85 protein-coding genes, 1 tRNA gene and 3 pseudogenes are annotated in these 115,343 nt (G+C 40.8%); 42 read left to right on the forward strand and 47 right to left on the reverse strand.

The window, feature by feature from the left end; all coding sequences use genetic code 11:
• Window positions 1-1,939 (forward strand): CHASE2 domain-containing serine/threonine-protein kinase (locus tag RMY32_RS17155; RefSeq protein WP_322710094.1); only part of this gene is annotated, 1,939 nt, incomplete at its 5' end.
• Window positions 1,940-2,219: 280 nt separating this feature from the next.
• On the opposite strand, the gene RMY32_RS17160 is transcribed toward RMY32_RS17155, so the two are convergent.
• The 4 genes from RMY32_RS17160 to RMY32_RS17175 form a co-directional block, all read right to left on the reverse strand.
• Window positions 2,220-2,966: a hypothetical protein gene (locus RMY32_RS17160; protein ID WP_322710096.1), complete on the reverse strand. Its 747-nt coding sequence runs from the start codon at window positions 2,964-2,966 to the stop codon at window positions 2,220-2,222.
• Window positions 2,967-3,566: 600 nt separating this feature from the next.
• Complete coding sequence (locus tag RMY32_RS17165) at window positions 3,567-4,550, reverse strand: RNA polymerase sigma factor, RpoD/SigA family (protein ID WP_322710097.1); 984 nt, start codon at window positions 4,548-4,550, stop codon at window positions 3,567-3,569.
• A gap of 680 nt (window positions 4,551-5,230) precedes the next feature.
• Entirely contained in the window at window positions 5,231-6,961 is a 1,731-nt protein-coding gene (locus RMY32_RS17170) for an ATP-binding protein (protein ID WP_322710195.1), read from the reverse strand.
• Window positions 6,962-7,067: 106 nt separating this feature from the next.
• On the reverse strand, window positions 7,068-7,862 hold the full coding sequence (locus RMY32_RS17175; protein ID WP_322710098.1) for a glutathione S-transferase family protein: 795 nt from the start codon (window positions 7,860-7,862) through the stop codon (window positions 7,068-7,070).
• A 973-nt stretch (window positions 7,863-8,835) separates the two neighbouring features.
• On the opposite strand from RMY32_RS17175, the gene RMY32_RS17180 reads away from it, so the two are divergent.
• A complete protein-coding gene (locus RMY32_RS17180) occupies window positions 8,836-9,675 on the forward strand; it encodes a fasciclin domain-containing protein (protein ID WP_322710099.1) in 840 nt (279 codons plus the stop codon).
• Between the two features lie 76 nt (window positions 9,676-9,751).
• Here RMY32_RS17180 and RMY32_RS17185 read toward each other — a convergent pair whose 3' ends face one another.
• The gene (locus RMY32_RS17185; RefSeq protein WP_322710101.1) at window positions 9,752-10,672 is read right to left on the reverse strand and encodes a polysaccharide deacetylase family protein; all 921 of its coding nucleotides are present in this window, start codon (window positions 10,670-10,672) and stop codon (window positions 9,752-9,754) included.
• Window positions 10,673-11,394: 722 nt separating this feature from the next.
• The gene (gene hemL / locus RMY32_RS17190; RefSeq protein WP_322710102.1) at window positions 11,395-12,693 is read right to left on the reverse strand and encodes a glutamate-1-semialdehyde 2,1-aminomutase; all 1,299 of its coding nucleotides are present in this window, start codon (window positions 12,691-12,693) and stop codon (window positions 11,395-11,397) included.
• 230 nt (window positions 12,694-12,923) lie between these two features.
• Between hemL and hisIE the strand changes: the two genes are divergently transcribed.
• Window positions 12,924-13,574 (forward strand): bifunctional phosphoribosyl-AMP cyclohydrolase/phosphoribosyl-ATP diphosphatase HisIE, encoded by a 651-nt coding sequence (gene hisIE / locus RMY32_RS17195; protein ID WP_322710104.1) that lies wholly within the window; start codon window positions 12,924-12,926, stop codon window positions 13,572-13,574.
• 37 nt (window positions 13,575-13,611) lie between these two features.
• Here the strand turns inward: hisIE and RMY32_RS17200 are convergent, their stop codons facing one another.
• Window positions 13,612-14,871 (reverse strand): MFS transporter, encoded by a 1,260-nt coding sequence (locus tag RMY32_RS17200; protein WP_409883275.1) that lies wholly within the window; start codon window positions 14,869-14,871, stop codon window positions 13,612-13,614.
• A gap of 486 nt (window positions 14,872-15,357) precedes the next feature.
• Here RMY32_RS17200 and RMY32_RS17205 point away from each other — a divergent pair.
• A pseudogene (locus RMY32_RS17205) lies at window positions 15,358-15,549 on the forward strand (DUF2811 domain-containing protein); the annotation flags it as partial.
• 651 nt (window positions 15,550-16,200) lie between these two features.
• On the opposite strand, the gene RMY32_RS17210 reads toward RMY32_RS17205, so the two are convergent.
• Window positions 16,201-16,920: a response regulator transcription factor gene (locus tag RMY32_RS17210; RefSeq protein WP_194040360.1), complete on the reverse strand. Its 720-nt coding sequence runs from the start codon at window positions 16,918-16,920 to the stop codon at window positions 16,201-16,203.
• Window positions 16,921-17,569: 649 nt separating this feature from the next.
• On the opposite strand from RMY32_RS17210, the gene RMY32_RS17215 reads away from it, so the two are divergent.
• Complete coding sequence (locus tag RMY32_RS17215) at window positions 17,570-18,196, forward strand: CPP1-like family protein (RefSeq protein ID WP_322710107.1); 627 nt, start codon at window positions 17,570-17,572, stop codon at window positions 18,194-18,196.
• 153 nt (window positions 18,197-18,349) lie between these two features.
• Here RMY32_RS17215 and RMY32_RS17220 read toward each other — a convergent pair whose 3' ends face one another.
• The 14 genes and pseudogenes from RMY32_RS17220 to RMY32_RS17285 all read right to left on the reverse strand — a co-directional run bounded on the left by RMY32_RS17220 (window position 18,350) and on the right by RMY32_RS17285 (window position 32,387).
• Window positions 18,350-19,042, reverse strand: a complete 693-nt coding sequence (locus tag RMY32_RS17220; RefSeq protein WP_322710108.1) for an HAD family hydrolase — start codon at window positions 19,040-19,042, stop codon at window positions 18,350-18,352.
• A 118-nt stretch (window positions 19,043-19,160) separates the two neighbouring features.
• Window positions 19,161-20,267: a 4-hydroxyphenylpyruvate dioxygenase gene (hppD, locus tag RMY32_RS17225; protein ID WP_322710110.1), complete on the reverse strand. Its 1,107-nt coding sequence runs from the start codon at window positions 20,265-20,267 to the stop codon at window positions 19,161-19,163.
• A gap of 106 nt (window positions 20,268-20,373) precedes the next feature.
• Entirely contained in the window at window positions 20,374-21,078 is a 705-nt protein-coding gene (locus RMY32_RS17230) for an SDR family oxidoreductase (RefSeq protein WP_322710112.1), read from the reverse strand.
• A gap of 81 nt (window positions 21,079-21,159) precedes the next feature.
• The gene (locus RMY32_RS17235) at window positions 21,160-21,999 is read right to left on the reverse strand and encodes a hypothetical protein (RefSeq protein WP_322710114.1); all 840 of its coding nucleotides are present in this window, start codon (window positions 21,997-21,999) and stop codon (window positions 21,160-21,162) included.
• The gene (locus tag RMY32_RS17240) at window positions 21,917-22,309 is read right to left on the reverse strand and encodes a hypothetical protein (protein ID WP_322710116.1); all 393 of its coding nucleotides are present in this window, start codon (window positions 22,307-22,309) and stop codon (window positions 21,917-21,919) included. Before RMY32_RS17240 ends, RMY32_RS17235 begins: the two co-directional genes overlap by 83 nt.
• Before the next feature lie 318 nt (window positions 22,310-22,627).
• Window positions 22,628-23,407: a phosphate ABC transporter ATP-binding protein PstB gene (gene pstB / locus RMY32_RS17245; protein ID WP_322710118.1), complete on the reverse strand. Its 780-nt coding sequence runs from the start codon at window positions 23,405-23,407 to the stop codon at window positions 22,628-22,630.
• A 351-nt stretch (window positions 23,408-23,758) separates the two neighbouring features.
• Window positions 23,759-25,100: pseudogene (locus RMY32_RS17250) on the reverse strand (IS4 family transposase).
• Between the two features lie 387 nt (window positions 25,101-25,487).
• Window positions 25,488-26,267 carry a phosphate ABC transporter ATP-binding protein PstB gene (pstB, locus tag RMY32_RS17255; protein WP_322710119.1) on the reverse strand — a complete coding sequence of 260 codons (780 nt, stop codon included), beginning with the start codon at window positions 26,265-26,267 and terminating at the stop codon, window positions 25,488-25,490.
• Window positions 26,268-26,386: 119 nt separating this feature from the next.
• Window positions 26,387-27,268, reverse strand: a complete 882-nt coding sequence (gene pstA / locus RMY32_RS17260) for a phosphate ABC transporter permease PstA (RefSeq protein WP_322710121.1) — start codon at window positions 27,266-27,268, stop codon at window positions 26,387-26,389.
• 73 nt (window positions 27,269-27,341) lie between these two features.
• Window positions 27,342-28,316, reverse strand: a complete 975-nt coding sequence (pstC, locus tag RMY32_RS17265; RefSeq protein WP_322710122.1) for a phosphate ABC transporter permease subunit PstC — start codon at window positions 28,314-28,316, stop codon at window positions 27,342-27,344.
• Window positions 28,317-28,547: 231 nt separating this feature from the next.
• Entirely contained in the window at window positions 28,548-29,591 is a 1,044-nt protein-coding gene (pstS, locus tag RMY32_RS17270) for a phosphate ABC transporter substrate-binding protein PstS (protein WP_322710123.1), read from the reverse strand.
• Between the two features lie 302 nt (window positions 29,592-29,893).
• A complete protein-coding gene (locus RMY32_RS17275; RefSeq protein WP_322710125.1) occupies window positions 29,894-30,523 on the reverse strand; it encodes a DUF6745 domain-containing protein in 630 nt (209 codons plus the stop codon).
• 237 nt (window positions 30,524-30,760) lie between these two features.
• Window positions 30,761-31,330 carry a Uma2 family endonuclease gene (locus RMY32_RS17280; RefSeq protein ID WP_322710127.1) on the reverse strand — a complete coding sequence of 190 codons (570 nt, stop codon included), beginning with the start codon at window positions 31,328-31,330 and terminating at the stop codon, window positions 30,761-30,763.
• A 103-nt stretch (window positions 31,331-31,433) separates the two neighbouring features.
• Window positions 31,434-32,387 carry a stage II sporulation protein M gene (locus tag RMY32_RS17285; RefSeq protein WP_322710128.1) on the reverse strand — a complete coding sequence of 318 codons (954 nt, stop codon included), beginning with the start codon at window positions 32,385-32,387 and terminating at the stop codon, window positions 31,434-31,436.
• Window positions 32,388-32,467: 80 nt separating this feature from the next.
• On the opposite strand from RMY32_RS17285, the gene RMY32_RS17290 reads away from it, so the two are divergent.
• Entirely contained in the window at window positions 32,468-33,313 is an 846-nt protein-coding gene (locus tag RMY32_RS17290) for a hypothetical protein (protein ID WP_322710129.1), read from the forward strand.
• 45 nt (window positions 33,314-33,358) lie between these two features.
• A complete protein-coding gene (locus tag RMY32_RS17295) occupies window positions 33,359-34,144 on the forward strand; it encodes an RDD family protein (RefSeq protein ID WP_322710130.1) in 786 nt (261 codons plus the stop codon).
• A 244-nt stretch (window positions 34,145-34,388) separates the two neighbouring features.
• Here RMY32_RS17295 and RMY32_RS17300 read toward each other — a convergent pair whose 3' ends face one another.
• On the reverse strand, window positions 34,389-35,177 hold the full coding sequence (locus RMY32_RS17300) for a DUF1868 domain-containing protein (protein WP_322710131.1): 789 nt from the start codon (window positions 35,175-35,177) through the stop codon (window positions 34,389-34,391).
• A gap of 413 nt (window positions 35,178-35,590) precedes the next feature.
• Here RMY32_RS17300 and holA point away from each other — a divergent pair, with 413 nt between their 5' ends.
• Complete coding sequence (gene holA, locus RMY32_RS17305; protein WP_322710132.1) at window positions 35,591-36,580, forward strand: DNA polymerase III subunit delta; 990 nt, start codon at window positions 35,591-35,593, stop codon at window positions 36,578-36,580.
• A 109-nt stretch (window positions 36,581-36,689) separates the two neighbouring features.
• On the forward strand, window positions 36,690-37,172 hold the full coding sequence (locus RMY32_RS17310) for a DUF4168 domain-containing protein (protein ID WP_322710133.1): 483 nt from the start codon (window positions 36,690-36,692) through the stop codon (window positions 37,170-37,172).
• A gap of 512 nt (window positions 37,173-37,684) precedes the next feature.
• Here RMY32_RS17310 and RMY32_RS17315 read toward each other — a convergent pair.
• Together RMY32_RS17315 and RMY32_RS17320 are read right to left on the reverse strand one after the other, a co-directional pair.
• On the reverse strand, window positions 37,685-41,749 hold the full coding sequence (locus tag RMY32_RS17315) for a PAS domain S-box protein (RefSeq protein WP_322710134.1): 4,065 nt from the start codon (window positions 41,747-41,749) through the stop codon (window positions 37,685-37,687).
• Between the two features lie 186 nt (window positions 41,750-41,935).
• Complete coding sequence (locus RMY32_RS17320) at window positions 41,936-44,311, reverse strand: glycoside hydrolase family 31 protein (protein WP_322710135.1); 2,376 nt, start codon at window positions 44,309-44,311, stop codon at window positions 41,936-41,938.
• A gap of 463 nt (window positions 44,312-44,774) precedes the next feature.
• Here RMY32_RS17320 and rsgA point away from each other — a divergent pair, with 463 nt between their 5' ends.
• Window positions 44,775-45,836 carry a ribosome small subunit-dependent GTPase A gene (rsgA, locus tag RMY32_RS17325; RefSeq protein WP_322710136.1) on the forward strand — a complete coding sequence of 354 codons (1,062 nt, stop codon included), beginning with the start codon at window positions 44,775-44,777 and terminating at the stop codon, window positions 45,834-45,836.
• Between the two features lie 331 nt (window positions 45,837-46,167).
• Here the strand turns inward: rsgA and RMY32_RS17330 are convergent, their stop codons facing one another.
• The 3 genes from RMY32_RS17330 to RMY32_RS17340 are packed head-to-tail and all read right to left on the reverse strand — an operon-like array spanning window position 46,168 to window position 47,585.
• Window positions 46,168-47,175 (reverse strand): aldo/keto reductase, encoded by a 1,008-nt coding sequence (locus RMY32_RS17330; protein ID WP_322710137.1) that lies wholly within the window; start codon window positions 47,173-47,175, stop codon window positions 46,168-46,170.
• Window positions 47,176-47,215: 40 nt separating this feature from the next.
• Window positions 47,216-47,416 (reverse strand): hypothetical protein, encoded by a 201-nt coding sequence (locus RMY32_RS17335; RefSeq protein ID WP_322710138.1) that lies wholly within the window; start codon window positions 47,414-47,416, stop codon window positions 47,216-47,218.
• A gap of 4 nt (window positions 47,417-47,420) precedes the next feature.
• Window positions 47,421-47,585, reverse strand: a complete 165-nt coding sequence (locus tag RMY32_RS17340; protein WP_322710139.1) for a hypothetical protein — start codon at window positions 47,583-47,585, stop codon at window positions 47,421-47,423.
• 302 nt (window positions 47,586-47,887) lie between these two features.
• On the opposite strand from RMY32_RS17340, the gene RMY32_RS17345 reads away from it, so the two are divergent.
• Together RMY32_RS17345 and nifH are read left to right on the forward strand one after the other, a co-directional pair.
• On the forward strand, window positions 47,888-48,871 hold the full coding sequence (locus tag RMY32_RS17345) for an AraC family transcriptional regulator (RefSeq protein WP_322710140.1): 984 nt from the start codon (window positions 47,888-47,890) through the stop codon (window positions 48,869-48,871).
• Window positions 48,872-50,105: 1,234 nt separating this feature from the next.
• On the forward strand, window positions 50,106-50,999 hold the full coding sequence (gene nifH / locus RMY32_RS17350) for a nitrogenase iron protein (protein WP_229464468.1): 894 nt from the start codon (window positions 50,106-50,108) through the stop codon (window positions 50,997-50,999).
• A 278-nt stretch (window positions 51,000-51,277) separates the two neighbouring features.
• Here nifH and RMY32_RS17355 read toward each other — a convergent pair whose 3' ends face one another.
• Window positions 51,278-51,574 carry a hypothetical protein gene (locus RMY32_RS17355; RefSeq protein ID WP_194043762.1) on the reverse strand — a complete coding sequence of 99 codons (297 nt, stop codon included), beginning with the start codon at window positions 51,572-51,574 and terminating at the stop codon, window positions 51,278-51,280.
• A 168-nt stretch (window positions 51,575-51,742) separates the two neighbouring features.
• Here RMY32_RS17355 and RMY32_RS17360 point away from each other — a divergent pair, with 168 nt between their 5' ends.
• Window positions 51,743-52,150, forward strand: coding sequence for a hypothetical protein (locus tag RMY32_RS17360; RefSeq protein ID WP_322710141.1), 408 nt, complete (start codon window positions 51,743-51,745; stop codon window positions 52,148-52,150).
• A gap of 53 nt (window positions 52,151-52,203) precedes the next feature.
• On the opposite strand, the gene RMY32_RS17365 is transcribed toward RMY32_RS17360, so the two are convergent.
• Window positions 52,204-54,300 carry a TonB-dependent receptor gene (locus RMY32_RS17365; RefSeq protein WP_322710142.1) on the reverse strand — a complete coding sequence of 699 codons (2,097 nt, stop codon included), beginning with the start codon at window positions 54,298-54,300 and terminating at the stop codon, window positions 52,204-52,206.
• A 545-nt stretch (window positions 54,301-54,845) separates the two neighbouring features.
• Between RMY32_RS17365 and glgX the strand changes: the two genes are divergently transcribed.
• Complete coding sequence (glgX, locus tag RMY32_RS17370) at window positions 54,846-56,972, forward strand: glycogen debranching protein GlgX (RefSeq protein WP_322710143.1); 2,127 nt, start codon at window positions 54,846-54,848, stop codon at window positions 56,970-56,972.
• Between the two features lie 130 nt (window positions 56,973-57,102).
• Here glgX and RMY32_RS17375 read toward each other — a convergent pair whose 3' ends face one another.
• Both RMY32_RS17375 and petJ read right to left on the reverse strand, forming a co-directional pair.
• Window positions 57,103-58,026 carry a tetratricopeptide repeat protein gene (locus RMY32_RS17375; protein ID WP_322710144.1) on the reverse strand — a complete coding sequence of 308 codons (924 nt, stop codon included), beginning with the start codon at window positions 58,024-58,026 and terminating at the stop codon, window positions 57,103-57,105.
• Window positions 58,027-58,202: 176 nt separating this feature from the next.
• A complete protein-coding gene (gene petJ, locus RMY32_RS17380) occupies window positions 58,203-58,538 on the reverse strand; it encodes a cytochrome c6 PetJ (RefSeq protein ID WP_322670045.1) in 336 nt (111 codons plus the stop codon).
• Window positions 58,539-59,380: 842 nt separating this feature from the next.
• Between petJ and RMY32_RS17385 the strand changes: the two genes are divergently transcribed.
• Window positions 59,381-65,029 (forward strand): AAA family ATPase, encoded by a 5,649-nt coding sequence (locus tag RMY32_RS17385; RefSeq protein WP_322710146.1) that lies wholly within the window; start codon window positions 59,381-59,383, stop codon window positions 65,027-65,029.
• A gap of 184 nt (window positions 65,030-65,213) precedes the next feature.
• Here RMY32_RS17385 and RMY32_RS17390 read toward each other — a convergent pair whose 3' ends face one another.
• Both RMY32_RS17390 and RMY32_RS17395 read right to left on the reverse strand, forming a co-directional pair.
• A complete protein-coding gene (locus tag RMY32_RS17390) occupies window positions 65,214-65,708 on the reverse strand; it encodes a GNAT family N-acetyltransferase (protein WP_322710147.1) in 495 nt (164 codons plus the stop codon).
• Between the two features lie 265 nt (window positions 65,709-65,973).
• Entirely contained in the window at window positions 65,974-67,143 is a 1,170-nt protein-coding gene (locus RMY32_RS17395; protein WP_322693054.1) for an RpoD/SigA family RNA polymerase sigma factor, read from the reverse strand.
• A gap of 806 nt (window positions 67,144-67,949) precedes the next feature.
• Here RMY32_RS17395 and priA point away from each other — a divergent pair.
• From priA to RMY32_RS17425, 6 genes are all read left to right on the forward strand, one after another.
• The gene (gene priA, locus RMY32_RS17400; RefSeq protein WP_322710148.1) at window positions 67,950-70,592 is read left to right on the forward strand and encodes a primosomal protein N'; all 2,643 of its coding nucleotides are present in this window, start codon (window positions 67,950-67,952) and stop codon (window positions 70,590-70,592) included.
• 936 nt (window positions 70,593-71,528) lie between these two features.
• Window positions 71,529-73,727: an Ig-like domain-containing protein gene (locus RMY32_RS17405; protein WP_322710149.1), complete on the forward strand. Its 2,199-nt coding sequence runs from the start codon at window positions 71,529-71,531 to the stop codon at window positions 73,725-73,727.
• 550 nt (window positions 73,728-74,277) lie between these two features.
• Window positions 74,278-75,048: a TIGR04255 family protein gene (locus RMY32_RS17410; RefSeq protein ID WP_322710151.1), complete on the forward strand. Its 771-nt coding sequence runs from the start codon at window positions 74,278-74,280 to the stop codon at window positions 75,046-75,048.
• The gene (locus RMY32_RS17415; protein ID WP_322710153.1) at window positions 75,035-75,826 is read left to right on the forward strand and encodes a hypothetical protein; all 792 of its coding nucleotides are present in this window, start codon (window positions 75,035-75,037) and stop codon (window positions 75,824-75,826) included. Before RMY32_RS17410 ends, RMY32_RS17415 begins: the two co-directional genes overlap by 14 nt.
• Window positions 75,819-76,418, forward strand: a complete 600-nt coding sequence (locus RMY32_RS17420; protein ID WP_322710154.1) for a hypothetical protein — start codon at window positions 75,819-75,821, stop codon at window positions 76,416-76,418. The genes RMY32_RS17415 and RMY32_RS17420 overlap by 8 nt, the downstream gene beginning before the upstream one ends.
• Window positions 76,419-76,543: 125 nt before the next feature.
• On the forward strand, window positions 76,544-76,882 hold the full coding sequence (locus RMY32_RS17425) for a hypothetical protein (RefSeq protein WP_409883291.1): 339 nt from the start codon (window positions 76,544-76,546) through the stop codon (window positions 76,880-76,882).
• 13 nt (window positions 76,883-76,895) lie between these two features.
• Here the strand turns inward: RMY32_RS17425 and RMY32_RS17430 are convergent, their stop codons facing one another.
• Window positions 76,896-77,084 carry a hypothetical protein gene (locus RMY32_RS17430; RefSeq protein ID WP_322710156.1) on the reverse strand — a complete coding sequence of 63 codons (189 nt, stop codon included), beginning with the start codon at window positions 77,082-77,084 and terminating at the stop codon, window positions 76,896-76,898.
• Window positions 77,085-77,232: 148 nt separating this feature from the next.
• Window positions 77,233-77,304: transfer RNA gene (locus RMY32_RS17435), tRNA-Thr, on the reverse strand.
• A 377-nt stretch (window positions 77,305-77,681) separates the two neighbouring features.
• Here RMY32_RS17435 and argF point away from each other — a divergent pair.
• The 7 genes from argF to RMY32_RS17470 all read left to right on the forward strand — a co-directional run bounded on the left by argF (window position 77,682) and on the right by RMY32_RS17470 (window position 84,913).
• Window positions 77,682-78,602 (forward strand): ornithine carbamoyltransferase, encoded by a 921-nt coding sequence (gene argF / locus RMY32_RS17440; RefSeq protein WP_322710157.1) that lies wholly within the window; start codon window positions 77,682-77,684, stop codon window positions 78,600-78,602.
• Between the two features lie 217 nt (window positions 78,603-78,819).
• Entirely contained in the window at window positions 78,820-79,425 is a 606-nt protein-coding gene (gene lexA, locus RMY32_RS17445; protein WP_322710158.1) for a transcriptional repressor LexA, read from the forward strand.
• Window positions 79,426-79,574: 149 nt separating this feature from the next.
• Complete coding sequence (locus RMY32_RS17450; RefSeq protein WP_322710159.1) at window positions 79,575-81,053, forward strand: DNA phosphorothioation system restriction enzyme; 1,479 nt, start codon at window positions 79,575-79,577, stop codon at window positions 81,051-81,053.
• 309 nt (window positions 81,054-81,362) lie between these two features.
• Entirely contained in the window at window positions 81,363-81,536 is a 174-nt protein-coding gene (locus RMY32_RS17455) for a hypothetical protein (RefSeq protein WP_194043855.1), read from the forward strand.
• The gene (locus RMY32_RS17460; protein WP_322710160.1) at window positions 81,533-83,605 is read left to right on the forward strand and encodes an AAA family ATPase; all 2,073 of its coding nucleotides are present in this window, start codon (window positions 81,533-81,535) and stop codon (window positions 83,603-83,605) included. The genes RMY32_RS17455 and RMY32_RS17460 overlap by 4 nt, the downstream gene beginning before the upstream one ends.
• A gap of 61 nt (window positions 83,606-83,666) precedes the next feature.
• Window positions 83,667-84,236 (forward strand): Uma2 family endonuclease, encoded by a 570-nt coding sequence (locus tag RMY32_RS17465; RefSeq protein ID WP_322710161.1) that lies wholly within the window; start codon window positions 83,667-83,669, stop codon window positions 84,234-84,236.
• A gap of 215 nt (window positions 84,237-84,451) precedes the next feature.
• On the forward strand, window positions 84,452-84,913 hold the full coding sequence (locus RMY32_RS17470; protein ID WP_322710162.1) for a DNA phosphorothioation-associated protein 4: 462 nt from the start codon (window positions 84,452-84,454) through the stop codon (window positions 84,911-84,913).
• A 29-nt stretch (window positions 84,914-84,942) separates the two neighbouring features.
• Here the strand turns inward: RMY32_RS17470 and RMY32_RS17475 are convergent, their stop codons facing one another.
• The 3 genes from RMY32_RS17475 to RMY32_RS17485 form a co-directional block, all read right to left on the reverse strand.
• On the reverse strand, window positions 84,943-85,869 hold the full coding sequence (locus RMY32_RS17475; RefSeq protein ID WP_409883310.1) for a DNA sulfur modification protein DndB: 927 nt from the start codon (window positions 85,867-85,869) through the stop codon (window positions 84,943-84,945).
• Window positions 85,818-86,132, reverse strand: a complete 315-nt coding sequence (locus tag RMY32_RS17480; protein ID WP_322710163.1) for a hypothetical protein — start codon at window positions 86,130-86,132, stop codon at window positions 85,818-85,820. Before RMY32_RS17480 ends, RMY32_RS17475 begins: the two co-directional genes overlap by 52 nt.
• Before the next feature lie 108 nt (window positions 86,133-86,240).
• Window positions 86,241-87,842, reverse strand: a complete 1,602-nt coding sequence (locus RMY32_RS17485; RefSeq protein ID WP_322710164.1) for a DGQHR domain-containing protein — start codon at window positions 87,840-87,842, stop codon at window positions 86,241-86,243.
• 172 nt (window positions 87,843-88,014) lie between these two features.
• Between RMY32_RS17485 and dndC the strand changes: the two genes are divergently transcribed.
• From dndC to RMY32_RS17540, 11 genes and pseudogenes are all read left to right on the forward strand, one after another.
• On the forward strand, window positions 88,015-89,634 hold the full coding sequence (dndC, locus tag RMY32_RS17490) for a DNA phosphorothioation system sulfurtransferase DndC (protein ID WP_322710165.1): 1,620 nt from the start codon (window positions 88,015-88,017) through the stop codon (window positions 89,632-89,634).
• 86 nt (window positions 89,635-89,720) lie between these two features.
• Window positions 89,721-90,341: a Uma2 family endonuclease gene (locus RMY32_RS17495; RefSeq protein ID WP_322710166.1), complete on the forward strand. Its 621-nt coding sequence runs from the start codon at window positions 89,721-89,723 to the stop codon at window positions 90,339-90,341.
• 193 nt (window positions 90,342-90,534) lie between these two features.
• Complete coding sequence (gene dndD / locus RMY32_RS17500; protein ID WP_322710167.1) at window positions 90,535-92,523, forward strand: DNA sulfur modification protein DndD; 1,989 nt, start codon at window positions 90,535-90,537, stop codon at window positions 92,521-92,523.
• A 312-nt stretch (window positions 92,524-92,835) separates the two neighbouring features.
• A pseudogene (locus tag RMY32_RS17505) lies at window positions 92,836-93,183 on the forward strand (type II toxin-antitoxin system PemK/MazF family toxin).
• A 30-nt stretch (window positions 93,184-93,213) separates the two neighbouring features.
• Entirely contained in the window at window positions 93,214-93,600 is a 387-nt protein-coding gene (dndE, locus tag RMY32_RS17510; RefSeq protein WP_322710168.1) for a DNA sulfur modification protein DndE, read from the forward strand.
• Window positions 93,601-93,651: 51 nt separating this feature from the next.
• Window positions 93,652-95,109: a DNA phosphorothioation-associated putative methyltransferase gene (locus RMY32_RS17515; protein ID WP_322710169.1), complete on the forward strand. Its 1,458-nt coding sequence runs from the start codon at window positions 93,652-93,654 to the stop codon at window positions 95,107-95,109.
• Between the two features lie 143 nt (window positions 95,110-95,252).
• Window positions 95,253-96,554, forward strand: a complete 1,302-nt coding sequence (locus tag RMY32_RS17520; protein WP_322710171.1) for an AmpG family muropeptide MFS transporter — start codon at window positions 95,253-95,255, stop codon at window positions 96,552-96,554.
• The gene (locus tag RMY32_RS17525) at window positions 96,539-96,961 is read left to right on the forward strand and encodes an ABC transporter permease (protein WP_322685134.1); all 423 of its coding nucleotides are present in this window, start codon (window positions 96,539-96,541) and stop codon (window positions 96,959-96,961) included. Before RMY32_RS17520 ends, RMY32_RS17525 begins: the two co-directional genes overlap by 16 nt.
• Window positions 96,962-97,246: 285 nt before the next feature.
• Window positions 97,247-97,435, forward strand: coding sequence for a hypothetical protein (locus RMY32_RS17530; protein WP_322710173.1), 189 nt, complete (start codon window positions 97,247-97,249; stop codon window positions 97,433-97,435).
• A 31-nt stretch (window positions 97,436-97,466) separates the two neighbouring features.
• Window positions 97,467-98,054, forward strand: coding sequence for a GNAT family N-acetyltransferase (locus RMY32_RS17535; protein WP_322710175.1), 588 nt, complete (start codon window positions 97,467-97,469; stop codon window positions 98,052-98,054).
• A gap of 186 nt (window positions 98,055-98,240) precedes the next feature.
• The gene (locus RMY32_RS17540; protein WP_322680417.1) at window positions 98,241-98,999 is read left to right on the forward strand and encodes a HEAT repeat domain-containing protein; all 759 of its coding nucleotides are present in this window, start codon (window positions 98,241-98,243) and stop codon (window positions 98,997-98,999) included.
• A 292-nt stretch (window positions 99,000-99,291) separates the two neighbouring features.
• On the opposite strand, the gene RMY32_RS17545 is transcribed toward RMY32_RS17540, so the two are convergent.
• The 7 genes from RMY32_RS17545 to RMY32_RS17575 all read right to left on the reverse strand — a co-directional run bounded on the left by RMY32_RS17545 (window position 99,292) and on the right by RMY32_RS17575 (window position 110,241).
• Window positions 99,292-99,699, reverse strand: a complete 408-nt coding sequence (locus RMY32_RS17545; RefSeq protein WP_322669909.1) for a phosphomannose isomerase type II C-terminal cupin domain — start codon at window positions 99,697-99,699, stop codon at window positions 99,292-99,294.
• A gap of 174 nt (window positions 99,700-99,873) precedes the next feature.
• Window positions 99,874-101,217, reverse strand: coding sequence for a sorbosone dehydrogenase family protein (locus RMY32_RS17550; protein ID WP_322710176.1), 1,344 nt, complete (start codon window positions 101,215-101,217; stop codon window positions 99,874-99,876).
• Between the two features lie 157 nt (window positions 101,218-101,374).
• A complete protein-coding gene (locus tag RMY32_RS17555) occupies window positions 101,375-102,586 on the reverse strand; it encodes an EAL domain-containing response regulator (RefSeq protein ID WP_322710177.1) in 1,212 nt (403 codons plus the stop codon).
• Window positions 102,587-102,640: 54 nt separating this feature from the next.
• Window positions 102,641-103,312 (reverse strand): hypothetical protein, encoded by a 672-nt coding sequence (locus RMY32_RS17560; RefSeq protein WP_322710178.1) that lies wholly within the window; start codon window positions 103,310-103,312, stop codon window positions 102,641-102,643.
• Between the two features lie 706 nt (window positions 103,313-104,018).
• Window positions 104,019-106,850: a glycoside hydrolase family 10 protein gene (locus tag RMY32_RS17565; protein ID WP_322710197.1), complete on the reverse strand. Its 2,832-nt coding sequence runs from the start codon at window positions 106,848-106,850 to the stop codon at window positions 104,019-104,021.
• Between the two features lie 978 nt (window positions 106,851-107,828).
• On the reverse strand, window positions 107,829-109,154 hold the full coding sequence (locus RMY32_RS17570; protein WP_322710180.1) for a TIGR03279 family radical SAM protein: 1,326 nt from the start codon (window positions 109,152-109,154) through the stop codon (window positions 107,829-107,831).
• 262 nt (window positions 109,155-109,416) lie between these two features.
• Entirely contained in the window at window positions 109,417-110,241 is an 825-nt protein-coding gene (locus tag RMY32_RS17575; RefSeq protein WP_322710181.1) for an undecaprenyl-diphosphate phosphatase, read from the reverse strand.
• 438 nt (window positions 110,242-110,679) lie between these two features.
• Between RMY32_RS17575 and RMY32_RS17580 the strand changes: the two genes are divergently transcribed.
• From RMY32_RS17580 to nadB, 3 genes are all read left to right on the forward strand, one after another.
• Window positions 110,680-111,459 carry a DUF3120 domain-containing protein gene (locus RMY32_RS17580; protein WP_322710182.1) on the forward strand — a complete coding sequence of 260 codons (780 nt, stop codon included), beginning with the start codon at window positions 110,680-110,682 and terminating at the stop codon, window positions 111,457-111,459.
• A 567-nt stretch (window positions 111,460-112,026) separates the two neighbouring features.
• A complete protein-coding gene (gene psbU, locus RMY32_RS17585) occupies window positions 112,027-112,455 on the forward strand; it encodes a photosystem II complex extrinsic protein PsbU (RefSeq protein WP_322710183.1) in 429 nt (142 codons plus the stop codon).
• Window positions 112,456-112,627: 172 nt separating this feature from the next.
• The gene (gene nadB, locus RMY32_RS17590) at window positions 112,628-114,304 is read left to right on the forward strand and encodes an L-aspartate oxidase (protein ID WP_322710184.1); all 1,677 of its coding nucleotides are present in this window, start codon (window positions 112,628-112,630) and stop codon (window positions 114,302-114,304) included.
• Between the two features lie 143 nt (window positions 114,305-114,447).
• Here the strand turns inward: nadB and RMY32_RS17595 are convergent, their stop codons facing one another.
• Window positions 114,448-114,654 (reverse strand): hypothetical protein, encoded by a 207-nt coding sequence (locus tag RMY32_RS17595; protein ID WP_322694486.1) that lies wholly within the window; start codon window positions 114,652-114,654, stop codon window positions 114,448-114,450.
• Between the last annotated feature and the right edge of the window lie 689 nt (window positions 114,655-115,343).

The following is a 115,343-nucleotide window of genomic DNA, read 5'->3' on the forward strand; positions in this document are numbered from 1 at the left end:
ACGCGAGAAATGGCCTCTATCAGATCGGACAATCAATCAGCTATTAAAGAAAATAGAGTCTTATCAACCGCGAATTGTTGGTTTATATCTTTTCCGACCAGAAGACAATAATTTGGCGGCTAATTTCCAAAATCAAGATAATATTGTCACTACCTGTTTGTTCAGCAGTTTGGGTAGAGATGAAATTCCCCCACCTCCGAATGTCTCTACAGATAATGTTGGGTTTAGCGATGTGGTCGCTGACAATGAAAACGACCAAAGTCTCCGCCGCACTTTATTATTTGCCAACTCTACAGACAAGAAATGTACAACATCATTTGCATTTGGTGCATTAATTGCAATTAATTATCTCGAAAAACAAGGTATTGGATACGATTTCACTCAAAAAGGAGATTTTATCTTAGGTAAAACCTTGTTTATGCGTTTACAACCTAATTCTGGTGGCTACCAACATTTAGATGCACAAGGCTATCAAATATTATTAAATTACCGTCACCCCAATAGCCTCGCCGACCAAGTAAGCCTCACAGATGTTCTTAGCGATCAAGTCAACCCCAGTTTATTCAAAGACCGTCTGGTAATTATTGGCACTACAGCAGCTAATATCCCTCCAAGTGGCTTTTATACGCCCTACAGCGCTTTACCAGATCAACCAGCTAGAATGCCTGCTCTGTTTATTCATGCACAGATAGCAAGTCAACTCATCAGTACAGTTTTGGATGGGCGACCCTTGATTTGGTATTGGCCCGACTGGGTAGAACTTATTTGGGTGTGGGGCTGGTCGCTATTAGGTGGTGTTTTAGTATTGCGGTGGCAAAATCCGCTGCTTTTGCTAGTGGTGTTAGGGATAACTCTATTTGGCTTAGTAGTAATCTGCGTTGCTTTGTTTTTACAAGCTGGATGGGTGCCATTAATCCCTCCTGCTCTTGCTTTGGCAATCAGTAGTATCTGTGCGATCGCTTATACTAGCTACCAAAATCAACAGCAAACTCAGGTGATTGTTCTGCAAGTTGAAAAACAACAAGAAGCGATCGCCCAATTAAATGTACTCTTAGAAGATAAAACAGCAATTCCCGATTCGTCTGTTGACTTTCCTCCCCCAGTTGATTCACCAGAAATAAAATCAGGTGATTTGCTTTTAGGTGGACGCTACAAAATCTCTCAAACTCTCGGTGCAGGTGGATTTGGTCGGACTTATTTAGCACAGGATACTCAACGACCCGGTAATCCTACTTGTGTAGTTAAAAAGTTAATGCCAGCCCGTCAAGATACACGATTTTTGCAAGTGGCTCGCAGGTTGTTTCATAGTGAAGCTGAAATTTTAGAAATTTTGGGTAAACATCATCAGATTCCCGAACTACTTGCTTATTTTGAAGATAATCAAGAATTTTATTTAATTCAACAATATATTGAAGGACATACCCTAAGTGAAGAATTACCACCCGTACAAAATCTGCAAAACGAATCATTTGTGATGGAAATGCTCAAACAAGTTTTAGAAGTTCTAGAATTTGTTCATCAACATCGAGTGATTCATCGGGATCTCAAACCGACTAATATTATTAGGTGCGCTCAAAATAATCGGCTGGTATTGATTGACTTTGGTGCTGTGAAATTGATGCAACCGTCGAGTAGCGAGCAAACAGAATTAGCGACAGTAGCCATTGGGACGCGGGGTTATGCACCTCCAGAACAATTTGCCGGTCATCCCCGCTTATGCAGTGACATTTATGCTTTAGGAATGATTGCTATTCAAGCCATAACTGGAACACCACCGCAAGAACTCCACCCAGATCCAGAAACGGGTAATGTGATGTGGCGGCAAACCGTGCAAGTAAGTGAAGAATTAGCAGCAATTTTAGATAAAATGGTTTGCTATCATTTTAGCGATCGCTATCAATCAGCCACCGCAGTTTTACAAGATTTGAAACGGATGTAGCTCTGGCGATTCTAAATCGTGGCTACACATTATTTTCGTCCGCTCATACAAAAAATTAATGGTTTGCAACTCGCATCTGCGGGTTTGATCTGTAATCTCAAGGGTTTCTACTTGTATTAACGTGAGTTCGATGGCTCTAAAAACCCCTCTCCAAACCTCTCCCCCACAGGGAGAGAGGCTTTGAAACCCTAATTTTTTCGTTCGTTGTCAACTAAAAATATTGCTGCCCCTCTCCGCCTCGGAGAGGGGTTGGGGAGAGGTTCATCGAACGCACGTTGTATCAATTATTAATGCTATTCATTTTTGTCCCATATTGACCTTGTTTTTCTATAATCTGAGTCAAAATTTTGCGGCAATGACAATCACTTCCACATTGATTTAATATGTCTTGTGCAGCAATGTTGCTAGAACCTAAAGCCAGAGATATTTTTCCAGTACAAGTAAGCTTAAAATAGTCTCTTAAATTGCCATGAGGAGGCAATTCGTTGATTTGATAATTTGTTAAAGATTCAATAAAGCCTAATACTCGTAAATGTCTCAATCGTTGCTCACAGGATTGTTCTTTTTTATATGGAAACTGTCTTTGATCTTTTTCAGCATTAAATAAGTTTTCCAGAGTTGTTCGCTCTCCATCGTCTAGCAAAGAGTCAAAAAACTTTCTTTGATTTTCATCATCTTCTATTAAAGTTCCTAATAAGGCTAAAGCTTTTGACTCCTTTTGATTAGCCTCTATATTAGCTTTAATTTTACTATGTACTAGGTTTAATTCTACTCCATTGCTACCAAATTGAAATTTTTCTATTCTTTCAATAACTGAAGAGTTTAACAATAATATCATTGTTAAAAGTCCTAATTCTGTTGTCTCGAATCTCCGGTTTTTATCCACTCCTTTAAATGGAATAAACACTAAGTAACCTAAAACCACAATACTTACGATCATCCTAGAGGCTAATGCCCATTTTTTAGCTAAGTTTCTGAGGTCGGGCTGAAAATAACTTTTAATGTTTTCAACTATTTTCTGACTCATACTACATTGTTAGATGAATATAATTAACTTTTCTTTGAGAGAAAGTAATTGCTGATAAGTAGGTTTAAAAAATAAATAGCTAGTTACATCGAAAAATGACATAGCTTCTGACCCTGTTATTATCTCTGGAATATTTGAAGATATTTACCTCAAATTATTGCAGAACTGATAACAGTTGACTTTTCACGGTATCTGGAAAACCTCTCTTCTATTTCTCTCTGCTCAAAAGAGAGAGACTTTGAATTTTTCCCCTTTCCGCGTCGGAAGGGAGTTAGGTTTTTCTAGATGACCTAAACCACAATGAGCAAAAAACTAACACTTATGTCTACATTCTGAATCTATAGTTTTTCGGATACCTTCCCAAATTTCTGATTAACTGCTCAGTTAAAAATATTCGTAGGTTGGAGCGTAAACGTTATTCAACAAATCCTGCAAAATGTTGGGTTTTGTTTCTCAACAAACGCATAGCGCAGGTATCGAACCGATAGCGAATACCTGATTAACTGCGTTTCCTGGTTTTCAGCAAAAAAAATCGCCCCCTGAATTCAGGGGGCGCATTACCAAGGTGGTGTAGAGACGCGAAGTTCTGCGTCTCTTGTTTTAGCTAGCAACGTATTCTTTAACATTGGCACGACGGCGACGCAGATGAGCCAAAGCTTGATGCTCTAACTGACGAACGCGTTCGCGGCTGAGATTCAATCTCTCACCGACTTTCGCCAATGACATTTCATTACCATCTTCTAAACCAAAGCGCAGTGCTACAACTTCTCGCTGTTGCGGTGTTAGTTCTGCTAGCAGATTGTTCAAGTCTTGGCGTAAGAATTCCTGGTTGGTGTAATACTCTGGTGATGGGCCATCATCTTCGAGCATTTCTTGCAACTCAGTATCTTGGTTTTCACCAACTCGCACATCCAAAGACACTGGTTGACGAGCCATATTCAGGTACTCGCGAATCTGAGCAGGCTCTAGTTCTAGTGCTTTGGCAATTTCGGCTGGAGTCGGCGATCGCCCCAAGCTTTGAGCCAACTCGCGCTGCACTTTTTTGATTTTGTTCAGTTTCTCGGTAATGTGGATCGGTAAGCGAATAGTCCGACCTTGTTGAGCGATCGCCCGAGTAATGGCTTGGCGAATCCACCAGTAAGCGTAAGTTGAGAACTTATAACCCCTCATCGGGTCAAATTTCTCCACACCCCGCTCTAACCCTAGTGTTCCTTCCTGGATTAAATCCAGAAACTCCATATTTCGCTTTTGATACTTTTTAGCAATAGCGACAACCAAGCGCAAATTCGCTTCGATCATTTTTTGCTTTGCCCGCTTACCTTGTGCCACTGTTTGCTGCACATCAGTTTCCGATTGTTTAACGTAATCGGCCCACTCTGAAATATCCGGTTCGCGTTGCAATTTTTTTGCCAAAGCTTCCTTGGCATCAAGCAGCGTCATCATTTGTTGCACTTGCTTGCCAAAGACAATTTCTTGTTCGCGGGTTAGCAGTGGTACACGACCAATTTCTCGCAGATAGGTACGCACCATATCAGCCGTGAATTTGGTGTTGAGGTTTTCCGTTTGGGTATTGACAGTAGGCATTGGTGCGATGTCCTCTACTTCGTAAAGATAATGTATGTTTTATTACTAAATGGATGGGGAGAAGTAGTACATCTATCACGAAATATCGGGAGCTATCAAAAGCAATTAGTTAATTGATACAGCCGTTGTTAAGACGGTAAGCCCCCATTGATAGGTTCCCCTACCTTCCCGAAATTTTCAATTTTTTATAAGCACGCTGGTTATTTTTGAGAATTCTTCTCTTGGACAGTTACTAACACCAATCGGTAAATCCGAAGTCGGTATGAGTTCTACTTAACTTATGATACGATAAATCAGGCAAATAGTAAACTCTCTTAAGATAAAACCTATCATTATAATTTAAAAGCAGCCGTTATATAAAAAATTTTTAAATTTCCTCGAAATTGCTGACTACTTCTATAGTGACGCCAAAAACCCCTCTTCTGTTGCCAAAACTAGCGGGATAACCGAACTTAATTTGCTGTGATAATGGAGGGATGTCACGAATTAGTCATTTGTCATTGATCATTGGTCATTTGTCACTTGTACTGAGGGACTTGTGCCGACTTGTGCCGAGCAAAGTCGAGGTAGTGGAGCCGAGGTAAGTCGTTGGCGTAATCTCTGTCTTTGACACGCTGTTAGCGTTCGTAGAGAAGTATTGGTCAATGACAAATGACAAATGACTAAAGACAAATGACAATCTAAAATCCCAGGTCAGCTTTGGCTAGTTCCGCAGCGGCGAATACTTCTGCGTCAGGTTTTTCTTCCCAAGCTGGCTCACCAATTTCGGCATAAAAAGTTGCGTCATAAGGACGGGTACGGACTACTACGGGCATAGGAACGGCGTGACCCAATATTAAAGCTTGTTGTTTCGAGTCTAGCTTTGCCAATACCGATCGCAGTCCGCTACCACCAGATACACCTGTAAAAATCGCCTCAATGTCTTTTTCATCATTCAGCAAAGCGGTAATGCGAGTCCCTATTTGCGACATCACTTCATTATCAATGCCTGATGGACGTTGATCGACTACCAAAAGTGTGACAAAATATTTTCGCAGCTCGCGGGCAATAGTCCCAAAGATAGTACTTTGTACCACTGCGGGGTCAAGGAAACGGTGCGCCTCTTCAATGGTAATCATCAATGGCGTTGGGCGATCGCTAGGATTTTTGCTTTGCAGGAATTTATCTGCTTTCTTGACGTAATGCTCGTGAATACGGCGGGTGATCATATTCGTCACCAACATATAAGAGAGCATATTAGACTGGGAACCAAATTCTATCACAACATTCTTCCCAGATTCCAGGCATTGCACAATTTTACTAATGTAATTCTGGGGGCAAACAGCTCGCATATACTTCAAGCTATCCATCCGCAAGAGTTTGCGCTGCAATGCCATAATCGAGCCTTTGTGTCCGCGCTTCTCCTCGCAGAACATCTCGATTTCTTCGTTAGTCATATTCAACAACTGGACAATCCAAGACTTGCCAAATTCGCTATACAGAATATTGGCGTTATCTAAGGCTGCGTCAGAGAGTCCTAAATCTCGGCTACATAACTTAATATCTTCAACTTCTATTTGCTCGTAACTCAAATAAAGTTCTTGAGCATCACGCACACCCCGACGCTTGGTCGATTCCGGGTCGAGGGTATAAACTTCTACCTTACTAGGAAAAAGTTGCTTTAAGCCTTTAACAGTATTGACATTTTTACCTTCTGCAACGGCTTCCCAGCCATACTCAGAGTGCATATCAAAAATCAAGTTTACTGCCGCATTTTTTCGGATAACGCCAGCTAAAAGTAGCCGCGTTAGAAAAGATTTACCAGTACCAGATTTCCCAAAAACCCCATTACTCCTTTCCACAAAGCGATTCAAATCGATACAAACTGGCACATCCATATCCAAAGGTTTGCCGATGGAAAAGTTGCGCCTTTGGGGGTCATCTTCCCAACCAAATACTCGGCGAAAATCGTCAACACTTGCTTCGTAAACTTGACTAAAGTGGCTAGGAATAGTTTTTACCGGCAACAATTCTATCGTCGTGCTGGTTTGTGGCACAAATGAAGCTAAACCCGTCACCGATGGGAGGAAAGGATTGGCCGATTTGCCATTTGTTGGGGAGAAAGATTCTTCAGTTTCGGGAGTGAACATCAACATCGGCGCGAGGTTGATAGTACCGTAAGTACCACTTCCAGCTAAAACATCTCGTAAAAAAGTGTCTTCCCAATTGGGGGGATTAGCAATAATTCGGGCATTAGCAGCTCCTAATGCTACATCTGTCAGCATACAAAAAAAACGCGATCGCATCCCTTGCACAACAAGAAATTTACCCACCCGCATATCTTCTACAGAAATGTCAGGATGCAATCGGACTTCTAAACCTTCAGTTAGAGAACCTTGAATGACCGAACCTAATGGCTGTGCCGAATTCATCTGATTAGTCATTTGTCATTTGTCATTTGTCATTGGTCATTGGTCATTGGTCATTGGTCATTTGTTTTTTCTCCATCCCCTATGCCCAATCCCCAGTCCCCATTATCTAATCAATCTGAATCGAGGTTGGCGCACTTCCTGTTGATGGAGTGGTACTAATTAACGGTTTGCGGAATTGGGCGTAAAGGCGATCGCGCCAGGTAAAGAATGGTTGATAATCTATATTCTCGGCAAAGATTGGCAATCCTTTACCTCTGATAGAAGCTGGTAAATCCAGATAGGGGCCAGAGGGGAACTTGAGCAATATCGATAAGCCAGCCACGGCTAAGTCAGCTAAAGTCGGCTCATCTCCTGTTAAATAAGGACTATCTGCCAATAATAACGTTAAGGCTTCCAAGTCTTGTTTTAAAGATGTGATCGCTGACTGTATCGTATCTGGGCTGTAACCTACGCCAAAACCCAACACTGTCAGTAAGTCACTAGGTACTCCTTGAACTAGACTTTTAAATATATCTGGTGTTGAGGTGGGTAATAAAGACTTACGGAAATTTTGATCTTGACTTACGGCTGCAAATAGTGCTTTGCGACCTTTGATGCCTATGGACTCATCAGCCCATTCTTCTATTAAAAAAGTTAAACCCCGTTGTTTAGAATTTTGCGGTATTATCGGGCGATCGGGATACTCTAAGTCTAAATACTTAGCTATTTCCGTAGAATCCGCAATATATTTATGACGAGCCTTTAATACAGGCACTTGTCTTTGACCAGTCAGCCGGAACAGTTCCACTTGTCCAATCCCAGGCGTAACCTCTATTTTGCGGTAATCTAGTCCTTTAAAATCTAGAATTAGGCGCACTTTCTCTGAGTATTGAGAGAGTTCCCATTGGTATAATTCCAGCATGTGTTCTATCTCTTGTAACTGGTCAACTTATTAACTTTACAATTGTATCTTTAGTTTAAGTAATTTTTATTGGTATTAGTTAGTTAACTGTCTATTTAATTGACATTAAGATTTAACCGATGCCTGATTTTTGGCAAAATAAAATTATCGATTTAAAAAAATATTGTTTTCTGATTGATTAAAATATCAAATTAACTAAGTAATTTAATTCAGCATATATGGGACTCGTATTTGATTGCGTGAAAAAAACTCAGTAAACTTTTATTCCTTCTTCCCTGTTCCCTATCCCCTCCCTACGCAAATAATTTCTCCAAATCAAAGCGGATTCCTATATATAAATAGACATAACCTCTCATTTCGTGGCCCTTCAACATTTAATTCAATTTTTGTCAGCGTTAGCCTACGTTAAAATATTTCGGTAATTAATTTCTGTGCTTTTGCTGAATAATCAATGGTTCATTCGGAAATATAGCCTTCTTCTCTATGTAATTCAGGATTTATAAATCAACTATTAATTTACGTACAGGTATGTATAGGACTCATCTTTGATTTCTGAAAAAACTCAGTACACCTTTATTCCTATCTTCCCAGTCCCCAGTCCCTAGTCCCCGATCTTTATGAGTAATTAGGAATCAAATAGGATTGCTATATATAAATTGTCTTTTAAGTATAATCTTTCTCGAAGCTCATCGTAACTCATAACTTCTAAAGGTGAGATTTTCACACTTTCTGAGAATTTACTTTACACCGAGTGGGATTTTTAAATTTTGGTGTGATGGAAAAAATTTGCTCAATTTACATGAAATATATGGTAGATATATTTCATCCCTATTAGCGTAAATCGAGGTTAAATATTTTACCTTACTAGCACAAACTATCTAGAGAAAAACCTTACTTCCCTCTTGAGTTAGATTTTGTGCATAGCAAAATGTTATAAATCTTTATGTAATGTGTGGACAAAAAAACAAAATTTATGAAGACAAATTACAGCAAATTTCTGACCACGTTGGCAGGCATAGCAGGATTTACTAGTTTCAGCGTCCTCATTACTTTACCATCTGATGCGAAAGAGGTACTAAATCCTAACCCCAGTATTTTCAACGAAGCTCCTTATAACCAAGGTCAACGTCTTCAAGCAAACACTCAATACGCACCTACTGAAGCCGTTTCCCAAATCGAAAAGGGCAATACCAAACGCAAACCAGTAGCACAGAGTGGTGCAAGGGTAAATCCCAGACCAAGTATTTTCAACGAGCCTCCCTATAATCGTGGAGGTGGTAGTGTTACACCTGTTACACCTGTTACACCTAGTGAACCTACACCCGTCACCCCAGGTACTCCACCCACTCAGACACCGACCACAACTCCACCAAAACCAGGGGCAAGTAGCAATCAAGGCAAAAATTTGTTAGCCTTGGCAGAGTCAAACGCTTCCTTTACCACGTTGACTAAGGCTTTAAAAGCAGCAGGATTAACCACAGCTTTGCAAGGCAAAGATAACTTAACTATTTTTGCACCCACAGATGCAGCTTTTGCTAAGTTACCAGCAGATGCTTTGCAAGAATTGTTAAAGCCAGATAACAAAGAAGTATTGCTCAAGATTTTAACTTACCATGTGGTGCCTGGTAAGGTATTGTCTACTGATTTAAAGTCTGGCGAAGTTAAAAGCCTCGAAGGTGGCGCAATCAACGTTAAAGTCGATCCTGCTACCGGTGTAACTGTCAATGATGCTAAAGTAACACAGGCAGATATCACAGGTAGTAACGGCGTAATCCACGCGATCGATCAGGTGATTTTACCTCCTGACTTGTAGTTGTAAGGTATCAGCACAACTGGTAACATAACCAGATTGGCATAAAGTATTAATACGTTAAAATTCCGTTCAGATGTTAGTTTTGGACGGTTTTTTTGTTTGCTGTCAGCTTTTGATCTCGATCTTGCATTTCTAAAAGTTCAGGAATAGTAACAAACCTATAGCCCTGTTTCCGAAAGTTGGCAATAATTTCTGGTAAAGCTTGCACAGTTTTAGAACGATTACCACCACCATCATGCATTAGCACAATTCCACCTGGCTTGGCCCTCCTAAACACATTATTAATTAATTTTGGTACAGCAGGACGTGAGTAGTCTACAGAGTCAGATGACCAGCGAATGATGGCATATTTGCTATTTCTAGCGTAACTAGCCACCCCATTGTGCATGATTCCCCCTGGTGGTCGAAATAAATTTGTTTTAATACCTGTCACTTGATAAATCAAGTCTGCTGTGTGGTCAATTTCATAGGCAGCTGCTTGTGGATTTAAGAATTGATACCAATGATGCCAAGTGTGATTACCAATTACGTGACCTTCAGCAATTTCCCGCTTTACTAAGCCTGGATAATTCTTCACGTTTTGCCCAATGAGAAAAAATGTGCCTTTTATCTGATTTTTTTTGAGAATATCTAGTACTTCCCCGGTACTTTCAGGCCATGGCCCATCATCAAAGGTGAGCGCAATTACTTTCTGGTCGGGAGTCAATCTTGCCGCATCAACTATTGCCCCTTGAAAACGTAGTGGCACAGTATATGAAAAACCTTTTGTTTGTACTTGTTGCTGCCAACTTCTAAGCATCGTCGCTTTGAGTTCTTCAATCTGCTGCTGAATTCCAACTTTGCTTGGTTGATTGTTTACATTTATATTCTCTGTACTTTGAGCATTAGAAGAGCTTGACTTAATAAGCATCATCGTGCTGACACTCATACTCCCACTCAATACAAGCAACGTAACTAATATTTTTTGCAGACCAAAAAATGACTTATTGTCGTCCACTTCATAGCTCCTTCAAGGTCGAACCATCTTTTTTTCACAATACTTATGGCAGCTTTTTCTACTCTGTAAGCCTTGCTATACAAGCTACAGTTATGACTGGTCTATTTTTTAAAGTTAGGTTTAACCCTGACTTTGAAAAAATACCTTACCCGATGAATAATTTAATATCTATAAGCAAAACCCTCACCATAAAGGTGAGAACCTGCTTACGCATTAATTTTTGTAATCTATGGGGTATGAGGGAATTTCGAGAACTGTAAAAGGCAAGTAAAATAATTTGTAATTAAGTTAAGTTTTGCAACGGAGATTCAGACAAGAGCCATAAAACTTGACACTTCTTAGTTGCTAGGGACTTAACCCCTATAATTTATTAATCTTGCCTCATTAACTATGAATCTTAATGTAGGCTAAATATTGCATATTCTATTGACGAAGCTATTGCGAAATGATGACGAAGATGTGACCTTTCTTGAGTAATGACGGTAGAGAGCAAATCTGTTAAAAAATTTCTTCGATCCCCAGCAGCGTCAGAAGATTGAACACTATTAACTGCTGAAAATTCTGCAAATAATGCTTTAAAGTGAGTCCACAACTTCCGCACACTTGTTTCTGTCTCAAAAAAGGGACTTCCGATAAATCATCCATTTTGTGGGGCAAGATGCCCACCCCACAAGAGTTAACAGGATACTTTTATTTGGAAATCCCTTATCCTCCTTAACAGGTTACAAACTAGACATTACATCCCGTGCAACTGCTAAAGTCTGCTCGATGTCTTCTTCTGTGTGGGCAAAAGATGTAAACCCAGCTTCAAATTGAGAGGGTGCTAAGTAAACACCACGCTCTAACATCCCGCGATGGAAGCGTCCGAATTTGGCTGTATCAGACTTTTTCGCATCTTCGTAGTTATGAACTGGGCCAGCGGTAAAGAATAAGCCGAACATGGCGCTGATTTGGCCGCCGCAAGCTGCATGACCAGTTTCTTTGGCAATTTGCAGCAAACCATCTGCTAGTTTTTTAGTAATTCGCTCAAGAGACTCGTAAGTACCTGGCTTTTGTAGCAATTCTAAAGTCTTAATTCCAGCAGTCATCGCCAAGGGATTACCAGAAAGAGTCCCAGCTTGATATACGGGGCCGGCAGGCGCAACCATTGACATAATATCTCGGCGACCACCATAAGCCCCTACTGGCAAACCACCACCAATCACCTTACCCAAGGTTGTTAAATCGGGAGTGACGCCAAATTTTTCTTGAGCGCCACCGTAAGCAATGCGGAAACCTGTCATCACTTCGTCAAATACCAACAACGCTCCATATTCGTGAGTTAGTTCCCGTAATCCTTCTAAAAAGCCAGCATCAGGTGCGATAAATCCAGCATTGCCGACGACTGGCTCAAGAATGACACCAGCAACCTCGTCGCGGTTTTCTTCAAATAAAGCTTTGACTGCTTCTAGGTCATTGAAAGGTGCAGTTAGAGTAGTGCTAGTTGCTGCTTTAGGTACTCCCGGTGAGTCTGGCAAGCCAAGTGTGGCAACACCAGAACCCGCCTTCACTAGAAACGTATCGGCGTGTCCGTGGTAGCAGCCTTCAAACTTGATGATTTTGTCTCGGTTGGTGAAAGCGCGCATCAACCGCAAAACTCCCATACAGGCTTCAGTTCCAGAGTTGACAAATCTGACCATTTCGATGCTAGGAACGGCATCAATGACCATTTCTGCCAAAACATTTTCTAGGACTGAGGGAGCGCCGAAACTGGTGCCTTTTTCTAAAGCTTCATGCAATGCTGCAATGACTTCTGGATGAGCATGACCACAAATAGCTGGGCCCCAAGTGCCTACATAGTCTATGTATTTATTGCCATCTACATCCCAAATATACGCGCCTTTGACACGATCGAAAACGATGGGTTGTCCGCCCACAGATTTAAAAGCACGAACTGGAGAACTGACTCCTCCGGGCATAAGATTTTGAGCGGCGGCGAAGACTTCTTGTGATTTTGTTGTTTTAATTGTGGTATTTACCAAAGTTCTCTCCTAACAGTGGGCAATAAAACGCTCTATCTTAGGATAAAGTCAAACACTGCTTAGAATTTCTATCCTATAAAATTAGCGGAACCAAAAAAATAACATTATGTTATGCAAGTCGAGTGAAGACTTGACTTGAGATATTTAATTCAAAAAAAACATATCGGCTGTCCTATTTTGAATGGTATCGTGAATCCATAAATTATTCTCATGAGAGCAAACTAGCTGGTATGTCTTCTTACGATTCGCGATCGCTGCATTACACTATCCCGGTTGAGAAAATTCGCTACGATGAACGGGGTCTAGTGCCTGCAATTGTCCAAGACTATCTAGATGGTACTGTCCTGATGATGGCGTGGATGAATCAGGAGTCGTTACGAAAGACTTTAGAAACTGAAGAAACTTGGTTTTGGAGCCGTTCCCGGCAAGAATTGTGGCACAAGGGGGCGACTTCTGGACATATCCAAAAAGTGCAGAGTATCCGTTATGACTGTGATAGTGATGCCCTGCTTATCGGGGTAGAGCAATTAGGAGATGTTGCCTGCCATACTGGAGAGCGCAGTTGTTTTCACCAAATAGAAGGAAAAATTGCCTCCCCTCCAGGTGATACATTGTCACAATTGTTTCAAATAATATGCGATCGCCGCGATAATCCTACTGAAAGTTCTTACACTTGTAAACTATTTGCAGGTGGCGATAACAAAATTTTGAAAAAAATCGGTGAGGAAACTGCTGAGGTGGTAATGGCTTTTAAGGATGATGAAGAAGATGCGATCGCAGGTGAAGTGGCTGATTTGCTATATCATACTTTGGTTGCCTTAGCTCACCATAAAGTTGATTTGAAATCGGTGTATCGTAAGCTGCAAGAACGTCGTCAATAGAATAAAAAAACAGGTCATCTTACCGTGGGGAGTTATGTTACTCAGCCAAAATTCGATTGAGATACTGTAAAATTGCCGCAGCGATCGCTACACTCAAAATGAAGCCTAGCCAGTAACTATTAGTAATAATTTGTGGTTGGTCTAATGCCCATCCGCCCAAGGGATGACCAATAAAAGAACCAACAGCCCAGCACAAAGCGTTGATAGAAAAATACACGCCGCGTTGATTTTCCGGGGCTAACTCAGTCACTAAAGAAGCAGCAGATGGGGTATAGGAAACAATCGCCACAGCAAATACTCCCAATGCCAATGTTACCCAAAGCAGATGATGAGATGAGACTGTACCGCTTACCCAAATCAGTCCAAAACCAATTGCCCAGAAAATGCCAGAAACAGTGAGTGCGAGTGTATGAGAACAGCGTTTTAAGATGGTGGTGACAGGTAACTGACAAATAATAGCGAACAACAGATGCCAAGCAAATAATCCGCTAATCGTAGTTTGAGCAAATCCTTCGGTAGTACTTTCGACAAAAACAAAATTTTTGAAGTAAAGCGGTAGGGTGCTGTGGATTTGAGAAATATAGATTGTAAAAAATATATTAACTGCGATGTAGACTAGGAAACGCCCATCTCTTAATACTGCCATCCAAGCAGCAAAAAGTTCTGTCTTTTCAGGTTCCTCTATCTGCTGTTGTTCGGTTTCATTAATCCCTACATAGACAACTCCAAAAAATGCCATAAAAGAGATGGCATCAATCACAAATAGCCAGCGATAACTCCCAATTATCGCGATCAAAAACCCAGCCAGCACAATTCCAATTACTAACCCCAGATTATCAGCTAGTCGAGCGATCGCAAAAGTTTCCCGCCGATTGTCAATTTGGCTAGCGTCAGCAACCACAGCTTCAGCCGCCGGCCAATAGAAACCTATCCCTAAACCGCTAATCAAGCTACCGATTACCAAAGAAGTGAAAGTATTGGTTGCAGCTAAAACTAGAGAAGCAATTGCTGAAATCGCCGTCGCTAGCAACAAAGTGCGGCGGCGTCCCCAATATTCAGAATCAGCCAAAGAACCACCCGCAATCCGCCCTACGATGCCGGAAATCGAGGCGCTACCCAAGGCTACCCCAACACTGGTTGCAGATAAACCAAGTTGATTGACAAAAAAGATGGGGGCGTAAAACAGGGTAAAGCCGGTACCAACTTCCGAGAGAAATCTCCCAATTGCGAAAATCCAGACCTGGGGATGTATCGAAGGCAACCACGATGATAACTGAGATTGAGAAGCTAATTTCATGAGTTTAAATGTCATAATTTGATGACATTTTTGTAATTCTTATCATTGGTTACTATTTTCCTCACTGATTCCACAGGGTTTCCACAGGGATTTTAGCAGTTTTCCACAGGTGCTATACGAGCTAATAGGCTTCTTGCTGTCTTACTGGGGATTGTTGATTACAAGTAGCAAAGAAGTTTAAGGACTGAGTTTTTATGAAGTAAAGTAACAAAAAATTGCCTTAAATGCCTATTCTGTCGTTCGCATTTATTTTTTATACCATCGTTTTTAACATTTCGCAGCATTGACAAACCCACCCCCTCTTGGCGCACAATGATGCGGCTTGCTTTTATAATTCCGTTCAACCGCTGGCATCAAAGATGTAAAATATATTACTACTAGATGCAAGTGGAAATTGTCGGGATAGCGAAAGAGCGTGTAAAGCCTTAAACCGCTTTACCGCAAGCAACTTGTCCCTCTTGATTATCCTCATAGGAGGAAAATCTCATGAAATCAACGGTTAGCATCTTTACAGAAATTCCTGAAACACTCCACGAATCCTTAAAAAACTACTTAGAAACCCATCCCGATTGGGATGAAAACAGAGTACTGACGGCGGCACTATCATTGTTTTTACTCCAAAATGGAGATAGCGATCGCCGTGCTGCTCGAGTCTATCTGGAAACTTTGTTCCATCACTCCACAGTAGAAATGCCCTGTACCGACTCACCAGCAACAGCTAATTTACTAGACACCCCATAGCTACTGGTATAAAGGGCGTTATTCCCCTATTTATTAATGGGGTACGGCATACCGTACCTCATTAACGGGATTTTCAGCTGATAGCGATCGGCAATATTACAATAAAAAAGATCGGTAGATTCCGATCCATAAAAAAGTTCTAATAGTTTCTTTTATTGCCAAAAGTAGTTGGTAATAGAGCGGAATTTACCTTTGTTCTCAGTCTCCAACTGGAAATATCTATTTTGAGGCTGCCGCTTCCCTGACTGACAGCAGCATTTCCAGACAGAGGCTAGAAACGGGCTTTTAAAAGGACTTTAGCTTCATTTGACTACCAATGGACAGCTATGTACCCGATAAACTCCAATCTCAGCACCGTTATACCTACCAAAACGGTTACATACCAAGAAATATTTTCCAGTAGACTCTCTCCCCTGTCTACTATCTGAAATAGATAGATAAATATCTCAAATAACTGTTTGGCGTGTATTTGAGGAATATCTACTTATTTTGATTGTCTAAATTTGTCTTTTACTAAAACTAAGAAAATTCACTAATGCCTTCCCCAAGAGTTAACAGTCAAGAGTTAAAAAACTCTAGACTATAAACTCAGGACTTGCCTTCCAACTGCTGGGGGTGAGCAGCAGATTCAAACTTATAGCCTACGCCACGTACAGTTTGAATTAATGCTGGCTGACTAGCATCAATTTCAATCTTCTTGCGAATTTGGCCGATATGAACATCTACAACCCGCTGGTCGCCGACATATTCATAATCCCACACTTCTTGGATTAGTTCTGCCCGCCGCCAAACTCGGCCTGGATGACTAGCTAAAAAATGCAACAAGTCAAATTCCAGAGCAGTTAAAGGTACTGGTTGGTTATTAAGTGCTACCTCCCGTCGCACTGGATCGATCATAAGTTTTTCAAATACCAAGCGTTTCTGCTCGGCTGTAGTTATCACTCGCTGACGCCTCAAAATAGCTCCAACTCTGACTTCTAGCTCTCCTAGTCCAAAAGGCTTGGTGAGATAGTCGTCAGCACCTTTAGCAAAGCCGCGAATTTTATCAGCTTCGTCAGCACGGCTAGTCAACATCAAAACAAAAACACCATTACGACTTTGCATCTCTTGGCAGAGGTTAAACCCTGTGACATCTGGTAGATTCACATCTAGAATCACCAAATCAGGGTTAAATTGCTCAAATAGATTTAAGGCTGTCTTTCCGTCTTCGGCAGCCTCCACCTGATAGTTCTGTTTAATCAAAAAGCGTTGGATTAAATTCCGAACCGCAGGGTCGTCGTCAACTACAAGAATCTTGGCAGGAGCCATGACCATTACTTTGCACAAAAATTCGTAAGATTAACAAGAGAGTTGCGTAAAAACGCAGTTGCCACTTTGGGATTAACTAAGAATTTACATGGCTACGGTATAAGAATTCCGATCGCTCAAAAATAAATACTCTAATCAGGATTGTGGGCAATGAGAAGGCGAAACTTCTGTTAGCCAACAGTATATAAGCGCTCTGACTTTAACTGCAACCGTTCTTGATAGCAAGACACCTTCTCGATCCCAGTTAGGTGGTAACTTAAAACGTTTCAATTTTAAATCGATATGTGGATATATACCACAAGCGATTATTCAGTATAATTAAAAAAAACTCTTTTAGGGCACAGTAAATTGCCAGATTTGAAACATTAAAGTTGATTTTTTCATAAAAACCATGACTTTTAGGTACTCTCCGTTCAAATTATAGATTAGAGCCAGAATTAGACAACGACATGAGGGTATACACGGAGTTATAGCGATATGTTAAAGTGACTATAGTTGAAATTACAAAGTCGATCAAACTAACCCGTGCTACTATCCTGGTAGGGCATATAAATAGATCGGGACTTTAGTTTCGATCGAAATAAAACCTAAAATTGTTTTTTATTCGATAAAAGACTGCCGCTGATTGAGGCTGAAGTAACAAACTCCCATGAGCGATCAAAATCCCTACGAAAAACTTGGGGTATCAGAAGAGGCTAGCTTCGATGAAATTCAGGATGCTCGTAATCGCCTATTCGAGCAACATAATGGCGACGCCAAGCATTTAGAAGTGATTGAGGCGGCTTACGATGCGATTTTAATGGATCGCTTACGGATGCGCCAGGAAGGTAAAATCAAAGTCCCTGAGCGGATACGGTTTCCAGAGTTGCGAGTGCAATTGCCTCCTAAAGAAAGTCCAACCCCTCGCGAACAGTCACCCGCATGGCTGCAACGGATGCTGGATCAGCCAACGCCTGCGGATATACTCTTACCAGGAGCTTGGTTTCTCGGTTTGAGTTCTATTAGCCTGTTCTATCCAGAGGGAGGCGATCGGGTTTTGCAGTTAGCATTGGTGGTTGGTGTGGGAACTAGTATTTACTTTCTTAACCGCAAGGAAGGCAAATTTGGCCGAGCAGTTTTGTTCACCCTGGTCAGTTTAATAATTGGCCTAATCGTTGGGGGACTAATTGCTAGCTGGCTCTTACCACAAATATCATTTATCAGTCTGGAAACGAATCAGTTCTCTACTGTAGTGACGTTTATATTGTTGTGGTTAGTTAGTAGTTTTCTACGTTAAACCACTGCCCTAAGCAGGTTTCTATAAAGAAGACATGGTTTATGTGTGTTCTTCTAAAATAAAAAGTCAGGAGTCAGAATAGCTATTCTGACTCCTATTTTAATTTACAACCCGAATGCTGATTAATTGAATCTGTGGCAGGTACAGAGCGTTTTAGACAAGGTATTTAGCTTTTAGAACTAAATCTACAGCAGCGCTAAAATCCTGAACAATTAAGTCGGGGTGGTAAAGTTCTAATTGGGTGCGATCGCGAATCCCGGATTCTACAGCCATTACCTTGACACCATAATTTTTTGCAGCGGTAATGTCAGCTTCCGTATCGCCTACCATCCAAGTATCAGCAGCCGGAGGCAATTCTTTTAATGCCCTAGCCATCAACAAGGGCTTATCTTCAATATCGCGAGTTTTAACGTAGTCGTTAGTCAAGCAAAAACAACGATTTTCTGGGAAAAATTTGCCTAAATCATGTTTTTGGAAGGCATAATCTAGTTCCCGAAATCGGCGCATCGTCATCACAGCTAAATCAATTCCAGCTTGTTGAATTTTTAACAGTGCATCTACAGCACCAGGCGCGAGAGTGTCATAGTGAAAGTAAGGTTCTGTATGCACAGTTTGTCGCCGCAGCTGGGCAAATTCTTGAGCTTGGGCTTCGTCTAACCCAGAATTTAGCGCAATTTGTTTTTCGGGAATGCGCGATCGCTTTAACTGCCAAAATTCCGCTTTCGGAAGTTCTTGCACTACTTGATCTGGGCGACGGGTTTTATCTAAGCAGAATTGATAAACACGGTAGTACCGTTCGGAAACATCAATAATTGGGCCGTCGAAGTCAGTAATAAGTCTTAGCATCGGCGGTAAAAGTTAATTTTTATTAAGTTTATCTCAGATGTATGGCTATTTTTTGAGGGTATTAAGTCTAGCTAAAGGTTTTTTTGTAAACTTTTTTAAGAAAGTATCGATAATGACCTCATTGCAGCGTACCGCGTTTGATTTGTTCGCTTTCAATGGCTTCAAATAAGGCGCGAAAGTTACCTTCGCCAAAACCTTGAGCTTGGAAACGGCGTTCTATAAACTCAAAGAAAAATGTCGGCTGTTCAAATATTGGCTGGGTAAAAATTTGTAGTAATAAAGGTGCGATATTTCCTCCCTCTAAAGGAGTATATTCTTGCCAATCGACTAGAATTTCCTGTTGAGCTATCGCTTCTAATTCTAGAGGTGATAGCGTGATTCCTGGTCGCTGTTTTAGCTGCGAGTAGTAGGTTTGGGGAACCGAGAGTAAGGATAAACCACTGGCACGAAATTTAGCGATCGCATTCACAAGATTAGTCGTCCGCAAAGCAATATGTTGAATTCCTGGCCCCCGATTGACATCTAGAAATTCCTGAATTTGAGAATTCTTGGAAGCCGGTTCATTAATTGGCAATTGGACGATACCGTTGCGCGAAACCATCACCTGGCTGTGTAAAGCAGAGCGATTGGTTTTAATTTTAAATGCCTGCTGGGGTTGAAAATCTAGAATTTTTTCGTACCAAGCCACAGCACGATCCAATTCACCAACTGCCACGTTTAACACTATGTGATCTATGGCGGTAAAAGTGTTGTCATTTGTGATTTGTCCTACCCTGCGGGAAGCCGCTGGCGCGCCTATGTCATTTGTCATTTGTCCTTTCTCAAAAACCAATGACCTTTCTATTAACGTATGAGTCAGTCCACCCCAAGCGGCAACTTTGCCACATTTGATCGACGCCTTACCCTCATGGCGTTCCTGGATGGGTTGTAGGATTGTCGCACCGTGTTTTTGAGCTAGGGCGATCGCGCCTTCGACATCTTCGATAGCAAAAGCGACATCTGCCACACCAGGTGGATATTGACGGAGAAATTCCGCTACTGGACTTGTAGGCAACAGAGGTGAAGATAGAAAAAAGCAGACATCACCATTTTTCACTACTTCTGTACAAGTGTGAAATGAACTGATGCGATCGTTGGTTACTGCTTGAAAACCAAGATGGCGTACAAACCAATCTCGCCAAACTTTAGCGTCTTCTACATAGAAATGAACGCGATCAATTTTCATAGATATTGAAAATCCAGCATAACAGTTTATATATCTGTAAATTTTGCCTTTTCTACTAGATTTTCACGTCTTTCCTAAGCAAGAATTATGTAAGCGTACTCCCGCTCTAAAAGAACAAATGACTATCAGGTTGAATGTTAATTTCCATTGGCACAGCCTGCGGTTCGGCAGAAAGAGCAAAGAAAATCGCATTGGCAGCAGTTTCAGGACTAAGCATTTTTTTTCGGTCTACTTTTAGGTTGACGTTATCCCAAAAAGGAGAATCTACCCCACCAAAGTAGAATAGCGTGAACTTGATACCAAAACGTTTGAGTTCCTCTGCCATACACTTGCTAAAACCGACAACACCAAACTTAGAAGCCGAATAAGCCGCTGCCATCCCCATCGAATGTTTGCCCAGAATTCCTACGATATTACAGATGTGACCAAACTTGCGCTTTTGCATCTCTTCAGCAGCCGCTTGAGTGGTGTAAAAGCTACCTTTTAAATTGACATCTAACATTTTGTCTAAATCAGCGGGTTCTAGGCTGTTGTAGGGTTTGAGTATACCAGCGCCAGCTGCATTCACTAAAATATCAATTTGACCAAACTCAGCGATCGTCTTTTCTATCAAAGTATCTACCTGTTTGGGGTCAGTAATATCGGTGGGAACAGTCAAAACTTGTCCTGGTAAATCAGCAGCCAATGTGGTTAAACGAACTGTATCTCTCGCTGCCAGTACCAACCGGACTCCGGTAGGCGCAAGTTTTTGTGTTAAAGCTGAACCAATACCACCAGTAGCACCAACAATAACAACAACTTTATCCTGCATTATATTCTTTACATTTCTTTACATCTTTATACATAATACAGAATTACAGGCTCACGTTGTACGTAAACATCCAGAAAGTATTTATTCAAAGAGTAGCGGCATTACTTCATATTCCTTGCCACTAGCCTTTAATGTAAATGTGGGAGATGATTCTAAATATTTGGTAAAATTGGAACCTAGCTTTAGTTTTTTAATAATTGAATTAGGAGATTGTCCAGTTATTTTCTGTAATTCTGTACCTAATTTGGACACAGACAATTTAGTTTTGGGAGACTTTATTTGGATATCTTGAATAATTTTTAAAATTAATTTATCTAATGTTTTTTCATTAGAAATTTCCGCAGAATCTTCTTCTGAAATTGATTGTGCAAATGAATTATCTATAATAGGGGTAATTTCTTCAATTTCTGGTCGCTCATGATTAGATTTATTATCGATATTGGATCTTTCTTGAAATAAATTTGCAATAGTTGTCAACTTGTGTAATCGAGTATTGATTGAATCTTGTTCATTTTTAATTAAATCTTGAATTTGCTCAACCACTTTTTCCAAAGATGGAACTTCTGTTGCCATTGCTAAAGAATAAGGAGTTAATTTGCCAGTATTCCGGTTTTCTATATGTAAAGTTTGCCCTTGTCTGCGTACCCAATAGACAATTAATCCTTGGTTTTGGAGTTCGTTGCAAAGGTGAATTAAAATTCCATCGCTAGAACAGACTAATATTTCTTTAACTGTTGGATAAGAGCGTACAATACAAGCACCGAAAGCGATCATTTTTGCATCAGCACTATCCTTACCCTCTGGCACATGGACAAGCTGATAGCCACGGTTATATAGTTCAATATCTTGTTTTCCAATACTTGGATTTTTCCTTCCAGTTAGCAAATGCCATTTTAAATTGAAGAGGATATTTGCAGACACTAGCTAAAAATAATTCTGAATTAATATCTAATTTTAAGTTCTCTGCATCCAAAAGTAGAAGTGATATTCCTGTTTCTAATTGATGTTTTATTTCAGTTATTTGTTGAAATTTTTGAATAAATTGGCTCAAAGCAGCAGATTCTAACCAATCAGGCGATAATATCGTTTGCAACAGTTGTTCAGCTAATGTCAAACTAAAAGAGCTAAGGCTTTTCTCTGTGATTTTTTCTTCGGGCAGGTTTTTTAATAAAGAAAGTTCCGTCGTTTCAGCCGTAGATACTTTAGTATGTCCGTTGCTGTTAGCAAGCAAGTCAGTTTCTAAGGAACGAGAGAATACAGATTCTAGGAATTGTTTACCACAATTTTTGCAGAGGTAATTCTGCTTGTCATTCCGACGACCATTTTTACGATATGAAGTAGATTCGCACCGGGGACATTTCATTTTATGATTTAGGTGGTCTAGAGCAAATACTTGTCTTTAAATATATAGTATAAAAAAATACTGTCAATATGAGATTGCATTGCCTAACACCAGAAAAACTTAAAACAAGCGGAAATTCAATTTAACCCTTTATTTGTGCTTGCACTATGTATGAACCCTCTCAATAGCTAGAACTTAAGAAACACTTCAACCGATGCGAGCGAAAACATAGTCGCGGGTACGAGAGTCTACAGGGTTAGTAAAAATTTTATTAGTAGTACCAAATTCAACCATTTGAGTAATCCGATTTTCATTACTATAAAAGAAAGCCGTAAAATCAGATAGGCGAGCAACTTGCTGCATATTGTGAGTAACAATCACAATTGTCAATTCAGAACGCAAATTATGGATTAAATTCTCGATTTTCATACTACCCATAGGATCGAGACCTGAACAAGGCTCATCCATCAACAAAACGTTAGGTTTTACCGCTAAAGCACGGGCAATACATAATCTTTGCTGTTGACCACCAGAAAGCTCTAAAGCAGATTTGTGCAGTTTATTTTTCACTTCATCCCAAAGTTCGGCAGCTTTGATGGCAGATTCAACAATTCCATCTAATTCTACTTTTGGATGCCATCCAACTAACTTCACCCCATAAGCAACATTATCGTAAACGCTCATGGGAAAAAGATTTGGTTTGGGAAAAACCATACTAATTTGGCGACGTAAGCGATTGATGTTAACGCGACGCTCATAAATACTCTGCCCAAAAAATTCTACTTTTCCTTCAACCTTTACTTCTGCTTCTAATTCACTCATGCGATTTAACGATTTAAGAAAAGTAGACTTTCCACATCCACTAGAACCAATAATTGCCGTGACTTTGTTTTGGTAAATATCCATTGACACGCCTTCAACTATCTTTTGAGTGTCGTAAGAGAAGCTGAAGTTTTTGACTCTGATGGCTGGAATTAGTTTACTCATATTCCTAAAACGTGTGAAACAAAACCTGACTAGGTAAAGTAGTACAAATTAGCGCCGCTGTTTCACTATGTTACCCCCAAAAGGAGACATTCATGGAAATTACGTAGCCATGCAGTAGCTATACAGCAAATAAACTGTTAGTCGATACTTATATTTAAAGTTATGCTCCAAAATTTATCTTTTACAGGCTTTTTATATCTACCTTTCACACTTTAACTATACATAGGAATCATATTTGATTTTTGAACAAAATTAGGTATTGTAGTGGTGTGTCAAGGCTAAATTGTTGCAATAAATTTTCTTGTGGGATGGGTGTCCTCACCCGTCCGGGCGGGCATCTTGCCATAGGTGTCAAGTTAAGGCAGATGCCCAAATGTCAAGTGAGGTTGCGGCGTTGCGTCGGTGTCGCTGACGCACTGCCTTAACTAGTCCCATAGAGCGTTGATGCTCAACCACCCAAGGAATAAGTTGTAGTTGTGGGTTTTGTAAAAGTGCGCGGTGAAAAAAATACAAACTGCGAAAAACCATTTCGACAGAAATACGTTCAATAGGCTGTTGCAAAGCCACAGCTACGTCGGCAGACAAATCATTGAGTACTGCATAAAAAATCCAGGTAGCAAAGAAAAAGCATTTGCACACCATTAGTGCCGCCAACCCATAAATAAGATAAACCCAACAATCTTTTTGTGAGTAAAAATGCATCCTCAATTTTCCAACGTCGGCGATACAAATCACAGACTTGCTGTGGTGAAAGCTGTTGCGGGTCAAGGACATTAGTCAAATAATGATACCAAGTTTTACCCCAGAGTACTGACACTTGGCGCATCGGATAACAACTTAAATCAGTATGGTTGAGTCCGATTTGAATAATTTCATCTTTGTAATGAGAACTACTCGAAAGGCAGCGTACCACTTGATAGCGCACCTTGGCTTTTTGTCTAGTTAAAACATATTTTCTGGCTTCAGTTAGACTATCAAACCACTCAAACCCATAAAAGCCCATATCTGTAATCAGTAAACCACCCACTGGCGGGCGTTGTGTTATTTCACCCCACCATTTGGTTTCCTTGCGTTTGGCATCAGCGTCAAAAAACGCTGCAACTGGGCGATGGCTAAATGCTTCCACGACCATTAGCATCTTCCCACCTAAAACTGCACCTGTTTTTTGTTGCAGTTGCCCCAAGTGTTTTTTGACTGCTTCCAAAGTCGATGCATCCGCAATCCATACTGCACTAAACTTCTCTGCTACTGATGCCCAAGAAAGTGCAATTTCAATTGAATTTTTTTTGGCTGCTAGGCGCTCTACTACTTGCTCAAACAGCTTACTAAACAATTGTGCTGGCAAGCTCTCAAGCCGTTGAGATAATGCTTGCCGGCTTACAGACATTGCCTCTACCCACAACAATCCTTCAACTTCCAGGCAGCGAAGCACATCTGTTAAATAATTTATTTGTCGATATACCAAACTCAACACTATTGCTGCCATCACGGGTAGGGTTAGTATCCGCGATGCCTACGGCGGGCTACGCCTATTTCTCTGTTTGTCTTTTACATCTTTGAGATTGGCAAATGTCCCCGGACTTACCAGTTCAATCAACCGTGATTCTATCTCCTGATTTGTTGGGGCTGGGCAAGTTACCCGATGTCGAAAGTCTGGATTTCCTTGTTTTTTGCCTGGCTTACTCATGGCTATGATTAACACCCTTGTGTTGAGTTTAACCATTGAGTTTGACCTACTTGACAAGTTTCTATTTTTCTTAACTTGACACCTATGTCGTGTCGCCCACCCCACAAGAGCTAAATTTTTTGCACTATTTTAGGCTTGCCACGCCACTACGTATCTTTTCAGAAATCAAATACTAGTCCTATACCATCCTTTCTGATGAAAAAGGATTAGGTATGGTTCGATTTAAAATAGCTATGTAGAAATCAAAATCTGAAGATTGTATACTTTTCATAGGTAGTGAGGAGTTAATTTATTTATAAAGATAAATTAGTAACTTTTTTAAACTACACTTTATGAGTATTCTCTAGTGCAAGATAGCTCGACAAAAATCAATAAGTCACGCTAGAACGTACCTTAACCGAAACGTCCTGAAATATAGTCGCGGGTGCGGGGGTCTATTGGATTGTTAAAGATTTGCTCTGTAGCGCCAAATTCAACCATTTGACCAATCCGACTTTCATCGGTGCTAAAGAAAGCTGTAAAATCAGAAACGCGAGCGGCTTGCTGCATATTATGGGTGACGATCGCAATTGTCAACTCAGACTGTAAACTGTGGAGTAGCTCTTCAACTTTCATGGTGGCGATGGGGTCAAGAGCCGAACAAGGCTCATCCATCAGCAGAACTTTCGGCTTGACTGCTAAAGCACGGGCAATACATAATCTTTGTTGCTGACCACCAGAAAGTCCTAAAGCTGATTTATCGAGCTTATCTTTGACTTCATCCCAAAGAGCAGCGCTGTGAAGTGCAGATTCGACAATTTCATCTAATTCTAATTTTGAATGCCTACCTGCTATTCTCATCCCGTAGGCAACATTTTCGTAAATGCTTATCCCAAAAGGATTTGGTTTTTGAAATACCATACCAATTTGGCGGCGTAATCGATTTATGTTGACACGACGATCGTAAATATTTTGACCAAAAAATTCTACATCTCCTTCAACTTTGACAGGCCCTTCTAATTCGCTAATGCGATTAAGAATTTTGATGAAGGTAGATTTACCACAACCACTAGGGCCAATAATTGCGGTTACTTGGTTTTGGTAAATATCTATTGACACCTTTTCAATAGCTTTTGTTGTCCCGTAGTAAAAGCTGATGTTTTTAACTTTGATAGCTGGAATTAGGTTACTCATGCTAATTCGTAATTCGTAATTTTTAATTCGTAATTAAGGTATATCAAAACAAGGCTTTAGTCTGGCAGTTTACCATTTTAATATCGGACTTTGCAAAATAATACAAAAAGTTATTTATTTTACTTTAGTCTTCTTTGTCTAATAACTAAGCGAGAGAGAATACTGACAGATAAAATTAAGCTGAGTAGAACTATAGAAGTAGTCCATACCAATTGACTTTTTTGTGGATCGGGATCGTTGTAGAGGTTAAAAATTAATACTGGTAAAGAAGCTGTAGGACTTAACAATCCTTCTGACCAATCTAGACTAAATAAAGCAGTAAAAATTAAGGGTGCTGTTTCACCAGCTGCACGAGCTACAGCTAATAAAATGCCTGTAGTAATTCCGGGGATTGCAGTAGTTACAACAATGCGAAAAGTAGTTTGGAAATGAGTTCCACCTAAAGCAGCAGAGGCGAGACGTTGAGATGTCGGAATCAATTTTAAGGATTCTTCTGTTGTCAATATAATTACAGGTAGCATAATCACAGCTAAAGCAAAACCACCTGCGATCGCACTAAATCCTTTAGTTACCAAAACTATCACACCATAAGCAAACACGCCGACAACAATTGAAGGTACGCCTGTAAGAATGCTGGTGACAAAGCGAACAATACTAGCAACTGGGTTAGTTTGACCAAATTCTGCTAAGAAAATTCCTGTTATTATCCCTGTGGGAATGCTAAAAATAGCACCAATCATCACCATGATTATGGTTCCCAAGATGGCATTGCCAAAGCCATTATCAATAACTGCTTTGACAAACATTTCTGATTTGAGTCCAGATATTCCCCGGATAAAAATTTCCCACAAAATTGACAATAAAGGAATGAGTACTAGACCTGTAAGACCAAAAGCGATCGCATTCATTGCGTATGTAAATATTACTCGCTTTCTTGGCAGAGGGCTGCATAATTCTGTTGCCAAAAATTCATCTTTTTCTGATTGAATGTAACCACTCATAAATTTGACAAAATTTGATTGATAAATATTTTGTTAACTGAGGTATTTGTAGTAATTTGAAAAGGAGATAGTGTTATTTATTTTTTCTGCCAACCCACTTCACCAAGATGACAGCACCAATATTTACAGCTAAAGTCAACCCAAATAAAATTAATGCTAAATAACTTAAAGCACCTATATGCAAACCCGGTTCAGCTTCAGCAAATTCATTAGCTAATACAGAGGGAATTGTATAAGCTGGATCGAGTAAAGAAACGCTGATTTGAGCAGAGTTACCAATCACCATAGTAACGGCCATTGTTTCACCCAAAGCCCGTCCTAGAGCAAGCATTGCTGCACTTACTATTCCAGAAAATCCAGATGGTAGCAAGACTCGAAAAATTGTTTCCCAACGAGTGCCACCCAAAGCCATAGATGCAGAACGTAATTCTTTCGGGATAGCCATTAAGACATCACGACTAATTGCTGCCATTGTCGGCAAAATCATGATGGCAAGAATAACCCCGGCAGTCAACATATTAGTCCCAGAAGGATCTTCTGTATTAAACAGTGGTATCCATTTCAAAGTACTGGCTAACCACTTTTGCAGAGGTTCTAGAACTGGAATAAAGACAAAAATCGCCCACAAACCAATAATTACACTAGGAATTGCAGCAATTAATTCAACAACAAATGCTAGGGTGATTCGCAGCGATGAAGGTAAAAAATTCTCACTCGTAACTAAGGCTACTGCAATTCCCACAGGGACAGCAAATAAAATAGCGATCGCACTACTTACCAAAGTTCCATAAATATAGGGTAATGCACCAAAAACCTGATTACCCGTATCCCAATCTTGTCCCCACAAAAACCCCATTCCAAACTGCTTAATGGCTGGTAGAGCTTCGTGTAAAATTACCCAACTCATCAACAATAGTATTGCAACGGTAATTACAGCAAAAAAGTATACTAACCGTGTGAAACCTTGGTCAAACCAAAAATTTACATCGTTGGTAGTAGTTAGATTGAAATTTTCATCGCCTAGATTTGAATCGTCTGATAATGCCATTACAAATCAATAAAATAGATTTTACTTACTAGGAGAGCGAGTTATTAACTCAGTCTGTCATTCGTCATTAGTCATTTGTCCTTGGTTATTTGTAATTACAAAGGACAAATGACCAAGGACGACCATAACAAAAATTTTCACAATCTCATTTAGGATTGCTATATTCAAAGCATCCTTCCCTTTTTAAGGGAATTGGGAAATCTCTTGTACGTAATTTCTAAAAATTACAAATTAAGGCTTGACAGAGCTATTCACTGTCTGAAGCACTCGATTTGCTACATCAGATGGAATTTTGGTGTAGTTCAGATCGTCGTTATACTGTTGACCGTCTTTCAATACCCAATTAATCCATTTCTTAATTGCATCAGCTTTAGCAGCATTAGCATACTGTTTGTAAACCATTATCCAAGTAAGACCGACAATGGGATAACCTTGTCCTGGATCTCCTATAAAAACGCGGTAGTTGTCTGGGAAAGTGACAGTTGATAAAGCTGCATTTGCAGATTCTAAAGAAGGAGCAACAAATTCTCCGTTCTTATTTTGTACCAATGCTGATTTCAGATTATTTTTGACAGCGTAGCTATATTCAACATAACCAATAGAACCAGGAGTCCGAGCTACTATAGCAGCTACACCTGGATTTCCTTTGCCTTTGAGAACATTTGGCAGATTCCATTTTGGAGCAGTGTTAGTTCCAACTCTGCCTTTAAAATAACCGCTGATGGCACTCAAGTGATTTGTAAAAATGAAAGTTGTACCGCTACCATCGGCACGAACAGCAAATTTAATTGTTTGATTTGGTAGATTAGCGCCTGGATTATCAGCTTTAATTTTCGCGTCATTCCATTTGGTAATTTGACCTGAATAAATTGCTGGTAGTGTAGCGCGAGATAATTTGAGATTGTTAACGCCTGGAAGATTGTAAACAACAGAAACAGCACCGCCTGCTGTCGGTACTAAAATTGCACCATTCTTGACTTTAGCAATTTCATCATCTTTCATTGCAGCATCACTACCACCAAAGTCAACGGTTCCAGCGATGACTTGACGAATACCACCACCACTACCAATTGCTTGGTAGTTAATTTTCAAGTCTGGATATTTCTTCTTCACTTCACGAGCATAGCGTTCGTAAAGCGGAGCTGGGAAAGTTGCTCCTGCACCATTGAGAGTTTCAGCTTGTGCGATCGCACCAAAAAATGGACTAAGTGCAACAGAAGTTGTCACCATTGAAGTAGCAATGGCACGATTCAATATGGCGGTCGAAAAAATCATATTACCTCTAATTCAAGGAATACTTAACTGCTGTAATTCCAGTCTTAAATAGGCTACATTTTTTATGGTTAAAGCTTCTTTAACAATTGATGAGCAAGAAATTAAGATATATTTAAATATTTAATTAAAAAGTTTTTTCTTATTGATTTTTACTGACTAAATTATTTGATTAAAAATTAATAAAAATTTAAAATAAATTTTAAATAATTAAAATTGCGTAAATCATGCAATCTAAAAATTTTCACTTCAGTAAAAAAGAGATAAACATCTGTGTTTATCGGTGAGCCCCTAGAATTGCACATCTAAACAGACTCAGGATCTTGCTCCTGATAATATCGCTCTTCTTGAGAAGGATGTTTTCCGTGGCAAGCATAAACACTATAGCCGTCAGCAAATTGAAGAGCAGCTTCCCCTTCAGCATGAAGCATATTTTCTTCGTCAAAAGACAACTTGCAAGGGCGATCGCAGACTATACAAACCTTTTCAAATTGGAATATTAAACCACAATGTTGAATCAATTCTTGAAGTACATTCCATTTTTTCTTATCGTGTTGAAGGTTAAGAACTGAGATACAAAAATCTAACATACAACCCAAAATTGCCCATTCTGCTGGTCTAGTCAGGTTGTTTGTAAAGTATAAAATATCAGTAAATTCAAGTTCAAGCTTGTCGAGATCGGCAATTAGTTGATGTTTAAGACATCTTCCTGTATACGGAAAGTATGAAACTAGTGGATGACTCTCAGTTGAGTAGTACGGAAATTCAGGGTGTTGAACTTGGTTCCGCAATCTGATACAGAGATGTTCGTCAAGTTGTTCCGTTATTCCATGTAGAAGGTGATCTATTACTCTTTTACCTAATTTCATGTGGATATCGCGCCCTAAATATGCCTTAAAATTCTCAATAGTAAGAATCTTCTCAATTGCGGTCATCGGACTGCTATAGAATAATATCTCAGGCTCAGGATAATCACTCACCGCATAAGCAGTTTTGATTATTGCTGCGACTTTTTCTTGCTCAATTGATTCAGTTGATATTTGTATCGATCACCACTTGTCTCTATAGATAGGAAGGATTGCCTGTTGTTCATCAGATAGTTCGGTGATAATGCGTTTTGGCATATATATTTTCAGTATAAAAATAGTAAGTTGGGTTAAACAAAATATTTGTTACGCAGTCACCTTTAACCACCCAAAAATATCAACCACCGTCAACTGTAAACCCTGACAGAACTCTGGCACTGGTAAAACAGATTCAATTTCCTCAAAAGGTAAAGGTTGTTGTCCAGCAGGATAAGCAGCAATGAATCGCTCATCAGGATCAATTAACCAACCCATTTGAGTTCCGTGATTGAGAGCGTGTAAGATTTTTTTTGTAACTTTTGTATGGCTTTGTTTGGGGGAGAAAATTTCGATTATCCAGTCGGGTGCTGCGGCAAATGTATTGGTAATATCATCATTTTCGTCTACAGGAAGCCTTGCCCAAGAGAAGACAGCGACATCGGGGACTATAGAACGTCCTGCAAAAGTGCAACGTAATTCTGGAAAAGCCCAACCCATTTTTTGGACTTTAATAACAGAATTGATTGTGGGACAGAGTTCTCCTTGAATAGTACTATGTTTTCCTTGAGGCATAGGTTTTGGAATGATTTGACCGTCAATGTATTCAGAATACGGTTTAGTTTCTGGTAGTGTGAGAAACTCTTCTAGAGTCAATCTTTTATTTGATGTTTGTACCATGATTATCCTAACTTCAATTTATGATGATTTATTTACATAGTTAGTATTTACCTTATTCTAAAATACTTTTTAAATTTACCAATCAGCCGCAATCTAAATTATTTTATGTTTCCTTGCGGTTACAATACATTACCAAAAGTATAAATAATCCTATCCCTGCTAGGTATTTAATTGCATCAGGTACATTAGGATTAGGAGAGAAAAAGCCTTCGATCGCACCAGCAATAATCAACATTGGTACAATCCCAAATACTAGCTGCACCGCTTGATATCCATAAAATTTCAGTGCATCTCCACGGCGATATTTACCAGGAAATAAAATTGCTCTTGCTAATAAAAATCCCGCACCCCCAGCAAAAAAGATTGCAGGTAATTCTAAGGAACCATGCGGAAATACAAAGGCCCAAAAAGGATAAGCCAGATTATTTTGACCGACTAAAGTACTAACAGCACCAATTAATAAACCATTAAATACCATCAAATAGGCTGTGTATGCTCCACCTGTCATACCACCAGCAACAGCCCCAAAAGACACCGACAAATTATTGATTGCGATGCCGCTGGATGCCAGAGGTTCAACACCAACAATTGAACCCATCCATAATTTATGCTCATCTCGCACTTTGGTAATCAAGCTTTCAGGTACAATCAAAGGCATAAAGCTGGGGTTTTGCCAAGAATACCACCAAGCCACTAGTGCGCCTAGTAGAAATAGCGCCGTTGCCATAGCAATATATACAAATGATTTCTGGACTACAGATGGTAATCCCCAACGATAAAATTCTAAGATTGCCTGCCATTCCTGCCGCCGCGAACCTTGGTAAATCTGCGTGTAAGCACGAGTTGTTAAAGATTGTAAACTTTGGATTAAAGTATTGCCGATTTGCTGAGTGCGGGCGCGTGCCAAATCTGCCGCTACGGAACGATACAAACTTGCTAACTCTCTAATTTCTGCTGCCTGTAAGGACTTTAACCCTTTTTTTTCTATCTGCCTTAATAGGGCATCTAAACGCTGCCAATTCGGTTCTCGTCGCGCAATCCAACGTTGAATATTCATGAATTTTGGGAACACTGAGTTTAACTTAGCTTAAGATAGCCTCAAATCGATCTCCGTAATTTCAAGGGAAATTTAGCATTATGTCTGAAAACTTTGGATCTTCCGGCCAGATACAACCACTGAGTATCGGTAACGTTGTCAGTGCTGCGGTACGGTTGTATCGTTCTCATTTGAAGACTTATCTTAACCTAGCTGCGATCGCTCATTTGTGGGTTCTGCTTCCTGTGTATGGTTGGGCAAAATATGCAGCCATTTCTGGACTAATTTCACGCTTGGCTTTTGGAGAATTGATTTACCAACCTGAAGGTGTTCAAACTGCCAGGAGCCATATTAATCCACGTCTTTGGTCATTTTTAAGAGTTGGTTTGCAAGTAGGTATATATTTACTGCTAATTTATATTGGATTAGCGATCGTGGGCGGTGTAGTAGCTAGCTTGATCGGAGTAGCATTAGGAGGAATATTAGGTACTTCAGGCGTTATAGTCATAACCACATTGGTAATAATTGTAACGGCAGGCATTATATTATTAGGACTAACCTGGTTCTACTCTCGTTGGATAGTAGCTGAAGTGCCTTTAGCAGTTGAAGAAAATATCAATGGTGGCGAAAGTGTTGCCAGAAGTTGGGAGTTAACTAAAGCCTCAGTCTTTCGCATTCAAGGCATTGTTTTAGTTGGTTTTATCGTTACAATGCCGTTGGTGTTTGCATTAAACTATATACCTAGCTTATTCCTAATTAAACTTGAGCCTGGTACTGCTATTTACTCGATTGTGTATATTATTTCTGTGATTGGCAGTTTGATCGGTGGAGTTTTAGTCATGCCATTCTGGCAAGCACTAAAAGCTGTTTTATACTTGGACTTGCGTAGTCGGCGTGAAGGTCTAGGTTTGCAATTACGAGAACCTCCCTCGCAAGATTTTCGTTAACTCAACATCTTAATCCAACTCTATTAATTTTGAATTAGTTAAAATATGCGCTTTTTTAATCGCATCACATTCCAGACTCCAGAAAGTGTAGAGTTGGAATTCACTCTAGCGGGAATCGGGAATCGAGTTTTGGCACTCCTGATTGACTATACAGTGTTGGGTGTAACTTTGCTTCTGTTTGTCCTTACTTGGAGTGTCTTCTCAACACAGCTGTTAAATTTTGTTGAATACTTTTTTGCTAAATTACCAAGTTTAGATATTTGGTTGTTAGCAATTTTCTTCATTATCGCCTTTGTAATTTACATCGGCTATTTTGTATTTTTTGAAACCTTATGGTTTGGGGAAACTCCTGGTAAACGATTTGCTAAAATTCGTGTAGTTCGAGATGATGGTAGATTGATCGGGCTACAACAAGCAACGCTACGTGCTTTACTGCGACCCTTTGATGAAACTTTGTTTATCGGTGCTTTTTTAATTATGTTGGGTAGCCGTGAAAAACGCTTAGGTGATTTGGCTGCTGGCACAATTGTAATTCAAACCCAAGCACCAACTGCATCTGCAAGATTGACAATTTCAGAACAAGCAAAAGGACTTTATGAACAGTTAATTGAAATTGCTGATTTCTCGCAATTGATGCCAGATGATTTTGCTGTTATTCGTGAGTATTTACAGCGACGCGGTGCAATGTCGTTAAAGGCAAGAACCTCACTATCTCTAAAGCTAGCCGAGCAAGTTAAAGCTATTATTAATTTAGAAAAATTGCCAGAAGCTGTTACGCCTGATGTTTTTTTAGAAGCAATTTACCTCGGTTATCAACAACTGAAATTTTAAGCTAATTAATAATGAGTATTTAGAGGATGTTTGAAAATTCATAATTGGTGTATCAACGTTTTTTTACCCCACCCTACCCCTCCCCGTATGTATTGGGAAGGGAACTAGATTTTCCAGTTTTCACCCAATACACACGGGGGGATTAAGGGGGGTAAAAATTCGATTAAAATCACAGCCAACCACTTTTCAAACAAGTTATTAGTAGTCAGTATTACTCACTGACTACTAAATACTAACTAATTACTTAAAAATCCAAAATCGGCCAGTCTGATTCGCGATAATAGTGTGTCATGTTGTCAAACTTTCGTAATTCAACACGATCGATCGAGAATTCGGGCAAATTCAACAGCCATTGTTCATTCAATTGAGAAAGTATAGTGCTGAAATTTATCCGGTCTAGGTCAGATGAAACCTCCCCAAAATAGGCTAATGTAACATGGGCTGTGAAGTGATAATGCTGCTCAATACCCAAGGCAATTAACTTGGGATTTTGATAAATTGTTCGACGAAATTGAATAATTTCCTCGTAACAACGTTCATCTTGGGGGACTAAACAAATGGCTATGGCTCTTGGCATCAGTATTAGTCCCAGCATTTGCCATTTAATTGGATGACTTCTGTTTGTCATCAATTGTTGATATTTTTGAAATATTTCAGCTAAACAAGAGTGTAACTCCTCGTCAAATTTAGGATTTTTTTCGTAGGCATCAAGGTAAGCATTGTCCCAAATTAAATCCGCTAAAGTCAGATGGAAGCTAGCAGGAGGTACAGGTACAATCAAATTACGGTTTACAGGCAACTGCAAAAGTTCCTGTTGATAAGTCTGTAATTTGGCATAGAAAGCAGAATTGTGTGATTCTTCTTCTGCCGGCGGGGTAATTAGCGTATAGCCAGGAAAGGATGCCGCTTGTCTCAACCCAGAATTTAGCTGAAATTTAGAAGATTCCTGAATATGCTGGGCTTGGGATCTGTAGGCTTCTGGCAGCGTCAGTCTTGCTAACCGATTTAAGTAAGTTTGATAGTTGTCGTCCAATCTTCATAGCCTCACGCTCTCACTTGATAGATTTTAGGGAAAATTACCTTGATTAAGAGAATGATTTCAAAAGTATTTAATTTTTGCGAATGGGGAATGGGGAGATGAGAGAGATAGGGGGACAAGGGGCATAGGTGTCAACTTCAGCTAGAAATAGCTTATCTGTTGGCTTACATCCCCGCCCAGAAATAAATTTTCCGGCTTTTAGCTTAACTCTACTGAAGTAGACTGGAGATTTTTGGCGATATTTAGTCATCTTCAGATGACTTTAGCGATGAGACGGGAATTTCAATTCCCGGCGGACAAGCGGTTTTGCGTTAAGTTGACACCTATGGACAAGGGGGTAAACAAAACTCCTAACTCTTAACTCCTAACTCAGCACTCCTAATGCCCATCTACTAAGAGGTTTATCTATGCCAATCTATGTTTACTGGGGTGAAGATGATTTTGCGATGGAAAAGGCGATCGCACTTTTGCGCGATCGCGTCCTCGATCCCCAATGGACAAGTTTTAATTACACTGCATTCTCCCCAGATCGAGCTGATGCTGCTATCCAGGCGTTAAATCAAGTGATGACGCCTACTTTTGGCGCTGGTGGGCGTTTGGTATGGCTGATAAACACTACTCTGTGTCAGCACTGTCCAGAGAATGTGTTGGCAGAATTGGGGCGATCGCTAAGTGTCATTCCCGAAAACTCATTTTTATTGCTCACCAGCCGCAATAAGCCAGATGAACGCCTCAAATCCACGAAATTGTTAAAACAGTTTGCTACCGAATTCCGAGAATTTCCTCTTATCCCACCTTGGAAAACAGAATTACTGGTGCAATCTGTTAATCAAGCAGCCCAGACTGTAGGCGTGAAACTGACTGCCAATACTTCCCATCTGTTGGCAGAAGCCGTAGGAAATGATACACGGCTCCTTTACAATGAGTTAGAGAAATTACGGCTATATGTTCAAGATAGCAATCAGCCTTTAGACACAGATACTGTTACAAAGTTAGTAAGAAATACTACCCAAAATAGCTTACAATTAGCAGCAGCAATCAGAACAGGAGATACAGGTAAAGCTTTGACAACACTAGCAGATTTGAGCAATGCTGACGAGCCGGGATTACGGATAGTTGCAACACTGATTGGACAATTTCGCACCTGGCTGTGGGTGAAGATTATGATAGAAAGTGGGGAACGGAATCAACAAGCGATCGCTATTGCCGCTGACATCGGTAATCCCAAACGAATTTACTTCTTACAGCAAGAAATTAAGCTGCTTTCTGTGCAACAGTTAATCTTTTGCTTACCCCTACTGCTGGAATTAGAGGTTAGCCTTAAGCAAGGAGCATCAGAAATGTCAACACTCCAGACTAAAGTTATCGAACTTTGTCAAGTATGCCGAGGAAATTGACAATCAAATATAAAAGCTTAATCTATTGAGCAGTTCCTGGAACTTCCAACTCTGAAAATAATTCAAAGTTCTTATAATATCCCTGATGTAGTTTCGTGTCATACACTATATGAAGAAAATTTCTGATTTAATTTCCAGAACTGGCCGAAAGCGAACCCTGTCGCGATCGTTATTGTTCGGTGCGATCGCTACTGCAAGTTTGATTTTTAATGGTTTTTCATTGAGTTCTAAAGCTGACGCTCAAACTCCAGCACCAATAGTTAACAATACTGAAATCGACAGTTACGCTCAAGCCGTGCTAGCAATGGAGCCAGCCCGTCAAAATGCTTTTGAAGAAATTAAAAAACTTATTGGCAATGGAGAAATCCCCCAAATTGTTTGCAACGATTCTAATAGCATAAATGGTCTTCCAAAGAAGGCTCAAGATATCGCAGTTAACTACTGTAACCACGCTCAAAAAATTGTTGAAGATAATGGTTTGAAATTTGAACAGTTCAATAAAATTACTATAGAACTACAAAATAATACGATTTTAAAAAGGCAGGTTTACAATACTCTATTACGCCTGCAACAACCTGCTGAGTCTCGATAAGTAGAAGGGGCTACTTCAATTAAGGCACTTAGTAAGAAAGTGGCTAATTACTATGGGAATAAAAACTCAATTATTCGGGCATTATCGCAGTCCTATTTGATTCATGAAAATATAGATAAGGCAACGAACCTCTTTCTCTAGGAGACATAGGGGTGAATTTAATTCCTATTCCCCAATGCCCCATTTCTAAGTCCGTCCTAAGAGGATGTTTGAAAAGTATTTTTAGTAACTTCTAGACCTCGGAAACCTAACCCCCCTAGCCCCCCTTCCCTACAAGGGAATGGGGGTTTTAAAGCCTCTCGACCTTTCGGGGAGAGGAATGGAAGTAGGGTCTCTGGTATACTTTACGACTTTTCAAACAACCTCTAATACTCTTTGGTTAAGGCAAGAGACGCGATGAATCGCCGTCTCTAAAATAATATTTGGTCTTTCGTAATAGCATCATCTGTCAACGTTGCGGCTGGAATTCTCTTTTGTTCTCACATCCTCGTGGGGCATACTGATGTCGCTGACTAAACTCCAGGGGGTGGGGGCAGAGGGGCAAAAGAGCCGAGGTGGGCATTCTTCAGAAGTGGTAGTTTGACGGTAAACGTCGCTCCTTGTTCTTTGCCTGGGCTATCTGCGCGGACAGTACCGCCATGTAATTCTACTAAATGACGGACGATCGCTAATCCTAGTCCTAATCCACCATAGATTCTAGTACTAGAACTATCAGCTTGACGAAAGCGATCGAAAACGTAAGGAAGAAAATCAGGACTGATACCAATGCCTGTATCAATCACCTGAATTTGGGCATATTTATCTGTTGTCTGTTGTTTTTCTTGTCCACTAACCACTGACAATTGCAACTCTACCCTTCCGCCAACGGGTGTAAATTTGATGGCATTGGATAGCAGATTCCAGATAATTTGTTGTAAGCGCTCGAAATCCCCGGAAACTAAATATTGAGAATTTTCACTCGGCTTGCTGTCATTTGAATGTTGATTAGTTTGAAATTGTGCTGCTGGAAATTCGAGATTTTCGCGATTAACTCCTAATTCCCTATCTGAATTTGGTGTTGCTTTTGAGGAAATTAGGGAAAATCTCAAATCGATTTCCTTGGATTGGGCGGCTAAACTAACAGTCTTGATGGCTGACTCAATGATGGGAACCAAATTACAAGTACGGACATTGAGGCGTAACTGACCTCTACTCATCCGCGATATATCCAGCAGGTCTTCAATTAACTGGGTTTGCGCTTTGGCGTTGCGCTCAATTGTCTCCGTTGCTCTAGCCATTTGGCTATCACTGAGCTTGCTTCGTTGCAGTAATTGCGCCCAGCCAAGGATGGCATTGAGGGGCGATCGCAATTCGTGCGATAATATCCCTAGAAACTCATCCTTCATTCGGTTGGCTTGTTGTAACTGCTCAGTTTGTTGTTGCAAAGAAGCAATTAAACTAGCCCGTTCCATTGCGATCGCTATTTGGTCGCATACTGCTTGCATCATCCCTTTTTGATTGTCGGTGAAGCTTAACCGAGTGCGGCTGCCAAAAGAAAGAGTACCCAACAATCGTCCTTGGGCGATTAATGGGTATGCATAATAAGCTGTAATTCCTAAAGAACGAATCAATTCTGTTTTCGGGTCAATTGATTGCTGCACATTTTCTAGAGCAATTGCACAACGCTCCTGGGCGACAGTCCCACAAACCGCTTCACCAAATTCCAAGGACTCGATTTGCTTTGCTATCTCCTGGGAAAAGCCGCAGTAAGACTCTAGCCGCATTACCTGAGAGTTATCCTCAACCAAATAGTTAAAGTAAATATCTAAACCAATTTGGTCTCTTAGTTTTTGGTAGACGCTATCGATTAGTATTACTGGTTGCTGACTCGATAATAAATCGTTGGCTGTGTCAAATAGTAGCTTTAGCCTTTTGTAACCTAATGAGAGTGCTTTTTGTGCAACCTTGAGGTTGCTGATATCTTGGAACACCAAGATACAGGTAGCCGGATGACCGTGCATTGCTGGCAAGGTATCAGCAAATACTAGTATAGATAGCACGCCAGCAGGAGTGTGCCAGTCCACCTCCAATCCATTCAGGCGTTCGCCACGGGCAACCCGTACTCCTGGCATCAGTTCATTGGGGATGCGATCGCCAGCGGTATCTGTATAGTAGTAAGCTGTGTGATAATCTTCGGCGGGTATCCCTTTGGGAAATTCGCCTCCAGCTAATTCGTCAGCGGCACGATTGGCAAAAGTTACCCGCGCCGTTCCTGGTTCAATAAACAGCAACGGTCTTGGCATCAGATTTAACACATCCTCTAGCCATTTTTGCTGATTTAGCAGTGCTTTCTCTGCCTGTTTTCGCTCCGTAATATCTAAAAATGCACCAACGCTTCCTCTGGTTTTACCCTCTTCGTCAAACAGGGGTGCAACGTACTCCAACACCTTGACAATTTTGCCATTTTCATGAATGACATCGAGTTCATAATTGATAACCTCAACACCATGAGCAGCAGAGTACTGCATTGGGAGTTCTTCTGTTGAAAGTTCCCTTCCCTGGCGGTAGACTTTAAAGCTTGTCGGTTTTTCATCCAAGGGAGCAGTAAGGGAAGCATTTGTATCTGACGATATCCCCAACTGCTTGGCAAAAGCAGGGTTGACCTTAATATTTTGGCATTTTGGATCTTCGGCAATGCCAATTCCAATGGGAATTACCTCCAACAAAGTTTGTAATTCAGTAATGCGGCGCTGTAGATCCCTGTTTAGTTGTAAGATTTGTTCCTGGGTCTGCTTTTGCTCGCTGATGTCGCGAGTCACAGTTGCTAAGGCAATTGGCTGACCTGTTTTGTTATCTGTAACAGTGAAGACATTGTAATCAACTGGTATCGGTTGACCTGTTTGGAGATGCCGGAAGCAGAATTCTCCCTGCCAGCGCCCTTCTGATAGCACAGTCGGCAGTATATATTTTTGAAAATAGGCTTTGTCTTTGGGCATGAAGTAATCTAATACTGCTTTTTGCCTGACTTCATTCAGGTTGGCAAACCCTACCAACTTTTGACCTGCATCATTTATGTAGAGTAATTGACCCTCAAGGGTGGCAATGCCGATAAAGTCAGAGCTATTTTCTACCAACGATGCTAATTTTTGTTGCTCTGCTTCTGCTTGTTTGCGTTCGCTCAAGTCGAGGATAAAGGCTACTGACTCTTCGCGGTTTTCTCCTAGCAGCACGTAACCAACTAAAATCGGGATACGGCTACCATCCTTGCGAATAAATTCTTTCTCGTAGGGCGTACAAGCAGCGTTGGTGTTTCCTTGGGCTTCAGCGATACCTCGCTCGTCTAAGTATAAATACTCTGGTGGTGTGAGATTGCGCCAACTTAACTTACCAGTTAACAAATCCTCCTGCGCGTAACCAATCATCCTCAAGAATTCCTCGTTTGCCTGCTGGATACCGCCATATACATCGCTAAAGAGGATACCGATGACGTTAGCATCTACAAAACTCCCTAGTTTAGCTTCGTAGGTTCTCAGTGCTTCTTGGGCAAGGTCGCGTTGATAGCTGAGGCGTTCAATAACCCTGGCACTTTGCCAAATCAAAATAGTAAAAATTACAATCAGAACGATCGCAAACACCGATACTGCAAATGCCGGATCGTATTGTCCTGCCCGTTGACCTTCGACAATTACCCATCCTAATATAAAAGGTACTGCGATCGCGGCAACTAGTAAACGACGTGCAAGTAAGCCGCCGTAACTATCACTTGTAACTACCTTCATTAAGCCATGTTCTGCCCGCGCCCACAGAATACCTATACTTAGTAAGAGGAACAACACCGCTGTATGTAACGCCATTGATGTTGTATAAGGGGCGAGTCCGTAAAGAACTTTCACTTGGTAGGCATAGCCTATCAGTGCCTGAAAGGAAATTAAAGTAGCAATCAGAGCGATAATTTGAGCATACCAATAACTGCGGTGGGTTTTTGGATGAATCAGAATCTGTAGGGCGACACTGACCAGGATAAAGTTCAGTCCTGTGTTCGCTCCCATTCGCCCCGGATGCAATGTCGCTATACTAGTTTGCGAATCACGGAACACCAACTCATCAATGCCCAGATTCCAACCGAATATATATTGACACAGAGTAAGCGCCGCAATTGTGGTGACAGCTATTGCACAGACCTGAGAGATAAGAAAAGTAAGTACGGGCAAGGAGGCTGTGGAACTATGCGGGTAATTTTGAATTCTTCTTTCCCCTCTGCTCGACGGCAGTTGCTCCTGGGGGAAACCACGCCAGATGCTCCACTTGGGGAAACCCCAAGACCGCACTGGCTCCCCAAGACCGCACTGCCTCCCCTGCTCCTCTTTTAAAAATAGCCACAGCGACACACCACACAACACAAAACAAAGCGCTGTGTTGACTTTCATCGTGGCAGGACTACCAGGGAAGCCGCGCTTAAGAACTTCAATACCAAGACACCAGCCAACTAATACCAAGCTACCAACAAAAACAGCGATCGCACTTGCGACTCTTGCCACAAGTGCATTTGTAGAAATTTTAAATCTATCTTGCAGTCGCAAGCGGTTAATATTTAACATTGAGTGTTCTCTAACCGCATCTATCTAGCGTAGTAAACTTACGTATTTCTTACGAGCTAATCATTAATGTTCCTTGTATTTTAGATTACACTTCCGCTGCTTTTTCATCTACCTCTATGCATATTTTTTCGTGCATAATTTAAAATAAAAAATAATGGTGGTTTTTGAGCCACCATTACGAGTATTTCAGAATTGCAGACTATGTGGCTTACCGTCATCTTGAAAGCGTTGCTCTCCAACACCAACAAGCTCTACAATCACTTCGCGTGTTGGAGGTGTCCACTTTCCAACTCTTGCTGCAATTTCCACTACTGTTTGGCTTGCTTGGGTAAATACACGGATGTTAGTTATTGAGTGGTTATTATCTTGATACTTGCTTGTCTGTCCATCATCTTCAAATAACTGATATTCGTTCTTACCAGGCCAAACTCGTAACCGAATCTGGCCGAGTGGCGATTCATCAACGTATTGGCTGACAGGTTGCATAGGAACGATCGCACCGCTACGGACATACAGTGGCATTCTTTCTAATGGTGCATGAGCAAGAATGTGAATTGGCCCTTCATAGCGATCGCCACTCCACCAATCATACCAAGTGCCAGCGGGTAAGTAGACAGCTCGATGCTCCACTCCAGGGCGGTAAATTGGTGCAGCCATCAGCGATGCACCTAGCAATACTTGATCGTAGAGGCTATAGGTTTTCGGATCGTTGGGGAAGTGGTATAATAATGGTCTTAAAATCGGTGCGCCCGTCGTTGCCGCTTCCCAAAAAAGACTATAAATATAGGGAAGTAATTGGTAACGTAGATTAATGTATTCTCGACAGATATTTTCAACGCGATCGCCAAATACCCAAGGTTCATGACGAGCAGTAGACATTGCCGAGTGACCGCGCATCAATGGGTAAAGCATTCCTACCTGCATCCACCGAGCGAATAATTCAGCAGTGGCGTTACCAGCAAACCCGCCAATATCGCAACCCACAAATCCCACACCCGAAAGTCCCATGTTACAAAGCATCGGCAGAGACATTTCCAAATGCTCCCACAACGATTGGTTATCTCCCATCCACACAGAAGACCAGCGTTGCACACCAGCATAACCCGATCGCGTTAACACAAATGATCGCTCTGAACTTCGATGCCGTTGCAACCCTTCATAAGAAGCTTTAGCCATCATCAATCCATACAAATTATGCACTTCTGTATGAGTAGACGTAGATAAATTCTCCTCTGCCCCTCTGCTCCCCTGCCCCTCTGCTCCCCTTCCCCCCTGCGGCGCATCTAGGGGAAACCAAATCTTTTCTCCATCATCGCCGAAAGGGCGATCGTTTATGGCAGGTTCATTCATATCATTCCAAATTCCTGCCACACCAATATCAGTTAGGCTTTTGTGTAAATCAGCCCACCAGTTACTCACATCAGGACGTAAAAAATCAGGAAAAACAGCTTTTTCAGGCCAAACATAGCCGTGAAACAACGTACCATCAGCTTTACGCACAAAATAATCGTTTTCTATTCCTTGGTCAAAAACATGATAATTACCTTCTGGTTCATACTTCACACCAGGATCGATAATTGTGACTGTTTTGAAACCATCTTTTGCTAAATCACTAATCAGTTTTGCCGCGTTGGCAAAGCGTTGAGGACTCCAAGTAAACACTCGATAGCCCCGCATATAGTCAATATCCAAGTGAATAACATCGCAGGGAATGCGGCGTTGACGAAATTCCTTTGCTAGTTCCCGCACAACGTTTTCTGATTCGTAACTCCAACGGCATTGATGATAACCTAGCGCCCATTTCGGCGGTAATGGCATTCTCCCAGTTAGTTGAGTGTAAGTCTCCAGGATTTGGGCTGGTTCGGGGCCGTAGATAATGTAATAATCCAATTCACCGCCACGAGTTTCCATCTTCCAAATACCTGGTTGTTCAGCACCGATATCGAACTGACTCCAAAAAGTGGTGTTGAAAAAGATGCCATAGCTTACCTGCGGGCGCAAAGCCATAAAAAATGGAATAGCCTGGTACATTTCATCAGTCAGTGAATCATAATCTAAGGCATCTGTTGTCCAGTTAGTTTTTACTTCGCTGAGTTTATCCAGAAAGCCTGTGCGTTCGCCAAAGCCATAGAAATGTTCATCGGCTGCAATTTTCTTCCACCCTGCAACTGCACCCATCCGCCAACCCATCCCCATATCCGCATCTTGGGCGAAGGGACGATTAGCTTTGTCAAAACAGGCGATGCGACACTTTTCTCGCTGAACGCACACACGAATCTGTTCTGTTTCAATTTCTACCGTTGCTTCAGTTTCGCGGACTGCAAAAGGTGTTATTGCCCATTCTGCATCATCTGGCGTCACTGCCCAAGAGCGGCGAGGCATAAATTCCCCAGTTGGTGCGAAACGCACGCGGATTAAATTCGGAGTAAGTACACTGATAGTCAGGCGTGAGTCGCCACAGTCAAAATTAACAATATTATTTTCCCAAGTTACAGTTTTTACATTGCTAATAGTTGTCCAAGCTTGGTTAGTTGTGGGTAGTTTTCCGAAATATTGCGGCATATCAGTTATTTAGCAGGTAAACACTTATCCGCATTCATGATTACAGAGATACTCAGCCTCAAACTCTTTCTTTCGCTAGAAGTTGGTGAAAGATAAAAAGATATTTTTTACCAAAATTGTTTTGATAATGTGCAAACTTGTGCATTGGTCTTTCAATCCGCGATAAATATCTTAAAATTGCATAATTTAAACGAATTTTCTGGAATAGGCTAATGTAATAATGTAGATTATTTACTGTAGTACATAAGGAGCACGAACTATGACACAGTTGCTAGCAGTCCGGGTTACTTTGACCATTTCAACTCAAAGAACACAAGGCGCAGAGATTCTGTTCAGTCCTCTTTTCTACAGGAATGAAAACTAGAATTCACAGACATTCTGGTGTGGGGAGTTCTCCTGCATAGAAGTGTCTTCCTCTGTGGAACCTTGTGCAAAACAAGTAGCACACATCGAGGAAACATCAATGAATTTGGATTATTTAGGCTGGAGTGACTTTTTTGCTCGCAGCTTTGAACCCTATCGCTTACAAGGATTTAGCGTTGGTAGGGTTGCCATTGAATACAGAAATACTTACACCCTCTATAGCGAACAAGGGGAACTTTCAGCAGAAGTTTCAGGTAAATTGCGGCATCGTGCTTCTCAACCACAAGATTTTCCCGCCGTTGGAGATTGGGTTGCGATTAGTGTCAGAGAATCTGAAGGACGAGCCACTATCAACGAGATTTTACCCAGGAAAAGCAAATTTTCTCGCAAGACGGTGGGTAGTAAAACAGAAGAACAAATTGTTGCAGCAAATATTGATACAGTCTTCTTAGTCTCAGGGCTGGATGGCGATTTTAACCCAAGAAGAGTTGAGCGTTATTTGATTCTGGCTTGGGAAAGTGGTGCAAATCCGGTAATTGTGTTAAATAAAGCAGATTTGTGCAATTCTCTAGAAGAGTATTTAACCCAAATAGAAGCAGTTGCTTTGGGTGTACCAATTGCAGTTTTAAGTGCCACCAATCATCAAGGATTGGATGCCTTAAAACCTTACTTGCAACCAGGACAGACAGTTGCTTTGTTGGGGTCTTCTGGTGTTGGTAAATCCACCATCACTAACCAACTGCAAGGCACATCAGTGCAAGTTGTGCAACCAGTACGGCAAGGTGATGACCGAGGTAGACACACAACAACTAATCGTGAGTTGATTTTGCTCTCTACTGGCGGATTAATTATTGATACTCCAGGAATGCGGGAAATCCCAATTTGGGCAGGTGATGAAGGTTTGCAAGAAACTTTTGCAGACATCGAAACTTTGGCGCAAGAATGCCATTTCCGCAATTGTCAGCATCATAACGAACCGGGTTGTGTTGTGCAGCAGGCTTTGGCTGAGGGAGAACTTGATTATTCCAGGTTTCTTAGCTACCAAAAGTTACAAAAAGAACTCGACTACCTTAACCGCAAACAAGACCAAAGGGCGCAATTAGCTGAGAAAGAACGATGGAAGAAGATTCATAAATCTATGCGAAATCATCACAAGCGCTAGTTGCACAGGTGTCAGTATCGAATGGCACTAACAAAACGTGAGTTCGACAAGTATTATTTGACCTCTCCCCCAACTCCTCTCCGTGTCGGAGAGGGGAGCAAAAGCTGAATTTTTCATTGCTCCTCCCTTTGGGTTTCAAAGAGGGAGGCTCGGAGGGAGAGGTTCGTCGAACTCACGTTAACAAAAGGTAAATTGTCGAGGCAGCAAGGGAGCAGAGGAGCAAACAAGAGGATGGGGAACTTTTGAGTAAAGTGCTTTGTTGCAAACTCTTTCCCCTCTACTTCTCTACAACCCTTACGCTGCCTACTATACGGCTTAAGTTAGTGCCAGTTTAACGACCAGTCATTTGCTCTAGCTTTTCGGGATACCGAGCGCCTTGCACCTCGATCTTGGAGGCGACGTCATCGATGTCACGCAGATCGTCGGGTGTGAGTTCGACTGAGACTGCCCCGATGTTTTCGTCCAAGCAATGCAGCTTTGTAGTGCCTGGAATCGGAACAATCCACGGTTTCTGGGCAAGGAGCCAGGCGATCGCAATTTGAGCAGGGGTCGCTTGCTTTTGTTCGGCGATGCTGCCGAGCAGATCGATCAGGGCTTGATTTGCCTTCAGAGCCTCCTTAGTGAAGCGAGGCAGGGTGCTGCGAAAGTCGGAACTGTCAAAAGTCGCGTTTTCGTCGATCTTGCCCGTGAGAAAGCCCTTGCCCAATGGGCTGTAGGGGACAAAGCCGATGCCGAGTTCTTCCAGGGTCGGTATCACTTCCGCTTCAGGCTTTCTCCACCATAGTGAGTACTCACTCTGGAGAGCCGCGATCGGCTGAACGGCGTGGGCGCGACGAATCGTTTGCACTCCTGCTTCCGAGAGTCCAAAGTGCTTCACTTTACCCTCCTGAATCAGTTCTTTCACCGCTCCTGCCACATCTTCGATCGCCACGTTCGGGTCAACCCGGTGCTGATAGAGCAGGTCGATCGCCTCCACTTTGAGTCGCTTGAGCGAACCCTCCACGACTTCCTTAATATGCTTCGGTCGGCTATTCAATCCGGGTGAACCCTTCATCCCACGAGGATCGGAATTCGGACTGATGTCGAACCCGAATTTGGTGGCGATCGCCACTTGCCCACGGAAGGGAGCGAGGGCTTCACCCACAAGCTCTTCGTTTAAGAACGGGCCGTAGACCTCAGCAGTGTCAAAGAATGTAATGCCGCGATCGACGGCAGCCCCCAGAAGAGCGGTCATCTCCTGTATGTCTTTGGCCGGGCCATAGGAAAAGCTCATGCCCATACAGCCCAGCCCGATCGCCGAGACTTCCAGATTACTATTTCCAAGTTTGCGCTTTTGCATTTTTTGAACTCCTGTCTTTGAATTAAAGGTTAAATCTGTCTTACTCCACGGTCACGTCTGGTATTGTTTGTCGCTGACCCACTGTAATTTGCGCCAATGCCTCGTCGATGCTCTTCAATTCGTCCTGTGTTAGCTCGATGTTTGCTGCGCCGACGCGATCGCGGTAAGGTTTGAGTGCTTCGCCTACCAATTCTTGATTGGTGAAGAGTCCTTTTGGATTGTTACTTCTTCGAGGTTCCACTCGGTTACTCAGATTTCAGGGATGCCATATCAATCACGAAGCGGTACTTCACATCAGACTTGAGCAGGCGATCGTAGGCTTGGAACAGGGGGTCAATGCGGACAGTGCCGGTAAAATACTCAGCCGATCCTTTAGCGGAAGGCTGTGAGCCACTTTTTTTGATGTCCATTTCTTAATTTCTTCACTTGATGCCATTTCGGTGGCTGTCCCAATCGTAGAGATTGAGCATTTATCGCTTCTCTATCGATAGGGATGGATTTTTTAAGAAGCAAGGTTAGCTTTGATGCCGTTTTGGTTGTCAGTAGGTGAGTCCCTTACCCAATCAAAACTGAGTTTTTTATTGAATAAAAATCTAGACGCTTGCAAGAAGTTGGAATCGTTTTTGATTGCTTTAGCTTTATCTTAGGCATTTTGGAGAACAAACAATAAAACGATCGTCTAAGATTATTGTACAATCCTGCAAACTTAGAAATGAACGCTGTTAAAACGAGTGAAAAGTCCGATCGCGATTTAATGAACAACCCGCAGGCAAAGCGCGAGGCAGACAGAGCGCAAGCCAACAGAGACGAACTGACTGAGCGGATTGCCCAGGCGATTCCTCATGATGGGACGATTGAGCCGCTCAAAGGTTTGCACTTCAACCGCTCCTCTTCGCCTTCGGAATGCGTTCATAGTGTCTCTATTCCTGCCTTTTGTGCGATCGCTCAGGGCAGCAAAGAAGTTCTTTTGGGTAGCGATCGCTATCAGTACGACCCGATGCATTATCTGCTGGCTACGGTCGAACTGCCAATTGTCAGCCAAATTCTGGAAGCCTCCAAGGCGCAACCGTACCTTAGCCTTCGCCTCGATCTCGACCCCACCCTCGTTAGCTCAGTGATGGTCGAGGCAGGGTATACCTCATCGCGCAGTCGTGCTGATGTGAAAGCGATTGACGTAAGTCCATTGAATGCAAATCTGTTGGACGCTGTAGTGCGGCTCGTCAGGCTTTTAGATTCCCCTGCTGAAGCTCATGTTCTCGCACCACTGATTAAGCGGGAAATCATTTACCGACTCTTGATGGGAGAGCAAGGTAATCGGCTCCGTCATATTGCAGTTCTCGGTGGCTACACCTACCACATCGCCAGAGCCATCGAGCGACTTCGTAAAGATTTTAACGAACCGATCAAGATTGAAAGCATTGCACAAGAGCTGGGAATGAGTGTATCGGGCTTCCACCATCACTTCAAGTCTGTCACTGCCATGAGTCCCTTGCAGTACCAAAAGCAACTGCGGCTCCAGGAGGCTCGCCGTCTGATGCTGGGGGAAAAGCTTGATGCTACCAGTGCTGCCTACCGCGTGGGTTATGATGATGCCTCGCACTTCAACCGGGAGTACAAGCGGCTGTTTGGTGCGCCACCGATGCGCGATGTGGAGCGGTTACGAGAAGCTACTAGGGAGACTACTAGTTCAATATGATGACAAAATTTTTGACTGCAAAAATAAGAATTTCTGTTTTCTTTATCAAACATTAGTTTTAAATACTTTTATCAAATTTCCAAAAGTATCTAACTGCACATATTGGCTAGGATAAATAATTTCATTAACTAGTTAATAATGAGGGTGTAACCTATGACTATTAAAGGTTTTAAAGATAATGTTCTATTAAATAGATAAATAATTTGAGATTCGGCAAATTAATTAGTGGGATGTATGTTATGGTTTTTATAGGAATCAAACAAGTGAAAACACAAAAAGACTTCAAGACAAGTTTGAGGCAAGCTCAAGAAAGTTTTTTTGCTCTGGTAAGTCCCCTTCAATTAGCTACATCTTTTTTTAACGAAAATCTAAAACTAGATTGAGTAGGATCGTAGCCTTTGTAACAACTTGAAGTCAATCAAAATTTATCTGGGTACGAGCCAATAAGAGTTGGCTAACCTAGCTAGAGCATTACCCGCCAAGGCAATTACTCTTGGAGTCTGGGAAGAAAGACTCTTAGTACAGCCTGACAATTCAATAGAAATACAGAATATTTACTAACTTCGTCTTGCGGAAGTAAACGTTTTCAACCGCAAACTAAGTTGAAGCAGTTGCTGACTTTGGAAACGAAAACTTCAAGCAGAATGGTGTCTTTCCATAATTTATAGGAATTTAGCCATCTGTCAAAAGTCACCAAGATATTATCTAAGCCGAAGTATCAGATGTTGTCTGTGCAGATATTATATTACTGCACTGGTAGCTACCACTTTTAGGCTGGAATTTATCTTGCTGCATCAATCACGAAACGAGAAGCACTATAGATTTTCTTGGTTACTTGACATCAGCAAAATCAGACAAGTTGTAGCAACCATTTAAGAGTGGATTGCAATTTGGTTGGTTGTGTGGTTCAAGGAATAAATCTGCGTTCATTTGAATTCATGCTGCAACCACTCTTGAGGCTTGAGCAACCATTTGGGATTCGTTGCAACAACTGATAATGCTGAAGTCATAGTTTCAAAGGCTTTGTTATTAGGAGATTAGATTTATCTATCTCTTAAGCCATCGCTTCGTGGGTAAATATGTTCTGATTTTAACTGCTTTTGCTAGGATGCGATGTCTAGCGACAAGTCGCTACGCGTCTACGCCAATAGGCTCTACTTCCCTACGACGCCAAGGGTAAACAACTACATCAAGCTTACGACTCATCAACTAAATCATTGTAGGAAACACAACCATGACTGACGAAAAGATTAGACAAATAGCTTTCTATGGTAAAGGCGGTATTGGGAAATCTACTACTTCTCAAAATACCTTAGCAGCAATGGCTGAAATGGGTCAACGCATTCTAATTGTTGGTTGCGACCCGAAAGCTGACTCTACCCGTTTGATGCTACACAGTAAAGCTCAAACAAGTGTTCTGCAATTAGCTGCTGAACGCGGTGCTGTAGAAGATATCGAACTCGAAGAAGTAATGCTTACTGGTTTCCGCGATGTACGTTGTGTGGAGTCTGGTGGGCCTGAACCTGGTGTGGGTTGCGCTGGTCGTGGTATTATTACCGCTATCAACTTCTTGGAAGAAAACGGTGCTTACAAAGATGTTGATTTTGTAAGTTACGACGTTTTGGGTGACGTTGTGTGCGGTGGTTTCGCTATGCCTATCCGTGAAGGTAAAGCACAAGAAATCTACATCGTTACCTCTGGTGAAATGATGGCGATGTATGCAGCTAACAACATTGCTCGTGGTGTTCTCAAGTATGCTCACACAGGCGGCGTACGCTTGGGTGGTTTGATTTGTAACAGCCGTAACGTTGACCGAGAAATCGATTTAATCGAAACCTTGGCAAAACGTTTGAACACCCAAATGATTCACTACGTACCTCGTGACAACATTGTTCAACACGCAGAATTGCGCCGGATGACTGTTAACGAGTACGCGCCTGATAGCAATCAAAGTAACGAATATCGGATACTAGCTAAAAAGATCATCGACAACGACAAACTCGCCGTCCCCACCCCCATTGAGATGGAAGAGTTAGAAGAGTTGTTGATTGAATTCGGTATTCTTGAAAGCGACGAAAATACCGCAATGCTAGTTGGTAAGTCTGCTACTGAAGCACCCGTAAAGTAGTATCAATTAAATAATGGTTTAGGGTGGGCTGTTGCCCACCTTTCCTCTAATTTTTGCATTTCTTTGTTTGAATCCTTAATAGAAATATATAGCGATCGCTCGTCTCCTGCAAGAAGCCACTACGCATCTATGTAGAAGAGATGTTTGGAGATTTCAAAAGCGGTGGTTACAAATTAGAAGATATAAATATTTTTGACAATCGCTTGATATCTCTAAATCTTAATCATTTTTAACCAAAAGCTGGCAGAGGGTTTGTTAACAACAATGACAATACATCTCTACTCCCAAGTGGAAACATCTCGCAGCAAATTAGGAATTTCTCCTTGAGATAAGGGAAACTCTAGTAAAGTTTCTCTAATACCCAAATACCCCGATTCAGCAAACGATAAAAGCATTCGTGAAAGCGCTAGCCAAACCTCCGGTTCGTATTCCCAATCACGATAACGTGAAGCTTGACCAGCTATTGAACGTAATGCCCAAAAATAAGAATTTCTTACTACCGAACCACCCTTTTTAAACTCTGGCAAATCTTCGTGATGGATAAAAAGTATTTTATTTTCAATTCTGGCTCTCATGTCAGCTATTTGTATCGAAGGACAGTAACAAAAAATTCTTCATAAAAAGAATTATCACCTGGGTAATTTTTCGTAATTTTTTATAAATTTAATAGTAATTATTACGTTCTTGATGATATTTTTTTTGCTACATATAAAACCCATTGTATTATTTTTCAATAATAAATTATGAAGAATAATTTAAAAACATATACAGCTATTGCTGTCTGTTGTGGAACATTTTCAGGGGTAAGTTCAGCTTATGCTGATGGCTGGCCGACAAGCGTGGCTGGCACTTGGTCTGTAGTAGGAAATCAAAGTTCTGGCTCTCTTGTTATCACCCAACCTGCAAGCGCTCTCAACTGCAAACCCATCTCTGGAAGCATCTTTGGGAATGCGATTGAAGGCTTCTATTGCCCTAGTTCGGGACGTATTGCTTTTGTCCGTAAGTCTTCTAGTAACTTTCCTTATCAGTACTATCAAGGTAATCTCTCACAAACCGATTCTACGCTGCGAATCGGAGGATCTTTTTCAGCTTTCTTGAGCAATGGTATTGGTGGTAGTCTTGGAGAATATAATTTCTCTGCCAGCAAATAGTAATGCAATTTCAATGTAGAAAGGTTGTAACTGCAACCTTCTACATTGAATACCTAAAAATTGGCGTTTAAACCCAGACGAAAAGTAAATCCAGGGCTATATATGCGATTAACTCGTTCATATTGCTCGCCGAGTAGATTTTCTAAGTAAACTGTCAGTCCTAAATTGCTAGTTAGAGGTATACGCCCACTCAAATCTAAATTCACGAAAGACGGTGCAAAATCTGTAGGCTTGTCAGTAGAGTTAACGAAGATGAATCTGCGAGCGCCACTATTGTAGGTAACATACAAGTTAGCCTGCCAACCTGAATTTTCATAACCCACACCAGTTTGCAATACAGAGTAAGGAATTAAACCTAGTTGTAAACCTTTCTCTGTCCCTGTTTTTATTTCGGCATCTGTATAAGTATAGTTGAGGAAAGTTGACCAGCCAGTGGCAATTTTTAATTGCAATGCAGCTTCTAAACCATTGGTATCTACTAATCCAATGTTTGCCCATTTTCCAGCGATGACTCCCAAGCGATCGCCTATACTACTACCAAAGTAAGTAAACTGTCCAATTAGATTTTGAGAAAAATTAACATCTACTCCCGCAGTCCAAGTTGAGCCAATTTCTGGTCTTAAATCAGGATTAGGTGCCCAACCATGAACTGTATCATAAACATATAACTGATCCAACCCAGGATTGCGTTGTCCCCCTGCCCAACTTCCACGCACTGCTACTATTGGCGTGACGACATAACGTAAACCAACACTAGGATTGAGATAGTTTCCAAATTGGCTATCAAAGCTTTGTCTTAGCCCTAAATCTATCAGAAAATTATCGCTAATATTCCAAGTATTGACAGCGAATAAAGCTGTATTGAACAAACTCCGATCTTCCTTTTCGTTTTCGGTAATCCTAGTAGGATCTGTACTCAAAACATCACCGATTAAATCGGTGTTTTTCAAATCTAATCCCCAACGCAATTTATTATTGGCAGTAATTTTCCACTCATGATCGACTCTGGCTGTGAGTTGTTGTGTATCTAAAGACCCTCTACGATAAAATGATACTCCTGTAGGGCCATAGGTGCTAAAATAATCTTGGTTATAACCAATTGAAGTTGTAAGATTAGAGCTTTCGCCATTACCTAGTCGAGTTTTCCAAGATAAGCCAACATTTAAACCATCGTGGTCTAATCTATCTCTTTGGAGAGGGAAACCGAAATAAATTAAACCGCGACGACTACTGAGTGCAGTAACATCTAAATTCAAAGAATTTTTTCGATCTAAATCTACTCCAATGCTACCAAAGTAGGTACTTGTAGCTGTGTCTGCATTGAATAAAAATCCTTGTTCGTCACGATTTGCTGCACCTACAGGAACGCGGTAACGGTTATCTGTAAAGAATCTTTCAAAGCTAAAGTTGTACTTGACTCTATTGGATGAACCACCATAAGTCACTTGTTGATTATTTAAACTCAATGAGCCAAATTCTGCACTAGCGCTCAATTTAGGTTTGCCATAACCTTCCTTGGTGATAATATTCACAACTCCTCCAAAGGCTGAGGAACCAAATAAAGCGGAGGCTGTGCCGCTATATAATTCCACTCGTTCAATCGCCTCTACAGGAATACTATTTAAATCAGTTCCACCATGATAAGTGTTGATATTAGTGTTAATTTGTCTACCATTAATCAAAAATACAGATTGATTAATTGAGGCTCCCCGGTAGTATGTACCTGTGTGAATATCTGCGCCATGACCGACATCATTGATTGCAAAACCAGGCATTCTTTTCAAAATATCGGCTAAACTTGCAGCACCCTGCTTTTTAATTTCTTCTCGATCGATTACGTAAGTTGGAGTAGATTGGGGTAGGTTGTCTGGTTCTGCGATCGCTTCTATAGAAATGTCTGCATCATCGCTCGGAGTTTGCTCTGTTTCTGGTTGAGTTTCTTCTGGATTAACTTCAATCGGTACAGATTGTTGAGATAATAATTCGGCATTAGTGGCGGGTAGCTCAATTTCACTCAAACTCGGAATATCTGAAATAACTTCGGTTGATTTATTAATATTTCTCTGCTCAATTTCACTCTCAACAGCATAACTAGGAGATGCTATCAGTAAAGGTAAAGCAACTGTTAGCAACAAAAAATCCTTTTTCACGTTCTCTTTCACACCAAGTAAAAACAGTCACTACGTAGCATTGTTGCTGTAATAGTAAAATCGTGTCAAAAGACACGCTGTCATATTTCTACAGACCGGATGAGACTATTTGTCAATTTACTATGTGTTAGACTCTAGAGCGATCGCATTTAAATAAGGTAGAAGGGGATTTGACTTAGATGATTTGGAGCCATGTAAAGAGCCGTACCTTGCAAGAAGCTGTGGCAACAGTGAGGGTTTAAAACCCTTACCTTTTAGCGTTAGCGTATCCTAACGCAAGCATCTGCTTGACTGAAGCAGATTGCGCGGCGTGTCGCAAACAGCGCAGTTTTCCTTAAGTCTGTTGCCCTCTACGTTAATTTTTCCTACTTAAGGAATAGAGATTTTATTACTAATGATAGAGTAAACAATATTATTTTTAAGTTAAATTTGAATGTTATTGACTTCTAAAAAAATATTAGTAACTCTTAGATTTTAACTAATTATTCAAAAAAGTTGAAGTCAATAATATTTGCCGAAAAACTAATATTATTCAAGATTTACTTATGTATGTAGCTTTATGGCCGGGAAATGTATATCCTTTAGGTGCAACTTGGGATGGTAAAGGAACAAACTTTGCTTTATTTTCGGAAAATGCAACAGGTGTAGAGCTTTGTTTATTTGATAACGATGACGAAGAAATCCGCTTGCCTTTGACAGAAAAAAACAATTTTGTTTGGCATGGTTACTTACCTGGAGTTGGCCCAGGCCAAAAGTATGGGTTTAGAGTACATGGGATGTGGGCACCGGAAGTAGGCCATCGATTTAATCCCAACAAACTATTAATTGACCCCTACGCCAAGGCAATTGACGGTGAATTTAGTAACGATCCAGCTGTCTTTGGCTACTCTCTAGACGCTGAGGAAAAAGACTTAGTTTTTTCCGAACTAGATGATGCGAAAATAATGCCCAAGTGTGTTGTGGTCGATCAATCTTTTGATTGGGAAGGCGATCAACTGCTTGCTACACCTTGGTATAGAACTGTTATTTATGAAACTCACGTTAAAGGTTTTACTAAACTACATCCAGATATTCCAGAAGAATTACGCGGTACTTATGCCGGTTTGGCCCATCCGGCTGCAATTCAACACTTACTGCAATTAGGCATTACAGCGGTTGAGTTGATGCCAGTACATCATTTTCTATCTCATCCGGGACATTTAGAAGATAAAGGATTAAGCAATTACTGGGGCTACGATTCCATCAATTATTTTGCCCCTTATTCTAGTTACAGTGCTAGTGGGACAGGGGGAGAACAAGTCGCTGAATTCAAGCAAATGGTCAAGGCACTACATTTTGCCGGAATTGAAGTGATCTTAGATGTAGTCTACAACCACACTGGCGAAGGAAATCATTTCGGGCCAACGCTATCTTTGCGAGGTATTGATAATTCTGTATATTACCGTTTGGTAAAGGACGATCCTCGTTACTACATGGACTTTACAGGCTGCGGTAACTCTCTGAATGTGCGTCATGCTCAAGTTCTGAAGTTAATCATGGATAGCCTGCGCTATTGGGTAACAGAAATGCATGTAGATGGCTTCCGCTTTGATTTAGCCTCGGCGCTAGCGCGGGAATTATATGAAGTAGATAATCTATCAGCTTTCTTTGATATTATTCATCAAGACCCAATCTTGGCAGATGTAAAGCTGATTGCTGAACCTTGGGACTTAGGAGAAGGAGGCTATCAAGTCGGGAACTTTCCACTGCGTTGGTCTGAGTGGAATGGTAGATATCGGGATACAGTCAGAGATTTTTGGCGTGGTGTAGATGATAGTTTAGGACAATTTGCTTACTGTTTTACTGGTAGCCCTGACTTGTATCAAACAAACGGGCGCAACCCAAATGCAAGTATTAATTTCATAACTGCTCATGATGGTTTCACGTTAAATGATTTGGTCAGCTATAACGAAAAGCATAACCACGCAAACGGGGAAGATAATAGAGATGGTGAAAGCCATAATAGATCCTGGAATTGTGGTGTAGAAGGTGAAACTGACGATCCAGAAGTAATGCGTTTGCGCGAACGGCAACGACGAAACTTTTTAGCAACCCTAATGCTATCTCAAGGTGTCCCAATGCTATTAGAGGGGGATGAAATTGGCTGTAGTCAAAAGGGAAATAATAATGTTTATTGCCAAGACAATGAGATTTCTTGGCGACATTGGGATTTGCATAAAGCGAACTCGGATTTATTAGACTTTACACGCGAACTGATTAATTTTCGCCATCAGCATCCAGTATTCCGACGACGTAAGTGGTTTCAAGGCCGCCCCATTCACGGTTTAGGTATTAATGATATTGCTTGGTTTAATTCTGATGGCAGTGAAATGACTGAGCAGCAGTGGCTAGTTAGTTATGCCAAAGTAATGGAGATTTTTTTGAATGGGCAAGGAATTGCTACTCCAGGCGATCGTGGTGAGCGGATTATTGATGAAAGTTTTCTGATATTTTTTAACGCTCACTACGAGTTAATTGAGTTTGCTTTACCCGATGACTTTAAAGAAAAGGTATGGGAGATAGTAATTGACACTAATGAACCTCGCTTTTTAGATCGGGGAAAATTAGTTTCAGACTCTCAAACTGTACCAGTTTCAGATCGCTCTCTGATGGTATTACGCCTTATTAGTTAGCAGTATGAAGAGAAAAAAGCGATGCCTGCGGCGGTAAACAACGCATTATCTCACCTCTTTTCCCCGAATTAGATTTAACCGCCGAACAGATTTTTCAAGCTGGTGGATACCCTGTATAGCCCTGGCAGTCTTATAAAATAGCGATTTCAGTTGCAGACGAAATTTGTTCTCGCAAACTCTTCAGTAAATCTAAAGTTTTTTCGTAGGCAACTTTTTTTCCTTGGTTTTCAAAGTACTCGGATGCTTTTTGTAAATCAGATATAGCTCCTAAGTGATATCCTAAACGATACTGAGCTACTCCCCGATTAACGTAAGCCTGGGCATTACTGGGGTTAAGTCTGATGACTTGAGAAAAATCACGCACTGCACCAAAGTTATCTCCATTTCGTCCGCAAGCACAACCTCGGTTAAAGTAAGCTCTATAATCGTTAGCATTGAGGCGAATTGCTAGATTAAAGTCGAGCATCGCAGCTTGGATATCTTGCAAGACAAAATGTGCTAAACCTCGGTCATTATAGATATCTGCAAGCAATAAGCTACTGATTCGAGGAATTTGAGTTAGGGCTAAATTAAAGTCAAGAATTGCCTCCGAGTCTTTCCCATCCCCAGCACGGGCTAACCCTCGGTTGTAATAGGCTCGAAAATCGGATGGTTTAAGTGCGATCGCTCGGTTATGATCGACAATGGCAGCTGAATAATCCCCTTGTCTGTAGTGTGCTACTCCTCGGTTTAGATAAGCCTCGAAGTTATCGGGTGCAAAATTTATAGCTTGAGTACAATCTGTAACAGCTTGATGGTAATCTTGTAGTTGGAGATAAGCAAGACAGCGATCGCTATAAGCGACAGCCAAATCTTTCTTAAGTTCAATCGCCTGGTTGAAATTCTCTATTGCTTCCTGATAATCACCGCGCCACATCTTATCTACACCCAACTCTAAGAAATCACCTGCTATTATTTGGGTAATTAAAATGGGTGAAGAATGTGCAGGTAAAGTCCAAAAAGTGAGAGTAAAAGCAATAATTATACTGAAAAATAATCGCCAGAAATTACTCATAATACCAAATGAGGATAGGTAGTATTGTTTGATATTTTTGGAACAGTCTTTTTATAAAGACTATTAATCCAAAATCCTAAATTGGTATATGCATCCTGTTTGATAATTGCGGCAACTCTAAGATTAGCGGGACAGAAAGCCCCGCCAATTGTTAATTTTTGAAGTTAGATTTTAGTCTACTTCCAACCATTATCTGCTTGTGAAAGCACATAAGCCGCTACATCTTCAATTTGGTTAGACTTCAAACGTTTGCCGAAAGCGGGCATGGCATTTTTACCTTTTGTAACCTGGGAAATAATCGCCTCTGCTGAGTACAAACCATTCTTTTGCAAAGCCTCCTTCTTCAGGTTTTTGTCAGCTTGAACCAGATTCTTTCCTCCTGCGTGACAAGAGGCACAATTGGCACTAAATACTTTAGCTCCACTAGCAGCATCTGCTGCCAATGCTGGACTACTGAAGGCAAATGTGAAGATTGCTATGCCTAACAGTATGACTGTAATCATTTTTTTCATTTCGTGTTCTCTCTGCAATAACGGCTTATTCGGTGCAATATCCTCCATAATTTTCAGTTGAGCGGCCGCCATAGTCAAATGACAAGCTGTCAAACTTCGCCCAAAAATTTTTTAAATTTTGCTTAATAAAAATTTTTAATTACATCTGTAATCGCATCATGAGGAATTCTGCGTTTATTCCCCGTTCCATGATTAAGATATCCGTAACCAACTGCCACTTACAATAGTTTGCAGAAAGTATTTTCAAAATTTCACCAGGCGCTCGTAAAGATTATAAACCTGGAGTTATTTAAGTATATTTTATAATAATTAAATGCTGAAAAAACTTAGATTTTACGTATTGGTATAGTAATTCAGTTTGATTACTGAATTTACTTACGTGGGCAGCAAACAGGAAATAGGAAAAAAGGCATATATCCATACTGAGTCTATCAAATAGGAGTCCTAGTTCGCTAAATTATAATTATGAAAATTTAGTAAACTCTACTGATTACCATAAAACTACTGCAAGAACCCAAATTTATTTTTCGTGCAGCTCCCTTAGAGAATGTTTAAAAAGTCGTAAAGTATGCCAGAAATCCCGTTTCCATTCCTTTCCCCATTGGCGTCAGCCTATCGTCAGGCAAGCAAACAGAGGCTTTTAAACCCTCATTTAACCCACATTTACTTGTAGGGCATGGGTTAGGGGGGTTAAGTTTCCAAGGCTTAAAAGTTACCAAAAATACTTTTCAAACATCCTCTAAGATTAATGGGATAGATTCAAGTATAGTCAGTTGATTTAGCTCGATCGGGTTCTCAATTTTTACTAATGAATTGTGATAATTCGAGTGAATTAGGGAAAAATGAACTTAGGTTATCCAATAGCAACTTTTATGCTAGAGAATCGAGTCGATGTTCCCGGCTATCGAATTGGTGAGAGAATTTACACCAGCAGTCGCACTCTGGTTTACCGAGCTTTGCGAGAGAGCGATCGAACTGCTGTTGCGATCAAACTTCTTAAAAATTGTTATCCCAGTCTGATTGAGTTGGCTCAATTCAAAAATCAGTACACAATTACGAAAATCTTAAATGTTCCTGGGGTTGTTCGGATCTATAGCCTGGAAAATTGTCATAATCGACCCGCTCTGATCTTAGAAGACTTTGGCGGAATTTCTTTGAAGGAGTATGCTGACACTTGGAGACAGGGATTCAGAAATGTAGCAAGTGAAGAAAATATCTCACGCTTTTATCCTGAGTTTTTGAGCGAGTTTTTACAGATTGCGATCGCACTTGCTGATATCCTGGCCGATCTCTACCATCACCAAGTTATCCACAAGGATATCAAACCCGCCAATATCCTGATAAATCCGACTACAAAGGAGGTTAAACTCATTGACTTTAGCATTGCTTCACTGCTACCAAGAGTTAACCAACTTTCAACCAGCCCGACTGTTTTAGAAGGAACCCTTGCCTATATCTCGCCCGAACAAACCGGACGAATGAATCGGGGAATTGATTACCGCACTGACTTCTATTCTCTCGGAGTCACTTTCTATGAAATCTTAACTGGGCGATTACCATTTCAATCCGATGATTTGATGGAATTGGTGCATTGTCACATAGCGAAACAACCACCACTTTTAGGGAATAGAGAAGAGATTCCTCAAATTCTCTGTGATATCGTCATGAAACTGATGGCGAAGAATGCTGAAGACCGCTATCAGAATGCATTAGGGCTAAAGCACGATCTGCAAATTTGTTTGGAACAATTACAGGAGAGTGGAAATATTATCCCATTTCAGCTAGGGCATAAGGACGTTTGCGATCGCTTTACAATTCCCGAAAAACTCTATGGCCGAGAAGCAGAAGTGGCAATGCTACTAGCAACCTTTGAACGGGTGCGCCAGGGAACTTCTGAAATCATTCTGGTGGCAGGTTCCTCTGGTATTGGGAAAACGGCAATTGTCAACGAAGTTCACAAACCGATCGCCCGTCAGCGCGGATACTTTATTAAAGGCAAATTCGATCAATTTAATCGGAATATTCCCTTTTTTGCTTTGGTGCAAGCATTCCGGGACTTAATGGCACAACTACTGACAGAGAGCGATGCTCAAATTAACCAGTGGAAGACCCAAATTTTATCTACATTGGGTGAAAGTGGTCAAGTGATTATTGAGGTGATTCCAGAACTCGAACGAATCATTGGCAAACAGCCCTCTGTGCCGGAATTATCGGGTACTGCTGTCCAAAGCCGCTTCAATTTGCTATTTCAGAAATTCATTCAAGTATTCACAACTCAAGAGCATCCCCTGGTCATTTTCCTCGATGATTTACAATGGGCAGACTTGGCTTCTTTAAAACTGATGCATCTGTTGATGAGTGAAGCCAATAACTCTTATTTGCTAGTGATTGGAGCATATCGAGATAATGAAGTTTCTTCTGCACATCCCTTGATGTTGACCGTTGAGGAGATGCGTCAAGAGGCGATTACAATTAGCAGTATTGTCCTTTCTGCCCTTACCGAAGCCGACCTAAATCAACTGATTGCAGATACGCTGAAATATTCAGCAGAACAAGCAATTGCGATCGCCAATTTGGTGTATCAAAAGACCAAAGGTAATCCATTTTTCACTAACCAGTTTCTCAAATCGCTGCATGAAGATGGACTGATCGCCTTTGCCAGCAGAACAGGCGATTGGCAGTGCAATCTTGCTCAAATCCGGGCGCTTTCTTTTACAGAAGATATTGTAGAGTTTGTGGTGCTGCAACTCCAAAAATTGCGATCGCAGACGCAGGATGTTCTCAAACTGGCCGCTTGTGTTGGCAATCAGTTTGATTTAGAAACCCTATCGATTGTCTATGAAAAATCTCCAGCCCAAACCGCAGCAGATTTGTGGCCATCTCTCAAGGATGGATTAATTTTGCCCGGTGGTGAAGGGTATACATTCTTTCAGAATGAGTCTGTTGTCATAGATGATTTGACAAACGATCGCGGATCGATAACTATTACCTACAAATTCTTCCACGATCGCATTCAACAAGCCGCTTATTCACTAATTCCGGCGAATCAGAAACCAGCAACTCACCTGAAGATTGGTCAATTGCTGTTGAGTAATACCCCGGAAACTGAGCAAGAATTGCTGATTTTTGAAATTGTCAACCAATTGAATCTTGGCAAAGAACTGATTGTATCTGTGCCCGATCGCGATCAACTGGCACAACTTAACCTACTGGCAGGAAAAAAAGCTAAATCTGCGACATCTTACCAGGTAGCAATTGAGTATTTAACTACCGGGATTGGTTTATTGAGATCCGACTGTTGGCACACTCAGTATGAATTGGCTCTAGCACTGCACGAATCAGCCGCCGAGGCTGCTTACCTTTGTGGTGCCCACGAACAGATGGAGCAATTGGCTCAAACAGTAATGCAGCAAGCCAAAACTTCACTAGATCAAATCAGCATTTACGAAACCAAAATCCAGGCGTATACAACTCAAAATAATGTAATAGGCGCGATCGCGATCGCTCGCCAGGGAATGAGTCTGTTCGGCGTGGTTTTTCCCGAAACATCTACCCCCGAAGATATTCAGCAAGCCCTTCAGGAAACTGCTGCCTTAATTAACGGGCGTGATATTGCTTCCTTGGTTGACTTACCCTTGATGACGGCAAAAGACAAGCTGGCTGTTAACCGAATTGTGGCAAACGTTGCTCCAGCCGTTTACACCGCCGAGCCAAATCTGTTTCCCCTAGTCATCCTGTCACAAGTCAAAGCATCAATTCAGTATGGCAATGCTCCATTTTCTGCCTTCTGTTATGCCGCTTATGGCATTCTGTTAAACGGAATTCTCCAAGATATTGAAAAAGCCTATCTCTTTGGCAACCTGGCTTTGGCACTAACTGACAAATTTAATATTAGCGACATCAAACCTACTGTATTTTATGTTACAGGTGCTTTTATCACCTATTTGAAGTCTCCACTACAAAAATCCTTACAGCTGATACTGGAGGGCTACAAAATTGCTCTGGAAACTAGAAATGTATACTACGTTGCCTTCAATACGAAAGACATCTGTCAGTATTCTTATTTTTTGGGGCGAGAACTGAAATCGTTAGAAGAAGATATCCGGGCTTACTGTCATGTTTTGGAAAATTTTAGGCAAGACATGGTTCTCAACTACTGCCGTGTCTTTTGGCAAACAGTTTTGAATTTGCTCGGCAAGGCTGAAAATCCCTGTATTTTAACAGGTGAGGTACTTGATGAAGCAAAATTTTTGACTCAAATGCATAATGCGAATGACTTGGTGGGGCCTCACTACTTCTGGCTACACAAGTTGATTCTCTGTTATTTGTTTGAAAATATCTCGCAAGCAGTGGAAACAGCTGCTCAAGCTAGAGTTTATCTAGTTGCAGGCACGGGCTATGCTACTGTGCAGATGTTTTATTTTTATGATTCATTGACGGCTCTGGCAGAATATTCTACAGCTACGGCCGATCGCCGAGAAATATTACTGGAGCGGGTGAGAGAAAACCAGGAAAAAATGAAAACATGGGCGCACCACGCACCCATGAATTATTTGCACAAATTTGAACTAGTAAAAGCCGAAGAATGCCGAGTCTTGGGACTGATGGCGCAGGCTGTGGATCTTTACGATCGCGCGATCGCTGGGGCAAAAGTCAATGGATACATTCAAGAAGTTGCCCTCGCCAATGAATTGGCTGCCCGATTTTACTTGGAATGGCACAAAGAAGCGTTGGTGTACCACTTTGTAGAAGCAAGCTACGCGCACCGTTCCCCAGGAAAGCACACGGAAGGTATGGCTCAAATTTACTTGATGAATGCCTATTACAGTTACCTAAAATGGGGAGCTGTAGCCAAAGTCAAACAGTTGGAGAGCCAATATCCGCAATTCTTGGCTTCGACGAGCCTTCAGGAGGAGGAAAATGCTTCTGCAAACTTTAGCCTCATCACTACAATCGGATTCACACACACTAGTTCCAGTGGGACAGAAGCGTTAGATTTAGTAACGGCGATCAAAGCCTCTCATGCGCTGGCTGGAGAAATTGAGTTAGAAAAGCTGTTGACAACTTTGATGCAGGTTGTAAGCGAAAACGCCGGAGCTGAAAAATCAGTACTCTTGCTGCTTCAAGAGGATAATTGGGTGGTTGCAGCTCAGAGAAACAGCAAAGCGATCGTCGAAGAGGAGCGATCTATGCCTTTGGATGAAAGCCTTGGGGGAAATCTGCACTCATTGCCTCTTTCAGCCAGTCAGGATATTCCTAAAACCGTGGTGAACTATGTATCGCGTACTTCCGAAACCTTAGTGCTAGATGATGCCCGCAAAGAAACCACTTTTGCCAACGATCCCTACATTATTCAATGGCAACCTAAAAGCTTGCTATGTACGCCTATTCACAATCGCGGCCAGATCGTTGGCATCCTATACCTAGAAAACAGTTTGACGACTGGAGCCTTTACCCAAAACCGTCTTGAAGTTTTGCGGCTGCTTACAGCACAAGCTGCCATCTCGCTGCAAAATGCCATGTTGTATAACAATCTCGCTGTAGCAAAAGCCCAAGTAGAGGATTACAGCCATACCTTAGAGCAAAAGGTAGAGCAGAGAACTTTTGAGTTGAATGATAAAAATCAGCATCTCTCGGAAACTTTAGAACAACTGCAACACACCCAAAGCCAACTGATTCAAACTGAAAAAATGTCTTCATTGGGGCAAATGGTGGCAGGTATCGCCCACGAAATTAACAATCCGATTAACTTTATCTATGGCAACGTCACCTATACCAATGAATATTGTCAAAATTTGCTGCACTTGGTCGAGCTGTATCAACACTACTATCCTCAACCATTTGCTGAGATTCAAGAAGAACTAGAGGCCATAGATTTAAACTTCCTCAAATCTGACCTCCAAAAATTACTGCAATCAATGAAAATAGGAGCAGATCGCATCCGCCAGATTGTTCTTTCTCTCCGCAATTTCTCGCGCCTAGATGAGGCTGAAATGAAAACTGTCAATCTTCATGAAGGTATTGACAGCACCTTGTTAATTTTACAGCACCGTCTAGAAGAGAAAACATACCGCCCCGCAATTAATGTGATTAAGGAATATGCCCAACTGCCTGAAGTAAATTGCTACGCTAGTCAGATCAATCAAGTGTTTATGAATATTCTTAGCAATGCTATTGATGCATTAGATTCATTATTCACAACTGAACATACACAAACAAAAATCCCCACCATCGAAATCCGTACCAAAATGACTGAGGCTGATACAATAACCATTCAAATTGCAGATAATGGGTCTGGTATGTCTGAAAAGGTGAAGCAGCATTTATTTGACCCATTTTTTACGACAAAACCTATTGGCACAGGAACAGGCTTAGGATTATCGATTAGCTACTCTATTGTAGAAAAACATGGGGGACGAATAAGTGTAATCTCGGAGCTAGGAAAAGGAGCAGAATTTTCCGTCTATATACCGTTAAATTCAGTAAAGTGAAAAGTTCTAAGATCGGGTTTAGCACGTCAGAGTAATGGCATCTCAATCAAGCTTGACTTTTTGTAATTAAAAATTAAAAATGTAATTTTTTACAACACAACCTATAATTTAACAGTATCTTTTTCCCTGAGAAAAATTTAAAGATAAAACAAGACAATTTTTATCTTGTTTCATCTTTAAATTTTTATTTAACAGATCCTAACTGAGTAAGCGCATGTTCTGTAACACGACAAATTCGCCAATCATCTAATATAGAGGCTCCCATACTACGGTAAAATGCTTGGGCTGACTCGTTCCAATCTAAGACACTCCACTCTAATCGCCCACAATCACGTTCCACAGCTATCTGAGCGACTTTAGTCAACAGAGCCTTACCAATACCTTGCCTGCGATATTCTGGTAAAACAAATAAATCTTCCAGATAAATTCCCGGCTTAGTCAGAAATGTTGAATAATTATGAAAAAACAGCGCAAAACCAACAGCTTGACCCGCAGATTCCGCTAATATTGCCTCTATATACCTTTGCGAACCAAATAAATGCTCCTGAAGTGCTAGAGCATTGCCAGTAACAGCGTGAGATAATTTTTCATATTCTGCAAGTCCCTCAATTAATTTAAACAATACGCTGCAATCGGCTGGTTGGGCAAAACGCACAATCAAATTGCTATCCGAAGTCATTCGTCTATAGTCCATAGTTTATAGTCCATAGTCTATAGGCAACTGGGCAATTTTTTTGAGTATTGACTAAATAAGAGCCGAAAAACGCTACAAAACGCTTGATTTTTGCGAATTGCAAAGTTAATTATAGCAAGGGACTGGGGACTAGGAACTGGGGACTGGGTGAAAAGCCTTTTTGTGTCTAAATTTTATCATCTGTTAATGTCCTAACCATTTTGGCTGTTGCTATAAGTTCTAAATTGCATCTGTATCTTGAGCAATGAAATTAAATTAACCAACCTTTTAAGCGTTTAGCTATGTGAGGACGGCGCAATTTTCGCATGGCTTTGCTTTGAATTTGACGCACTCGCTCGCGAGAAAGATTGAACATATTGCCAACTTCTTCTAAAGTACATGGTTCGCTGGTTGTCAAACCATAACGCAGAGAAATCACATCTTTCTCTCGTGGAGTTAACACGTCACCCAAAACTTCCCAAATCTCCTGACGCATCATGTTTTCATTCATTTTTGCTTCAGGAGACAAGTTATCTTCATCTTCTAGCAAATCCATCAATTCCGTGTCTTCTTCTTTACCGACGCGATGGTTGAGAGAAAGTGCTTGTCGTCGTAGCTGTTGTAGCTGACGTAGTTGTTGCACGCTAATCTCCAAATATTCTGCCATTTCACCTTCGGTAGGATTACGACAGAGTTTTTGTTTGAGTTCTCGTTGAGCTTTTTTTAGCTTGTTAAGCTTTTCAACAATATGAATCGGTAGCCGAATTGTTCGCGCATCGTTAGCGATCGCTCTGGTAATCGCTTGTCTAATCCACCAATAGGCGTAAGTAGAAAACTTATATCCTTTATCGGGATCGAATTTTTCTGTAGCGCGATTTAAACCCATTGCTCCTTCTTGAATTAAATCTAGAAAAGGCACTCCCCGGTTTAAATATCGCTTGGCGATCGACACTACCAATCTCAAGTTAGAGCGAATCATTTTGCGTTTCGCGACTCTCCCTTGATACAAGCGATTTTCAAGTTGCTTTTCTGTCATCCCCAACTCGGAAGCCACTTCTAATTTGCTAGCTTCATGTTCCAGTTTTAACTCTAAAGCCGCTTGTATTTCTCTAAATTCCTCTATAAACCTGACTCGCCGCGCTAACTCTACTTCTTCATCAGCTTTTAAGAGCGGATAACGCGCCATTTCTTTAAAAAATGCGCCAACAGCATCATCATGTTCGGTTTTATTGTATCCTGAAGGACGAGCCGCCGCCATGTCATCTCCATCGCGTTCGTCCGATTCCAGATTTTCTACTACAATTGGAGATTCTTCTGCCACTGCATTTAAACTATCTAGTGATGGTTCTTCGATATCAGCAGCATTCTCCAGTATTTCCATTTTTCCCAATTCAACAATATTCATATTTTCCTTTAGGGATTGTTGCTTTGTTTGGTACATAATTCATTTACACCTACTCGTTTGAGGCTTGGTAGTTTTCCCTAATGGACGATGCACCCGTAAAAAATAGCGAAATATAGGCTGATGCTAATTTGTCTACAGAAATAAAAATCGGCATCTACCTAGTATCTTATAGGTTATAGTTAGATACAACCTATAACGAAACTGACCTTAGCACCCAATAAAGCTTTTTTTTTAGATTCCCAACAGATATATTCTTCATTTTTTTCTGAATTATCAAATATGTCAAACCCCCTCAAACTTTCTCAACCTTAACAAATATAAAAATTCCAGCTAATCATCCAAATTCCTTAAACTTTCATATATTTTTCTAAATATTTATAATGTTTTAGGCGCTGGAGTCCACTCTATAAAAGGAAGACCTACTAATGGGTTTACGCATTCCTGATTTGATTTCCAGTTACCTAGACGATCCAAATTACAAGAGTAAGAGCTTAATTTCGATCTGATATTACTTTGTATAAAAGCATCTCATATACAGAAAGGGTTGAATATCTACCGATAGGCGGAAAAAGGCTACTCCATATTTAGTAGATAGAGTAACTGTTGCAGCAATAGCCGACATGCTTTTATTTGTATAGTGGGCACCAAATATTTATTGCATATATAGTTGATACGAATTTGTCTAGTAGATTACATAAGAGGAAAATTATCAAGTATTATGAAGAATAACAGTATTGAGAAATACCATTTAAATTTAAGAAAGCGAAAAACTAAAGTTTAGTTAGCTAGGTTGATTTTGACCAGCTATGTGAGGAAAATATTTAATTATAAAATTAGCAACTATGTATATTAATGACATAAATTTATCTCCTTTAGTGGTGAGTGAACCAAGTGAATCATATAAGTCAGGTGAAACTGTTAATCGGTGGGTTGAAGTATTGGTAAACTGTCCAGGAAGTACAGGACTATTTACTTATCGATTGCCAGCCCAGTTAGAAATAAAACCAGGGGATATTTTGAGCGTGCCATTTGGAGCGCAACAATTAGGAGCGATCGCGATTCGATTACTGGCACAACCCAATATCGATTTACCACCAGAAAAAATCCGCGAAGTAGAAGATATAATCAGCGTTGGATTTTTCCCAAGTGCTTACTGGGAATTACTCAACCGAGTTGCTGCATATTACTATACGCCCCTGATTCAAGTAATCCGGGTTGCTCTGCCGCCAGGGTTACTGGGGCGATCGCAGCGTCGTATCCGCCTTGTGAGAGGCGAAGGGGCAGGGGAGCAGGGGGGCAGAGGGGCAGGGGGGAGTAGTTATTTACTGGCATCTGCCGATCCTTTGGCTTTTTTGACTCCAACTGCGCGGCAAGTTTGGGAACTTTTGCAAGGGCAGCCGGCGGGGGACTACAGTTTTATTTACCTGCAACAAAAAGTCAAATCTGCTTATCGGGGAATTCGGGAATTATTGCGATTTGGTTTAGTAGAAAGCTACTTAGAACCGCCGCGACTAACTCGACCAAAATTACAAAAAGCAGTTACGCTTACAAATACAATTGATCGAGAGTTAACTACTCGCCAACGAGAGATTTTAGAAGTGTTGCGGCGGCGTGGTGGGGAGTTGTGGCAAAATGAATTACTGCAAATTTGCAATGCTAGTCCCTCTATCCTCAAGACGCTGGCACAAAAAGGTTACATCGTCATCGAAGAACGGGAAGTATTGCGAACTGAACAAGGCCCAGCATTAGTAGGCGATGGTGCTAAATTTTTAACTACTGCCCAAGCTAGCGCCTTAGAAACAATTCAGACATTAAATGGATTTGCTCAAGTTTTATTGCATGGGGTGACAGGTTCAGGAAAAACCGAAGTATATTTGCAAGCGATCGCACCTCTCCTCAATCAAGGTAAATCTGCCCTGGTTTTAGTCCCAGAAATTGGACTCACACCCCAGCTAACCGATCGTTTTCGCGCTCGTTTTGGTAATAAAGTCAGCGTTTATCACAGCGCCCTTTCAGATGGTGAACGTTATGACACTTGGCGACAAATGCTCGCAGAAGAACCCCAAGTTATCATTGGTACTCGCAGCGCCGTTTTCGCCCCTTTGCCCAACTTGGATTTAATTATTTTAGATGAAGAACACGATAGCAGCTTTAAACAAGATTCCCCCATACCTACCTACCACGCCCGCACCGTTGCCCAGTGGCGAGCCGAATTAGAAAATTGCCCCTTGGTGTTGGGTTCCGCTACGCCTTCGTTGGAAACTTGGGTAAGCGTGGGGAGGCAGGGGAGCAGAGGAGCAGGGGGAGAAGTCGTAACTCCTCACTCTTCACTCCTCACTCCTAACTCCTCACTCCTCACTCCTCACTCAGCACTCAGCACTCAGCACTCAGCACTCAGCACTCATTACTTAAGTTTGCCTGAGCGCATCAACTCCCGCCCTTTACCACCGGTGGAAATTGTCGATATGCGGCAAGAGTTACAGCAGGGAAATCGTTCTATATTTAGTAGATCGCTGCAAACAGCTTTAGAAGAGTTGCAAGAAAGAAAACAACAGGGAATTTTATTTATCCATCGCCGGGGACACAGTACTTTTGTATCTTGCCGCAGTTGTGGATATGTGTTGGAATGTCCGCATTGTGATGTGTCGCTGGCGTATCACCACACCGAAGAAAAAGCGCCGGAATTATTGCGGTGTCATTATTGTAACTATGCGCGATCGCACCCCAAATTTTGCCCTGATTGTAGTTCCCCTTATCTGAAATTTTTCGGTAGCGGTACTCAACGGGTAACGCAGGAACTAGCAAGGCAGTTCCCAGAGTTGCGCTTGATTCGTTTTGATAGCGATACTACCCGCAATAAAGGCTCCCATCGTACCTTACTTACTCGGTTTGCCAACGGCGAAGCAGATTTGTTAGTCGGTACGCAAATGCTCACTAAAGGTTTGGATTTACCACAGGTGACACTTGTGGGTGTTGTCGCCGCCGATGGATTACTAAATTTATCAGATTATCGCGCCAGCGAACGAGCGTTTCAAACCTTGACTCAAGTCGCCGGACGTGCTGGTAGAGGTGAAGATCCCGGTAGAGTGATTGTGCAGACTTATACTACAGAGCATCAGGTAATTGCAGCAGTGCGATCGCACGATTATCAATCTTTCTCTCAAGCTGAATTGGAACAACGCCAAGCACTCAATTATCCTCCATACGGGCGGTTAATTTTGTTGCGTTTAAGTAGTCTCGACCCGATTCAAGTGCAAAATACAGCGCAAGTTATTACTACAGCCTTGAGTACAGAAGAAGAATTTGAGATATTAGGCCCAGCACCAGCGAGTGTTTTACGAGTAGCTAATCGTTATCGCTGGCAAATATTGATTAAATTTGCCCCTGATGCCTTACCGCGATTACCAGATTGGGAAGAAGTGCGATCGCTTTGTCCTTCATCTGTAAGTTTAACTATTGATGTAGACCCGTTAAATATTATGTGATCGTTATGCGATCGGAAATTACTACCCCACCCAGTTGCGCACTGATAAATAAAGCTGATTTGCTTAGTAATTAAGTTAATCTTTGCATAATCCACCTTCAGATAGATGAGTGAATTAGAATATCATCTTATTACAAAGGTAAGTATAGATATTGAAAAATTTTTCCTGATTTACTGTCAAACTTATATCATGTTCGGCTGATTACTTAATAAAATATCTCCATGTTCGTGTTGGGTTTCATTATTGTTAAACACAACATAAATATGGATAAAATATTAGGTTTTGTTTTTCAAAGGCCACTTGCTTGGTTGTCAAGAAACCCCCAGATGTTAGCGGTAGCATCTTTAAGAGTTGCTGTGCTATTAGCGTTTGCCTAGCGTCTCCTTTGGGAGAAGAGAAGGCTTTACGCTGCACTATCGCCCTTGCTGGCTCTCCAAACTATAGATATTACAAACATCAACTACCCTGATATTAGTTTTGTATTAACAGCACAGATAGAAATGAACTCTGCCAGCACCAATTCATATCGTATCCATTTAAAGACTTATCATTAAGATGGCAAGGAGTAGGGGGAAAAGAGTTTCCTGATTTTTGCACAGATGCGGGAATTATAACTAATTAGGCGGACATGATATTAAGGTTGGTTTACGGTAATAATTTTGAAGATTTATTGCTTTTTACGTAATCATGCTGTGCCAAGTTGAGGCATTAGAAAGTTCCCTTATAATTCTCTTAAAAACAAGTTGAGTATTGATGTATAAAAAGTATTTAATAAATACTTTTTATACATTCTGGAGAAATGAGTTCCCTAAGACTTGCGGTCATTACGTTCGTTTATAGCTAGTGAAGGATTGCCAAGAATAATCATTGCAGATACTTGGCCAATGTTAATGGACTACTCACTTATCAACTACGAACACAACAGCAAGGCATACTATGATTTACAAGATCAAACCCAAAATACTGGTATTAGCAATTGTTCAAGGGATTGCTTTTCAACCAAATAATGCTCCTGTACCATCTGGATATATTAAAGATATCGGTCAAGCCTACAATGATACTAGAGGTTTTGGTTGGGTGCGTGAAGATAGCTTAGGCAATAGTACACCTACTCCCCTTGATATCCAACTCAATACACGCGATCGCAACCAAAGTGGCATCGATCGGCGACTAAATAGACTGATTCATCTGCAATATCCTCCTAGCAATGCGGGAACAGGAGTAACCATACCTGCTGCTTGGGAATATGCCCTATCTAATGGTTCCTACAATGTGACTGTTAGCGTCGGTGATGCTATTAACAGTGTAAATAGTAAGCACCAGATCAATATAGAAGGGACGGCTGCTATTTCTGGCTTTGTACCAACGGCAACCAAAAAGTTTGCCGCAATTACCCGGATTGTTAATGTTGCCGATGGCAAACTCACAATTGATGCTAAAGGTGGTAAGAATACCAAGCTCAACTATATTGCGATCGCACCAGGTAATCGTCCCTCGATCAGAACGACCAATCCTAATGATGGTCAGACAAACATGCCGCCAGATATCGCGATTACAGCAGACCTAAATCTCCCCAACAGTGGGATTGCAGTTAATACTATTTCCGGCTCAACCATTAAGCTGATTGATTCTAGTACTAATACGCAAGTCAATGCCAATTACAACACTTCTGGTGGTGGAGATGTAATTGTAGTGTCCCCAATAAATCAGCTTAAGAACAATACCAAATATTTGTTACAAATCACCGATGGGGTTAAAGATAGCAGTGGTGCTGCATTCTTACCCTATAGCATCAGTTTCACAACAGGCGTGTTTGTGAAGCCAGTAAGCAATATTACTTTCGAGCAAATCTCACTAGCGAATGTACCTATCAAGCCTTACACCACAGTATTGATTGGGCCTGACAATAAACTCTATGCTGCCACCTTACTAGGTGAGATTTTGCGTTTCCCGATCAATGCTGATGGCACTCTGGGTATGCCACAAACGATTTCCTCATTGCAGACTGCAAATGGTGGTAATCGAACGATCGTTGGTATGCACTTCGATCCCTCATCAACAAATGCTAACAACCTAATTCTCTGGGTAACAAATAACTACTATTGGAATGCAAAAGCTGATGCGCCAGAGTGGAGTGGTAAGATTACTCGTTTAAGCGGTACCAATCTAGAGACAGTAAAAGACTATGTAGTTGATTTACCGCGATCGAGCCGGGATCATCTAACCAATAGCATTGAATTTAAGCCCAATGAGCCAAACGTGCTCTATGTATTGCAGGGTAGTAATAGTAGTACTGGCGCACCAAACACTGCCTGGAGTAATCGTCCTGAGCAGTTGTTAACTGCTGCTGTATTACGAGTTGACTTGTCCAAAATTACCTCACCTCCTTTAAGCGTTAAGACGGAGGATGGAGGTACTTATAACCCCTTTAAAGCGGACGCGCCTGTAACTATCTTTGCTAGTGGTATACGTAATGCCTACGATCTGGTTTGGCACAGCAATGGTCAGTTGTATGTACCAACGAATGGTTCGGCGGCTGGTGGCAATACGCCAAATACACCTATCCCCCTACCTCTTGCCTGCCACAACCGGATTGATAAGGCTACTAATGGGGCATATACTAGTCCATCTGTGCCTGCTCTTAGCAGTCTAGGCACACAGCGAGACTTTCTGTTTCGGGTTGTTAAAAATGGTTATTACGGTCATCCCAATCCGAAGCGTTGTGAGTGGGTGTTGAGTGGAGGAAATCCTACAGCTGGTACAGATCCAGTTCAGATAAGTGAATATCCCGTTGGTACTCTACCTGACCGGAATTGGAAAGGTATTGCCTTCGATTTCGGAGAGCATTTTTCACCTAATGGTATTATTGAATATCGTAGTCATGTTTTAGGTGGACAGCTGCAAGGCAAACTGCTAGTGACACGCTTCAGTTCAGGGAAAGACATCATTGTGCTAACCCCAGGTGGCGCAAAGTTGGATATTGTAAGTTCCCAAACGGGTATTACTGGCTTCACTGGTTTTAATCCAAGTCCATTGGATTTGATTGAGAATCCCACGAATGGAAATCTCTACGTGGCACAACTCAGTCAAGAGACGGGCACGGGCAAAATTACACTTCTGCGTCCACTTAATTAATATCAGTATCGAGCGATCGCATTGGACTGATTAAAAACCGTATCGCCCAAAACAAACAGATGTATAAAGAGGGCTTACAAGATGCTAGAGAGTTCATGCTTGAGGAATATTCTCTCAATGTAGAGTTAGCCTCTGCCAATTGGGAATTGGTTGACCTAAAAATCACGGGTGAAGAGAAGTACAGGGAAACGATTGAGCATAATATCTAAAGGATTATGCAGGCTGAGGATAACCGCTTCAGAAAACAACAGAGTCAACTTGATGAATCCAACAGGACTTACGCAACTGGCACCATTGCTTGTGCCAGTTGCGTAAGTCCTGAATTTATTTGCTCAAGGGACTTTACCGAAATCACCTTCTCTGTAGGATGCTGTTCGCGTTCACCATCCAAACGGGTAGTTTTGTGTGGGGGCAGGATTGTGAGTTTATAAATAACTTTTTACGAAGCTAGGCTTAGATACCATAAAATTATTGAACAGTATTCATTATTTGTTCGTCCTAAAGTTGTAGTTAATTATAAATGTGAGGTTATGCCAAATTTAGGTAATCTATGACACGCCGTCAGTATCCTAACCCACCAATAGAAGAAGCGGTCTGTGAGTTTCGCTTTGCCCCAGGCCCAGTGTGGAATTTTACAATACCTGGTTTATTCTATGAAAAGATAAGAGATTTTTACACAGGTGAACCACAACGACAGACTTCTATAGAGACTGAATTCCAAGTCAGATCCCAGTCTCTAAACCCTGAACTTACGGTAAGACCGGGCTGGACTAAGCTTCTGTTACCCTCTGCGGATGCTAACAAATTAGTGGCTGTAGTCCCTGATCTGGTGAGCGTCCACGCCTTGCGTCCTTACGAGGGGTGGGATGAGTTCAAACAAAGAATTGATCGGGCGTTTGATGTCTATGTAGACGTTGCTAAACCTGTTGGCGTAACGCGTATTGCTCTTCGTTACATAAATCAAATAGCTATTCCAACTAACTTGGAAATTGAACTTAGCGATTATTTCACAATATATCCTCAAGTTCCAGCAGATGGCATTCCAAGTAGGATGTCAGCATTCTTAACTCGAACTGAGTTAATCTATGAAGATATACCAATAAGGCTAGTATTAAATTTTTCGGATGCTGTATCACCTCCTGGAAAAGCTGGACAAGTTGTAATTGTCCTTGATTTAGAAATTTCTCAAGAATGGGTAGAAAAACCTCTACCTCTAGAAGAGGCACTTTCCACTTTATATGAATTAAGACAAAGAGAAGGGCAAGCCTTTGAGAGTTTAATTACCGATCGCACAAGGGAGTTGTTCGATGTTATTGAGTAAAGATCATTATTCTGCGAAGGACAATCATTGCAATTTAGAGACAACAACGCTATCTCAGATACATAGCAAATTAGCCCAACCTCCGCTTTCTCAATCAGCAGAAGGCTTACAAGGTGCATCGATTGGGCAAAACATCAATCATGGTGTTATTGCAACAGACAGAACATCAACTCTAGGGAATTGGAAATATCAGTCTAAGATAGTTGCCTCTTCATCTCAAAGGGTCAAAGCTATCTTTGAAGAATCTGATAATTGTGCGGTTCTAGAATTTTCAAGCCAGAGCTATTCCCCATATCCCAAAACTCACAGAAGAATTGCCGAATTAGGAGCCGACAATGAAACTTATAAATACACCATAGAATGGTTAGACAAACTACGTAGCGTTGTTGCTGCTAACCAAATGTGGTGGAACGAACCATTGGTAAATTTGAGCCTTGACTCAGAAATAGTTCTTGAATGGTGGCACGAAACCAAAAAGTTAACTGTTTCTATTCTGGGAAATACCGCAGAATACATCAAAGTTTGGGGGACTGACATTGACAATGAAATGGAAGACGGCACGTCTTCATCACTTGCTGAACTTACGGATTTATGGAAGTGGTTGAGTCATGAAGATTTAGAAGATGAGCCTAGATTGCATCGTGATGATAAATTTTCTGTTGCCCATAAGCCAGAAGTTTTATTCTCAAAACCCATTGAGCTTCAGACTACGGATCTACCACCTTGGAAGCCCCGTATAACAATTGATCGTCGCATGATTGAGACTGAAGATGACTGAAACTTGGTATGAACTCGTAAAAGCAAGCACCAAGTTGACGCAGGGAGATATAATTTTTAACTGCCCTATACTCACCTGGAAGCCAGAGATACCGCAGATACAAGCGACAGAAACAGAAATTGAAGTACTAAAAGGGGCTGTTGATGCTATCCAGGCTGATGTTGTGGTTATGTCTCAAGCTTGTGACCTAGAAAATGAAAAAGTGAGCAATGTTATTTTATGCCCTCACCTTTCTCTTTCCGCCTACCGAAAAGATTGGGAAGATCAAATGAAGGTATTTGGGCACAATCCTACAGAAAAAGCATGGAAAAGACTTTGTGATGATATCCGTGATGGATATATGTGGAACTTAACCATGTTAAACAATGGTGCGATTAAAAATAAAGCCATTGGAGAGATGGATATAGAACATCGAATTGTTGATTTCCACGATGTTTATACGATTCCACGCAATTTTCTTGAGTCTGTTCTGGAGCAAAGATCGCATCCAAGATTACGCTTACTGCCACCGTATCGCGAGCATTTGTCACAAGCTTTTGCTCGCTTCTTTATGCGTGTTGGACTTCCGGTTGCCGCTTCTAAAGCTTGGTAAAGATAACAAAAAATATTTATAAAAAAGTTGCCTCTGAAGAGGATAAAAGCGATCGCCCTTGGTGATAAAAAATTTTTCAGCTAGCAATGATTTTTGCAGTCATGCGATCGCCCTATCAAGGGGTTATGAAAAATTTTTCAGGAATGGTGATTTTGGCGCTGATCTTGGAAGCTATAAGCAGAGAGCCAAAATTCCTATATCCAATGAAACTGATATTTTTAGGCACTGCTTTTGCTGTTTGTGTCTTGAGCGGCTGTTCTTCGCAGGGAGTACGTAGGCAAAGCCCGCCGCAGGCATCACAAGCTCCCTCAATCACCTCAACTTTGCGTGTTTTAAATACGAACCATAATGCAACCAAAAGTTTTATTTTTGGACTTGGTAAAAAATGCAGAGCAAGACACACTAATTTAATCGAAAATCTTGACCGAAAGTTCAAAATTTGGTTCAAAATGTCCACAATGTAGCTCAAAAATATATTTAGCCAAAAATTGAGCGATCAAGCGATCGCCTGAAAAACGTTGTAACCAACTGCCAATCAGGGCGGTCATCAAAAAGCGATCGCACCTGTTCAATTTCCAAAGTGCTGGGAATGCCCCTAACCTCTACTTTCACCCCTACTTTACCAGCTTTCAGACGATCATTAACTGCTTCAAGAGTCCATTTCATCGCCCGACACCCGAACTAAATTTGAACTAAATCTTTTCCACAGTTGACCATATTTCAAGGTAATTTAGCACAATATTAATATGCTAAATCGCGGAAGCAAGCATTACCAAAAAAGCAAAAACCCCTCAAATCTGGGGTTTTGCGTTAAAGCCAGCAGCGGGATTTGAACTCGCGACCTTCCGATTACAAGTCGGATGCACTACCACTGTGCTATGCTGGCAAGTCTGACGATTACTCTTAATTAGCAACCACGATTTCTTATTTTACCATAATCCATTTATTTGTCTAGCTGTAAATTCTAAAAAATATCTGCTTCATCCTAAATTAGGCTAAAAGACCAGAAATTTTAGCAATATCGATGCTTTTGTCGGTTTAAATGATTGTTCTGGCGTTGCCATTGTGATAAACCAGAAACAATCAGGCATTCTGAATCACTGATAAAGTTGATAAATTAATATTTATAGCAAATTTATAGCAAAAGCTAACTCAAATCCTGGGCTGAACCGAAAAATACCCGATCGGTTCTAAAACTATATTTTCTTGGCACAGCTGAATAAAGGAACAGAAATATATAATTATTTTTTACAGATTACAAGCATGGCAGCATTGCTCGGACGAGATTTATTAAGTCTAGCGGACATCAGTTCTACGGAACTTCAAGAACTCCTGCAATTGGCAACTCAACTTAAATCACAGGAGTTGAAGTTGCAGTGTAATAAAGTTTTGGGGTTGTTGTTCTCCAAAGCTTCAACTCGCACACGGGTAAGTTTTACTGTGGCGATGTACCAACTTGGTGGACAGGTAATCGATCTCAATCCTAATGTCACTCAAGTTAGTCGCGGGGAACCTTTGCAGGATACGGCGCGCGTATTAGATCGATATCTAGATATTTTGGCAATTCGTACTTTTGCGCAGCAAGATTTAGAAACTTTTGCTCGCTATGCCAAGATTCCGGTGATTAATGCGCTTACTGATACAGAACATCCTTGTCAGGTCTTAGCGGATTTATTGACAATTCAGGAAACCTTTAACACCCTTGCTGGGTTAACTTTAACCTACGTGGGTGATGGGAATAATATGGCTAATTCTCTGATGTTAGGCTGTGCTTTGGTGGGGATGAATGTCAGAATTGCCACTCCTAGCGGATATGAGCCAGATTCTCAGATTGTAGAACAAGCAAGAGCGATCGCTAATAACAAAACGGAAGTCCTCGTCACTCACGATCCAGAATTAGCAGCTAAGGGTTCTGCTGTACTTTACACTGATGTTTGGGCAAGTATGGGTCAAGAAACAGAAGCAGACAATCGGATGCCAATTTTTCAACCTTACCAAATTTCAGAGGAGCTATTAAGCCTTGCTGACCCAGAGGCAATTGTTTTACACTGCTTACCAGCCCATCGCGGTGAAGAAATTACCGAGGCAGTTATTGAAGGTTCTCAATCACGAGTTTGGGAACAAGCAGAAAATCGCCTGCACGCTCAAAAGGCTTTGCTTGCTAGTATTTTAGGGGCAAAATGAAAGGAGTTAAGAGTTAGGAGTTAGGAGTTAGGAGTCAAAATAGTGAGTGTGCAATTGGCTCCTAACTACTTGCTGGTAAAAAATCCGAAATAAATGGGTAAGAGAAAAGAGAATATTTTTACTTTTGCCTTTGATATTTTTAGTTTTCTATTGCTTATGGGGAGTTTTTTGTAGTACTAATGTTCTAAAGACATTTATAATTACTTCCCGCAAATTTATGGAACGTCTAACGGAAGCTCAACAAGAACTTTACGAATGGTTAGCAGAATACATCAAAACGCACCAGCATTCGCCTTCTATTCGGCAAATGATGCAAGCGATGAACTTGAAGTCACCAGCACCAATTCAAAGTCGTTTAGATCATTTACGCACAAAAGGATATATTGAATGGACTGAAGGACAAGCGCGAACGATTCGGATTTTGCATCCTGTGAAGCAAGGTGTACCAATTTTGGGCACGATCGCTGCTGGTGGTTTAATAGAACCGTTTACTGATGCTGTAGATCATCTAGACTTTTCTAATATCTCATTTCCTCCCCAAACCTATGCTTTGCGAGTAGCTGGCGATAGCATGATTGAAGATTTAATTGCTGATGGCGATGTGGTATTTCTGCGTCCAGTAGCAGAACCAAATCATTTAAAAAATGGTACTATTGTCGCCGCCAGAGTTGATGGGTTCGGTACTACTTTAAAGCGTTTTTATCGCCAAGGCGATCGCGTTACCCTGAAACCAGCAAATTCTAAGTACAATCCCATTGAAGTCATGGCTCAACAAGTACAGGTACAAGGTTCTCTCATAGGTGTTTGGCGAGGTTATAACTGAATTGGGGACTGGGGAGTGGAGACTGGGGACTGGGGAGTGGGGAAGATGAGGGATAATAATAACTCCTCACTCAACAGTCAACAGTCAACAGTCAACATTGCCAATGCCCAATAATTAAGGTTCATCACCACATTTGTGCTTAACATAATATGTACCTGACGGCAAATCCAGTGCGGCAACTGCCAACTTTCCGCTTAAAACTACCATTTACAAGGGAAAGTAAAAGCAGTTATCAAACATCGCAACCATTACCAGGATGCCCAAGAATGCCTGTGTCTCTGCAATTGCGGCAATATCAGCGTCAAGCGATCGCTAGCTGGTTTACCAACAATGGCAGAGGGACGCTGAAAATGGCTACTGGTAGTGGTAAAACGATTACCGCACTTGCGATCGCTTGTGAATTATATCAGCAGATTAATTTACAAGTTCTGGTGGTAGTGTGTCCCTATCGTCATCTCGTTACCCAATGGGCGCGAGAGTGTGAAAAATTTAATTTGCAACCCATTTTAGCTTTTGAGAATTTACGCACTTGGCAAAGTGAACTTTCTACGCAAATTTATAATCTGCGTTCTGGTTCTCAAAGATTTGTCACCGTAATTACTACGAACTCCACTTTAATTGGAGATGGTTTTCAGTCTCAACTCAAATATTTTCCTGCCAAAACTTTAATTATTGGGGATGAGGCGCATAATTTAGGCGCACCCAAGTTAGAAGAAAGTTTACCGCGCACTGTTGGGTTGAGACTAGCTTTATCTGCCACACCGGAAAGGTATTTTGATGATTTTGGGACGCAATCTTTATTTGATTATTTTGGCCCAGTTCTCCAGCCAGAGTTTACTTTAAGGGATGCGATCGCTCAAGGTGCTTTGGTACATTATCTCTATTATCCGGTGCTGGTAGAGTTAACAGAAGCCGAAAGTATTGCTTATTTAAAGCTAACTAAAAGAATTGGGCGATCGCTTCTTTATCGAGATAAAGAAAATGGACATGCGGGATTTGAAGACAATGAAGATTTAAAGCCGTTATTGATGCAAAGAGCAAGGTTAATTGGTGCGGCGGAAAATAAATTAACTGCCTTGCGCGATTTAATGATTACTCGCCGCGAAACTAGCCACACTCTTTTTTATTGTAGTGATGGTTCCCAAGAGGCGGGACAACGTTCATCTCTACGCCAACTCAAAGCTGTTGCAAAAATTCTGGGTGTGGATTTAGGTTACAAGGTAAGCACCTATACGGCTCAAACAACTTTACAAGAACGAGAAATTTTGCGCCATCAATTTGAAAGTGGAGAGTTGCAAGGTTTAGTTGCAATTCGTTGTTTAGATGAAGGCGTCGATATTCCCGCAATTCAAACTGCGGTGATTTTATCAAGTTCTGGTAATCCCCGCCAATTCATTCAACGACGGGGGCGAGTTTTACGTCCTCATCCAGGTAAAGAACGCGCCACTATATTTGACATGATTGTTTTGCCACCAGATTTAGATAGAGAAACTATAGAAGTTGAACGTAATTTATTGAAAAAGGAATTGCGTCGCTTTGTAGAGTTCGCCGACTTAGCTGATAATGCTGGAGAAGCAAGAATGAAGTTACTTGATTTACAAAAGCGATATGGTTTATTAGATATTTGATGAGCAATTGTAAAATTTTTTTAGTTTTGAAAAAAGAAGCATTAAGTATGAAATAATAAAATTATGAATTAGATCATAATCGGATGTAACTTGCTTTAAAAATTTTACTTATATCCGATTATAATCTAGATTGCTAATACCAATAATAACAGAAGACAATTCAAGAATAAAGTCTTTTTTCAAATAAAATTATAAATTTGAAAAAGTAGTTTTGGCAAAATGAAAGATAACGCTAACAGTGGCTTTACGGAGGTAAATGCAGTACTAGAGAAAGTTAAAATATAGAAAATCTATATTTCCAAACTGAAGATGTCACAAGATGCGAATATCGATGATGTGCAGGAGCCAATAACCAGCGCTCCGCCGGAAGTACGGCAAATTATTGAGCGGGTATGGAAGCTGGAAAAAGGCAGACTAGATAAAAAGATTAACAGCCATATAAATGATAATATTTTAGACATTATTAAGGAAGAGGTGCGATGAAGCTGACTTCAATCAAGCTCTGCAACTTTCGCTCCTTTTATGGTACGACACCAGAGATGCTTCTGGCTGGTGGAGATATTCAAAACACAACGATTATTCATGGTAATAATGGCTCAGGAAAAACCAGTTTACTAAATGCCTTTACTTGGGTATTATATGAAAAATTTAGTGCAGCATTTGCATCAATAGAACAGTTAGTAAATAAGCGTGTGATCGCAGAAGCTCAAAAAGGTCAAGTTGTAGAATGTTGGGTAGAAATTGGCTGGGAACATGAAGGTAAACGCTATCGAGTTAAACGCGCCTGTCGGGGTTACAAAAACGAAGGTGATTTTGACGCTGGCAAAACTCAATTAACCATGTGGGTTGGTGCAGATGATGGCAAATGGAATATACCAACTCAGCAACCAGACGATATAATTAATCAAATTTTACCCGCTACTTTACATCAATATTTTTTCTTTGACGGCGAACGAATTGAAGAAATAGTCCGTTCTGATAAAAAAGCTGAAATTGCTGAAGCTACAAAAATCTTCTTGGGTGTAGAAGTAATCAACCGTTCAATCAGACATTTGGGAGATGCTAAAAAATCTTTAGAAAATGAGTTAAAAGCGATTGGTGATTCCCAAACTAAACAACTGTTACGACAACAAGAAAAAATAGAACGCGAACGCGAACGCATTACCAAACGGCAAATTGAAATTAAAGAAGAGTTAGAATATCAACAAACTTTTAAAAAAGAGACAAGTAACCGTTTGCGAGAACTGAGCGCTGCTAAGGAATTGCAAGAAAGATGGCAGAATTTAGAATCGCAGAAAGTAGCAAATCAAGAAGAATATAAAAAAACCAAAGAAGCACTGAAAAAAGTTATCTCTGCGCGGGGTTATACAGTTTTACTCTCAGAAACTACATCCCAGTTTCGAGAGATTATCAACGATTTGAAGCAGCGAGGTGAGTTAACATCAGGAATTTCGCGGGAATTTGTCAGTGATTTACTCAATTCTCAACGCTGTATTTGTGGTGCAGAATTACACGAGGGTAATCATTCTCATACTCATGTGAGTATTTGGTTAAATAAAGCCGGCTCCTCGGCGGTGGAAGAAACTGCAATTCGCATGAGCGCTCAAGTAGATGAAATTGATAAGCAAGCAATAGGTTTTTGGGAAGAAGTTGATAGAGAACAAAATAGGATTAATCAGTTAAGGCAAAGCATATCTCAAATTGAAGGCGACTTAGATAATATTCAAGAACGGTTGCGAAAAGATGCTAATGAAGAAATTAGCAGTTTGCAAAAACGTTTAGATGAAATTGAAAGTAAAATTGATGAATTAAATCGAGAGCAAGGTGCAAATCAGCAGCAAATTGCTCAACTCACAACTGAAATTGAAGGTTTAAATAAACAAATTGCCAAGCAAAAGCTGAATGAAGACAAGCAAACTTTAGCACAACGACGAATTAACGCCGCTCAAGATGCAATTGAACGGTTAACGGAAGTTAGAAATCGTCAAGAGCAACAATTTCGCCTGCAACTAGAAAAGCGAGTACAAGAGATATTCACGGAAATTTCTGTAACTCCATACATTCCTAAAATTAGTGAAAAATATGAACTGACATTAGTAGAAAATACTACAGGTGTGGAAGCACCAGTTGCAGCATCTACCGGGGAGAATCAAATTCTCAGTTTATCTTTTATTGCTAGCATTATTGACAAAGTAAGGGAATGGAGTGAGAAGCGAAAAATGATGATGATTCCCGATAGTAGCACTTTCCCAATTGTTATGGATTCACCCTTCGGTAGTTTGGATGAGAATTCGCGGCGACACATTGCGAAGACAATTCCCCAATTAGCGAATCAGTTGATAGTTTTAGTAACTAAAACTCAGTGGCGGGGTGAAGTAGAAGCAGAAATGACAAATAGAATTGGGAGAGAATATGTGCTTACGTATTATTCTTCTAAGCCAGATTGCGAACAAGATTATATTGAGTTGGGTGGGGAAAGATATCCTTTGGTAAAACAAAGTCCAAATGAGTTTGAATATACGGAAATTATCGCAGTTGAACGAGATGGGTAATTACTCACGCAGAGGCGCGGAGGTTTTTTAGTTACAGTTGAGAAAAAGGAGGAATGAGGTGATGGTGGCAAGTCCAGACAGAAATTATATGTCTCCCCAGGAATATCTGGAATGGGAACAAGATCAAGAAATTAAATACGAATATATTGATGGTGAAGTTTTCGCCATGACTGGGGGTACTCTTCCCCATAATGATATTGCTTTAAACTTAGCTTCAGCGTTAAAAAGTCACCTGAGAGGAAGTGGTTGTCGTGTGAATATGGCGGATGGGAAAGTAGGTGTATCTGAAAACGGGCCTTTTCATTATCCCGATGTTGTGGTGAGTTGCGATGAACGGGACAAACAAGCTATTCAATTTCTCCAATATCCTTGTTTAATTGTTGAAGTTCTGTCCCCAAGTACGGAAGCTTACGATAGAGGTACAAAATTTACGTGGTATCGTCGTATTCAGACTTTGCAAGAATACGTCCTTATTGATGCTGAAAAAATTGGTTTAGATTGCTTCCGGTTAAATGATAGAGGACTCTGGGAGTTACACCCTTATGAAGCAGGGGATGAGGTTTATTTAACCAGCATTGATTTCCACTTTCCAATATCTTTGGTGTATGAGAACGTTCAATTTCCTATTTGAGTAGACTGTGTGATTGTGTATTTTACGAACCAGCTTCGCAAAAAAGGTGCAGAAGACGCAGAGGGAAGAGAGGGAAGATGGACTATGTTAGTAGATAATTTGTTTGTTTAGCGATCGCCCACATACTATTATAAAATAATACCTTGGCAAGTGCGTAAACGTAGCGATCGCTTTTCGCTATCGGTTAAGATCGCAACAATGTAAATATTAATATCATGGCTGCAAATAGAATCAGGGTTGCTAAAGATAAGGCTGAATTAGTGAAATCTCTAGTAGCATCAAAAGACACAACTGGACCTTTTCAAACTTATGTAGAAGTAATGGTGTTTGCAGCAGCTTTAGGCGTTAAATATAAAAAGCGCGTTCCTTTAGACGTAATTTCTAAAGATTTATCCCCACTGCGACAAGATTATTTTACTAGCAGCTTCACTCTGTTGATTAATTTGTTAGCTATTACCGAAACAGAAAATATTAAGATTCTAGACGATGATAATGTTGCTGATGAGCAACGTATTCACATTTTTGAAGAGTATGCTAATGGTGGTTTAGAAATTATACAAAATGAACTGCATGGCGCAGTAGACTATTCAGAGCGACTTTTCTTATTTCTCAGTTATGAGAGAACTAATACAGAACAAAAAGATGAGGAATTTGATCTAACCAAATTCCTATCTTAGTCTTAAAGCAATGCTTAAAATCAAAAGCGTTACATCCACCCCAGTGTAATTTTTACTGTTTTGACTGCATCTGTTACTGCACTAACAGTAGCAGATATTTTATAAGGCTTGTCTGGATTTTTAGGTTGGGCATTTATTCTAACTACATTATCCTTCCAAAGTTGATTTTCTCTTGACCAATCTAGCTGTGCTAGTTGTGAAACTTTTTCTTCATTAAAATAATTGTTTTCTGGATCATATATATAGTGCAATAAACGCCCTAAAACTTCCAGCCCAACGCTTATACCTAGAATACAGTCTTCTTTAAATGCAGCGACTTCATCTTCTGTTATTTCTTCAACAGTTGTATCAGCAATATACTCAGTGTTACTGCATTCTGAGAAAAACTTATTAAGACAAATAACCAAAGCATCAGATGCTTGATAAACATCATAATCTCGAAGCTGATTACTTGGATCGTTAGTAAAAACGCAACTTACAAACCTAGCTATAAAATTAGTTGTGTAAATCAGTTTTTGTTTAGTTGCAGGACTTGATTTAATCTTCTCTGTCTTACCCTGAAACATTGGTACTCGTTTTATTAATTCTTTAGTAATGCCAACTCGACCAGAGAACTCACCAAATGATAATAACAATGATTTATCTAGTTGTTTGGTTTGAGCCATGTCTCTGAAATCTGCCTGACACTGGTGAAAGTCACCCTCTAAAACTAGAGTAATTGCAAAATCATCATCACTAATTAAGTGGCTTTCAGTACTTTCTATCAATTCGTGAATGGCACGTTTACGATGTTGCCCATCAGTTATATCTAATTTGACTCCACGACGAATAACAACTAAACAAATACCCCTACCAAGTTCAAGAATTGTTATGTCCTTTGGAGCGACATTAGCAGTCAAAGTTCCTACAATCCAGGGTTTTTCTTTCCGGGAACGGTCAACAATATATTTTTTAATTTCATCAGCATGACCTTTAACCTCTGGGCGGTTTTTACCAGAATCAGGATCATTTCCGGTGGATGTTTGGCTTGGAGAAGACCAGAAAAGTCACTTGCAGGTACATTAATTTGTAGCATAGTGCGCTTTCCTTGCCTAAAAATAAGTCCTGGATAGCAGCGATCGCGATGATATTGTGAGAAAAATGGCTCAATAAAGGAGCTAAACTGAGCTTTGATCTGAGGAGAAATGTTATTATTAGCATCCTCAATTGGTTGAACCATATCAATACCTAATATAAATTAGTAGTAGATGTTAGCAAACATGATATGCAACCCTTATAGGCTGTAGCATCGGTAAAAACCACACCGAAAAATTCATACTTAACTTGGCTAGTTCAGAATATGTGGAAGTCCTACTGCTTTCGGTTCAACAAACTCGCCATCAAAACCTATAGTTTTATTTTCAACAGTCCTAGCATCCGCCAAAGCTTTACGAAGTTCAGCACGTTCCATCTGTTCCTGAATTCCACCCAGGATGTAAACCAATAACTTCGCCGCTAAATCTCGTCCGGCAACCTGCACCCGCTTTTTATTTGGGTCATACAAAACCGCATACCAAAGAGATTGGAAATATTCCATACCACTAAAGCCCCCTTGTTGGTCAAACTTCCGCAACTTCTTAAAAATATCTGCTAGGGAAAAACCTTTTTTAAATACCAAAATTCCCAAAGCTTGCGCCAATGCGACTTGAGCAACCGGACGGAAAAGCATATTTCCTTCACCTCCATTCTTCTCAAAGCTAAAGCGCCGCAAAGCTGGTGTATCCTCGTGTTCTAAAATCTTATAACTGGAAAGACTAGCCAAATTATCAAATAGCTTGCTAAATTCCTCTATCCCCTGCTCAAGTTCTTCATCCTCTGGACGCATGGGAATTAGACCTTTCTCCAAGGGTTTCCAGTGAGGAAACTTATGAACTAAATATCGCTCAGACATATCTTGCAAAGCTTGCAAAGTCGTCAAAACTGTAGAATTGGAAGCCACTGTTGCACTATTCCAATTAACACGAGGATTGCGCTCTTGTCGTTGTTCTAATAGTGGATGTGTAACTGCAATTTTTCTAGCAACGATCGCAAAACCATCATCTTCATTCAACTGTGTTAGCTGACCTTTAGTCAACGGTGCAGCCATCAGGTTGACATGAACAAAAATCGATCTTACTCTGCGCCTCGCCTGGGTGCGAGTTTCCCCAGTCGCTACCGCACAGATGAACTCAATACCAATTTTTTCCTTGGGTAAATTTTGCAAGTAAGCAAGGTCTACTTGGTACTTTTCTATCAAATCATTGACTGTAATAAAATTGTCATCAGCACCTTTATCTTTTTTATAGCGCTGGAGTTTACGAGTTTTGATTAACTCCATCAATCCCTGTACACCCATTAATCGGTGTTGACCATCCAGTGCATAAATGGTTACATCATCCTCAGAAATATTTAGCAGACCTACTTTAGCGTCTTTATCTAAGGGGATAAAATCAGTAGTAGACTTTGTGGCGCGTCCTTCGCTATCCCACTCAGCAGCTTTGGGATTATCCACCCACGGTTGATTAATTACTACTAGCACTGGCGGAAACTTATGGTTGTGTCGAGCTGCTAAATACTGCACTAGTGGCGCTTGACGTGACCAATCAAGCGGACGCTGTTGAATTTCATCAATACTATCCGCGTCAATCTCGACATTATCAGTTTCAGGATTATACTTTTTTTGAAACAGAGGTAAGCCAGAGGCGAAGTGAACCCGACCTGCAAACCATTCCAGTGTAACAGAGCTAACATAAGCTTCAGTACCACCCATCTCGGTTTTTTGAACGAGAATCTGATCTTTTCTCCCTAAAAACTTCTCTAGGAGTAAAGCTAGTACCTGTTTTTCCTTGTTTTCTCGTTCCAGGTATTCTCTAGCGATGTCAGCAGTGGGGTCAGATGCACTATCTTTCATGTTAAATTTTAAAAACAGAATAGGATTATGTCGTTTAATTATCCAAAAATTTTGAAATTAGTAGTAAAGTTTTTAAAAACTTTTCTTAAGTCCAGTTCGGCGGGTTTTGTGTATGTAAACGCGAATTCTATTCACCCGGATATTAAGCCAGTGTTTCCAGAGATAAGGAGAAATGACTACAGCACAACAAGCAGAAAATAAAGGTCAGCAAACACGTACTGTAGCAGAGTTAGTGGACTACATCCAAGCTCTCACCATTGAAATTCAAGAATTGTATTGTTTAGATGAGATTCCTTGGGTTTTAGGCGTGTCTTGGGGAAAGGATTCTAGCACAGTATTGCAGCTTGTATGGAATGCGATCGCTGCTCTTCCTCCAGAGAAAAGAACTAAAACAGTCTATGTAATTACAACCGATACTCTGGTGGAAAACCCTGTAGTGTCTGCTTGGGTTCGCAAATCCATGCACAATCTCAAGGTAGCTGCTAAAAAACACGGGATGCCAATTGATCCACATCTACTACAACCAGTAATTGAAGACACATTTTGGGTAAATCTTATTGGTAAGGGATATCCAGCACCCCGTAACCAGTTTCGTTGGTGTACACCACGCTTAAAAATTAATCCTGCTAATCAATTCATCCGTGAAATAGTTAGAGCTAACGGTGAAACAATTCTTGTATTGGGTACTCGCAAAGCAGAAAGCGCCAAACGTGCTGCCACAATGAAAAAGCATCAAGTTGATCGAGTACGCGATCGCCTGAGTCCTAATGCCAGCTTACCCAACTCCTTAATCTATACCCCTATTGAAGATTGGAGTAATAACGATGTCTGGATATATTTGAATCAGTGGAATAATCCTTGGGGACAAAGCAATAAAGAATTATTCACTATGTATCGAGGTGCAACAGCCGATAATGAATGTCCACTAGTTGTTGATACTTCTACTCCTAGCTGTGGTGATTCCCGATTTGGCTGCTGGGTTTGCACACTAGTCAATAAGGATAAATCAATGGAGGCAATGATCCAAAATGATGAAGAGAAAGAATGGATGCAGCCATTATTAGATATCCGTAACGAACTAGATATTAAAGATGACCGAGACAGAAGAGATTTTAGAAGAATTTGGGGTGAAGTCCAACTTTTTGAGCGTAATAAAAATGGGGAAATATCTGTTGAACCAATACCTGGCCCTTATACAAAATATTGGCGGGAACATTGGCTCAGACGATTATTAGAAGCGCAAACAAAAACTCGTCGTACAGCGCCAGAAAATATGCGCGACATCACCCTAATTACTCTAGAAGAAATGAGTGAAATTCGCCGCATTTGGCTAGAAGAAAAACACGAATTTGATGATAGCTTACCCCGGATTTATCAAGAAGTGACTGGTGAAGAATTTCAAGATCCCCGTCCTGGTGCTGACTATAGCTTACTAGGTCGTGATGAATGGATAGTATTAGAAGAAATCTGTGAAGGTGACGCGATGCACTTGGAACTCATGGCGAAATTGTTAGATACAGAACGCCAGTATCGCAAAAAGACTCGTCGCGTGGGAATATACGATACTTTAGAAAAATGCTTTAATACGAGTTCACGTTCTCCAGAAGATGCGATTAAAAATGCTCGTTTGAAGCGCGAATTAAGCGAAGCAGTTAGTCAAGGTGATGTTGCAAAAGTCAAGCAGATGACTTTAGGCGATGTTACAGCAATTAATGAAGTAGATGAAGGTAATAGTAAAAGTGATGAAGAGGTAACTTGGGCAAGTATGAAATTTAAAAAGGAAAATTCATAAGAATAGAATAATAAAAGACGAGAGTCAAGCAAACTACTTAAAGAACGTTTAAAAAAGTTTGCTTATCTTAAAACAAGCGAGGTTCTATGATTCAAGCCATACACAAATTAGTAACTTTTGAAGATTTTGCAGCTTGGCGACCTGAAGGTGGAAGATACGAATTACATGATGGCGTGATTGTTGAAATGGCTCAACCAGTTGGAGATCATGAGGATGTTGTTGGTTTTTTGGCGCTAAATATATCTATCGAAATTGGGCGACAAAAACTTCCTTACTTCATTCCAAAAACTGTATTAGTCAAGCCATTTGAAGGTGAATCAGCTTATTCACCAGACATTTTAATAATCAATCGGTCAAATTTAGTGAATGAGCCTTTATGGAAAAAAGAATCAACTGTATCTCAAGCTACATCTATTCCATTGGTTATTGAAGTTGTCAGTAGCAATTGGCGAGATGATTACTACAAAAAATTAGCTGACTATGAAGCTATAGGTATTCCCGAATATTGGATTATAGATTACGCAGCTTATGGCGCTAGGAAGTTTATTGGCAATCCTAAACTGCCTACTATATCCATTTATGAATTAGTTGATGGTGAGTACCAAGTTACTCAATTTAGAGGCGATACCCATATTGTCTCCCCTACTTTCCCAGAATTGAATTTAACCGCCGAACAGATTTTTCAAGCTGGAGGTGTGCAAATCTAGCCACGCTTACCAACACCGAGACAGATACGATCGCATTTCTTAACAGTTAGTGATGGTATTATCTATATTTCATAGACAATATTTTTTATCAATCCGCCAGACAAAACCATCTAATTAATTTTATCTGATTCCTTTTATCACAAAGTTTCTGCTTCTGCGATCGCTGTCGAACTTATGTTAATCTTAAAAACTAATGATATTTCTTGAACTCGTATTACAAAACTTTGGCCCCTATAGTGGAAAACAAGTAATCAATCTTAACCCAAAAATTGATCAGGAAACCTCACACCCAATTATCCTCTTAGGTGGAATGAATGGCGGCGGAAAAACTACCCTCATGGATGCCATTCGTCTCGCCCTTTACGGCCCCCGCGCCCAATGTTCTACCCGTGGTAATTTAAGTTATAGCGATTTTCTAAATCAATGTGTTAACAATAAAATAGACCCAGTTGCAGACACCCGGATTGAATTACTTTTTGAACATATTGAAAATGATAAGCCAATAAAATACCGTGTTGTGCGTAGTTGGACAAAAAATCCTAAAGACGGTAAAGATACGTTAGGTATTTTAGGTGACAGTGATACATGGCCTGATGCTTTAGTTAATATTTGGGATGAATATATTGAAAATCTTCTGCCATTAGGCATTTCTAACTTGTTTCTCTTTGATGGTGAACAAGTTAAAGAACTCGCAGAACAAGAAACACCACCACCAGTTGTAGTAGACGCAATCCGTGGACTTTTAGGTTTAGAGTTAGCAGATCGTTTAGCAGTTGATTTAGATATCTTAGTTAATCGTAAACTTAAAGAAGTTGGTAATAGTAAAGATTTAGCCAACCTAGAAGAAATTGAAACTAGGTTAACCCAACAGCAAGAAGATTATCAAACAACAACAGAGAAACTAGAAACTCTCAAAAATCAGGTAGGTGAGTTAGAACAAAAGCAGCAAGAAGCCTTTGATAAATTCATTTCTGAAGGTGGAAAGATTGCTGCAGAACGCAATCAACTAGAACTACAACAGAATACAAAAACTGCGGAAATTGAACAAGTACGTCAGTCAATGTGTCAATTGGCGGCTGATGTTTTACCTTTAGCATTAATTTCCAACTTGCTTAATCAGGTGCAAACACAGGGAGAAAAGGAATTTCGCCATCAACAGGTACAAGTTTCTAAAGATTTGTTAATTGAACGAGATCAGCGTTTACTCACTTGGCTAACTCAAGTAGAAATTTCTCCGATTCAAGTTGACAAAATTCAATCATTTCTAGTCCAAGATGTCGATAATTTATATGCCAAGACTATGCAGATAGAAGCACCTTGGCTATTAGCTGATGATGAAACTTTAAGTCAGCTAGATAATCTAATCTATCACTTACAAAATTCTAAACTTTCTGCAAAGGAAAAATTAGCTATCCTCAAAAATAAAGAAGAAGAAATTCATACTCTAGAAAGACAAGTGCAAACAGCAGCAGCGCCAGAAGATTATACAAAGCTGCGTCAAGCACTAGAAACGGCACAAAATCAAGTTGTTGAAGCTAAAGCTAATTACGAAACAATCCGCCGTCGTTTAGCTGAATTAGAAACTATTATTGCCAAGTCAAAAAAAGAATTAAGTGATTATACTGTCGAAAATATTAAACATAAAAATAGCGAACATATTATTACTTCAGCAGCAAAAGTTCAAGAAACACTCAAGACTTTTCGGGAAAAATTAACGCTGCGAAAACTCAATAAATTAGAGGAGGAAGTGAAAAATTGCTTTCTTTATCTGCTGCATAAATCAGACTTAGTGCATCGTATTACCATTGATACTAAGACTTTCAGCCTTTTGCTTTACGATTTAAATGGTAAACCTGTCCCTAAACATCGCCTCTCTGCTGGCGAAAAACAACTACTTGCGATCGCATTCCTCTGGGGTTTAGCAAAAGTCTCTGGACACCGCCTACCAGTAGCAATCGATACACCGCTAGGTAGACTAGACTCTTCTCACCGCAGTAACTTAGTTGAACGTTACTTTCCATCTGCTAGCCATCAAGTAATTTTGCTTTCTACGGATACTGAGATTGGCAAAAAAGAAGTAGAAACACTGCGAGAAAATGAAGCGATCGCCCGTGAATATCTCCTCAAATACGACTCGTCCACCCGCCAAACAACAGTACTAGAAAATCAATATTTTTGGTAGTAGATATCGTCTAAAAAAGATATTTACAATATATATCACGACCTTTGGAAAGTAGATAAACAATTATGAACTCACCCCATGTACTAAAAATAGAGAACGACCTACGTGTTTTGTCATTAGAAGAATTAGAATGGCTATTAGAACGTATCACAAAGCAAGTCCAAGAAAGAAAGCAAATAGTAAATAATTCACTAATGTTAAATATATGAATGAACAACTAGTTGCAATGGCTACTGATTTAGATATACAAACAGAAATTAATAGTATTAACAATGAATTTAGTATTACAGAAATGGATGGTTTAGAAAAGCTGTGAGCATCGAGAGAGGACAAATTTATTTTGTCAATCTTAATCCAGTGCTGGGTCGAGAACAGGCAGGAACAAGACCAGTTTTAGTTTTATCTATAGACGCTATCAATTAATTACCTTTGGTTGTGACTGTAATTGTCGGCACGAAAGGAACAAATATTAAGCGTGATTATCCAACTAATATACGAGTCTCTCCAGACGACAGCGAATTGCTTATAGAAACAGTGTTCTTATGTTTTCAAATTCGTTCTTTTGATTCAAATCGCTTTCCTACTGATCCATCTGGCAAACTTTCTGACTCCAAGATGCTTGAAGTTGAAACTGCGGTTCGCTACTGTTTGGGTTTATGAACGAAAAATACTTTAATTTTTAGGAAGATTATGGAATCCCCAATCGAAAGAATAAAACTCTCCCAAACAGCTAAAGACCAACTTACCAAACTCAGACGCAGTACCAAAATCGACCAATGGAATATCTTATGCCGTTGGGCGTTTTGTCGTTCTCTCGCAGAAGCAACTACACCCTCCCCCGTCCCAATTCCCCAGGATAGCAACGTTGAAATGACTTGGCGCGTCTTTGGCGGCGAAATGTCCGATATACTCCTCCTCGCCCTCAAGCAACGCTGTCATAATGATGGTTATTCCACCGATAAAGAAACCCTCGCCACCCAATTCCGCTTACATTTGCATCGCGGTATTGGCTACTTAGCAGGCGATCCAAATATCAAGAAAATTGAAGATTTAATTGAACTAGCGGTTAAAAATTGAAAGGATATTAGTTGACTGTTAACTGTTCACTGTTAACTGACAAATAATATTATGCCTGAAGCGCTAGAAATCGAGCGTCATAGAGCCGCGATCGCTCGCACTGACATATCTCGCCCCGTGCGATTGGCAATAGAATGGGCAATCGTGAATCCAGACACTACTTTTTTTGACTACGGTTGCGGCTATGGTGGTGATGTTCAGCGAGTTAAAAACTTAGGCTACACCAGCACAGGCTGGGACCCTTATTACTATCCCAATGTCCCACGTAACCCCGCCGATGTGGTGAACTTGGGTTATGTCCTCAACGTCATTGAAGACGCAGAGGAACGCCGTCAAAGCCTAATCCAAGCTTGGGAACTCACCGGGAAAGTTTTAATTGTCGCGGCTCAAATACTGATTAATGCTCCCAGCAAAACCCAACTTGCTTACAATGATGGCATTGTGACGCGCCGCAATACTTTTCAGAAATATTACGAACAACAAGAACTCAAAACTTATATTGATGAAGTCTTAAATGTAGATGCAGTACCGATCGCACTAGGCGTTTACTTTGTTTTTCGAGATGAGGCGGAAAAAGAAAGTTACAAAGCTATCCGCTTCTTTTCTACCACCTCTACACCGCGAGTCCGCATCCCCACAAAACGGTTTGAAGACTATGAAGAACAGCTGCAACCATTAATGGCTTTTTTTACCAAGCGCGGTAGACTACCTGTAAAAGGCGAATTGGAAAATGAACAGGAATTACTGAGCGAATTTGGTAACTTCCGCCGTGCATTCGGTGTAATTTTACAAGCTACTGATGAGGCTGAATGGGATGCGATCGCTTATCGTCGTTCTCTGGATATCCAAGTTTATCTCGCCCTGACTCACTTTGATAAACGTCCCGCATGGCAAAAACTAGCTCCAGAAATGCGTCACGATATCAAAGCCTTTTTTAGTAGCTACGAGGAAGCGTGCCTTGTAGCCGACCAAAAACTTTTCAGCTTGGGTAAAGCTGGAGTAATTCAAACTGCTTGCGAAAAAAGCAAAATTGGTAAACATACGCGCGGTGCGCTTTATGTCCATGTTTCCGCACTAGCAGCACTTGACCCCGTACTACGAATTTGTGAAGGTTGCGCTAGCCGCACTATTGGACGTGTAGATGGAGCGACATTAATCAAATATCACACTGATAAGCCGCAAATATCCTATCTGTCTTACCCTGATTTCGACACCGATCCCCATCCAGCATTAAAAGCCAGCATAGGTATTGATTTAAAAACCCTCTTCATAACTCACCGAGACTACGAAACTAGAGCAAATCCGCCGATTTTACACCGAAAGGAAACATTTGTTACCAGCGACTACCCACGCTACGAAGAATTTGCTAAACTCACCCAACAAGAAGAGAAATTAGGATTGCTCAAGGGTAAAAGCCATATCGGCACTCGTGAAGGTTGGGAAAAATGCCTTGCTGCCCACAGAGTGGAAATCAAAGGGCATCAGGTTTATTCGATTAAGGAAAATTAAGGAATAATCACAATGTTAAAGCATTGCTGATATGTATCTTAAATAAAGAAAATCTTAGCAGGTTTGTGTGTTTACACGAAATTAGACAGCAGCTATGGCAAGATAACTGCAATTCAATTAAATAAAAAGGAATCTTCAAGATTGTGCAAGTAAATAAATCGCTGCTACGAATTTTTAGCAGCCAGAAGATGGGAGCTTTGTTATTTCTTGGCTTCTCATCAGGGTTGCCGTTATATTTAACCAGTCAGACATTACAAGCCTGGTTGACCAAAGAAGGGATTAGCTTGGCAGCGATCGCCGCTTTTAGTTTAGTAAAGCTGCCCTATTCTTTAAAATTTCTCTGGTCGCCTCTACTAGATAGATTTGTACCGCCTTTTTTGGGGCGACGTAGAGGTTGGCTGGTAATTACACAAGTAGCATTACTGTTAGGTATAGCTGTAATGGCACTACAACACCCATCCCAAGGGCTACAACCTTTAATAATTGCTGCTGTAGCCGTTGCCTTTTTTAGCGCCAGCCAAGACATTTTAGTTGATGCTTACCGCACTGATGTCGTGGAAGTAGAAGAAAGAGGTGCTGGAGCATCTATTTATTTATTGGGTTATCGTATTGCCATTCTAGTAACCGGTTATGTCACCCTATTTTTGGCAGATAGGATGCCTTGGCAAGCTGTTTACTTATTGATGTCGCTGTTGATGCTCGTAGGACTAATAACTTCTATTTTTGCACCAGAACCAGTCCTACGCGATCGCCCGCCTCAGACTTTATCCGCCGCCGTTAAATTACCGTTCATTGAATTTTTCCAGCGTCATGGCTGGCTACAAGCACTTTTAATCCTGGTATTCATTGTGATATACAAGTTAGGGGATTCTTTACTAAAGAATGTATCCACCCCATTTTTGTTAGATAAAGGCTTACATTTCACTCAAACCGACATTGCATTTCCTGGGGCGCTGGGAATTTTCGCTACCATTGTTGGCACCTTGGCAGCAGGAGCAATAATGACCAAAATTGGTGTTAATCGTTCGCTGTGGATATTCGCCATCTTGCAAGCTGTCGGCAACTTAGCTTTCTTTGCGTTAGCAGTAGTAGGTAAAAACTTTTATCTAATGTTAGCTGCCGTTAATATAGAACAATTTTGTGCTGGTTTAGAAACTGCTGCTTTTGTAGCATTTTTGATGAGTCTTTGTAACCAAAGCTTTTCAGCTACACAGTACGCCTTACTTTCGAGTTTGCAGGCTTTTAGTAGAGATATTCTTACGGCTCCAGCAGGTACATGGGCACAAACCGCAGGCTGGTCTACATTTTTTCTATTGACAGCAATAGCTGCTTTGCCAGGATTATTATTATTGCCATTCTTTGCCCCTTGGAATCCAAAGCCAGTGGTAGTATTATCCAGACCAGGACTTGACGACGAAGAAGAGGATATATGGGGAATCAAGTAGTTATTGCTGTCGGCACATTTATTCTCTTACTGACTGGTTTATTACTTGGCTATGTTCTCTCGCAGTTAGTTCTGGGATTTCTAGCATTTAACCTCCTAACTTTTTTTGGAACACTCAGCCTAATTTTAATTTTTGGTACACTTTATTACGTTTTATTTTGGCAATTGCGGAGAGAACAATCCCGACCATCAACTCCATCAACCATAAATCAAGGGATACCAACCCAGGTTGAGGAGGGTTTATCTGATAGCTATCTCAAAAACAGGCTAATCGCTAAATTATCTGGTGACACTGCCGCAGCCGAACGGTTAATTGCACAGGCAAAGGAAACTTATCCTGGGATGCCGGAGAACTGGTATTGCGAAAGAGTACTTGATGACTTGGAAAGCGATCGCCAGAGGGAGTAGAGGAGCAGGGGGAGCAGGGGAGCAGGGGAGCAGAGGAGCTGGGGAATAGGGAATGGGGAAGAGTTACCAATGCCCAATGACCAATGACAAATGACCAATGACAAATGACCAATGACCAATGACAAATGACCAATGACAAATGACAAATGCCTAATGCCCAATGCCCAATGCCTAATGCCCCATTCCCAATTCCTATGCACAGAAAATTGCTAAAATAAATCAAGAATACTTCACAAATCTTTAGCTAGGTTCTCATAAAAGTTCCTAGCTTCTTGCAATTAAAATATGGCTATTTTTCGTCAATACATCGCCCCACTGCTTGTAGTACTGGTATTTGTTTTTGCTCTAGTGGCAGTCAGCGCCCGGATCTTTTTACCGTCCGATATGGCAGCACCCGCACCAATTGAAGAGGTGGGAGTAAGTTCTCAACCTACTCCAACTGATTTACCTCCAGCAGCACATAACGCGAGCTAGCTAAGTCAATAAATATCAGTAAATATCAGTAGTGTCTGAGCAACTATTACCTGGATATATTATTCGCCGTGGCTCCCTTTTGGAGCGATCGCTGCTGCTCAAATTCATGCAGCGAACTTACCAGGATCTCTTTCCCAACGAGGATTTTTCCCACTTAGAGCAAACAGTTAAGCAATACTTTTCTAGCGATACGCCCTTGTGGTGGGTAGGAGAGGAGGGGGAGTGGGGAGCAGGGAGCAGGGAGCAGGGGGAGCAGGAGGAGCAGGGGGACATGAGGGAGACAAGAAAAATAAGCAATGCCCAATACCCCATTCCCAATGCCCAATTCCCAATGCCCAATTCCCCCATAGCTTGCCTCTGGGTGGGCAATGCTATAGATCAAGTACATGGGAACCGTCATGCTCACATCTTTATCCTCTACGTTGTACCAGAACATCGGCGGCGGGGTATTGGTACAGCTTTAATGGAATATGTGGAAAATTGGGCTATTCAAAGAGGCGATCGCCAGATTGGACTGCAAGTATTTCAATCAAACAAACCCGCATTGAATCTTTATAATCAGTTAGGCTATCAAACCCAATCCCTATGGATGGTAAAATTCCTGAGTGCAGAAAAATAAACTCAAGGATAGCGATAATATACTGTTGCATCTGAGTTATGGAGGTTCTCGTTTGGATAAAACTCAACGAGGAAGAAAGGAAAATGTATAAGAACCCAACTAATATATATAAATATAAAGATAAAGCTTTAACTTATTAGCGCGGGGGATTATGTGTTAATCCCTTTTCGGGATTGAAATCAAATTATGTATGACGAAGACGATCTAAGCCTACTCGATATTGAGGAGGAGCTAGAAAGCCCCTTAGATAAAATAGAGCCGCTAACTGCCGAATCAGTTGTGGCAAAGCCCGATCCAGAAGTGATGCTAGCCTTGCTGGAAAATCCCCAGCCCCAGCAAAGAATGTTAGCGGCACGTGCTTTTTGTGATATAGAAGATGCGCGTGCTACCCCCCATCTGATTCGCCTGTTAACAGATACCTGTCCCTTAGTCCGAGTAAGTGCAGCTTATGGCATCGGACGCAATCCCAGTTTAGAAGCAGTGAGTCCGTTAATTGCTCAACTAAACAGTGATTGGAATGGCTATGTACGTAAAGGTGTAGTTTGGGCTTTAGGAAACTGTCGCGATCGCCGTTCTTTAGCACCTTTAGCAAACGCTCTCAGAACCGACATTTCCGCAGTGCGTTTGTGGGCTGCTAGTGCCTTAGCACAAATGGCAGAAGTCGGTTATGAAGCAGTCATAGGCGCAATACCACCATTAATCGAAGCCTTAGTCCAAGATCCCGTAGCAGCAGTGCGAAGTAACAGTGCTTGGGCAATTGGTCAACTGTGCCGTGAATTGCCTTCTAATGTAGTTTATGCCACAGCGATCGATGCCCTAATTCAAGCCTTTGCCGAAGACGAAGATTTGGGAGTCCGGGAAGACGCCAAAGCCTCACTATTAGGAGTGGGCGATCCTCGTGGCTTACAGCTAATTGAAACCCTGGAACAAGAAGGGTGGTTTTGATTGGGCAAAACAGTTCTGAGTGCTGAGTGCTGAGTGCTGAGTTAGGAGTTAGGAGTAACCCTTTCAAGGTGACAAATGAACATACGTTGTTTCAACGCTAACATCTTGAATCCTCCACTCAGATTTTGGGCTTTCTGAAAGTGGAAATAACCAATCTTCGTTCCAAATTTCACCACCTTGAAAAGGCTAGAGTTAGGAGTTTTCTTTTGTCCCCTGCTCCCCTGCTCCTCGGTCACTGAGCGTAGCCGAAGTGCTGCTCCCCTGCCCCCTGCCCCCTTATACCCCACAAACCTTACTGTCCTTCAGCTACAGGTTTGACCAAATTTAAGTCATAAGGGCGCTCAGTATCATCCTCACCTAAATATTCACCATTTTGAATTTCCAGAATAACTAGCGGAATATGCCCAGGATTATCTACTTTATGTAGTGTTGCAGCCGGGACATAAGTTGATTCGTTTCGATTCAGTAATATTTCTGTATCGCCACAAGTCACCTTTGCCACACCGGAAACTACAACCCAATGTTCATTGCGATGATAATGAATTTGTGGTTTAATTCCGTGCCTGGGCTTGATTTCCACACGACTAATTCTATAGGTTTCTCCTTCCTCGATTACCTCTACCTCACCCCAATATCGTGTACCTGAATGTGGAGACAATTCGTTGATATTTGACTGAGTATTATTTTCATTGGGAGTCATAATTAATTTCTCAACCAGATAAGTATTAGTATTGATCGGTAATTTATCGTAAACGAGATAAACCTGGGTAGGGAGATGCAGTCACAACGTCTCTATTGATAACAACTGCTCTAACTTTACTTGAGACAACAGATTCTATCCGTGAATTTTTAAATGTTTGAAGGTGTGAATTGTTCACTCCCCCGTATACTGAATCCGATAAATCCGATTATTGGCTTCTTCTGTTAATAGTAAACTGCCATCTGGCAACACGAGTAAACCTACAGGCCGTCCCCAAGTGGTTGGTACAGAAGGATTTAGCAAAAATCCTGTGAGAAAGTCTTCGTAGTAGCCAAGCGATCGCCCTTTAGCATCAAAGGGAACAAATACAATTTTATAACCAGTACCGCGATCGCGATTCCAAGAACCACGAAAAGCAGCAAAAGCACCGTTCTGGTATTTTTTGGGAAACGTTTTACCATCATAAAACTGCAAACCCAATGCTGCGGAGTGCGCCTGAAACAGTACATCTGGCGTTTGAGTCCGGGCGACTAAATCAGGACGTTTACTTTTGTCATCCGTCTTCTGGCGCGGATCGAGGTTGTTTGGTGTTAGATAAGCATAGGGCCAGCCGTAAAATGCCCCTTGTTTAACGCGTGTCAGATAGTCTGGAACCAAATCATCACCAATACCATCTCGTTCGTTAACAGTGGCATAAAGTTCCTTAGTTACAGGATGAAAGTCTAAACCAACAGGGTTACGCAAGCCGGAAGCGAAAGTTTGCTGCTGGGAACCATCTAAATTCATCACCTGTATCGAAGCCCGTGGTAGGGGTTCCTCATCGACATTGGTTCCCGATCCAACTGAAATATATAATTTATTGCGATCAGGCGAGACAACGACATTGCGCGTCCAATGGTTGTTATAACCTTGAGCGGGCAAATCGGCAATTTTTTCCCCTTTACCTGTAATTTTGTTTTGCTCTTTCGTATAGGGAAAACGCACTACAGCATCTGTGTTTCCTAGAAAAAAGGAATTACCTGCAAAAGCCATTCCAAAGGGTCTATTGAGTCCGTTATCACTACTAGCAAAGGTTTCTCGAACGTCAGCGACACCATCGCCGTTGCTGTCACGCAATAGACGAATCCGATTTTGTCCAGTTTCAGTCACTAAAACATCACCATTGGGGGTTAAAGCTAGCCAGCGTGGGGCATCTAAACCTTCAGCAAAAACGTTGACTTTGAAGCCTGGTGGTACGCGCAGCACCGGATTTTCTGGAATAGGCACAACCTCAGGCCGCTTCGAGGCGCTTTCGGTTGCAAAGGGTGCTGGTAAATTCTTTAGATTGATTCGGATGGGTGTAGGTGAAAGTACTTCAGTACGGACAATATTTTTCGGCTGTGTAGGATTCTGTGTCAGTTGGGCTGAAGGTACGGATTTTTGAGGTGTGGGATTATCTGAGTTAGCGCGAGTCTGGTTACAGGCTGCTGCCAAAATCATTAAAAAAACTGGCAGCAAAAAACGCGCAGGGACTTTCATGGTGGTAGACACTATACACAATGTTCCTACTCTAGACTTGAGGCTTAATAATTGTCGCCAGTCAAAAGTTTGATTTTTCTTAGTTGTCAACCTATTAACAATTCAAAAATAAAGCACTAGTAACTAGATTCTATTCCCGATGACCAATGCTCAATATTTACACATACAAACATTTATTAGTGAACAAAAAATTTTCAAATTCTGCTGCTGGTAAGGGACGACTAAATAGAAAACCTTGCATAGAGTTACATTTGTATTGGCGTAAAAAACCTAATTCTGGTTCTGTCTCTACACCTTCAGCCACTACATCTAAATTGAGATTGTGAGCCATCTGAATTAAGGCCTTAGCGATGGCTGACTTTTGCGAATCATTAGCAACATTATGGATAAAATAACGATCTATTTTTAATGTATTAATTGGTAAGTTTTTTAGATAAATCAAAGAAGAGTAACCCGTACCAAAATCATCGATCGCAATTTTTATACCCAAGGATTGCAATTTGCTCATAGTAGCGATCGCGCTATTGACATCTTGCATAATCATACTTTCAGTGAGTTCTAGTTCTAGGTCATGTGGTTCTATATTATTCACGGATATAAAATTAACTACATTATGAATGAAATCTGGCTGATTAAATTCAATTGCTGACAGATTTACTGCAACAATCAATGAATCAATTCCAGCATCACGCCAGCTTTTAATTTGTTGGCATACCCTTTTTAATACCCATTTCCCAATTGGAACAATTAAACCTGTAGACTCTGCTAACGGAATAAATTCTGTTGGATAAATCATTCCTAACTCTGGACTTTGCCAGCGCAATAAACTTTCTGCACCTACTATTTTTCCAGATGTAATATCGACTATTGGTTGATAATAAATTTCAAATTCTTGAAAATTATGTTGTTTTATAGCTCGGTGTAAGCTAATTTCTAACAACTGCATTTTTGGAGACAAGTTATTAATGATAGTCTGAGAAGATAAATACCTTTTTAAAGTAGCGTATTTTTCCAACCTGTTCATAATGGCACTTAATAACTCAGCTCGAGTGAATGGCTTAGTTATATAGTCATCTGCACCCATATCCATACCTTGGCGGAAGTCAGATTTAGCAGATTTGGCAGTGAGAAAGATGAAGGGAATGGTTGCCGTAGATGGTTCTTGACGTAATGTTGTTAGCACGCCATAACCGTCAATTTCTGGCATCATCATATCACAAAGAATTAAATCAGGAACTTCGGAAATAGCCAAATTTACCCCGATTCTGCCATTAGCCGCAGCAATAGTTTCAAAATCCTCAGCTTCTAGCAAATCTAAAATGTTTTCCCTGACTGCTTCTTCATCTTCTATTATTAATATTTTGGGCATAAATTACCTCATATTTATATCTTATTATTTTCCAACTTTCTCCAGTAATACTCATTACAAAAAATGAACTTTATAATTAAGTATTCTAACTTTGTAGATATCTTTACATTTTTTAATTGCCATTGTTAATCTAGCATCCAGTATATTAGCACCATTGCTAGCGCGATCAAATGATTTAAGAATATTTACTATATTTTCTTGGAAAATAAAAATTTGCAAATTTTTAATTTCAAATAAAATTTGTCTATATTGGCTAAGTAAATTCAACTTGAAATTGCTATCATCAGAGAAAGATTTAATATAAATTGAAAACAAGTTAATCAAGATGTGTGCCAAAAGTTTTTCATCGATGCAGCAGGTTACAAATTTATATTGACTGATGAAAACAATCAAGCGCCGATAGCCCAGATTCATCTGTATTTGTTCTGGCGATTGTCGGCTGTATTCAACTAAATTGAAGTATGTTGGTCTATACTCTAATTTTCCTACTTCTAACTGGCCAATAATCAACACATCATTCAACATTTCAGTCATGATTATGTGATATTTGGGCTTCTTGGTCTGTATGACGCTATTAGACTTACGGTAAAAGTCCAAATCTCTCTCATAAACTTCAATGAAGTGAGTGTATTTGCCTGTCGTAGCTTTACGTACTATAGCGCGTACTAGTAACCATTGGAGCTTAAGTAATTGTCTCTCAACGAAAATCTGATGTTCTACCTCCAAGGAACCAATACTAGCATTATCTCTAGTTTTCTCTGTTTTTTGCGCCAGTGCTTGACAGATATAGATGCTTTCAGGAGTAATATTACCGAGAATATTACGTTGCTTACTACAGCTATAAGTAGTTCTAACTGATGCTAAGACAACCGTGATAGCACTGAGACTTTCTCCGAAAATTCTGACATGTTCAATGTCATAACTAAGGTATGCATAACTTCAAGAGTATTGGCTGTTTTTAAGCTAGTTTCAGAAGCTACAAACAGTACCATATCATGCCTGGTGAAGTATCCTACTACCTGCGAAGATGAAAAAACAAGATATTTTTACCCTGTGCTACATCAGTGCGTAAGCATAGCCCGTTGTCGAAATAGCATCTACTTGAGTAGTGATGTTTTTAACACAACCATTACGAGCAAACAGTCAATTCTTAACTCTAAGCTTTGTAGGCTGATGAGCTGAGGTAAAGCTTGCATAGATTTTCACGATAGCTATCATCAAATAATAGTTATCTAAACCTGCTTATCTAAGTATTTTCCAATATTTTGACCTTAAACAACTAGTAATTTTTGGGATACAAACACTACAAAAAGTGTGTTAAGAATTACAAACTAGCTTATATCCAGCTAGTTGGGCAATTGTCATTTGTCATTAATTATCCTCCCCTGCTCCTCTGCTCCCCTACTCCCCAGCTCTTTGCCCCTCTGCCTCTTCACAAAGGACGTAATTGCACCCGCCGTTCGCCATAACGTAATAGCCTTTCTATAGTTACGAGCCGATTTTCCCAAACTTTGACTTGATAGGAATTCGACTTAATTTCTTGGCTCATCAATACCCGAAATTGAGACTGGAACCGAGTTAGAGAGGCTTTCGCCACGAGTAACTTACTAGCAGAAGGGGAAGCGGCAAGCTGATTTAAAGCACTGCGTAAAACTTCTGCCTGGTTGTTAAAATCTGAAATTTTCTGAGATGGTCTTGGTCGTTGGTCATTTTGGAAAACAAATTTCCATTCCCGTTGTAGCGCGGTGTAACGGATGGCGGCAGTTTGAAAAGGCTGATGGAGAGGAATCGGTTCACTTGTTGTAGATTGAATTCTACCTTGGGTGCTATTAAAGAGTTTTTGGAGATCGTTGTTAAAATTCTCTGCCGCAAATAGTGCATATCCACTAACTGGCAAGTCTCTTACCAACTGGAGTTGATCGAATGCCCCGATTGTTGGCAAAGAAAGCAAGCGAATTCCCGGCACCAACAAGGTAGCTCCCAATTGTTTAGAGGCAATCCAGGGTTGGGCCAGTCGTTGAAACCGAGAAGTATCAAGAGCATAAGTCATGGGAACAATTAAATCTACATCCCCCTGTTTTGCCCAAGTTTCCCAATTTTGTTGAATTTTCTGAATCCGTTCTAGTTCTGGCAAAGGAAATACTGCAACCGACAAAATCAAATTCGGTTGCTTTTGTCGCAACTGCTGTGATACTTGGGCGACAAAGCTATCAACTTGCTCGGTGCGAAATTTTGTCCATTTTTGCCACAAATCTACTTGGCTAGGAGAAATATTCACTGGATCTACACCAGTAAGTTTCTGAAATTGCGCTCTTGCAGCTTTCCCATAGCCATAAGTTCGACCTGCTGATGGATCTTGGAAAGGGTAGCGAATGTAGTCTAGTTGTAGACCATCTACCTTATATTTAGTGACAATTTCCTCATACAGCTTGAGCAAGTATTGCCGCACTTCGGGGTTGGCTGGATCGAAGAATGGCTTGGTCTGACCAACGGGAATCATGTTGCCTAGATTATCGTAGTTTGCCCAATCGGGATGAGCCGCCAGTACTGGCCCTGGATAATTAGGATTAAGATTGAGAATTTCATTATGACGTTGATTGCCAGCAGCAAAAGTCCACACCCAAGCGTGTAATTCCATGTCTCGCTCATGGGCTAGTTTCACCGCTTCTTCCAGTGGGTTCCACCCACGAATTAATGGGTTTTGCTCTTTTGCGACTTGGCTCGGATAAATTGTATAGCCAGCGTTAACAGTTTCAAAAAAGACGGTATTAATCCCGGCTTGAGCGAGGCGATCAAAAATCTGTGCCAGTCCTGCCTTACTACCAGCGCGAACAATCGTTCCCCGATCTAACCAAACTGCACGAATTTCTGGTTGAGCTAGTTTCCGATCGACAGGAAACTGCTGCCACAAAGTTGTTTTAGCGGTCAGCCATTGCTGACGAGCCAAAGCGTAGTTTTTTTGAGCAATCAATTGGGGTAAATTTTTAGCAATTAGCCTTGCTTGTGCCAAGGCTTGATCTTTAGTTATAGCTAGCGCCTCCAGTTTGGTTGAGGCTAATTGTGTTGGCTGTTCTTTGGGAGACTCGGGTGTGTTCAAATGCCTAGAAAACTGTTTCCCCTCACTTTCAGATATTGTTTCGCCAACATTAGCCGCATCAGCTAACACCGCTAAATGAGCGCTTTCCACCCGACCAATCAGATTTTCTAACTCTTGCTGGAGAGCGATCGCTTGCCTGTTATCAATCGGCTCGTTGGAGTTGGGTGCAACATCCAAACGCACCGCTTGTTCTAATTGGTCAATAGCCTCCTGAGAACTTGGGGGTTTGACCATAGGCAAAGGTCTAGGTATGGGAGCAGTGGCAGTTTTAGGAGGAATCAATGAAGGAGATAAGGGAGATGAACTACCCCCCTGCCTCCCTGCCCCTCTGCTCCCCTGCTCCCCTGCTCCCCTGCTCCCCTGCACTAAGGGCGCGGCTGCAACAGTTGTAGAGCAGCTTTGGGAACCTCCTGGTATTTTTTTGGTGCGATTTGATGGCGCTAGTGCTGTCAAATAGTGATTGATAGTAGTTTTTAACCAGGCATTATCCAACTCGGCTGCGGAGGCTGTATCTGTTCCCCAGCGCCAGCCCAAAAACGTGGAACGCTCAGTTGTCACGACTGCGGCCGGACTATCTTTGGAATTCCAAACAGCAGGAGATTCAGTGCCCATATCATTAGGAATCACAACGCCGCCGCGCACTTTACCAAATAGTCCAGTTTGATTTGCCCATTCTGGAATCCTGGTTTTTGCAGCTTGAATCTGTTCTGTGTCACTAAGGCTGAATCCCCAATAACCTCCCAAGAGCGATCGCAATAATTGCCGCACTCCTGGCGATGATAAACTACCTACAGGCCCACTAGCAATCAAACGCCCTCCCTTACTCATCCAGTCTTCTAGAGCGATCACTTGAGTTGGTGTTAATGTTTCGACGTTTGGCAAAAATAATACCCGGCGATCGCCCCAATCTGCCCCACTCTTGACATCATTTAGGGAAATTACACAATATTTCACTCCTGTTGTCTGTAAGCGATCGCTTATTCCTCTCCATTGATTTGCATTTTCTTGTCCATACACTACGCTTAATACGGGTTCTTCAGTCGCCGCCGTTACTGGCAAAATACTCAAAAAACTTAAAACTACAATTTCACAACTTAAAATAAATAATCTTTTAGCTTCTTTAATTTTTAAACTTATATCTTTTTGGTTTTCCTGATAATTCACCAGTGACTCCTCACTTCATTATTAATTAATTTAGTTATTAGTCATAATTCATTAGTACACAATATAGGACTTGAGCTTTATCCTAGTAAGTTTACTGAGATTCTTACTCGGATTAGGTAAGCTCATCTTTTACTTTTCAAAAATTAAATAGAATTCCTATAAGCTTTTCGTAGAAGTACTTAGTGAATTACCTTCATTAATCTAGCCTATCAAAACCAGGAAAAAATGCCAAGATGGATACTCAAATTGCCCAGGCGATTCTATAGAAATTGTTAGCTATTACATTGTAAATTTCATTCCATTGGTGACTAGATTTTTAGAAAATTTTGTGTTTACCAATTCCAATAGGCTTTTGGGCAATTACAGAGAGTTTTCACTTAAACCTAAAAGAAAAAATGCCACTCTTATTCTGATTATCTATTTTTCAGGATTTTTGTGAGTTAAAAAAGTAATACTAGTGCATTTTAAAGCCCTCACCCTAAATCTCTCTCCCAAGCTTGGGAGAGGGACTTTGAAATTGGCTCGGCTCCCTTTTTGCCAAAATTGTGAGAACGGGTTGGCGGATGAAGACAGATTTTGTATTTGTGCAATAAGTCTAATTATTACTCTTGACGATCGCCAGAGTTAAACTAACAATAATTTATCACGAATTTTTCTAAAAATTTTTAGATAAAATAAGATAATAATTTCAACAGTCGCGATTGCAATCATCAAAATTTATTAAATGTAAAGCAATATTTTTAGATTTATTTATGTTTAATTAAAGCTTATCAATTTTGTATTTAACATTCAAATATTTTGATACAAAAAATTGCTTTGAGTTGAAATGTTTAAAATTATACTGATTCAAAAAACTTTTATAACAGATAACCACACCCCAAAAGCATTTTCTTGACAAGAATAGGGATCGGGGGTGAAATTTTGCTATGTACTTCATCCACCTGGAAACTACTATAAAACTAAAGGACTAACAAAAACAGCTTAAAGAATACAAGTATTGATTAAATCTTCAACTCCTCCTACTGGTAAAATTTTTGTCTCAAGTTTGCAGGCTAATTCTTCAATACTCATATCATCTAAAAATACTAATTCACCATGTTTGAGCATTACATTTGGTAGTAAAATTCCGTCTCCCAAATCTTGTCCTTGTAAGTTCAATAGCAAATCATGACCCGTTAGTAATCCCGTGACAGTGATACTCTGTCCCCAATAATCACTACATAAAGCACGCATATTTACTTTTAATCCTTCAACAGAATTTAACCGTTTCAAGATAGGTTCAAAAGCGTTTTCTACTGCGTTGCCTACTACCCAAGTTAATTTTCTTTGAGGATAAACTTTTGACGGTAGTAATTCTGTTGCCGCGGCTGCAAATTGCTTGATAAACAACTGAATTGAACCAACACCATTATCAATTTGGGGATACTCTTCATATTCAGATTCGCTCGGTAATTCCTCACCTGCAATCAAAAACCACTCATCAGCTAACCAAGCGACGTTAGAGGAAAACTTTTGGCGAAATTGTTGCGAAAGTTTTTGCACTTGAGAAATCACTTCTTTCGCTTTTTCTCTGGTTACGGGTGTAAGTTCGTCTTCTGGAGGCCGAAACCTTGTCAATCCGACTGGCACAACTGCTACCGACGCCACCGTAGGCACTTCACCAGTATGAAAGGATGCTAAGTCTTTTAGGGTTTGCTCCAAATGTTCGCCATCATTTATACCAGGACAAACAACTACTTGAGCATGAACTTGTAGCCGTCTTTTTTGAAACCACTTGAGTTGTTGTAAGATTTGTCCCGCACGAGGATTTTTCAGCAGTCTAATTCTAACTTCTGGCTCCGTGGCATGAACAGAAACATACAACGGAGATAAGCGCATTTGTTCAATTCGCTGCCATTCTCTTTCTGGCAAATTGGTCAAGGTAAGATAAGAGCCGTACAAAAAGCTTAAGCGATAATCGTCGTCTTTAAAGTACAAGCTGGTGCGCTTACCTGGTGGTTGTTGGTCGATAAAGCAAAAAGGACAGCGGTTATTACACTGAATTAAGCCATCAAATAGGGCAGTTTCAAATTCTAGCCCCAAGTCTTGGTCATAATCTTTTTCGATTTCCAGGCTATGAGTTTTACCAGTAGCGTCTAAAACTTCTAATTCTAAAATTTCATCAGCACACAAAAACTGATAATCAATTAAATCGCGGGGACGTGTACCATTGATTGCAACGATCGCATCTCCAACTTCAAAACCAATCTCTGCGGCTATTGAGTCTGGAAGAACCTTGGTAATTCGAGCAGGATGAATGGTAGTCATGGGGAATGGGGCATTGGGCACTTGTACTGAGCGTAGTCGAAGTATTGGGCATTATAGCGTTTCTTAGTTGAGTCTAATACAGACTTAACCTCAGCCTCTTCCCTAGTCGCGTTGGGGAGTAAAATTTAAAGCCTCTCTCCTACAAGGAGAGAGGAATGGAAGTGAGATTAGATTGATTACATACAAACGAGCAGTCGCTCTAGTCATTTGCTTCGGACAAAGGACAAAGGACAAATGACTAATGACTAATGACTAATGAATATTATCCTTTCCAACCTGCTGCGATCGCTAGTAAGATTGCACTACCAAATGCTAATCTATACCATACAAAAATCAAAGTGTTTTTGGTTGCTAAGTATTTGATCAAAAATGCAATTGATAGGTAGGAAAAAATAAAGGTTGAAATAATTCCTAAAATTAACAGTGCAACAATGTTATCTGGCAACTGGTGAGCTTGAAACAATTTGAATATTTTCAAGCTTTTGTACAGCGTCGCAATTGTAAGAGTTGGAAACCCTAACAAAAATGAGAATTTTGCTGCTGTAGCACGTTCTAATCCTAAAAATAAGGCAGTTGTCAACGTCGAACCAGAACGAGAAACGCCCGGAATCAAGGCAAGTGTTTGTCCCAATCCAACCAAAATACCATCCTGAATCTGCAATGACTCAAAACCGCGCTTACGAGTGCCAATTTTTTCTGCTAGAGCTAGTAAAAGTGCCATAATAATTGACATGATGCCAATAATTAATGGACTCTCAGGTAAAATATCTTTCAAAAGGAAGCCGAAAATTAAAGCCGGCAGTGTTCCGACGACAATACCGACAAGAATCTTCCATTCTTCGCGTTGCCAGTCTTTGGCTTTTAGTGCTTCGATTCCACCTTTGACAATACTAGAAATCAGCGACCAAAAATACCCCACAATTGCGATAACGCTGCCAAATTGAATCGCATCAACAAAATCTTTAGAACCTAGTTCTTTCCAACCAAATACCTTGGTGAAAATTATCAGATGTGCAGTGCTGCTGATTGGTAAGAACTCTGTAATCCCTTGAACAATACCTAAAATAAAAGCTTGAATAAACTCCATATACAATTAATACCTTTTTCGTGTTATAGAGATCGTGATGAACATTTTTTAGCTGATGATGTTGCTTTATATACTCTCTATTGCACCTAATCTTGTAGAAAACTCAATTTTACCGATCGAAAACATCATCGAAGACGCTGACTATGTTCTTACACCCACCTCAATAAGTCAACGCAATTTGAAAAATTCATCAAATTTTAATATTTAGCAGACTTATAGCAGCTAACTTTTCACCTCTTTTGTAGTTCCTTATTTACAAGGAACTACAGAGGAGTTCTGTACATAGTGGAACTTGAATGGATTCGCCTAGCACAGAATGTTTTGTTTGGTTTGCACCAGCGCTTGTGGAAATTTTAGTATAATTAAAATGCCCCTGGGGGGGATTTTAAAGTGTGATATCTTAAGTAAGATAAAGTTTAGTAACAAATATTAAAAACTTTGATTAATAATACACTGTCTTCCTACAGGGTTTCTACCCCTTCTATTGATACTGAGTTGGATTTAGCTGATACTGCGCAAAATGGTATCAGACAATTGGAATCTACACTTTCCCTTTCTCCCTCTTTACCCTTATCTACTTCTGCCCAACAAACATGGTTAGTGTTTGCAGCAGCGGTGTTTTTGGTAACAGTGCCAGTATTTATAGAAGCGCCAATAGTGCGATCGCTACCAAGTCTGAGTTTAGCGATGACAGGATTTTGGGTGTGGCTCAGTTTTGCCTTAATGTCACGTCCTGCAACTTACGTCTGGGGTGATTTGCTCTTGGGGTTTAGCTGGAGTTGGTTAGCAGGAGCGATTTACTGGGGTTGGTTACGTTGGGAACCTTTATGGCATCTGCCGGTGGAATTTATTGGTTTACCGTTTGCTTGCTGGTGTCTGGCAAAGAATTGGGGCAAGGTAGGTAACTGGTTTTATTTAGGTTCTTTACTCGGTACAGTTTTAACGGATGTATATTTTTATATAGTAGATTTGATGCCTTATTGGCGGCAAATCATGAGAGTAGATGCAGATGTTGTACCGCAAATCTTACAAAATGCTCTCATACAAGTACAAGCACCTTGGGGACAAACTTGGGCGATAATTCTCGCCGTAGTGCTATTAACAGTAGGAATTTCAGCTTTAGGTCGAAATCAAAGACACTGGTATGCCTTTGGCGGCGCAGTTTTAAGCACAATTTTGGTAGACAGCCTATTTTTGTTAGCTGCGATCGCAGCGTGAAGAAGGTAGGAGACACTATATGTTTATGTTGCAATGAGCGTGTGGGCTTCTCTTACTGAAGCTTTTCTCAGCCCAATCTACGGCACATCAAAAATGATGCTGTAGATGATTAATTAGTTAAGAAATATTACATAAAATCGATCGGCATCAAGTCTTTTTTGGCAAGGTTTTCGATCTTAGAAATCGTGCAGTTTTGTGTCTGCTTTAGAGGTAGAATCAGCCACCCCGAAAAGATTTCGTCAAGCAGAGAATGCTGCTAGAATCGTCGATGTAAGGCTATTGCAGCCATGCAGGCACTCTTTCCACCATGAAAATTTGTGGCAAAAGTATAGTCAAACCCAGTAACGGTAAATATTGTGGATATTAATACGCTGTATATTAGTTTCTGATGACTGCTGTGTTGACTAAGCTATCAGCTTTTGTCCTTTGTCCTTTGTCAGTTGTCCTTTGTCCTTTGTCAGTTGTCCTTTACAAATGACCAATGACCAATGACTAATGACTAATGACTAATAACTGTTGTTAGCTTAAAACTTTTATTTCTGTTTGATGGAAAGAGGTAGAAAAATCGTGAAAGGATTGGCGCGTTTATTAACAGTGTTTAGCTTGTTACTTAGTTGCTGGGGATGGTTGGGAACAACTCAGATAGCCCAAGCTGCTAGTTTCAACAGTTTTGCTTTTCCCCAAGTCCCAGTTCTGGCAATTGAGCGGCAAAATAGCGCAGACAGGAAGCTAGCAACGGAATTTGGTAAAAAAATTGATTTGAATAATACCAACGTCCGAGCTTTTCAACAATATCCAGGCCTTTATCCCACCCTTGCGAAGCTGATCATCAAAAATGCTCCCTACCAAAGCGTAGATGATGTATTGAATATTGGAGGATTGAGCGATCGCCAAAAACAAACCCTGCAAGCTAACTTCGATCACTTCACCGTGACAGAACCAGAATCTGCCTTCATCGAGGGAGACGATCGGTTTAACAACGGTATCTACAGATAACTAAATTGCAGTTAATGTAGCAAATAGCAGCCCACTCCTGATTCTAGGGAGTGGCAAATGATATGAGTTATGAGTTATGAGTTAGGAGTTATGAGTTATGAGTTAAAAATTCAAAACTCCTCACTTCTAACTCCTCACTCCTCACTTCTAACTCCTAACTTCTCCATATACCTTGTCTCAGATAGATATTCCCAGCCAATTTGATGTTTTAGTAGTCGGCGCTGGTGCCGCTGGACTATACACAGCTCTGTGTCTGCCAGAATCCTTGCGAGTCGGTTTGATTACCAAAGAAACCGTTGCATTATCCGCCAGCGATTGGGCACAAGGTGGTATTGCCGCAGCGATCGCCCCAGAAGATTCTCCCAGGCTGCACATTGAAGATACGATCCAGGCGGGTGCAGGTTTATGCGATCGCACCGCTGTCGAATTTCTCGCCGAACATGCCCCTAGCTGTATTCAATCCTTAGTTAACTTGGGGGTAGCTTTTGACCGTCACGGTCAAGCCTTAGCTTTAACTTTGGAAGCCGCCCATTCTCGCCGCCGTGTTCTCCACGCTGCTGACACTACAGGCAGGGAAGTTACTACTACCCTCACCGCTCAAGTATTACGTCGCCAAAATATTCAAGTTATTCAGCAAGCTTTGGCTTTGAGTTTGTGGATTGAAACCGAAACTGGTTGCTGTCAGGGAATTAGCCTGTTTTATCAAGGTAAAATCACCTGGATAAGAGCTGGTGCTGTGGTACTAGCAACTGGTGGTGGGGGTCAGGTATTTGCCCAAACCACTAACCCGGCAGTGAGTACCGGTGATGGGGTAGCGATCGCAGCTAGGGCTGGGGCTATCCTCCGCGATTTAGAATTTGTCCAATTTCACCCGACTGCTCTCACTAAACCTGGTGCCGATCGTTTCTTGATCAGCGAAGCTGTACGCGGTGAAGGGGCACACCTTATCGATAATGAAGGGCGGCGTTTTGCCTTTGACTACCACCCTGCAGGTGAACTTGCACCTAGAGATGTGGTCAGTAGAGCAATTTTCAGCCATTTACAACGTACTGCCCTTGATTTGGCTACTGCTCATGTATGGTTGGATATGCGCCCCATCCCCGCTGACAAAATTCGTCAGCGCTTTCCCAATATCATCAAAGTTTGTCAGCATTGGGGAGTTGATGTTTTCCACGAACCAATTCCTGTAGCGCCAGCTGCCCATTACTGGATGGGTGGAATTGTTGCGGATCTGATGAATCGCACAAATATCTCTGGTTTGTATGCGGTGGGTGAAACCGCTAGTACTGGTGTACATGGAGCAAATCGCCTTGCCAGTAATTCCCTGTTGGAATGTATTGTGTTTGGGGCCCAGATGGCTAATATTAAGTTAGAAAATATTGGGCTGCTTTCAGAAATACCAGTGCTACCGTTACGGAAATTTAGTCCTGATGTTAGTGAGTGGCATATCCAACAAGCACAGCTAGAAGCACTCAGAGAGAAGTTACCGCGTCTAGTGTGGGAAAGTGCTGGTATTTGTCGGGAGCAATCAAGGCTAGAAAGTGCGATCGCGACTATAAAATCTTGGCAGCAAGATTTCGCTGCCTTGTCTTTAACTCAATTCTTGCTTGCTTTACGTCCAGCAGAACCCGCTAGTTTTGACCTACCAGATGTTGAACGGCAATTAGCACTTTGGGCAGAAACCCGCAATTTAATAGATGTAGCTGATTTAATTCTCAAAAGTGCTGCTTTTAGAACCGAAAGCCGAGGCGGACACTTCCGTTTAGATTATCCTCAACCAGACTCAAATTGGCAAGTCCACACACTTATACAAACAATTCATTGGTGGAAATCTTCACTATTGTCTTGAATCGACTACCTTATAGAGCCTGACGGTTTTCGCAACCCTAAGTACAACATTTTGGAATCAGCCGTTAAGTACAAAGATGTGGTGTCCAAGACGGTAGTTAACTCATCGCGTTGCTCACCAGAATCTAAAATTCAAAATTGCTATCAGCGGGTGCCGCTACCATTATGACTGTCGGGACCACCATAATTTGGTGGAATGTATATGTCTTGTAAATTTTGAGAATTGACCTTGCGGGCGATTAAGGTATTACTGCTAGTAGGGCCAAAAGAATTAGCACTTGCACTACTGAATATACCTGTGCAATCGGCAATTTTTGGGATCAGTAAATAAGCACCTATGCAGAATATCATAAACTTTGCGATTCGGAAGTTCCTCTTCATATATTTCGGTAAATTTACTAGTTTTTTTATTTAAAAACGTATTTTTTAGTTACTACCGTATATTTACTGGATTTTTCAACAAAAGTATTTTAACTTTATGAAATTATTGCGAGTACTGTACAAATCATTGTGGTATTCCCTTGTCGATTAACCTTAATTTGCCGATATTAAATAGGTTTCATACTTAAGTAGTATTCCAAATAGGCGATTTTTACATCAGTCTCAAGTTAGATATGTCAATGATTTACTGCCAGCTTTTTGAGTACTTCATTATATATTAATAATATCTTAATACTTTTAAGTATAAACACTATGTTTCATAAATTGCGAGTTCAAAAAAATATGAAATAATACTTATCTAATTGTATAGTTTATAGATTTCATAAGTAAAGATATGTAAAGATAAAACAACATATCTATATTCATTAAAGGATTTTAAAATTTTGTCTTGCGTAATAAATAAATAAGTACCAGTATAAAAATGTATGTAAAATAAATTACTTTAAATTTATTTTGAAAATTATTTTTGATCGCTAATTATTTTTTGACTTAAATTATGAGGTTTAGCGCTCAAACCAAAAAGCCTTACCAGGTCTGCATTTGACGAAAAAATTACCTCGCAAGATATAAGCTATATTTTTTCGAGACAGTGCCTTAGA

Origin of the sequence: Nostoc sp. ChiSLP03a (assembly GCF_034531215.2) — a bacterium.
Lineage (GTDB): Bacteria > Cyanobacteriota > Cyanobacteriia > Cyanobacteriales > Nostocaceae > Nostoc.

What these genes read in the sequence shown, in the direction of transcription:
- RMY32_RS17230 (WP_322710112.1), bottom strand. Translation starts at nt 21,078, where the DNA reads ATGCAGGATAAAGTTGTTGTTATTGTTGGTGCTACTGGTGGTATTGGT.
- RMY32_RS17320 (WP_322710135.1), bottom strand. Translation starts at nt 44,311, where the DNA reads ATGCCGCAATATTTCGGAAAACTACCCACAACTAACCAAGCTTGGACA.
- pstS (WP_322710123.1), bottom strand. Translation starts at nt 29,591, where the DNA reads ATGATTTTTTCGACCGCCATATTGAATCGTGCCATTGCTACTTCAATG.
- RMY32_RS17315 (WP_322710134.1), bottom strand. Translation starts at nt 41,749, where the DNA reads ATGTTAAATATTAACCGCTTGCGACTGCAAGATAGATTTAAAATTTCT.
- RMY32_RS17405 (WP_322710149.1), top strand. Translation starts at nt 71,529, where the DNA reads ATGATTTACAAGATCAAACCCAAAATACTGGTATTAGCAATTGTTCAA.
- RMY32_RS17210 (WP_194040360.1), bottom strand. Translation starts at nt 16,920, where the DNA reads ATGGCTCCTGCCAAGATTCTTGTAGTTGACGACGACCCTGCGGTTCGG.
- RMY32_RS17430 (WP_322710156.1), bottom strand. Translation starts at nt 77,084, where the DNA reads ATGAAATGGACTCTTGAAGCAGTTAATGATCGTCTGAAAGCTGGTAAA.
- RMY32_RS17285 (WP_322710128.1), bottom strand. Translation starts at nt 32,387, where the DNA reads ATGAATATTCAACGTTGGATTGCGCGACGAGAACCGAATTGGCAGCGT.
- RMY32_RS17200 (WP_409883275.1), bottom strand. Translation starts at nt 14,871, where the DNA reads ATGAAATTAGCTTCTCAATCTCAGTTATCATCGTGGTTGCCTTCGATA.
- RMY32_RS17425 (WP_409883291.1), top strand. Translation starts at nt 76,544, where the DNA reads ATGAAAAATTTTTCAGGAATGGTGATTTTGGCGCTGATCTTGGAAGCT.
- RMY32_RS17330 (WP_322710137.1), bottom strand. Translation starts at nt 47,175, where the DNA reads ATGCAAAAGCGCAAACTTGGAAATAGTAATCTGGAAGTCTCGGCGATC.
- RMY32_RS17280 (WP_322710127.1), bottom strand. Translation starts at nt 31,330, where the DNA reads ATGGTACAAACATCAAATAAAAGATTGACTCTAGAAGAGTTTCTCACA.
- RMY32_RS17410 (WP_322710151.1), top strand. Translation starts at nt 74,278, where the DNA reads ATGACACGCCGTCAGTATCCTAACCCACCAATAGAAGAAGCGGTCTGT.
- pstC (WP_322710122.1), bottom strand. Translation starts at nt 28,316, where the DNA reads ATGGCATTATCAGACGATTCAAATCTAGGCGATGAAAATTTCAATCTA.
- RMY32_RS17395 (WP_322693054.1), bottom strand. Translation starts at nt 67,143, where the DNA reads ATGTACCAAACAAAGCAACAATCCCTAAAGGAAAATATGAATATTGTT.
- RMY32_RS17420 (WP_322710154.1), top strand. Translation starts at nt 75,819, where the DNA reads ATGACTGAAACTTGGTATGAACTCGTAAAAGCAAGCACCAAGTTGACG.
- RMY32_RS17455 (WP_194043855.1), top strand. Translation starts at nt 81,363, where the DNA reads ATGTCACAAGATGCGAATATCGATGATGTGCAGGAGCCAATAACCAGC.
- RMY32_RS17385 (WP_322710146.1), top strand. Translation starts at nt 59,381, where the DNA reads ATGAACTTAGGTTATCCAATAGCAACTTTTATGCTAGAGAATCGAGTC.
- RMY32_RS17450 (WP_322710159.1), top strand. Translation starts at nt 79,575, where the DNA reads ATGTACCTGACGGCAAATCCAGTGCGGCAACTGCCAACTTTCCGCTTA.
- lexA (WP_322710158.1), top strand. Translation starts at nt 78,820, where the DNA reads ATGGAACGTCTAACGGAAGCTCAACAAGAACTTTACGAATGGTTAGCA.
- holA (WP_322710132.1), top strand. Translation starts at nt 35,591, where the DNA reads ATGCCAATCTATGTTTACTGGGGTGAAGATGATTTTGCGATGGAAAAG.
- hppD (WP_322710110.1), bottom strand. Translation starts at nt 20,267, where the DNA reads ATGAAAATTGATCGCGTTCATTTCTATGTAGAAGACGCTAAAGTTTGG.
- pstB (WP_322710119.1), bottom strand. Translation starts at nt 26,267, where the DNA reads ATGAGTAACCTAATTCCAGCTATCAAAGTTAAAAACATCAGCTTTTAC.
- hisIE (WP_322710104.1), top strand. Translation starts at nt 12,924, where the DNA reads ATGTCTTCTTACGATTCGCGATCGCTGCATTACACTATCCCGGTTGAG.
- RMY32_RS17390 (WP_322710147.1), bottom strand. Translation starts at nt 65,708, where the DNA reads ATGACTTCGGATAGCAATTTGATTGTGCGTTTTGCCCAACCAGCCGAT.
- RMY32_RS17220 (WP_322710108.1), bottom strand. Translation starts at nt 19,042, where the DNA reads ATGCTAAGACTTATTACTGACTTCGACGGCCCAATTATTGATGTTTCC.
- RMY32_RS17545 (WP_322669909.1), bottom strand. Translation starts at nt 99,699, where the DNA reads ATGACTCCCAATGAAAATAATACTCAGTCAAATATCAACGAATTGTCT.
- RMY32_RS17555 (WP_322710177.1), bottom strand. Translation starts at nt 102,586, where the DNA reads ATGCCCAAAATATTAATAATAGAAGATGAAGAAGCAGTCAGGGAAAAC.
- RMY32_RS17340 (WP_322710139.1), bottom strand. Translation starts at nt 47,585, where the DNA reads ATGGACATCAAAAAAAGTGGCTCACAGCCTTCCGCTAAAGGATCGGCT.
- RMY32_RS17530 (WP_322710173.1), top strand. Translation starts at nt 97,247, where the DNA reads ATGGCTATTTTTCGTCAATACATCGCCCCACTGCTTGTAGTACTGGTA.
- RMY32_RS17360 (WP_322710141.1), top strand. Translation starts at nt 51,743, where the DNA reads ATGAAGAATAATTTAAAAACATATACAGCTATTGCTGTCTGTTGTGGA.
- RMY32_RS17175 (WP_322710098.1), bottom strand. Translation starts at nt 7,862, where the DNA reads ATGCTGGAATTATACCAATGGGAACTCTCTCAATACTCAGAGAAAGTG.
- priA (WP_322710148.1), top strand. Translation starts at nt 67,950, where the DNA reads ATGTATATTAATGACATAAATTTATCTCCTTTAGTGGTGAGTGAACCA.
- RMY32_RS17215 (WP_322710107.1), top strand. Translation starts at nt 17,570, where the DNA reads ATGAGCGATCAAAATCCCTACGAAAAACTTGGGGTATCAGAAGAGGCT.
- RMY32_RS17165 (WP_322710097.1), bottom strand. Translation starts at nt 4,550, where the DNA reads ATGCCTACTGTCAATACCCAAACGGAAAACCTCAACACCAAATTCACG.
- RMY32_RS17525 (WP_322685134.1), top strand. Translation starts at nt 96,539, where the DNA reads ATGGGGAATCAAGTAGTTATTGCTGTCGGCACATTTATTCTCTTACTG.
- RMY32_RS17570 (WP_322710180.1), bottom strand. Translation starts at nt 109,154, where the DNA reads ATGACTACCATTCATCCTGCTCGAATTACCAAGGTTCTTCCAGACTCA.
- RMY32_RS17460 (WP_322710160.1), top strand. Translation starts at nt 81,533, where the DNA reads ATGAAGCTGACTTCAATCAAGCTCTGCAACTTTCGCTCCTTTTATGGT.
- petJ (WP_322670045.1), bottom strand. Translation starts at nt 58,538, where the DNA reads ATGAAAAAAATGATTACAGTCATACTGTTAGGCATAGCAATCTTCACA.
- dndE (WP_322710168.1), top strand. Translation starts at nt 93,214, where the DNA reads ATGGAATCCCCAATCGAAAGAATAAAACTCTCCCAAACAGCTAAAGAC.
- RMY32_RS17170 (WP_322710195.1), bottom strand. Translation starts at nt 6,961, where the DNA reads ATGAATTCGGCACAGCCATTAGGTTCGGTCATTCAAGGTTCTCTAACT.
- RMY32_RS17595 (WP_322694486.1), bottom strand. Translation starts at nt 114,654, where the DNA reads ATGATATTCTGCATAGGTGCTTATTTACTGATCCCAAAAATTGCCGAT.
- nifH (WP_229464468.1), top strand. Translation starts at nt 50,106, where the DNA reads ATGACTGACGAAAAGATTAGACAAATAGCTTTCTATGGTAAAGGCGGT.
- RMY32_RS17480 (WP_322710163.1), bottom strand. Translation starts at nt 86,132, where the DNA reads ATGGTTCAACCAATTGAGGATGCTAATAATAACATTTCTCCTCAGATC.
- dndC (WP_322710165.1), top strand. Translation starts at nt 88,015, where the DNA reads ATGACTACAGCACAACAAGCAGAAAATAAAGGTCAGCAAACACGTACT.
- RMY32_RS17180 (WP_322710099.1), top strand. Translation starts at nt 8,836, where the DNA reads ATGAAGACAAATTACAGCAAATTTCTGACCACGTTGGCAGGCATAGCA.
- pstA (WP_322710121.1), bottom strand. Translation starts at nt 27,268, where the DNA reads ATGAGTGGTTACATTCAATCAGAAAAAGATGAATTTTTGGCAACAGAA.
- argF (WP_322710157.1), top strand. Translation starts at nt 77,682, where the DNA reads ATGGCAGCATTGCTCGGACGAGATTTATTAAGTCTAGCGGACATCAGT.
- rsgA (WP_322710136.1), top strand. Translation starts at nt 44,775, where the DNA reads ATGAATTTGGATTATTTAGGCTGGAGTGACTTTTTTGCTCGCAGCTTT.
- RMY32_RS17295 (WP_322710130.1), top strand. Translation starts at nt 33,359, where the DNA reads ATGCGCTTTTTTAATCGCATCACATTCCAGACTCCAGAAAGTGTAGAG.
- RMY32_RS17275 (WP_322710125.1), bottom strand. Translation starts at nt 30,523, where the DNA reads ATGACCGCAATTGAGAAGATTCTTACTATTGAGAATTTTAAGGCATAT.
- RMY32_RS17345 (WP_322710140.1), top strand. Translation starts at nt 47,888, where the DNA reads ATGAACGCTGTTAAAACGAGTGAAAAGTCCGATCGCGATTTAATGAAC.
- RMY32_RS17290 (WP_322710129.1), top strand. Translation starts at nt 32,468, where the DNA reads ATGTCTGAAAACTTTGGATCTTCCGGCCAGATACAACCACTGAGTATC.
- RMY32_RS17415 (WP_322710153.1), top strand. Translation starts at nt 75,035, where the DNA reads ATGTTATTGAGTAAAGATCATTATTCTGCGAAGGACAATCATTGCAAT.
- RMY32_RS17375 (WP_322710144.1), bottom strand. Translation starts at nt 58,026, where the DNA reads ATGAGTAATTTCTGGCGATTATTTTTCAGTATAATTATTGCTTTTACT.
- RMY32_RS17310 (WP_322710133.1), top strand. Translation starts at nt 36,690, where the DNA reads ATGAAGAAAATTTCTGATTTAATTTCCAGAACTGGCCGAAAGCGAACC.
- dndD (WP_322710167.1), top strand. Translation starts at nt 90,535, where the DNA reads ATGATATTTCTTGAACTCGTATTACAAAACTTTGGCCCCTATAGTGGA.
- RMY32_RS17485 (WP_322710164.1), bottom strand. Translation starts at nt 87,842, where the DNA reads ATGAAAGATAGTGCATCTGACCCCACTGCTGACATCGCTAGAGAATAC.
- RMY32_RS17495 (WP_322710166.1), top strand. Translation starts at nt 89,721, where the DNA reads ATGATTCAAGCCATACACAAATTAGTAACTTTTGAAGATTTTGCAGCT.
- pstB (WP_322710118.1), bottom strand. Translation starts at nt 23,407, where the DNA reads ATGAGTAAACTAATTCCAGCCATCAGAGTCAAAAACTTCAGCTTCTCT.
- RMY32_RS17575 (WP_322710181.1), bottom strand. Translation starts at nt 110,241, where the DNA reads ATGGAGTTTATTCAAGCTTTTATTTTAGGTATTGTTCAAGGGATTACA.
- RMY32_RS17160 (WP_322710096.1), bottom strand. Translation starts at nt 2,966, where the DNA reads ATGAGTCAGAAAATAGTTGAAAACATTAAAAGTTATTTTCAGCCCGAC.
- RMY32_RS17550 (WP_322710176.1), bottom strand. Translation starts at nt 101,217, where the DNA reads ATGAAAGTCCCTGCGCGTTTTTTGCTGCCAGTTTTTTTAATGATTTTG.
- RMY32_RS17355 (WP_194043762.1), bottom strand. Translation starts at nt 51,574, where the DNA reads ATGAGAGCCAGAATTGAAAATAAAATACTTTTTATCCATCACGAAGAT.
- RMY32_RS17465 (WP_322710161.1), top strand. Translation starts at nt 83,667, where the DNA reads ATGGTGGCAAGTCCAGACAGAAATTATATGTCTCCCCAGGAATATCTG.
- glgX (WP_322710143.1), top strand. Translation starts at nt 54,846, where the DNA reads ATGTATGTAGCTTTATGGCCGGGAAATGTATATCCTTTAGGTGCAACT.
- RMY32_RS17470 (WP_322710162.1), top strand. Translation starts at nt 84,452, where the DNA reads ATGGCTGCAAATAGAATCAGGGTTGCTAAAGATAAGGCTGAATTAGTG.
- RMY32_RS17540 (WP_322680417.1), top strand. Translation starts at nt 98,241, where the DNA reads ATGTATGACGAAGACGATCTAAGCCTACTCGATATTGAGGAGGAGCTA.
- RMY32_RS17515 (WP_322710169.1), top strand. Translation starts at nt 93,652, where the DNA reads ATGCCTGAAGCGCTAGAAATCGAGCGTCATAGAGCCGCGATCGCTCGC.